General features: G+C 53.3%; 103 protein-coding genes (2 of these 103 running past the window's edge). 39 read left to right on the forward strand and 64 right to left on the reverse strand.

Going from position 1 to position 115,343, the window contains the following annotated elements; translation table 11 throughout:
- The 9 genes from hisI to typA all read right to left on the reverse strand — a co-directional run.
- Positions 1-230 carry the 5' portion of a phosphoribosyl-AMP cyclohydrolase gene (gene hisI, locus AB8516_RS08040; protein WP_069119956.1) on the reverse strand. It extends 151 nt beyond the left edge of the window, so the window shows 230 of its 381 coding nt (coding positions 1-230); the start codon lies at positions 228-230; its stop codon lies off the left edge, out of view.
- Positions 227-997 (reverse strand): imidazole glycerol phosphate synthase subunit HisF, encoded by a 771-nt coding sequence (hisF, locus tag AB8516_RS08045; protein ID WP_369159673.1) that lies wholly within the window; start codon positions 995-997, stop codon positions 227-229. Before hisF ends, hisI begins: the two co-directional genes overlap by 4 nt.
- Before the next feature lie 27 nt (positions 998-1,024).
- Complete coding sequence (gene hisA / locus AB8516_RS08050) at positions 1,025-1,759, reverse strand: 1-(5-phosphoribosyl)-5-[(5-phosphoribosylamino)methylideneamino]imidazole-4-carboxamide isomerase (RefSeq protein ID WP_369159675.1); 735 nt, start codon at positions 1,757-1,759, stop codon at positions 1,025-1,027.
- A 126-nt stretch (positions 1,760-1,885) separates the two neighbouring features.
- Positions 1,886-2,530, reverse strand: a complete 645-nt coding sequence (hisH, locus tag AB8516_RS08055) for an imidazole glycerol phosphate synthase subunit HisH (protein ID WP_369159677.1) — start codon at positions 2,528-2,530, stop codon at positions 1,886-1,888.
- Positions 2,531-2,548: 18 nt separating this feature from the next.
- Positions 2,549-3,142 carry an imidazoleglycerol-phosphate dehydratase HisB gene (gene hisB, locus AB8516_RS08060; RefSeq protein WP_369163245.1) on the reverse strand — a complete coding sequence of 198 codons (594 nt, stop codon included), beginning with the start codon at positions 3,140-3,142 and terminating at the stop codon, positions 2,549-2,551.
- 273 nt (positions 3,143-3,415) lie between these two features.
- A complete protein-coding gene (locus AB8516_RS08065) occupies positions 3,416-4,375 on the reverse strand; it encodes an MBL fold metallo-hydrolase (RefSeq protein ID WP_369159679.1) in 960 nt (319 codons plus the stop codon).
- A 53-nt stretch (positions 4,376-4,428) separates the two neighbouring features.
- Complete coding sequence (gene dtd, locus AB8516_RS08070; RefSeq protein WP_369159681.1) at positions 4,429-4,866, reverse strand: D-aminoacyl-tRNA deacylase; 438 nt, start codon at positions 4,864-4,866, stop codon at positions 4,429-4,431.
- Positions 4,863-5,813, reverse strand: a complete 951-nt coding sequence (pip, locus tag AB8516_RS08075) for a prolyl aminopeptidase (RefSeq protein WP_369159683.1) — start codon at positions 5,811-5,813, stop codon at positions 4,863-4,865. Before pip ends, dtd begins: the two co-directional genes overlap by 4 nt.
- A 321-nt stretch (positions 5,814-6,134) precedes the next feature.
- The gene (gene typA / locus AB8516_RS08080; protein ID WP_369159685.1) at positions 6,135-7,949 is read right to left on the reverse strand and encodes a translational GTPase TypA; all 1,815 of its coding nucleotides are present in this window, start codon (positions 7,947-7,949) and stop codon (positions 6,135-6,137) included.
- A 768-nt stretch (positions 7,950-8,717) separates the two neighbouring features.
- Between typA and AB8516_RS08085 the strand changes: the two genes are divergently transcribed.
- The 7 genes from AB8516_RS08085 to AB8516_RS08115 are packed head-to-tail and all read left to right on the forward strand — an operon-like array spanning position 8,718 to position 16,208.
- Positions 8,718-9,674, forward strand: coding sequence for a MoxR family ATPase (locus tag AB8516_RS08085; RefSeq protein ID WP_108292702.1), 957 nt, complete (start codon positions 8,718-8,720; stop codon positions 9,672-9,674).
- A 21-nt stretch (positions 9,675-9,695) separates the two neighbouring features.
- A complete protein-coding gene (locus AB8516_RS08090) occupies positions 9,696-10,607 on the forward strand; it encodes a DUF58 domain-containing protein (protein ID WP_108292704.1) in 912 nt (303 codons plus the stop codon).
- Entirely contained in the window at positions 10,608-11,087 is a 480-nt protein-coding gene (locus tag AB8516_RS08095) for a DUF4381 domain-containing protein (protein ID WP_369159688.1), read from the forward strand.
- Positions 11,080-12,120, forward strand: coding sequence for a VWA domain-containing protein (locus AB8516_RS08100; RefSeq protein WP_369159690.1), 1,041 nt, complete (start codon positions 11,080-11,082; stop codon positions 12,118-12,120). The genes AB8516_RS08095 and AB8516_RS08100 overlap by 8 nt, the downstream gene beginning before the upstream one ends.
- Entirely contained in the window at positions 12,113-13,141 is a 1,029-nt protein-coding gene (locus tag AB8516_RS08105) for a VWA domain-containing protein (RefSeq protein ID WP_369159692.1), read from the forward strand. Before AB8516_RS08100 ends, AB8516_RS08105 begins: the two co-directional genes overlap by 8 nt.
- Positions 13,138-14,478, forward strand: a complete 1,341-nt coding sequence (locus AB8516_RS08110; protein ID WP_369159694.1) for a tetratricopeptide repeat protein — start codon at positions 13,138-13,140, stop codon at positions 14,476-14,478. Before AB8516_RS08105 ends, AB8516_RS08110 begins: the two co-directional genes overlap by 4 nt.
- Positions 14,475-16,208, forward strand: a complete 1,734-nt coding sequence (locus AB8516_RS08115) for a hypothetical protein (RefSeq protein WP_369159696.1) — start codon at positions 14,475-14,477, stop codon at positions 16,206-16,208. Before AB8516_RS08110 ends, AB8516_RS08115 begins: the two co-directional genes overlap by 4 nt.
- A gap of 21 nt (positions 16,209-16,229) precedes the next feature.
- Here AB8516_RS08115 and AB8516_RS08120 read toward each other — a convergent pair whose 3' ends face one another.
- Together AB8516_RS08120 and AB8516_RS08125 are read right to left on the reverse strand one after the other, a co-directional pair.
- Positions 16,230-18,500, reverse strand: a complete 2,271-nt coding sequence (locus tag AB8516_RS08120) for an ankyrin repeat domain-containing protein (RefSeq protein WP_369159698.1) — start codon at positions 18,498-18,500, stop codon at positions 16,230-16,232.
- A gap of 68 nt (positions 18,501-18,568) precedes the next feature.
- Entirely contained in the window at positions 18,569-18,988 is a 420-nt protein-coding gene (locus AB8516_RS08125; RefSeq protein ID WP_369159700.1) for an OmpA family protein, read from the reverse strand.
- Positions 18,989-19,628: 640 nt separating this feature from the next.
- Here AB8516_RS08125 and AB8516_RS08130 point away from each other — a divergent pair.
- Positions 19,629-21,752 carry a YgiQ family radical SAM protein gene (locus AB8516_RS08130; RefSeq protein WP_369159702.1) on the forward strand — a complete coding sequence of 708 codons (2,124 nt, stop codon included), beginning with the start codon at positions 19,629-19,631 and terminating at the stop codon, positions 21,750-21,752.
- A gap of 242 nt (positions 21,753-21,994) precedes the next feature.
- On the forward strand, positions 21,995-22,438 hold the full coding sequence (locus AB8516_RS08135) for an Hsp20/alpha crystallin family protein (RefSeq protein ID WP_108292722.1): 444 nt from the start codon (positions 21,995-21,997) through the stop codon (positions 22,436-22,438).
- A gap of 421 nt (positions 22,439-22,859) precedes the next feature.
- On the opposite strand, the gene AB8516_RS08140 is transcribed toward AB8516_RS08135, so the two are convergent.
- Both AB8516_RS08140 and rsmI read right to left on the reverse strand, forming a co-directional pair.
- Entirely contained in the window at positions 22,860-23,480 is a 621-nt protein-coding gene (locus tag AB8516_RS08140; protein WP_108292724.1) for an outer membrane beta-barrel protein, read from the reverse strand.
- An 81-nt stretch (positions 23,481-23,561) separates the two neighbouring features.
- Positions 23,562-24,404 (reverse strand): 16S rRNA (cytidine(1402)-2'-O)-methyltransferase, encoded by an 843-nt coding sequence (gene rsmI, locus AB8516_RS08145; RefSeq protein ID WP_369159705.1) that lies wholly within the window; start codon positions 24,402-24,404, stop codon positions 23,562-23,564.
- Between the two features lie 51 nt (positions 24,405-24,455).
- On the opposite strand from rsmI, the gene AB8516_RS08150 reads away from it, so the two are divergent.
- From AB8516_RS08150 to AB8516_RS08170, 5 genes are read left to right on the forward strand one after another with little or no spacing between them, the layout of a single operon-like run.
- Complete coding sequence (locus tag AB8516_RS08150) at positions 24,456-26,435, forward strand: penicillin-binding protein activator (protein WP_369159707.1); 1,980 nt, start codon at positions 24,456-24,458, stop codon at positions 26,433-26,435.
- On the forward strand, positions 26,432-26,794 hold the full coding sequence (locus AB8516_RS08155; RefSeq protein WP_369159709.1) for a YraN family protein: 363 nt from the start codon (positions 26,432-26,434) through the stop codon (positions 26,792-26,794). Before AB8516_RS08150 ends, AB8516_RS08155 begins: the two co-directional genes overlap by 4 nt.
- Positions 26,795-26,817: 23 nt before the next feature.
- Entirely contained in the window at positions 26,818-27,405 is a 588-nt protein-coding gene (locus AB8516_RS08160) for a phosphoheptose isomerase (protein ID WP_369159711.1), read from the forward strand.
- Between the two features lie 46 nt (positions 27,406-27,451).
- On the forward strand, positions 27,452-28,033 hold the full coding sequence (locus AB8516_RS08165) for a BON domain-containing protein (RefSeq protein WP_108292734.1): 582 nt from the start codon (positions 27,452-27,454) through the stop codon (positions 28,031-28,033).
- Positions 28,034-28,036: 3 nt separating this feature from the next.
- Complete coding sequence (locus AB8516_RS08170; protein ID WP_369159714.1) at positions 28,037-29,434, forward strand: FAD-binding oxidoreductase; 1,398 nt, start codon at positions 28,037-28,039, stop codon at positions 29,432-29,434.
- Positions 29,435-30,003: 569 nt separating this feature from the next.
- Here the strand turns inward: AB8516_RS08170 and AB8516_RS08175 are convergent.
- Positions 30,004-32,133: a C25 family cysteine peptidase gene (locus AB8516_RS08175; RefSeq protein WP_369159716.1), complete on the reverse strand. Its 2,130-nt coding sequence runs from the start codon at positions 32,131-32,133 to the stop codon at positions 30,004-30,006.
- Between the two features lie 177 nt (positions 32,134-32,310).
- Positions 32,311-32,955 carry a Crp/Fnr family transcriptional regulator gene (locus AB8516_RS08180; RefSeq protein ID WP_108292738.1) on the reverse strand — a complete coding sequence of 215 codons (645 nt, stop codon included), beginning with the start codon at positions 32,953-32,955 and terminating at the stop codon, positions 32,311-32,313.
- A gap of 231 nt (positions 32,956-33,186) precedes the next feature.
- Between AB8516_RS08180 and AB8516_RS08185 the strand changes: the two genes are divergently transcribed.
- Positions 33,187-35,340 carry a CHASE2 domain-containing protein gene (locus AB8516_RS08185; protein WP_369159718.1) on the forward strand — a complete coding sequence of 718 codons (2,154 nt, stop codon included), beginning with the start codon at positions 33,187-33,189 and terminating at the stop codon, positions 35,338-35,340.
- Positions 35,341-35,389: 49 nt separating this feature from the next.
- On the opposite strand, the gene AB8516_RS08190 is transcribed toward AB8516_RS08185, so the two are convergent.
- The 3 genes from AB8516_RS08190 to AB8516_RS08200 all read right to left on the reverse strand — a co-directional run bounded on the left by AB8516_RS08190 (position 35,390) and on the right by AB8516_RS08200 (position 37,599).
- Positions 35,390-35,833, reverse strand: a complete 444-nt coding sequence (locus AB8516_RS08190) for a hypothetical protein (protein ID WP_369159720.1) — start codon at positions 35,831-35,833, stop codon at positions 35,390-35,392.
- Positions 35,834-35,935: 102 nt separating this feature from the next.
- Entirely contained in the window at positions 35,936-36,682 is a 747-nt protein-coding gene (locus tag AB8516_RS08195; RefSeq protein WP_108292744.1) for an exopolysaccharide biosynthesis polyprenyl glycosylphosphotransferase, read from the reverse strand.
- A gap of 254 nt (positions 36,683-36,936) precedes the next feature.
- Complete coding sequence (locus tag AB8516_RS08200; RefSeq protein WP_369159722.1) at positions 36,937-37,599, reverse strand: hypothetical protein; 663 nt, start codon at positions 37,597-37,599, stop codon at positions 36,937-36,939.
- Between the two features lie 302 nt (positions 37,600-37,901).
- On the opposite strand from AB8516_RS08200, the gene nhaD (AB8516_RS08205) reads away from it, so the two are divergent.
- The 3 genes from nhaD (AB8516_RS08205) to AB8516_RS08215 all read left to right on the forward strand — a co-directional run bounded on the left by nhaD (AB8516_RS08205) (position 37,902) and on the right by AB8516_RS08215 (position 42,246).
- Positions 37,902-39,377 (forward strand): sodium:proton antiporter NhaD, encoded by a 1,476-nt coding sequence (gene nhaD, locus AB8516_RS08205; RefSeq protein WP_369159724.1) that lies wholly within the window; start codon positions 37,902-37,904, stop codon positions 39,375-39,377.
- A gap of 110 nt (positions 39,378-39,487) precedes the next feature.
- A complete protein-coding gene (gene nhaD / locus AB8516_RS08210) occupies positions 39,488-40,927 on the forward strand; it encodes a sodium:proton antiporter NhaD (protein ID WP_369159726.1) in 1,440 nt (479 codons plus the stop codon).
- Positions 40,928-41,373: 446 nt separating this feature from the next.
- Positions 41,374-42,246, forward strand: coding sequence for a phosphoribulokinase (locus AB8516_RS08215; RefSeq protein WP_369159728.1), 873 nt, complete (start codon positions 41,374-41,376; stop codon positions 42,244-42,246).
- 91 nt (positions 42,247-42,337) lie between these two features.
- Here the strand turns inward: AB8516_RS08215 and gloB are convergent, their stop codons facing one another.
- From gloB to AB8516_RS08230, 3 genes are all read right to left on the reverse strand, one after another.
- A complete protein-coding gene (gene gloB, locus AB8516_RS08220) occupies positions 42,338-43,117 on the reverse strand; it encodes a hydroxyacylglutathione hydrolase (RefSeq protein WP_369159730.1) in 780 nt (259 codons plus the stop codon).
- Between the two features lie 42 nt (positions 43,118-43,159).
- Entirely contained in the window at positions 43,160-45,088 is a 1,929-nt protein-coding gene (gene dxs / locus AB8516_RS08225; protein ID WP_369159732.1) for a 1-deoxy-D-xylulose-5-phosphate synthase, read from the reverse strand.
- A gap of 214 nt (positions 45,089-45,302) precedes the next feature.
- Complete coding sequence (locus AB8516_RS08230; RefSeq protein WP_108292758.1) at positions 45,303-46,211, reverse strand: LysR family transcriptional regulator; 909 nt, start codon at positions 46,209-46,211, stop codon at positions 45,303-45,305.
- A gap of 304 nt (positions 46,212-46,515) precedes the next feature.
- Between AB8516_RS08230 and AB8516_RS08235 the strand changes: the two genes are divergently transcribed.
- The 4 genes from AB8516_RS08235 (at position 46,516) to AB8516_RS08250 (ending at position 51,980) form a co-directional block, all read left to right on the forward strand.
- Entirely contained in the window at positions 46,516-47,934 is a 1,419-nt protein-coding gene (locus AB8516_RS08235) for a form I ribulose bisphosphate carboxylase large subunit (protein WP_369159734.1), read from the forward strand.
- Between the two features lie 79 nt (positions 47,935-48,013).
- Positions 48,014-48,370 carry a ribulose bisphosphate carboxylase small subunit gene (locus AB8516_RS08240; protein WP_108292762.1) on the forward strand — a complete coding sequence of 119 codons (357 nt, stop codon included), beginning with the start codon at positions 48,014-48,016 and terminating at the stop codon, positions 48,368-48,370.
- Positions 48,371-48,571: 201 nt separating this feature from the next.
- Entirely contained in the window at positions 48,572-49,378 is an 807-nt protein-coding gene (locus tag AB8516_RS08245; RefSeq protein WP_369159737.1) for a CbbQ/NirQ/NorQ/GpvN family protein, read from the forward strand.
- Between the two features lie 220 nt (positions 49,379-49,598).
- Positions 49,599-51,980 carry a nitric oxide reductase activation protein NorD gene (locus AB8516_RS08250; protein ID WP_108292766.1) on the forward strand — a complete coding sequence of 794 codons (2,382 nt, stop codon included), beginning with the start codon at positions 49,599-49,601 and terminating at the stop codon, positions 51,978-51,980.
- A 277-nt stretch (positions 51,981-52,257) separates the two neighbouring features.
- On the opposite strand, the gene AB8516_RS08255 is transcribed toward AB8516_RS08250, so the two are convergent.
- On the reverse strand, positions 52,258-52,707 hold the full coding sequence (locus AB8516_RS08255; RefSeq protein ID WP_369159739.1) for a hypothetical protein: 450 nt from the start codon (positions 52,705-52,707) through the stop codon (positions 52,258-52,260).
- Positions 52,708-52,715: 8 nt separating this feature from the next.
- Positions 52,716-53,018: a hypothetical protein gene (locus AB8516_RS08260; protein ID WP_108292770.1), complete on the reverse strand. Its 303-nt coding sequence runs from the start codon at positions 53,016-53,018 to the stop codon at positions 52,716-52,718.
- A 395-nt stretch (positions 53,019-53,413) separates the two neighbouring features.
- Between AB8516_RS08260 and AB8516_RS08265 the strand changes: the two genes are divergently transcribed.
- The 5 genes from AB8516_RS08265 (at position 53,414) to AB8516_RS08285 (ending at position 61,612) form a co-directional block, all read left to right on the forward strand.
- The gene (locus AB8516_RS08265; protein WP_108292772.1) at positions 53,414-54,799 is read left to right on the forward strand and encodes a ribulose-bisphosphate carboxylase; all 1,386 of its coding nucleotides are present in this window, start codon (positions 53,414-53,416) and stop codon (positions 54,797-54,799) included.
- A 203-nt stretch (positions 54,800-55,002) separates the two neighbouring features.
- Positions 55,003-55,809: a CbbQ/NirQ/NorQ/GpvN family protein gene (locus AB8516_RS08270; RefSeq protein WP_369159742.1), complete on the forward strand. Its 807-nt coding sequence runs from the start codon at positions 55,003-55,005 to the stop codon at positions 55,807-55,809.
- Between the two features lie 210 nt (positions 55,810-56,019).
- Positions 56,020-58,254: a nitric oxide reductase activation protein NorD gene (locus AB8516_RS08275; RefSeq protein WP_369159744.1), complete on the forward strand. Its 2,235-nt coding sequence runs from the start codon at positions 56,020-56,022 to the stop codon at positions 58,252-58,254.
- 173 nt (positions 58,255-58,427) lie between these two features.
- Positions 58,428-59,492, forward strand: a complete 1,065-nt coding sequence (aroG, locus tag AB8516_RS08280; protein ID WP_369159746.1) for a 3-deoxy-7-phosphoheptulonate synthase AroG — start codon at positions 58,428-58,430, stop codon at positions 59,490-59,492.
- Positions 59,493-59,524: 32 nt separating this feature from the next.
- Positions 59,525-61,612, forward strand: coding sequence for an EAL domain-containing protein (locus AB8516_RS08285; protein WP_369159748.1), 2,088 nt, complete (start codon positions 59,525-59,527; stop codon positions 61,610-61,612).
- 132 nt (positions 61,613-61,744) lie between these two features.
- Here AB8516_RS08285 and AB8516_RS08290 read toward each other — a convergent pair whose 3' ends face one another.
- The 8 genes from AB8516_RS08290 to AB8516_RS08325 form a co-directional block, all read right to left on the reverse strand.
- Entirely contained in the window at positions 61,745-62,179 is a 435-nt protein-coding gene (locus AB8516_RS08290) for a hypothetical protein (RefSeq protein ID WP_154723171.1), read from the reverse strand.
- Between the two features lie 290 nt (positions 62,180-62,469).
- On the reverse strand, positions 62,470-63,048 hold the full coding sequence (locus AB8516_RS08295) for a DUF302 domain-containing protein (protein WP_369159750.1): 579 nt from the start codon (positions 63,046-63,048) through the stop codon (positions 62,470-62,472).
- Between the two features lie 68 nt (positions 63,049-63,116).
- A complete protein-coding gene (locus AB8516_RS08300) occupies positions 63,117-63,752 on the reverse strand; it encodes an AAA family ATPase (protein WP_108292788.1) in 636 nt (211 codons plus the stop codon).
- A gap of 95 nt (positions 63,753-63,847) precedes the next feature.
- Positions 63,848-65,059 carry a hypothetical protein gene (locus tag AB8516_RS08305; RefSeq protein ID WP_369159752.1) on the reverse strand — a complete coding sequence of 404 codons (1,212 nt, stop codon included), beginning with the start codon at positions 65,057-65,059 and terminating at the stop codon, positions 63,848-63,850.
- 258 nt (positions 65,060-65,317) lie between these two features.
- Complete coding sequence (locus AB8516_RS08310) at positions 65,318-65,938, reverse strand: hypothetical protein (protein WP_369159754.1); 621 nt, start codon at positions 65,936-65,938, stop codon at positions 65,318-65,320.
- Between the two features lie 173 nt (positions 65,939-66,111).
- Entirely contained in the window at positions 66,112-70,245 is a 4,134-nt protein-coding gene (locus tag AB8516_RS08315) for an efflux RND transporter permease subunit (protein ID WP_369159756.1), read from the reverse strand.
- A gap of 124 nt (positions 70,246-70,369) precedes the next feature.
- Complete coding sequence (locus tag AB8516_RS08320) at positions 70,370-71,443, reverse strand: efflux RND transporter periplasmic adaptor subunit (RefSeq protein ID WP_369163247.1); 1,074 nt, start codon at positions 71,441-71,443, stop codon at positions 70,370-70,372.
- 145 nt (positions 71,444-71,588) lie between these two features.
- Positions 71,589-71,984 carry an SCP-2 sterol transfer family protein gene (locus AB8516_RS08325; protein WP_369159758.1) on the reverse strand — a complete coding sequence of 132 codons (396 nt, stop codon included), beginning with the start codon at positions 71,982-71,984 and terminating at the stop codon, positions 71,589-71,591.
- Positions 71,985-72,410: 426 nt separating this feature from the next.
- Here AB8516_RS08325 and AB8516_RS08330 point away from each other — a divergent pair, with 426 nt between their 5' ends.
- Positions 72,411-73,913, forward strand: a complete 1,503-nt coding sequence (locus tag AB8516_RS08330) for a dynamin family protein (RefSeq protein WP_369159760.1) — start codon at positions 72,411-72,413, stop codon at positions 73,911-73,913.
- 37 nt (positions 73,914-73,950) lie between these two features.
- On the opposite strand, the gene AB8516_RS08335 is transcribed toward AB8516_RS08330, so the two are convergent.
- A complete protein-coding gene (locus AB8516_RS08335; protein WP_369159762.1) occupies positions 73,951-75,129 on the reverse strand; it encodes a diguanylate cyclase in 1,179 nt (392 codons plus the stop codon).
- Between the two features lie 12 nt (positions 75,130-75,141).
- Positions 75,142-76,008: an HDOD domain-containing protein gene (locus tag AB8516_RS08340; protein WP_369159764.1), complete on the reverse strand. Its 867-nt coding sequence runs from the start codon at positions 76,006-76,008 to the stop codon at positions 75,142-75,144.
- 297 nt (positions 76,009-76,305) lie between these two features.
- On the opposite strand from AB8516_RS08340, the gene AB8516_RS08345 reads away from it, so the two are divergent.
- Both AB8516_RS08345 and nadA read left to right on the forward strand, forming a co-directional pair.
- A complete protein-coding gene (locus AB8516_RS08345) occupies positions 76,306-76,986 on the forward strand; it encodes an NrtR DNA-binding winged helix domain-containing protein (RefSeq protein ID WP_369159766.1) in 681 nt (226 codons plus the stop codon).
- A gap of 15 nt (positions 76,987-77,001) precedes the next feature.
- A complete protein-coding gene (nadA, locus tag AB8516_RS08350) occupies positions 77,002-78,066 on the forward strand; it encodes a quinolinate synthase NadA (protein ID WP_369159768.1) in 1,065 nt (354 codons plus the stop codon).
- A gap of 79 nt (positions 78,067-78,145) precedes the next feature.
- Here nadA and AB8516_RS08355 read toward each other — a convergent pair whose 3' ends face one another.
- Positions 78,146-78,712 (reverse strand): hypothetical protein, encoded by a 567-nt coding sequence (locus AB8516_RS08355; protein WP_369159770.1) that lies wholly within the window; start codon positions 78,710-78,712, stop codon positions 78,146-78,148.
- Between the two features lie 230 nt (positions 78,713-78,942).
- Here AB8516_RS08355 and AB8516_RS08360 point away from each other — a divergent pair, with 230 nt between their 5' ends.
- Together AB8516_RS08360 and AB8516_RS08365 are read left to right on the forward strand one after the other, a co-directional pair.
- Positions 78,943-79,815: a sterol desaturase family protein gene (locus AB8516_RS08360; RefSeq protein WP_369159772.1), complete on the forward strand. Its 873-nt coding sequence runs from the start codon at positions 78,943-78,945 to the stop codon at positions 79,813-79,815.
- Positions 79,812-80,600 (forward strand): hypothetical protein, encoded by a 789-nt coding sequence (locus AB8516_RS08365; RefSeq protein WP_369159774.1) that lies wholly within the window; start codon positions 79,812-79,814, stop codon positions 80,598-80,600. Before AB8516_RS08360 ends, AB8516_RS08365 begins: the two co-directional genes overlap by 4 nt.
- Positions 80,601-80,651: 51 nt before the next feature.
- On the opposite strand, the gene AB8516_RS08370 is transcribed toward AB8516_RS08365, so the two are convergent.
- Positions 80,652-81,566 carry a DUF3108 domain-containing protein gene (locus AB8516_RS08370; RefSeq protein WP_369159776.1) on the reverse strand — a complete coding sequence of 305 codons (915 nt, stop codon included), beginning with the start codon at positions 81,564-81,566 and terminating at the stop codon, positions 80,652-80,654.
- A gap of 134 nt (positions 81,567-81,700) precedes the next feature.
- Here AB8516_RS08370 and AB8516_RS08375 point away from each other — a divergent pair, with 134 nt between their 5' ends.
- Positions 81,701-82,057: a hypothetical protein gene (locus AB8516_RS08375; protein WP_369159778.1), complete on the forward strand. Its 357-nt coding sequence runs from the start codon at positions 81,701-81,703 to the stop codon at positions 82,055-82,057.
- Between the two features lie 40 nt (positions 82,058-82,097).
- Here AB8516_RS08375 and AB8516_RS08380 read toward each other — a convergent pair whose 3' ends face one another.
- The 3 genes from AB8516_RS08380 to AB8516_RS08390 all read right to left on the reverse strand — a co-directional run bounded on the left by AB8516_RS08380 (position 82,098) and on the right by AB8516_RS08390 (position 84,956).
- On the reverse strand, positions 82,098-82,826 hold the full coding sequence (locus AB8516_RS08380) for a TrkA family potassium uptake protein (protein ID WP_369159780.1): 729 nt from the start codon (positions 82,824-82,826) through the stop codon (positions 82,098-82,100).
- Complete coding sequence (locus tag AB8516_RS08385; protein WP_369159782.1) at positions 82,826-84,418, reverse strand: ion transporter; 1,593 nt, start codon at positions 84,416-84,418, stop codon at positions 82,826-82,828. The genes AB8516_RS08380 and AB8516_RS08385 overlap by 1 nt, the downstream gene beginning before the upstream one ends.
- Positions 84,419-84,563: 145 nt before the next feature.
- Positions 84,564-84,956: a hypothetical protein gene (locus tag AB8516_RS08390; RefSeq protein WP_069126943.1), complete on the reverse strand. Its 393-nt coding sequence runs from the start codon at positions 84,954-84,956 to the stop codon at positions 84,564-84,566.
- 93 nt (positions 84,957-85,049) lie between these two features.
- Between AB8516_RS08390 and AB8516_RS08395 the strand changes: the two genes are divergently transcribed.
- Positions 85,050-85,697, forward strand: coding sequence for an ankyrin repeat domain-containing protein (locus AB8516_RS08395; protein ID WP_369159785.1), 648 nt, complete (start codon positions 85,050-85,052; stop codon positions 85,695-85,697).
- 41 nt (positions 85,698-85,738) lie between these two features.
- A complete protein-coding gene (locus AB8516_RS08400; protein ID WP_369159787.1) occupies positions 85,739-86,023 on the forward strand; it encodes a hypothetical protein in 285 nt (94 codons plus the stop codon).
- Positions 86,024-86,026: 3 nt separating this feature from the next.
- Here the strand turns inward: AB8516_RS08400 and sbcB are convergent, their stop codons facing one another.
- The 3 genes from sbcB to AB8516_RS08415 form a co-directional block, all read right to left on the reverse strand.
- Positions 86,027-87,466: an exodeoxyribonuclease I gene (gene sbcB, locus AB8516_RS08405; RefSeq protein ID WP_369159789.1), complete on the reverse strand. Its 1,440-nt coding sequence runs from the start codon at positions 87,464-87,466 to the stop codon at positions 86,027-86,029.
- A gap of 92 nt (positions 87,467-87,558) precedes the next feature.
- A complete protein-coding gene (locus AB8516_RS08410; RefSeq protein ID WP_369159460.1) occupies positions 87,559-88,545 on the reverse strand; it encodes an IS110 family transposase in 987 nt (328 codons plus the stop codon).
- Between the two features lie 548 nt (positions 88,546-89,093).
- Positions 89,094-90,068 (reverse strand): histone deacetylase family protein, encoded by a 975-nt coding sequence (locus AB8516_RS08415; protein ID WP_369159791.1) that lies wholly within the window; start codon positions 90,066-90,068, stop codon positions 89,094-89,096.
- Positions 90,069-90,272: 204 nt separating this feature from the next.
- On the opposite strand from AB8516_RS08415, the gene AB8516_RS08420 reads away from it, so the two are divergent.
- A complete protein-coding gene (locus AB8516_RS08420) occupies positions 90,273-92,954 on the forward strand; it encodes a GNAT family N-acetyltransferase (RefSeq protein WP_369159793.1) in 2,682 nt (893 codons plus the stop codon).
- Between the two features lie 333 nt (positions 92,955-93,287).
- Here the strand turns inward: AB8516_RS08420 and rplS are convergent, their stop codons facing one another.
- From rplS to ffh, 5 genes are all read right to left on the reverse strand, one after another.
- Positions 93,288-93,632, reverse strand: a complete 345-nt coding sequence (rplS, locus tag AB8516_RS08425) for a 50S ribosomal protein L19 (RefSeq protein WP_069126948.1) — start codon at positions 93,630-93,632, stop codon at positions 93,288-93,290.
- 3 nt (positions 93,633-93,635) lie between these two features.
- Positions 93,636-94,397, reverse strand: a complete 762-nt coding sequence (gene trmD, locus AB8516_RS08430) for a tRNA (guanosine(37)-N1)-methyltransferase TrmD (protein ID WP_108292055.1) — start codon at positions 94,395-94,397, stop codon at positions 93,636-93,638.
- A complete protein-coding gene (gene rimM, locus AB8516_RS08435; protein ID WP_108292057.1) occupies positions 94,397-94,903 on the reverse strand; it encodes a ribosome maturation factor RimM in 507 nt (168 codons plus the stop codon). The genes trmD and rimM overlap by 1 nt, the downstream gene beginning before the upstream one ends.
- A gap of 48 nt (positions 94,904-94,951) precedes the next feature.
- Positions 94,952-95,203, reverse strand: a complete 252-nt coding sequence (gene rpsP, locus AB8516_RS08440) for a 30S ribosomal protein S16 (RefSeq protein ID WP_069126951.1) — start codon at positions 95,201-95,203, stop codon at positions 94,952-94,954.
- A gap of 232 nt (positions 95,204-95,435) precedes the next feature.
- Positions 95,436-96,818 (reverse strand): signal recognition particle protein, encoded by a 1,383-nt coding sequence (ffh, locus tag AB8516_RS08445; protein ID WP_369159797.1) that lies wholly within the window; start codon positions 96,816-96,818, stop codon positions 95,436-95,438.
- A gap of 167 nt (positions 96,819-96,985) precedes the next feature.
- On the opposite strand from ffh, the gene AB8516_RS08450 reads away from it, so the two are divergent.
- Positions 96,986-97,780, forward strand: coding sequence for an inner membrane protein YpjD (locus tag AB8516_RS08450; RefSeq protein WP_369159799.1), 795 nt, complete (start codon positions 96,986-96,988; stop codon positions 97,778-97,780).
- A 22-nt stretch (positions 97,781-97,802) separates the two neighbouring features.
- Here the strand turns inward: AB8516_RS08450 and AB8516_RS08455 are convergent, their stop codons facing one another.
- The 18 genes from AB8516_RS08455 to AB8516_RS08540 form a co-directional block, all read right to left on the reverse strand.
- Positions 97,803-98,120, reverse strand: coding sequence for a hypothetical protein (locus tag AB8516_RS08455; RefSeq protein ID WP_369159801.1), 318 nt, complete (start codon positions 98,118-98,120; stop codon positions 97,803-97,805).
- 38 nt (positions 98,121-98,158) lie between these two features.
- Positions 98,159-98,581 carry a flagellar export chaperone FliS gene (fliS, locus tag AB8516_RS08460; protein WP_108292061.1) on the reverse strand — a complete coding sequence of 141 codons (423 nt, stop codon included), beginning with the start codon at positions 98,579-98,581 and terminating at the stop codon, positions 98,159-98,161.
- Positions 98,582-98,626: 45 nt separating this feature from the next.
- A complete protein-coding gene (gene fliD, locus AB8516_RS08465; protein ID WP_369159804.1) occupies positions 98,627-99,982 on the reverse strand; it encodes a flagellar filament capping protein FliD in 1,356 nt (451 codons plus the stop codon).
- Between the two features lie 37 nt (positions 99,983-100,019).
- The gene (locus AB8516_RS08470; protein ID WP_108292065.1) at positions 100,020-100,400 is read right to left on the reverse strand and encodes a flagellar protein FlaG; all 381 of its coding nucleotides are present in this window, start codon (positions 100,398-100,400) and stop codon (positions 100,020-100,022) included.
- 70 nt (positions 100,401-100,470) lie between these two features.
- Entirely contained in the window at positions 100,471-101,241 is a 771-nt protein-coding gene (locus AB8516_RS08475; RefSeq protein WP_369159807.1) for a flagellin, read from the reverse strand.
- Positions 101,242-101,648: 407 nt separating this feature from the next.
- Entirely contained in the window at positions 101,649-102,554 is a 906-nt protein-coding gene (gene flgL, locus AB8516_RS08480; protein WP_369159809.1) for a flagellar hook-associated protein FlgL, read from the reverse strand.
- A gap of 4 nt (positions 102,555-102,558) precedes the next feature.
- Positions 102,559-104,520 (reverse strand): flagellar hook-associated protein FlgK, encoded by a 1,962-nt coding sequence (gene flgK / locus AB8516_RS08485; RefSeq protein WP_369159811.1) that lies wholly within the window; start codon positions 104,518-104,520, stop codon positions 102,559-102,561.
- Positions 104,521-105,471, reverse strand: coding sequence for a flagellar assembly peptidoglycan hydrolase FlgJ (flgJ, locus tag AB8516_RS08490; protein WP_369159813.1), 951 nt, complete (start codon positions 105,469-105,471; stop codon positions 104,521-104,523). It lies immediately after the preceding gene.
- Positions 105,471-106,589 (reverse strand): flagellar basal body P-ring protein FlgI, encoded by a 1,119-nt coding sequence (locus tag AB8516_RS08495; protein ID WP_108292073.1) that lies wholly within the window; start codon positions 106,587-106,589, stop codon positions 105,471-105,473. The genes flgJ and AB8516_RS08495 overlap by 1 nt, the downstream gene beginning before the upstream one ends.
- An 11-nt stretch (positions 106,590-106,600) precedes the next feature.
- Positions 106,601-107,314, reverse strand: coding sequence for a flagellar basal body L-ring protein FlgH (gene flgH / locus AB8516_RS08500; protein WP_108292075.1), 714 nt, complete (start codon positions 107,312-107,314; stop codon positions 106,601-106,603).
- Positions 107,315-107,328: 14 nt separating this feature from the next.
- Complete coding sequence (gene flgG / locus AB8516_RS08505) at positions 107,329-108,114, reverse strand: flagellar basal-body rod protein FlgG (RefSeq protein ID WP_108292077.1); 786 nt, start codon at positions 108,112-108,114, stop codon at positions 107,329-107,331.
- A 99-nt stretch (positions 108,115-108,213) separates the two neighbouring features.
- Positions 108,214-108,954, reverse strand: a complete 741-nt coding sequence (gene flgF / locus AB8516_RS08510; RefSeq protein WP_369159816.1) for a flagellar basal-body rod protein FlgF — start codon at positions 108,952-108,954, stop codon at positions 108,214-108,216.
- 221 nt (positions 108,955-109,175) lie between these two features.
- Positions 109,176-110,450, reverse strand: coding sequence for a flagellar hook protein FlgE (gene flgE, locus AB8516_RS08515; RefSeq protein WP_369159818.1), 1,275 nt, complete (start codon positions 110,448-110,450; stop codon positions 109,176-109,178).
- 60 nt (positions 110,451-110,510) lie between these two features.
- A complete protein-coding gene (locus AB8516_RS08520; RefSeq protein WP_108292083.1) occupies positions 110,511-111,188 on the reverse strand; it encodes a flagellar hook assembly protein FlgD in 678 nt (225 codons plus the stop codon).
- Between the two features lie 10 nt (positions 111,189-111,198).
- Positions 111,199-111,612: a flagellar basal body rod protein FlgC gene (gene flgC / locus AB8516_RS08525; RefSeq protein WP_369159820.1), complete on the reverse strand. Its 414-nt coding sequence runs from the start codon at positions 111,610-111,612 to the stop codon at positions 111,199-111,201.
- Between the two features lie 2 nt (positions 111,613-111,614).
- Entirely contained in the window at positions 111,615-112,004 is a 390-nt protein-coding gene (flgB, locus tag AB8516_RS08530) for a flagellar basal body rod protein FlgB (protein WP_369159822.1), read from the reverse strand.
- Between the two features lie 339 nt (positions 112,005-112,343).
- Positions 112,344-113,177: a protein-glutamate O-methyltransferase CheR gene (locus AB8516_RS08535; protein ID WP_369159824.1), complete on the reverse strand. Its 834-nt coding sequence runs from the start codon at positions 113,175-113,177 to the stop codon at positions 112,344-112,346.
- Between the two features lie 38 nt (positions 113,178-113,215).
- Positions 113,216-114,133, reverse strand: a complete 918-nt coding sequence (locus tag AB8516_RS08540) for a chemotaxis protein CheV (RefSeq protein WP_369159826.1) — start codon at positions 114,131-114,133, stop codon at positions 113,216-113,218.
- A 299-nt stretch (positions 114,134-114,432) separates the two neighbouring features.
- Here AB8516_RS08540 and flgA point away from each other — a divergent pair, with 299 nt between their 5' ends.
- On the forward strand, positions 114,433-115,146 hold the full coding sequence (gene flgA / locus AB8516_RS08545) for a flagellar basal body P-ring formation chaperone FlgA (protein WP_369159828.1): 714 nt from the start codon (positions 114,433-114,435) through the stop codon (positions 115,144-115,146).
- 136 nt (positions 115,147-115,282) lie between these two features.
- Positions 115,283-115,343, forward strand: the 5' end (the start) of a protein-coding gene (gene flgM, locus AB8516_RS08550) for a flagellar biosynthesis anti-sigma factor FlgM (protein ID WP_369159830.1). The gene runs 251 nt beyond the window's last position; 61 of the gene's 312 nt are visible here — the first part of the coding sequence; its start codon is at positions 115,283-115,285; its stop codon lies off the right edge, out of view.

A 115,343-nucleotide genomic window follows, 5' to 3' on the forward strand; every position in this document is an offset into this window, starting at 1 on the left:
CAATCGATCCGGATCGCCTGCACTCTCTGTTGATGCCCGGACTCTTCGCCCTTGTGCCAAAGCTTCTTCCGGGAGCGGGACCAATAGACAGCATGTCCGCTCTCCTTGGTGAGTCGCAATGCCTCGGCGTTCATCCAGGCCATCATCAGCAGCTTGCCGCTACCGACTTCCTGCGCGATTGCCGGCACCAGACCGTCACGATCCCATTTCACCGCGTCCAGCCAACTCATAACCTCACCTCAATGGCTTGATCCCGCATATACCGTTTGGCCTCGCCGACCGAGTATTCGGCAAAGTGAAAGATGCTGGCCGCCAATACGGCATCCGCCCCTCCCTGTTTTACGCCATCCACCAGATGCTGCAGATTGCCGACACCGCCTGACGCGATCACCGGAATCGGCACGCTATCGACAATCGCCCTCGTCAGTGCATTGTCAAAACCGATCTTGGTGCCATCCCGATCCATACTGGTCAATAGAATTTCTCCGGCACCATAGTCACTCATGCGTTGCGCCCATTCAATGGCATCGAGCCCGGTCGGTTTGCGCCCGCCATGGGTGAAGATCTCCCATTTCAGGGGTTCACCCTCGCCACTCACCTGCTTGGCGTCGATCGCCACCACGATACATTGCGATCCGAACCGCTCGGTGGCCTCTTTGACGAACTCTGGATTGAAGACCGCTGCGGTATTGATGGCCACCTTATCGGCACCCGCATTGAGCATGCGTCGGATATCGTCCGCACAGCGAATCCCACCACCGACGGTCAAAGGAATGAAGACTTCGCTGGCCACCTGTTCGACAACGTGCACAATGGTCTCGCGATCGTCTGAGCTGGCGGTAATGTCGAGAAAGGTGATCTCGTCGGCACCCTCCTCGTTATAACGTCGCGCCACCTCGACCGGATCACCGGCATCGCGGATATCGACAAACTTCACGCCCTTGACCACACGGCCGGCATCCACGTCGAGGCAGGGGATGATACGTTTGGCTAACATGATGTCTCTAATTTTGAATAGTGAATTTTACGATAGTTCATCCGCCAGCTTTTGGCCGGTCACCAGATCGAGTGTGCCCTCGTAGATTGCCCGACCGGTGATTGCCCCCATTATATTTGTCGTATCTGCCTTGCAAAGCGCCTCGATATCACCAATATGAGTGATTCCACCTGAAGCAATCACCGGTATGGTAATCGCATTCGCCAGCGCAGCTGTTGCTTCGATATTGGGCCCTGACAGCATACCGTCGCGGCCGATATCGGTGTAAACAATGGCGGAGACACCGGCATCCTGAAAACGCCGGGCAAGTTCAGTCACTTCCTGGTCGGTGACTTCGGCCCATCCGTTGATGGCGACCATGCCGGAAATGGCATCGAGTCCGACGATCACGTGCCCTGGGAAGGCCTTACAGGCGCGGGCCACAAATTCCGGCTCCTTCACGGCCTGGGTGCCGATAATACAATAGCTGACACCGGCACCCAGATAGGCCTCGATCGTGGCTTCGTCGCGAATCCCGCCACCCACCTGAATCGGCAGGTCAGGGTAGGCGTTGGCGATGGAACGGATCGCACTCCCGTTTACCGGTTCACCGGCAAAGGCACCGTTGAGATCGACCAGATGCAGACGGCGAGCGCCCTCTTCAACCCAGCGCGTCGCCATCTCCAGGGGGTTGTCCGAAAACACGGTATCATCTTCCATGCGACCCTGGCGCAGCCTGACACATTGGCCATCCTTCAGATCAATAGCGGGTATTAACAGCACGATTTCATTCCCATGTCTTTTGGATGCGGCAAACCGCACCCTACATATAATTTATTAGGTCGGGTGCGGCTTGCCGCACTATGAATCCCTGGTTAGCATGAGATTCAGGTACAACCCCCAAACCCATCATGTCGGATTCCATCCGATGAAGTTGCGCAGCAGTTGCAATCCTGCATCCGCACTCTTTTCCGGATGAAACTGTACCGCGAAAAGATTTCTGTCAGCGATGGCGCTGGCGAAGCGGACACCGTAATCCGTGGTCGCGGCCACCAGCGCCTGTTGTTCAGGATCGACATAGTAACTGTGTACGAAATAGAAGCGGCTATCCTGCCCGATACCGGTCCAAAGGGGATGATCATAGCCCTGATGCACCTGATTCCATCCCATATGCGGTATCTTCAATGCCTCGCCGTCAGGCGCTGTGCCCCCGGGGAATCGCCGCACCCGTCCCTCTATCAGACCCATCAGCTCGGTGCCGTTATTCTCTTCACTGAATTCCAGCAGCACCTGCTGACCCATACAGATTCCAAGGAAGGGTTTGCTCTGGGCGGCATCCAGTACGGCCCGGTTGAGGTGATGATCGGAGATTGCCGCCATACAATCTCTGGCCGCGCCCTGTCCCGGAAATACTACCCGGTCGGATGCGAGGATCAGTTCCGGATCGTCAGTGACCAAAACCTCGTCATTGCCTGCCGCTACATGTTCAACCGCCTTGGCGACAGAACGCAGATTGCCCATACCGTAGTCGATCACGGTGATACGTTGTGTCATCGTTACACCTGTGAACCGCTATAGACTACCCTTTGTAGAGGGTATTCGTTGCGCCATCCGGCGATCTGTCTCCAACGCCATGCGCAGGGCCCGGCCGAACGCCTTGAACACAGTTTCAGCCTGATGGTGGGCATTGCTGCCACGCAGGTTGTCGATGTGCAGGGTCACACCGGCATGATTCACCAGTCCCTGAAAAAACTCCTGAAACAGATCGACGTCGAACTCACCGATGCGTGCCCTTGCGAACGCGAGATTGTAGACCAGGCCAGGTCTCCCGGAAAAATCGATCACCACCCGAGACAGTGCCTCGTCCAAAGGCACATAGGCGTGACCGTAACGATAGATACCCTTTTTGTCGCCAACCGCTTTGGCCAGGGCCTGTCCCAGGGAGATACCCACATCCTCCACCGTGTGATGGGCGTCGATGTGCAGATCACCTTTCGCTGTAATGCTGAGATCGATCAGTCCGTGACGGGCAACCTGATCCAGCATGTGATCGAGAAAAGGGACGCCAGTATCAAAAGAGGCTTCACCTGTTCCATCCAGATTGAGTGAAACAGTAATCTGGGTTTCCAAGGTATTGCGCTCAATCTGCGCGGTACGCTGCATTATAATGACTCCGGTATTGTCCGATCAGAAATATTAACAAAACTGTGGCTGTCACTTGTATCCACCCGACACAGCCTTACGACAGATCAGAGGCCAACGATACACAGTCGAGAGCCTCGCACACATGAGCCCACACTCATAAGAAACCGCTTATTTTAGTGGAAAACTTCTGAAAAGACAGCGCCGGTTTATCGGCTTCCACACAAATGCCGGTGAATGGGTCTGTCTGAGGCAGCCAAACGGCACTAGGGCCTGTCAACACTAACCCGATCGGTCCTAGAAGAGCTCAGCCTCGACTTCCAGGTAAGCAAGACTGATATGCCGTCCGACGTTTCGCTGAAAATCGACCCAGTCGTGAAAGTCATGCAACGATTCAATAATCAGAGGATTCATCTCAAAATCACTAAGACCCTCTTCATAGTGCTTTGCGACCTCACTTTTCAGGGTGTCTAAATAGCTGAGATAGGTCTCCGGTACCTCACGGCCACCTGTCTTGCCGTGACCGGGAACAAAGACCTCGGCCCGGGTCCCCAAAGCACGTTCGATAGCGGCGATATTACCTGTGAAGGTGGCGTGATCCATTCGACCCATACGTTTGCTCAGGACATTGTCACCGAGAAAAAGCACCTTGTGTCGCGGTAATTCAATCATGATATCCGAGTGGCTGTGTGCCTTTGCTTCATAATGGATGCGCAAGGTCACACCGCCAAGGGCCATCTCATCACCGTGTGCCGTGGAACGGTCGGGCGGCACCTCGACCGTGCCTGCAACCGCACCTTCCGTCATACGCATCAGGGTGGCGAGAAAAGCCTTGCCATCGCCCTTTTCCACCAATCGGCGCATCTCTTCATGACCATAGATCGCCACATCGGGAAATGCCTCGCGTATTGCCTGATTGGCAAACCAATGATCGCCGTGGATATGGGTATTGAATACTGCAACCACAGGAAGATCGCTCAATTTACTGATCTGTCGCAGTACCATCTCCCCCGTCTGGACGCTCGATCCCGGATCGATGACGACCACCCCTTTGTCACCTATCACAAAACCCGGGTTATTCATGAAACCCTGATTCTCCACCGATGGCACACCCAGCGGGCCATGTATGACATAAACTCCGTCCGCTATCCTGTCCGCGGGGTAATCAGGGACTGCGGGACCGCGCTCATCGGCGATGGCGTATGAAGAGAACAGGATTGAGATAAACAACAATTGGGGGAGGTACCTGATCAGCATAATTTTGAGTTCACCTGTTTGCCACTGTTAAAGACACTATAGAAATCAACAACTCAACATTCCAGCCAAAACGTCACCGGACCATTATTGATGAGGGCCACCTGCATATCAGCGCCAAAAATACCACAGGCCACCGGTTGGTGCAGTGCTTGCGCGCTCTCAGTCAAATAGGAAAACAGATGTTTTCCCACTTCCGGATCGGCGGCGCTGGAAAACCCCGGTCGCATACCCTTTTTTGTATCGGCCGCCAGGGTAAACTGAGGAATCAGCAGCAAACCACCCTGAATATCCCTCAGGCTCAAGTTCATACGGCCGGTCTCATCGTTGAAGACACGGTACCCCAGCAATCGTTCAAGCAGGCGATCGGCTTTGCCGCTATCATCGTTTTTCTGAATCCCTACCAGCACGGCCAGTCCCCGGTCGATCTCAGCAACCGGTTCACCGTCGATATGCACGCTTGCCTCATTCACCCGCTGCAGCAGCCCGATCACGGCAACTCCTTTGCAAATCTGTCCGTTGCCTCGATCAAGGCACTGCGGATACCGGGTTCCGCCGCGGAGTGGCCGGCATCCCCGATTACTTTCAGTTCACTGCCCGGCCAGGCGTGATGGAGTTCCCAAGCGGAGGTCATGGGGCAGATAAGATCATAGCGCCCTTGCACAATGACACCTGGTATATCCGCCAGCCTATCGCTCTCCAGCAACAATTGATTGGGGCGCAGGAAGGCATGATTGACAAAATAGTGGCACTCGATGCGGGCCAGACTCAAGGCTGTGTGAGGATCTGAAAAAAAACTGACCACCGCAGGGTTTGGATGGAGGCTGGCAGTGCGGCCTTCCCATACCGACCACGCCTTGGCAGCCGCCATTCGATCAATATCGTTCTCGCCGCTAAGGCGGCGTTGATAGGCGTGTAACAGGTCGTCCCGTTCCTGTTGTGGGATCGGGGCGATGAAATCCTCCCAATAATCCGGAAAGACACGGCTTGCCCCATGCTGATAGAACCAACGGATCTCCTCATCACGGCAGAGAAAGATGCCCCTGAGGACCATCCCTGTGACCCGATCCGGGTTGGATTGAGCATAGGCAAGTGCGAGTGTCGATCCCCAGGAACCGCCGAACAATAACCATTGCTCGATGTTCAGCTGCTGGCGAATTCTTTCGATATCACCCACCAGGTCCCAGGTGGTGTTGGCTTCCAACGAGGCATGCGGTGTGGAGTGGCCACAGCCACGTTGATCGAAGAGCACGACCCGATAGTGATCGGGATTGAAAAAACGGCGGTGATAGGGTTCACAGCCGGCCCCCGGGCCACCATGGAGAAACAGCACCGGAATCCCATCCGGCTTGCCAACCTGCTCAACGTAGAGTCGATGGCCGTTATCCACAGGCAGCATTTGCGATGTGAACGGTTCAATGGCTGGATACAGGTCTTTCATCAATATTCATGTCGCCATGTAGGAAAAATCCTACATCGATTAGAGAAAAATCTCACAAACAATATGTGCGGAATCCCACAGTAAAAGTTACATTTTGTGTCATTATTAAGTTGTCGTCATCAGGGATGTACACCAAGGACATAGAGCTCAGGAGAGCACAGGGACGATTAGCTTAGCCAACCAAGCCGACGACTATAAGCCCAACTGCAAGGAATGCGGTTGGGCTTCTTCTTTTATACATGACTGACATTACCTCAGACCCGCCATTCTGCCAAACCCGAAATTAATAAACGTATCCGATCCAGGATCTGTTGCCTTGCCCTACAACTCCCGTGATGCACGTTTGCGCTCATGCTCCCTGAGGTGCTTTTTGCGCAACCTGATGGCACCCGGAGTGACTTCCACCAGTTCGTCATCCTCAATGAACTCCAACGCCTGCTCGAGGCTATATTGCAGCGGGGGCGTCAGAATGATTGAGTCGTCCTTTCCGGCGGCCCGAATGTTGGTTAATTGCTTGCCTTTCAGAGGATTAACCACCAGATCGTTTTCCCGGGAGTTGATACCCACTATCTGCCCCTCATAGACATCATCACCCGGCGAGGCGAAAAGCCTGCCTCGCTCCTGGAGGTTAAATAGGGCATATCCAAGCACCTTACCCTGGCCATTGGCGATTAAAACGCCGTTTTTCCTCGCGGCTATCCCCCCTTGTTGGGTGGGACCATAGTGATCGAAAACATGGTAGATCAACCCGGTGCCTGAAGTGGTGGTCATAAATTCGGTCTGAAAACCGATCAATCCCCGGGAGGGTATGATGTAGTCGAGTCGGACTCTTCCTTTGCCATCCGGCACAATATCCTTGAGTTCACCCTTGCGCGCGCCCAGTGCCTCCATGATGCTGCCCTGATCCTTCTCCTCCACATCCACGGTCAACTGCTCGTAAGGCTCGCAAACCTCTCCCTCGACTTCGCGAAAGATGACCTCCGGCCGGGATACGGCCAGTTCATAACCCTCACGGCGCATGTTCTCGATCAAGACCGAAAGATGCAGTTCACCCCGCCCGGAAACCTTGAACTTCTCCGGGTCTGTCCCTTCCTCGACCCGCAGTGCCACATTGTGAATCAGCTCTCGCTCGAGGCGCTCTTTAAGTTGTCTGGAGGTGAGATATTTACCTTCCAGTCCGGCAAAGGGCGAGGTATTGACCTGAAAGGTCATTGAGACGGTGGGCTCATCCACGGACAGTGGAGGCATCGCTTCTACATGCTCCGGATCGCAGAGGGTGTCGGAGACATTGGGCGCCTCCAGTCCGCTGATGGCAATGATGTCTCCGGCGCTGGCTTGGTCGACCTCGAAGCGCTCCAGACCGAGGTAACCGTAGACTATCCCTATCTTGCCGCGGTGCTGTTCTCCATCATATTTCACCACGGTGACCTGTTGATTGGGTTTCACCGTACCGCAGGTCACTCTCCCCACCGCGATCGCCCCGACATAGCTGTTGTAGTCCAGATTGGAGATCTGCATCTGGAAGGGACCGTCCGGATCGACTTCAGGCGCCGGGCAGTGATTGACAATCGTTTCGAACAGCGGCCGCATGTCGCCCTGATTCACCTGACTCTCCAGACCTGCGTAACCATTGACCGCCGAGGCGTAGATGATGGGGAAATCGAGCTGCTCGTCAGTCGCACCGAGACGGTCGAACAACTCAAATACCTGATCGATAACCCAGTCGGGTCTCGCCCCCGGTTTATCGATCTTGTTCACCACCACAATGGGTCGCAGGCCGTGCTTGAACGCCTTCTGGGTGACGAACCGGGTCTGTGGCATGGGGCCTTCCTGGGCATCCACCAGCAATAGTACGGAATCGACCATTGACAGCACACGCTCCACCTCACCACCAAAATCGGCATGTCCAGGTGTATCGACGATATTGATACGATATTCCTTCCAGCGGATGGCCGTGTTCTTAGACAGGATAGTGATACCCCGTTCCCTCTCCTGATCGTTGGAGTCCATGACGCGCTCGACATTGCCAAAACGCTCACCCAGGGTTCCAGACTGTTTCAACAGTTCATCCACAAGTGTGGTTTTGCCATGATCGACATGCGCGATAATGGCGATATTTCTTAGATTCTCGATCACTGAAACAGCCCGTCCGGAGTAAAAAAAGATGGCGGATTATACCCTTATCACGAAAATTATCTTTTTATTTTTTATAATATATTTTAATTCAATGAGTTACAGAGCATTCTGAAGAGTAATAGTTATCATCTATCGACAACCCCTTTTCATTTCATAACTTTCAGAATTACCCACAAGTTCTGTGGATAACATTGTTGATAAATCCTGAAAACCACCCTCAAAGGCAGATAAAACGGGGGAATTCATTAAATCGTAAAAAAAATGAACAATTTGTTGTTAGCCTTTAAAAACATAGAGTTAGATTGATATATAAGGCCCGTGCCCAACCTTGGTTCAGGTAAATGTCTGAGTCAATCCCTCAACCTTTCCCTATGTGCACAGTTTATTATTATGATCTCGGCAAAAGCCTGTCTGTGGGTAATGAGGAAGCTCCTCTAGCAAAATGCGATCACAACTCCAGCTACCTCCGTGTAGATATAACCTGCAATGCGATTATCCAGGTCATACTGCTTATTCCTCGTTACTCCGCGATTGGCTCTTTTTCAGACACGACGGTAAGAAACACAAGAAAAATAACAGGTGCTAGTTAAACAGTTACTAATAATCAAATAGATTGGACTTCTTCTAAAGCTTGCACTCTGGGAAGAATATGGACAGGATAGAGCGAGACGCAACCTGAGCAAAAAATAAAGCCGGGGTTGGAATTTCAACACCAATACCTACGAGTTGCGCGACTTAAAACAAGCAGAAAATGAAGTAGAACCATCCATGAACTCATCCGACCTTGCTCCGCTCCGTGAACATTTGGCTTCGCGTGTCATCGGCCAGACCAGTTTTATCGAAAGTATGTTGATCTGTCTTCTCAGTGACGGCCATCTACTCATCGAGGGTTTGCCCGGCCTTGCTAAAACCACTGCCGTAAAGGCCCTGGCGGAGGCCATTGAAGGCGATTTTCACCGTGTCCAGTTTACACCTGATCTTCTGCCGTCCGACCTCATCGGTACCGATATCTATCGCCATGAAAAGGGTGAGTTCGAATTCCGTCAGGGGCCGCTGTTCCACAATATCCTGCTTGCGGACGAGGTCAACCGGGCACCGGCCAAGGTACAGTCGGCGTTACTGGAGGCGATGGGAGAACAACAGATCACGGTAGGTCAGACAACCTACCCGCTGCCCTCGTTTTTTATGGTACTGGCAACCCAGAACCCGGTTGAGCAGGAAGGCACCTATCACCTGCCGGAGGCCCAACTCGACCGTTTTCTGATGCAGGCCAATGTGGATTACCCGAATCGGGCAGAGGAGCTTGAGATTCTGGACTTGGACAGTGCCCAGCAAAAACAGAAACCGACACCACCAGACAAACCATTGACGCAAAAGAAGCTGACATCAATTCGCCAACAGGTGGCCGAACTCTACCTCGATCCGAAGCTCAACAGCTATATCGTCGACCTGGTCCAGGCAAGCCGGGATCCCAAGGCCTATGATAAGGACCTGGCCCGCTGGTGTCGCTTCGGCGCTTCGCCTCGCGCCAGTATCGCATTGGCAAGATGCGCACGCGCCAAGGCCTGGCTGGACGACGAAGAATTCGTCGCTCCCCACCACATTCAAGCCGTTGCCCCGGCCATTCTTCGACACCGCATCCTGCTGACCTTCGAAGCGGAGGCCGAAGGCATCACTACTGACGATTTTCTCTCCCGCCTGTTGGATATGGTTGCCATTCCCTAACCTGCAGGGCGCCGTATCGCTATGAGCCTCTATCCCCATATCGATGATCTGCTGGAACTACGCCATCAGGCCCATACCCTGGGACTTGCCTCGCACCATCTGGTGAATACCAGCTTCAGCGGTCTCTATGCTTCCGTGTTCCGTGGCACCGGTCTCGATTTCGAAGAGGTGAGGGAGTACCGCGAAGGCGATGATATACGCAACATGGAATGGAATGTCACCGCACGCACCAACGTACCCCATTTAAAGATCTTTCGCGAAGAGCGGGAGCGTAGCGTTGTTCTCTGTATCGACAGAGGCCCGCATATGAGCTTCGGCACGCGGGGTACTTTTAAATCGATACAGGCCGCCAAAGCGGCCGCCCTGCTCGGCTGGGCCGCATCCAAGCTGCATGACAGGGTTGGGGGCATGCTGTTTGGCGATAATCGCCTGGGGATGCAGTACTTCCGTCCCACCAAGGACCGCCGGGCACTATGGCGCCTGCTGCACGCCCTCACAAAAGAGGGCACCACGCAGCAACCGCATATCGATTGCCTCTCTGAAGCCTTGCAACGGGCCGACCGGGGTACGGCAACCGGATCTCTGATCTTTGTGATAGCCGACATGAACCGTGAGATCCAGGACCTGAAGCAGACCCTGGGTCGACTTTGCCAACACCATACCCTGGTGCTGGTACCGGTTGATGATCCAGCGGACAGGGAGCTACCCGATATGGGACAGGTCACCTTTGTCGGTCCTGACGGTAACGCGCTGGAGATCGATACCCGCGACCACCAGGCCAGAGAGCGTTATACGCAAACCTGGCATATGCGCCGGCACACACTGATCCAGTTGACCAACGTCCTGGGCATACCTTTGATGCCGATTGCCACCAATGAAGAGATCCACCTGGCCTTGTCTCATGGCTTGGCGAAGCATTTTGGCAGGCGCTGAATGGACCCGTTGCGCGATATTCGAGGTATTGACCCAGCCCCCTGGTGGCCACCCGCCCCCGGATGGTGGTTGCTGCTGGCACTGCTCCTACTGTTGGCGCTGTTGATCTGGCTATTCATCAGGTGGCGCCGGCTCTATCCGTTAGGACGATGGCAACAGGACGCGCGGCGCCACCTGCTCGCCTTACGGCGGCGCATGAAACGCGAGCCGGCGAAACAGGTGGCAAGTGAGCTCTCCGAACTGCTGAGGCGTATCGCCATAGCCCGTTGCGGCCGGGAGGTGACCGCCGCCCTTACCGACGAGACCTGGCTCGACTGGTTGCAGAGCAACGACTCAAGCGGTTTTCTATGGCGTGAAAAAGGCCGGATACTGCTGGTACTCCCCTATGCCCCGCCTGATCGCGATGCCGACAAGAGTGATCTGGCGCAACTGATCGATGCCGCCATCCACTGGGTCAGCGAGGAAGCCTGTCATGTTTGAGTTTCATTGGCCCTGGATGGCGCTCTTACTGCTGCTCCCGCTATTGATCCGACTCTTTTGGTCGCGCCCGCCGAATAGACAGCATGAATCGGTGGAGGGGATGCAAACCACCCTGCTGCATCCAAGCCTGACCCACCTGCAGGACGCCTTTCACACACGTCAACCGCGCCAGCCCCTGAGTGCCCGCCTGTATAGCTGGCTGCTCCATCTCTTATGGCTGGCGCTGGTGTTGGCATTGATGCGCCCCCAATGGCTTGAACCCTATACCGAAAATCGCACCGCGGGATATGACCTGATGCTGGCTGTGGATGCCTCCCATTCCATGAATGCCCTCGATTTCACCCTGAATGATGAACAGGTCAGTCGAATGCAGGTGGTGAAGGGGGTGGTCGCCAAGTTCATCGAGGGGCGACAGGGAGACCGCATCGGTCTGGTGGTGTTTGGCAGCAAAGCCTACGTACTCTCCCCCCTCACCTATGATCGCAAGGCAGTCAACAGCCTTCTGAGTGAAGTGATCCCCCGTATCGCCGGTGACGGGACCGCCATAGGTGATGCCTTGGGCCTGGGCGTAAAGAAACTCAGAGAGCGACCGCAGGGATCCAGGGTCTTGTTGCTGATTGCAGACGGCGAGAATACAGCGGGTACCATACCGCCCCTGAAGGCCGCCCAACTGGCTGCAGAGGAAGGTATTCGAATCTACAGCATAGGCGTTGGCAGCGATAAGAAGCGTGTACCGATCATGGAGAATGGCCGAATCATTACCCGCACCGACCTGGGATTCAATGAAGCGGTCATGCGTGAGATAGCGGAGACCGCAGACGGCGCCTATTTTCGCGCCACCGACACCGCGGCACTGGAAAAGATCTATCTGCACATCGATGAGCTGGAAAAGACCGAGGCCGAATCCCGCACCGTATTCATCCCCCAACCTCTCTACTATTGGCCACTCAGCGCTGCACTGCTGCTGTTGTTGCTTCTGGGGATCTATCCAGAAGGCAGGCAAAGGCGGCTGAGAGGGGGCGGTTATGCCTGAATCGCTGTTTCACTTTGCCCGTCCGGAATGGCTGTTCGCCCTGCTCGGCCTGATTCCGGTCCTTGGGTGGCTGATCTACAGTGTAGTACGTCCCGCTAAAGGTCCTCTTCACCGCTATGCCGACGAACACCTGCTGCCACACCTGACGGGGGTGAGGGAACTGAGTGTGGATGAGCGCTGGAGTCGATTCACACGCTGGGGTCTGTTATGGATTCTGCTGGTATTGGCATTGGCTGGTCCACGCTGGGACTACACCGATATCGAGGCCTTCTCGCCAGCCAGTGATCTGGTCATTTTGATGGACATCTCCCGTTCTATGAACGTAGCTGATGTACCGCCATCCCGCCTGGCTCGGGCGCGCCAGGAGGTGCAGGATCTGGTTGCGCTGAACAGGGAAGTGCGTATCGGCATGATCGCCTTTGCAACCGTGCCCCATGTGGTGGCTCCGATTACCGAAGACACTCAAAGCATCCTCAACGCATTGCCGGCAGTCTCTTCCGACCTGGCCAATCTCCAGGGCAGCCGCCTGATCGCCGCATTGGAACGTACTCAGCAACTGCTCGGTAGTGAAGGCACAAAGAGTTCAAGCAGTATCCTGCTGATCAGTGATGGAGATTTTGACGAGCCAGGACTCTTGGAGCGAATCGAGGATCTCGCGGAACAGGGCATCGTTTTGCACACCATGGGTATAGGCACAACGGGGGGTGGTCCCGTGCCTGCCCGCGTTGGCCAGAGTGAGTTGATGAGAGAGCGGAGCGGCAAGATCATTGAATCCCGACTCAACGAACCCCTGTTACAACAACTCGCGCAGGCAGGGGGCGGTTACTATCAGCGTGCGGACTTTCGAGACCAGGACAGCCGCAATATTCTGAAACTTGCCATCGGCGATGTCGGCAGACCGGCCCCCACAGAGGAGAAGACCCGGGTTTGGAATGAGCGCTTCTACTGGTTGATTTTCCCCTTACTGCTATTCCTGCTATCCCGTTTCAGGGTGAGACGACCGGGAGAGACCCAGGCATGAAGATCCTCTATCTCTCCGCAACACTCCTCCTGTCTGCCTCACTGGCAGAAGCCAACTGGTTTCTGAATCAGGAGCAACAGGCAGCAGAGAACTACAACCAAGGTCACTATGAGGAGGCGGCGAAGGAATTCGAGGACCCCTATCGCCGAGGGGTCGCCCACTACCGCACCGGCGACTACCAGGCTGCCAGCGAGGATTTCAGCCAGGTAGAGCGGGAGGAGGTCAAACTGGATGCCCGTTACAACCAGGGTAACAGCCGCTACAAACTGGAGGACTACCAGGGCGCCATCGAAGCCTATGAACAGGTACTGGAAAGCGATCCGGACCATACCGATGCACGCCACAATCTGGCCCTGGCGAGAGAAAAACTGGCACAGCAACCCAAAGACGAGGAAGAGGAAAAAGAGGAGGAACAGGAATCTGAGACGGAGGAAAAAGAGTCTGAGTCGAGTGAGGAGCAACAGGAGCAGGAGGAGCAGCAGTCCGGCGAAGAGCAACAAGAGCAACAGCAGTCCGGCGAACAACAACAGGAGCAGCAGCAGTCCGGCGAAGAGCAACAGGAGCAGCAGCAATCCGGCGAAGAGCAACAGGAGCAGCAGCAATCTGGCGAACAACAACAGGAGCAGCAGCAGTCCGGCGAACAACAACAGGAGCAGCAGCAGTCCGGCGAGCAACAACAGGAGCAGCAACAATCCGGCGAGCAGCAAGGAGAAGCGCAACAAACCGGCCAACGACAACAGGAAAAACCCTCGGAGGATGGCAAAAAACAGCAGGATGAGGAGCAGGAATCCGGCGATCGGAAGGAGAGCGAAGAGCAGCAGGATGGCAGTGAGACATCGGCAGAGCAGCAAGAGATGAGTGGGGAGCAGGAACGGCAGCAGGATAAGAGTGACGGTGAGGCATTCAGGGAAGAGCAACAGACCGAATCAGGCGAGGAAGAGCCGCAGGATCAACCACGCGAGGGCGAACAAGCTGATGAAAAGTCTGCTAATCTCGATGCAAAGGGAGATGAGGAGGAGAAACAGGCACCTGGATCACAACGGCGCGACGAACTGGGTCGGGATACCGGTGAACGCCATGTCCGCCCGGAAGATGAGGCCCGTTCCGAGGCAGTGGATCAGGTGGATCAAAGCGATCAGCCCCAGGAAAGTGAGCAACAAGCTGATGGGGAGGGTATTAAAAAGACCCGTTTAAGCGGTGCAAACGCATTGATGGAACAATGGCTGGATCAAGTTGAGGGAGACCCGGCCCAACTTATGCAACAGCAGTTCAGATTGGAAGAGTATAAATACCTTCGTAGCCGAGGCGGCCGCGATACGGAGACAAGACCCTGGTGACATATCTAGCTTCCAGACGATGGGAAAGCATGGGTTCGACAGGACTTGTGTTGATCACGCTGATCCTGTTGTCCGTTCATTGCCCTGCCACGGCCAATCCGTTTCCGGGCAACTCTCCTTGGCAAGGGATGCCGCCAGGGCAGTGGAACTTCGCCCCACCCGATCGACGCCAATCCAACACGCCTACAAAAAGTCAGCCGACCGCTACGGCCCAATCACCCTATGCGGGTTGGCCTGGCCGCCAATACCCCGGATATTCACCACAGAACTACTATTCAACACCGACCCAGGCACCTCAGATTGAAACCAAGCTTTCGATACAGAGCCCCTATGTGCAACAGAACGTAATTCTCAAAATCAGTGTCATCAGCCAAAACAACCTGCGTACTGCAACGCCGCACATTCCATCGAGTGACCACTTCATCCTGCAGCAGCTTGAGGATCCTGTTACCTACTCCCGCACCCGTAATGGTAAAAGGCAGATCGTAAACGATTTCTATTTCACCCTGACCCCGCTTAAGGCGGGCCTGTATCAGCTACCCAAACTGAGCATCACGGGAGAGGAGGAGCAACTAACCACATATAGCCGGGGCAACAGGCCATTCGATGTATCGATGAACAGCCCGCCACAGCTTGAAATTAGAGAGACCGACCCAGACAGTACGCCCTGGCTGCCCGTGGAACAGCTCGATCTGAAAATCAAATTGCCTGGCAAGCTCAAAGCTGCCGCCGGCAAGCCCTTCACCCTGGTAACCGAAATCAATGCCGTGGGCATTGCTGGTGAACAACTCCCCAGCCTTGAACAACAGCTCAAATCCGATGCATTCCGTATCTACCGGGAACAGAGTCGGGTGGAGACCAACCTGACCAAGAGTACCGATAAGCTCGTCAGCCGTCGCCTGGAGACTTTTACCCTGGTACCTCAATATGGTGGTGATCTGAAACTACCCCAGTTGAGCGTTAGCTGGTGGAATACACGAATACACGTTCCACAACGGGCCTCTATCCCCCTGCAGCCGATCGCTGTCAGCGGTACCCGTAAAGCAAACGGTTTTTTCAACGTCGACGAAGAGAGTACCCTGTTTCCTGCAGGCACCTCCTCCGCATTCTGGATTCCTCTCTCTGTGGTGTTCGGTGTTATTTTCGGGTACTGGATGGCAATCTGGATCTCCCACCGCAGAAAGGGAGACACACAACATTCCCCATTGGCGCCATTGGTCGCATTTCTACAACGCCCGATGCAACAGATGGCACCGGCCTTTTCACCACTCAAGGCGAAGCTCCGCACCACTACCGCCGTCCTCAATCCCGCCGCCCATTGGCAACGCTGGCGTCGCAATTTGGTAGGCATGTTACCTCTGTCAGTGCGTTTCTATTTTTGTGTCCGCTTCGTGGATGAAGAGACGGATCCGGAGGTGTGGGGCTACACCCTGAGGTTTCTCGCCAACAAACATCTCAGTCTACCGCCTAATGTACCCTTCAGTGTCATTGGCAAGCATATCATCGACTTCCACCCCAAGGCACAGGAAGAGAAGATCCATACCCTCATACACGAGCTGGAACAGGCGATCTACGGTCACAGCAACCTTGATTTCGATCGCTGGAAAGAGGCCTTCAAACATGAAATTCGGCCCAGCATAAGATTATGGCCCCGCCGATCCAGAGTAAAAAGCACACCCTCCGGATCCCTATTACCAAACCTCAATCCGGACAAGGCCACCAGTGGCTGATTCTTGACAGCGCTGTGACTTTTATTCACGGGCCAACAGGGATACCAATTGGGTATGCCCCTGCTGTGCAGCCAGATCAGTGCTTGTTTCTCCATCGTGGCTGATCAGCGAAATATCAGCTCCGTGGCGGATCAGAAGTCGTGCTATATCGATGTGGCCCTCGAGGGCGGCAAACATGAGAGGTGACCAGCCGTCATGGTTATTCCAATTAGGATCCACACCTTGATTCAGTAACAATTCTGCAACTTGTGTGTGTCCATTCCAGGCAGCCGCCATTAAGGGAGTATTTCCATCCAGATCGGCCAAATTCACTTTCGCCCCGTTTTTCAGCAGGGAGCTGACAATTTGATGATGACCTCTCACAGCAGCATAAAACAGGGCTGTCCACCCCTCCTGGCTCTGCTGGTTGATTTGTGGCGCCTTGCTGATTAACAGATCAACGAGATCCAGGCGCCCCACCCAGGCTGCCTTCATGAGGGCGGTTTCGCCACTACTGCTGACACTATCGACAGGGGCGCCTGCAAGCAGAAGCTGCAGGACTTCCTGTCGATCACCATTGTTAATTGCAGTTATCAAATCATCGCTTGTGGGCCGGTTGACAGCCTGTGATCCGATTCCGTGTATTGGTTTAGTTTCTGACATCTTTGTGGTTATTTCTTCAAACGCTGCGATTGTTGACGTCTTTTCGATCGCTGTAACCGGCTTCTGAATCTGGGGAGCGGCAAGGTATACTTTGTCTTTCAATCGACTATTCGAGGCCGTTTCCGCCAGCGTCTCGTTAACCTGGAGGTCGATTATCGAGGATTCGGCTTCGGTCTGCTCTGACTGAACCGGTTTCAGATGTGCCTGATCTGTGTGCGATCGTTCGTCTTCCGGGAGAGACACAGGGGTCGGCGTTGATGACAATTGTCTTTCAATCCTGCTGTCAGTTTCACTCATTACCGGCTTTTCCAATGCCAGATCGAGTTGTGACACGGTGACGACCTTCTCGGCCCTTCTCTGTCGTACCGTTTCACCCTGGTTCGTCAAAGTGTGCTGATCCGCTTTGTCCAGACTCGTTTTTTCGCTTACCCCTGATTGCTTATCACTGTCGGACAGCATTGGGCCGGGACGATCGGCAGCAAGGGTCTGTTTATCAATCTGCTCGATGATTGATTCAGTCTCTTCTGGGGATTCGGCTTGAACAATATCGGTTAAGCCTGCCCCCTGTGTCGATTCGGAAGACAGAGATGTCATATCATCTTCTCCATCGACAGCCTGTGATCCAGATAGTGCAACCTGAGACGGTAGCCTGTTGGATTCCACCGGACTCTCTTGCAGCCAAAACATCCATACACAGACTAAAATAATAACTGCCAGCAGACCATCCCTCAGCCATTCAATAACGGGATGGCGTTTCATCGAATGCCGAGGTATTACCGGCATGTCGGAATCCGTTGACTGAGGTAACGGCTCAGTCTCGGTACCGAACTGGATACTCGTATCTTCATCCAGCAATATGAACCTGGAAACCTCTTCGACGACTTCCCTGGTTACCTGCCGCTTGCTCAGATTTGCGGCGCAAAACAGGCATAGATCGCAAATATGATTAATGACCCGTGGAACACCTTCGGATAGCGCGAAGATTGATTTCAACGCCTGACTGTCGAATAGGCCTGGGGCTTCGTGTCCGGCGATTTTCAGACAATGGGCAATCACGGCGCACATATCCTGATGATCGAATGGCTCCAGGGTAATGTGTTCACCCCAAGGAGGAGTAAAAAGCACGTGCTCCATATCACCGATCTTTTGCACCAGTTGTGGAAGTCCTGCCAAAATCAAGGTGCAGGAGACGCCCTGAATTCGGTTTGAGGCATGCCAATCAAGTAGTTCCTCCAGGGTATCGTCAGCGAGATGATCGGCCTCATCGAGAATTATGACAGGATGTACACCCTGACCTTCAAGTGCTGTCATTCGGTTCCTGATTTGCACGTTATATTCATCGCAGAGAGTACTCTTTAGCGGGACGCCAAATGCATCTCCAATCAACATCAGCAAATCGTCTGCGCGCAATTGTGGCTTATCGATGAACACCCATTGAATGTTACCCTCATCATGAACCAACAGGTGCTTCAGGAACGCCGTCTTACCCGTACCTGGCGCACCGCTAAGCAATATCACAGGTGCCTGTTGCAGAATCGCAGCGTAAATACGGTCACGGGATTGTCGTACCGGCAATGTCAGGTAATAAAATGCCGGATCGGGCGTAATATTGAACGGCCGCCGCCTCAATTTGAAGTATTCCTGGTACATTTGAAGCAGATCTACGACCTAGGAAATTGCCGAGTGAGAATTCATGTCCATGACACTCCGTATACGCTCTAGTTTTCGATAATGACTTCCACTCGCCTGTTTCGCTTGCGTCCTTGAGGGTTATCGGAACCGTCTGGATTGGTATTGGGGACAATGGGTCTGCTTTTGCCAAACCAGGCAATCACAATTCGTTCTTTGAGTACACCGCTGAACACCAGCGCACGGGCCACACTTTGCGCACGGCGCTTTGAAAGCGCAAGATTGAAATCCTCTCCACCGATGGCGTCGGCATGGCCTTCTACAGCAATATTTCTCGGAGCATATTGGGCATGGTTTATCACCTCTGCAATCTTATGCAACTTTGTCTTGGCTTCCGGTTTCAATCGATCACTGTTGTACTCGAAAAGCAATACTTCAGGGAAGATGATCTCCACACCCCGGTCGATTTGCTTAACCTCTACTTCGAATTCCTCAATTTCCTTTACCAAGATTTGGTTTTCCAGATTGGCACAACCAGACAGCAGAAATAGGCCGCAGAACAGAAAAACTGTTTTATTGCTCTTATTCATAGATAACCCTCTGGGGTTCACAGACACGGCAGTAGCATAAACTGGCGACCGGACGACTCACTCCATGCCTCAATAATAGACTGAATAAAACTACATTATTAGCCGTTCCTCCTTACTTGGCCACAGAAGTCATCGCACAACAATTGAATCTTGAATTTTTGTAAATTAATCAGCTCGGGCACTTGTCGTTCAGGCAAATATTTGTTGATGCCTAACTCGTGACATCTGATAGAAACACACATAAAACGGGGTTTAAGTCTGAGTTCCATTGCAATATATGCCTTCCTCATACCCAGATACTCACAAACTCTCCATTCACCGAAAGCAACATAATAAGGTTTATGGTAAGTCCCCTTGATATTGGCGGTGGATCAATGGATCTTTAAAAATGTAATTTTTCGTAAACACTGACAGTCAATAATACCCACAAGACAAAAGACAATTGGCACTTCGAAACAATTACAGAGTTGGGTACCGCTCAGTACAGTAGCCACAATCTGCTGGCGACATAACACCGATAGACACTAAATCACTCCAAGGGCTGTATAATCAACCTGCTATGCCGCAGCCAAAAAACATCTTCTCTTATCGCCCCTACTGGGCCGCCCGTTTCGGCATCTCTCCGGTGCTGCCCATGAGCAGGGCGGAAATGGATGATCTCGGCTGGGACAGCTGCGACATCATCATCGTCACCGGCGACGCCTATGTGGATCATCCCAGCTTCGGTATGGCCCTGGTGGGGCGCCTGCTGGAGGCGCAGGGCTTTCGCGTCGGCATCATTGCCCAGCCCGATTGGCAGAATGGCGAGGCCTTCCGCAGACTAGGAAAGCCAAACCTCTTTTTCGGTATCACCGCCGGCAATATGGACTCCATGGTCAATCGCTACACTGCCGATCGCCGTATCCGTAGCGATGATGCCTATACACCCAATGGGGAAGCGGGCAAACGACCGGATCGTTCGGTAATCGTCTATGCGCAACGCGCCCGGGAGGCATACAAAGGCGTACCTGTCGTTATCGGCGGTATCGAGGCCAGTCTGCGCCGGATAGCCCACTACGATTACTGGTCAGACAAGGTACGACGATCGATTCTGCCCGACTCAAAGGCCGATCTGCTGCTGTACGGCAATGCCGAGCGGGCTCTGGTCGAACTCGCACACCGTCTGGCGGCTGGTGAGGGGATCGATCAGATTCGGGATATTCGGGGCACTGCCTTCATGCACCGGGGTGCGGTGGATGGATGGATCGAGGTCGACTCCACTCAGCTTGATGAACCCGGCATGAAAGCCGATCATCCCGACCCTTATCTGGCAGAACCCGAATGCGGCAAGACTGTCAGGATCACACCCCATACCAGACCACGGCGACACCCGCGTGAGCGTACCGTGATACGTCTCCCTTCTTACGATCAGGTTGCGCGGGATGAGGTCATCTACGCCCATGCCTCGCGGGTTTTCCATCTGGAGACCAATCCGGGCAATGCACGCGCCCTGACCCAACAGCATGGAAAGCGGGATGTCTGGCTCAATCCGCCGCCGATCCCGCTCACCACAGAGGAGCTGGACAGGATTTATGAACTCCCCTATACCCGCAAGCCCCATCCCAGCTACGGAGAAGCACGCAACCCGGCCTGGGAGATGATCCGGCATTCCGTCAACATCATGCGTGGCTGTTTCGGGGGCTGTACCTTTTGCTCCATCACCGAACATGAGGGCCGGATTATTCAGAGCCGTTCAGAGGATTCGGTGGTGCGTGAAGTGGAGACCATCCGCGACCAAGTCCCCGGATTCACCGGCAACATCTCGGACCTCGGCGGACCGACCGCCAATATGTACCGTTTGGCCTGTCAGGACAAATCCATCGAGTCTGCCTGTCGGCGCCTGTCCTGTGTCTATCCCGATATCTGTGGCAATCTCGATACCAACCATCAACCACTGATCGATCTCTACCGGCGAACCCGCAAACTCCCGGGGATCAAGCGTATCTTCATCGCCTCAGGACTCCGCTACGACCTGGCGATACGCTCTCCCGAATATATCCGCGAGCTGGTCACCCATCATGTGGGGGGATATTTGAAAATCGCCCCGGAACATACCGAATCCTCTCCCTTGAGCATGATGATGAAACCGGGGATCGGAAGCTATGAGCGCTTCAAAAAACTGTTTGATAAATACTCAGCCCAGGCCGGCAAGGAGCAATACCTGATCCCCTACTTTATCGCTGCCCACCCCGGCAGCAGTGATCTAGACATGCTGAATCTTGCCCTATGGTTGAAAGCCAATAACTTCAGACCGGATCAGGTTCAAGCCTTTCTGCCCACACCACTGGCAATCGCCTCAGCCATGTACCACACCGGTAAGAATCCACTGCGGAAGCTCTCGCGACGCAGCGCAAACGTGAATGTGGTAAGGGGACTGAAACAGCGCCGGCTGCACAAGGCGTTTCTGCGTTATCACGACCCAAAAAACTGGCCTTTGATACGTGATGCCCTGACCCGCATGGGACGCAATGACCTGGTCGGCAATGGTAAGCGGCATCTCGTCCCCAAATGGCAGCCAAATCCGGAACATGGCGCATCGGAACCTAAGCGACAAAACCGGCCGGGGCACGCCAACCGGTCAAAAGGCATGAAGGGCAAAATCAGAATTATCGGCCAAAGAAAGGCCCGACAAAGACGCAATTGAAAACACTATAGCGTCAGGCCCATGTAGAGATGTGCGGTAACAAGCAAGTAGTGTTCAGCAGCTGCCTCATCGCCATGACCCAGCTCCGCTACAGCGGGTTTCGATGTCATTTTTTTATATATTTTACAATATGTTAAATACATACTAACAGAGTAACAATTTACTCCATAACCGGCTTGAAAAAAGCGGCTGACAGGACCATATTCATAGTAGGGACGGGTAGTTTTTTAAGGAGGTAAATCATGAACATCACACGTTATGACCCATGGCGCACAATGGAAGATTGGCGTCAGGAATTAGACCGTGCGTTCCACCCGCTCCTGCAACGAGATGACGATACCTCTCGCGTAGTAGGAGGCGATTGGGCACCTGCGGTTGATATCAAGGAAGAGGATAACAGGTATGTCATTCGAGCCGATATTCCGGGCGTTAAACCGGAGGATATCGAGGTCACCATGGAGAATGGTGTATTGACGATCCGCGGCGAGCGTAAGTTTGAAGAGACCGAAGAGCGAGAGAACTTCAGACGTATCGAACGCTCCCATGGTATCTTCTATCGTCGTTTCTCACTGCCGGATAACACCGACGCAGAGGCTGTTGAGGCAAGCGGCAAGGATGGTGTGATCGAGGTCATCATCCCGAAAACCCAGGAAAAACAGCCAAAACGTATCGAGGTGACCCATTAAGGCATTGAGTCTTTGTAAACGGCGCAGTTAATCTAATACCCTCTCTCAACAGAGAGGGTTTTTTATAGTCTGTAAAAAGTGCTATCCACGGATACGGTGGTTACTAGGGCCTGTTAACACTAATCCAATGCACCCTGTTGTGCCTGAAAAAGCGCCAATCAAGGCGCACCCCAAGGGCACTTCCTTCGGGGCGCGAGGAGAGAAGTTTGGTTATTCCAAATGAATGACGAGCAACGCCGAGTGGCGCTTTTTCAGGCACAACTCGAAGGGCTGGGGCTGTTTTCGCCCCCAGCGGCGTTATCATTCGCTCATGTAGAATAACTACACCACGCTCATTCTGCCTTGCTGGGCACGAAAACAGCCCCAGCAGGGCGTATTGGATTAGTGTTAACAGGCCCTAGGATGGTCAGGACGGCAAAGGTCAGAAGCTGAAGATCAAACCCAGATTGGTTTCGAACTGCGGAAAGGCATCACCCTCGATCTGCAGATTACAGCCGGGATCGCAGAACAGGCTCTCGTTGGAGTCGATCAGGGTACTGTAGCCGCGCATCTCGAAACGGATGCCAAGCCGCTCAGTGGGATACCATTTCAGGCCGCCGCCAACACTGAGAGAGAAACGGGTTTCGTCATCATACCCCCTGTGAGAGGGATTCATGAAGGTCATCCCGAGGCCACCGGTGATATAGGGGGTGATCTTCTCCTCGTAATAGTCGAGGGAATAGACATCCACCGTACCTCCCAGGTGTACATAATGGATATCCAGACCGAAGGCGTTATCCGGGTCGGTGGTGTCGGCCAGCGACGAATCCTGGTGGCTGTAGAGAAATTCGTAACGGGTTGAATCGGAGGCAGCCCGACTGATGGTAAAACCCCAATCTGTGGTGTTATCGATATCCAGCCGGTTGTTGTGATTGTCGAGTTCAAAGGATCCGCCAAAGCGGTGTCCGGTGAAGGGTGTGAACTCAAGACCACTGGCGGCCAGCAGACTCGAAGGACTGGCGACCAACAGCAACCAAACTGTTAAAAATGAGACTCTGTACATGGTGACAAGATTAAGGTTAGACGTTTCACACAGGTAATTATTGTTAAGAAACGTGAAAATTACCTGGTATCACATCACAAGTTAGCCGCCTGAAATCTTAAGTGCTTGTTTATACAGAATATTTTTTTTGATGCCTGATACCCTGGATGCTAATGAGACGGCCTGTTTGAGAGGTAGTTCCGCCATCAGTGTGATCAGCATTTGCTCAATATCAACCTCAATACGCTCCCCGGCCCCGCCTGTGGCGCCCCTGATCAGGATGACAAATTCCCCTTTTTGCTGATCCCTATCCTGCTGCAGCTGCTCTAAAAGACTCTCCAGACTGCCCCTGAGAATGGTTTCATGCAGTTTGGTCAATTCCCGGGCAATGACCCCTTCCCTGACGGTTCCGAACACCTCGCACATAGCGGTGACTGAATCGACCACACGGTGACTCGATTCGTAAAACACCAGGGTGGAAACCTCGTCCGCAAAGGTTTGCAGCCAAGCGAGCCTTTGGCGGGTCTGCCGTGGTGGAAAACCGAGAAACATAAACCGGTCGGTGGGAAGACCGGAGGCCGAGAGTGCACAGATCAGCGCACTTGCGCCCGGCACTGGAACAACACGACCACCTCGCTGTATCAGTTCCCTGACCAATGGGAAGCCGGGATCACTGATCAACGGTGTACCCGCATCGGAGACCAGTGCAATCGACTGACCGGCATCGAGAATCTGTAACATCATCTCCAGCTTGGCGTGTTCATTGTATTGATGAAAGGCGCGTAGCGGCGTATTGATGCCGTAGTGCTTCAGCAACGGCAGCGTATGTCGTGTATCCTCTGCGGCAATGAAGTCGACTTGCTTGAGCGTTTCCAGCGCACGCTGTGAAATATCCTCAATATTGCCGATTGGTGTGGCAACAACGTAAAGTACGCCCTTTGACACAACTGTTCCTGATGTAGAATGGACACACCATCCTGCCACAGATATCAAACCATGCAAATTGACCGACTCATTCAACTGCTGCCTGTCGTATTGCTCCTCGTGCTTCAGGGGTGCACCACCGCACCCAAGATCACACCCTCCGAGCCCCTGGAGCTACCGGCACATGTCAGGCTTCAGATCGACCTGATGCTGGAGAGCGGTGATTTTGCCGGTGCCGCGCAACAACTGGAATCCTTGGCTGATGAAAACGTCTCACCCCAGCGTGAATGGCTGTTGCTGGAAGCGGCTGACTACTGGCTCAAGGCTGACGACAAGGCCAGGAGCCATATATTGGTTGAGCAGCTTGAATCCTTTGATGGGGACCCGGACTTTGTCCTCAAATGGCGCATGCTGCGCACCGAAATCGCCGTATCCGAGGGGGATATCGAAACCGCACTCGACCTGATGGAGCCGGCGCCGGAGGAGGATGCGCCCCTTATTCTGCGTCAGCACTATCATAAAAATATGGCCGAGATTTTCCGTCTGTCGGGAAATCTGCTTGAAAGCGCGAGCGAACTCGATGTGCTCGACCTGCTGTTGGAGCAGGACGAAGAGGCCCGCCTGGCATCTCAGCAGCTGTTGGTGCAAACCCTGTCGAGCATGACCGATACTGCGCTCAGCATGCTGCAGCCTCAGCCTCCTGCCACGTTGATCGGGTGGATGGAACTGGCCAAAATCATCAAACTGCAGACAACCGATCCAACAGAACTGAGCGCTCATTTGGCGGCATGGCGTGATCGCTTTCCCCAACATCCAGCATTGCAGTCCCTGCTCGCCGGATACCTGGAGCAACAGGGTTTGAGCAGTGAAGACCATATAGCCATTCTGCTGCCCCGCAACGGACCCTATGCCAAGGTGGCGGCGGCCGTTCGAGATGGTTTTATGGCGGCCTGGTATCAGCAGCCAGCACTGCAAAGACCCAGTTTGCAGTTCTATGACAGCAGTGAGTTGAAAGATACCCTTCACATCTATCAGCAGGCCATTTTGCAAGGTGCGAAAATGATCGTCGGCCCCCTCAACAAGGATGCTGTCAAGATGTTACTGAGTCTGGAGTATCTGGATTACCCCGTATTGGCGCTTAATCAAGTCGATGATCCGGAACTCAGCCACACCAACCTGTTTCAGTTCGGTCTTGCGCCCGAAGATGAGGCCCGACAGGCTGCTGAGCGTGCCTGGCTGGAAGGTCACAGGACAGCCCTTGTACTGACACCGGGCGGACAATGGGGTGATCGCATCGCCAGGAGTTTCCGTGAGCGCTGGTCAGCCCTGGGCGGACAGGTGATGGAACAACAACAATACAATGCTAAAGAGAACGACTTTTCCGTTCCTATTCGAATGCTACTCAATATCAATGAGAGTGAAGCTCGAACCCATGCCCTGAAAAAGCTGCTGGGGCGTCAACTGGAATCCGAATCCCGCGCACGAAAGGACGCTGACTTTATCTTTCTCGCCGCTCGCCCGCAGAAAGCCAGACAGATACGCCCTCAACTCAGATTCTTTCATGCCGGCAACCTGCCGATCCTATCCACATCCCATATCTACACCGGTGTGACTCAGACGGAACTCGATATGGATCTGGGTAAAATCAGTTTTGTCGATACGCCATGGTTATTTGATGAGGACCAGGGTGGGCCGCTATCCCGAAACAATCTGGAAAAACTCATGCCTGGTGTCAAGGGACGCTATGCCAGACTTTTTGCGATGGGCATAGACAGCTACAACCTATTGACTCAACTACAACATCTACAGACTCAACCGGGGCGGATGTTCAGCGGTAAAAGTGGGACACTCTATCTGGATCAGGGAAACCGGCTTCACAGACTTCTCGCATGGGCGGACATGGAAGGGGGCTTGGCGAAAATCAGCGGCTACGCCCCTCGCATGGACCGATACAACAGCGGCAGCCAAGCCACGCTTGATTCTCCACCAACTGATAATACACTGCCGCCGGTCACCGATTACAGCCTGTCCCCGCCAGGCAGTCAGCAATGATTGCCAAACATTTGGAATATGGACAGCAGGCGGAACAGCAGGCGCTTGATTTCCTGCAAAGTCGGGGACTTAGACTTCAGGAGCGTAACTTTCGCTGTAAAACAGGCGAGATCGACCTGGTAATGCGTGATGCCGGGACATTGGTCTTCGTGGAAGTCCGCTTTCGCCAATCTAACGATTTTGGTCGTGCATTGGAGACAGTGACAGCCAACAAACAGCGTAAATTACTCGCCACTGCGAACCGTTATCTTCAGATGAAACGCATAGACAGCGCCTGCCGCTTTGACATTGTCGCGCTCAACGGTTCGGGATCCACACCTATGGAATGGATCAAAAATGCGATTCAGATAGCCTGGTAGCCATATAAGGTGCAGCCAAATAGATGACCAACACCAAGCGAATACAAATACTCTTTAATCAGAGCATTCAAACCAAGATCGATGCACTGCCGATGCTGACACAACCCATTGCCGATGCTGCGGAACTGATCTTCAACCGCCTGATTGAAGGTAACAAGGTGCTCAGTTGCGGCAATGGTGGATCGGCCGGCGACGCCCAGCACTTCTCTTCAGAGATGCTCAACCGCTATGAACGGGATCGTCCCGGCCTGCCAGCTATTGCACTCACCACTGACAGTTCGACAGTGACCTCGATCGCCAATGACTCCGATTTCTCCAATGTCTTCTCACGCCAGATAGAGGCCCTCGGTCAGCCGAACGATCTTCTGTTGGCGATTTCCACCAGTGGAAATTCCACTAATGTCAATCGTGCAATAGCGTCGGCTCACGAACGGGATATGAACATTGTCGCCCTGACCGGACGTGATGGGGGCGGACTTGTGAAACTCCTGGCCCCGGCGGATGTCGAAATTCGCGTTCCATCGGATGTCACAGCACGAATTCAGGAGACCCACCTTTTGATTATTCACTGCCTCTGCGACCTCGTGGACCATCAGTTACTTGGCAGCTAATGTACAACAAACCACATGTTCAGCTTTTCACACACAGAGGAAGGTCATGTATAAAAATTTCGTTTCACTGCTCACTATCTGCATCACCGTACTGATTCTGCAGGGCTGTGCCGCAGCCGTTGTGGGAGGGGCCGCCGCCACTGCAGCGGTCGCCCATGACAGACGCACCACGGGGACCATTGTCGAGGACCAAAGTATCGAGCTTAAGATCTACGACCTGATGTCCAAGGATTCGAGATTCAAACAGCAGAGCAGCATCCATGTCACCAGCTATAACCTGGTTGTACTCCTGACAGGCCAGGCAGCAGATCAAGCGCTTCGAAGCAAAGCCGAACAGATGGCATCGAGTGTCGACCGGGTTCGCCGGGTAGTAAACGAAATAGAGATCGGCAGCACATCGACCCTGGTCGAGAACAGCCGAGACGCCGCCCTGACCACTGAGGTTAAAGTCAGGCTTGCAAAGGTCCAGATTCCAGGTTTCGATCCACTCAGAGTCAAAGTGGTCACGGAACGGGGAGCGGTGTTTCTGCTGGGTCTGATCACCAAAAAAGAGGCGGATGCGGTCACGGACGTGGTTCGTCATATCAGCGGCGTTCGTCGCGTGGTGCGTGTTTTCGAGTATATCTGACCCTTGAAACCCCATCTCGACAACAGCCTGATAAGGCAATTAAAGGCGATCGTCGGTGATAACGGGATTTTCACCGACCCCGGCGACTGCCTGCCTTATGGCTATGACAACAGCCGTCTTCAGGCGACTCCGGAAGCGGTGCTGTTTGCCGTGGAACATGATCAGGTTGCCGCCATCACAAAGCTATGCCATCAACAGCGGATTCCGCTGATCCCAAGGGGTAAGGGAACCGGTACAACCGGAGCCACTGTGCCCCAGCAGGGTGGCGTTGTCCTCTCTCTTGAGCGCATGAACCGCATCCTTGAGTTGGACGTGGACAACAGGCTGGTAAGGGTTGAGCCCGGCGTAACCAACAGGCAGTTACAGGAGCACGTCGGTGCAGAGGGCTTTTTCTGGCCACCGGATCCGACCAGTGCGGCCGTCTGTACCGTCGGCGGCAATCTGGCGTATAACTCTGCCGGGCCTCGGGCAGTAAAGTACGGCACGCCGAGGGAAAATACCCTTGGCCTGAAGGCTGTGACCGGCAGTGGAGATACAATCACTACCGGAGTCAGAACCACCAAAGGGGTGGTCGGCTATGACCTTACCCGCCTGTTGATCGGTTCGGAAGGCACACTGGCAATCATTACCGAGGCGATTCTCAAACTGACACCAAAACCACAGACCAAATCCACCCTGCAGGCCAGCTACAGGGATATTTACAGTGCAGCGAATGCAGTCTCTTCAATCATGCGTCAACCGGTGACGCCCTGCGCATTGGAATTTATGGATGGGGCCGCACTGGCGATGGTCAGGGAGTTCTCGGATCTGCATCTCGACAGCCGGGTCGGCGCACTATTGATGATTGAGGTCGACGGCGCGGAACACAATATCAAACAGGAAGCCGCCAAACTGGCCAAAGCGGCAAGTGTGGAGGGCCTGCTTGAAATTCATACCGCAGAAACCCAACAGGAGATAGCGCGTCTATGGAAGACCCGCAAGGCCCTATCACCCGCACTGCGTAATATCGCCCCCAAAAAGATCAATGAAGATGTGGTTGTACCTGTCTCTCGTATTCCGGAGCTTATCGAGTCGCTGCAGAATCTCTCAGAAGAGAGTGGAATCACCATTGTCAACTTCGGTCATGCCGGGAACGGGAATATCCACGTCAATCTGCTGTTGGATCCGGATGATCCGCAACAACTCACGGCGGGCGAACACTGCCTCAAATCCCTCTTCGATCTGGTCCTGAACTTGGGCGGAACGCTGTCCGGTGAGCATGGCATCGGGATTGTGAAACGGCAGTTTGTGGATCGGGAGATCGACTCCGCCTCGCTATATCTGATGCGTGCCATCAAACGTCAATTCGATCCACATCAGATACTCAGCCCCGGTGTAGGTTTCCCTGTTTCTGAAGCATAGCGGGTTTACCAAAACCAACTAAATTCGCCCAATCCCCTGTAGGGTGCGGCAAGGTAGCGCCCTCCTCTAAAAGGCTTTCTGATTACCCACAATACTCAGCCACCGATCGGGTGATTGTGAATTTTAGAAGCAAACCGCAAATAAACGCTTATTGTGAATAGACCGCAAGTGGACGCGAATAAGTGCCATTTCAGCGGTTTAAACCAAAAGTTACTGTGAGACAGTCCACACTAGTGTCGTATTGCACAAGCTGTAGGATAGGGTCCATCCAATCTACCCTAGTTGTGAGCCAGTAAATAGATTTGCGTTTATTCGCGTTCATTTGCGGATTTATAACTATTTGCGAGCATTTGCGGCTTACATTCATAACGCCTTCAGTGAGGGCGAAGCAGGCAAAACAAGACGACTGAAAATGGCGGGTAATCAGGGAAGGTTTTACGGATAGCGTTAGATGCTTCGGCATTACATCCGGATTCTAACCACGCATTATCGTTAAAAAGTAAAAAAAAACACTCTCCGCTTGTCACGGAGAGTGCTACCCAAAGTGGAGGCCGAGTTATTTTTTTGGTCTATTTAACAACCTGTACTCTATCGAAAACAGCGTTGCCATATTCATCTTCGACCGAGTAGAAGAGCTCTCCCTCAGTCAACGCGCTGTAAGGAAGCGACACATATCCGTTGTGGTCGGTATAGCCGTTTACCCATGTCTCACCCGGCTGGTTCGGCCGATCTTTTGATCCGGGTTTCCATAGTCCGACCAAGGCGTTACTGACCGGATTGCCCTTTATGTCGAAGACTTGTATCGGCAGTTCGCAGAACTTGCAAATCTCGATCAATTCAGGAATCTTCAATTCAAACCGATAGGGGTTCTTGGTACGAATCTTCATGTCGGGATCACCCAGCAGAAGATACATCCAAGCGTTATCCGATCCACTTAAAGCCGCCATTTGCGCCTCTCCCCGTTCGATGGCATGGGATTGGGTCAATAATCCCTCATCATAGACGGCCTTGAACATCCACTCATCCAGAACATGGTTTTGAGAAGTGTACGAGGTTCGAGTGGCGCCGTAATAGGAGGAGGCACCGGCATTGGCCAATTCCATCCACTCCTCAGCGACGGCATCACTGGTATCCAGCTTGGAATTGGTACAGGCGAATGACCACACCACAGGTGAGCGAGACAAGGGATTCGACAAAGTGTTGACATCACCGCCATTAAAATACTGACTGGTCTGATTCCAGCTGGTAGCGGTGGCATCTTTACTGCCATGGCCACGATAAGCCATCAGACCCACTCCATTGTCGACACGGTTCGCCACATCCGAATCGGTCACACCCGCCTGGGAACCGTAGAATGTTTCAAAGATGGGTGCATCTGAATAGGCGAATGTCCTTACCGCTTCATGGGCACCCTCGTATTTTCCGGGTGCATTCTCTTTGTGCGCCCACAGGCCGACACGGTCATAACAACAGAACAGACTGGGAGAGTCTTCATAGGTGAGGATTTTATTCACCTGATTGGCCAGATCCGTTTCGCTGTCTATCGACAACCTGCCCAAATAGATCTCTTCATTCAGATCATCGCCATCAGTGGAGGCATACAGATCATCGGTCTGATCGCCCCCGGGCGATGTGCAGTGGGGTATCGTATCGGTATCGCCCACCAGCAATGTATAGGCATCACGCCAACCCGGTATGGCCGCCTCCCAGGAATTGATGGCGTTGCGGATATCATTGCAGGTTGAGGCACCGATATCATCCGCGACATTCATTTCCGTCACTTTAAAACCTCGGGCCTTTTTCTGATCCACCAGCGGCTTCAACTCGTCGGCATAGGAACTGTCCGGATAAATGAAGAGAAAATCAGCGGTATAAAACCGGAAATTCGGAACGAATATTTCTTCAAGGTATTGCCAATTGAGAAAGGTTTTCGATGCCATCAGGTCCCTCTCCTGGGTGATGGGTTCGAACTCTTCCACGCGGCCATCATGTTCCACTCTATAAGTGATACGACTTGCCACCTGCAACTCCCGGGTGGCGGGGTTCCACTGTACCGGCCAGGCCTCACCCTGAATAGCGGGTATGCCTCTCAATGCTCTGCCGATCCGATAGCTTTCCTGGGCAAAACCCGCAGGCCATGCGTTGTTGAGTGCATAGACCTTTTCATCCATGATGAACTGTTCAGGAGTTCCTGTCTCCTTTTCCCCATCAAGTTCAGGAACCGGTTGTGGCCATACCAGGATATCATCAAATCGATGTACATCCCGTGGTTTGCCAACCATTCGAACCTCCCCTTCGCGATAGGGTACAGCCAGACTGAAACGGTAGGAAGGCAGATCAGGGGAACCCAACTGATTATGGCTGCCAATACCCGGAATCTCGATCTTCTGATACGCCTTGCCATCAGGCCCCTGTTTGGTGATCATCCAGAATCCGGGAATGGTGAGATCAAAAACCGTTTGCCCGGTATTCGACTCTCGTTCATCGGTACGTATCTGTGCTGACGTGCCAGGCTTCTGACTCTCATCCAAAGCGATCCAGCGGCGTTCCTCCGTTTGACGTTTCGGTTCAACCGATGCCAATTGTGCAATCGGTTTAATCAGTGAAACATCCGCCACCCTTGTAAGCTCGGCAGAAACCTGATTGGAAAAAAGGCCTACCGCTAATCCTATAGCGATATTCAAACTCATCTGTTGCATCTCCTTACTCCTTATCATTTATTGTTGAGAATAAGCACTCAACACCGATAGGTTAAGGATCGCTCATCACATTAGCTGTGAAATATTCACAACCATGCTGTGACCTATTTATCCAAACAGGGAAGACCGTTATTAGCGCCAGTGATTGGAGTCAAAGAGTAAAGACAGGAGTACGCCTCAGTAGCGTGCGGGCAGCTGCTTATTGATGGTGAACTGATTGGAACCGGTAGTGATATATCCACCTTTTACCAGATCCTTGAAGATGCGGCAGACCATTTCCCGTGAAGCGCCAATCCGGTTTGCCAGTTCCTGTTGGGTGACATGGCCTTCGATAACCAATATACCATCCCGTTCTGTTGCCAGGCTCAAAAGGGTTTTGCTAAGCCGTCCATAGACATCCGATAACGCCAGGCTCTTGACCTCATTGGTCAATGTCCTCACCCTGTGCACCATATCCTTCAACAGATGAATGGCGATATCCGGATTGCTCTTCATGACTTGGTGGAATGCTTGTTTGGACATAATCGCCATGGTTGACTTGACCATGGTCATGATTGAAGCTGATCGTTTGTAATCATCTATCAGGGAGAGTTCCCCGAAATACTCGCCGGCTTCCTGATAGTTGATGATCGCCTCTTTGCCATTTTCGTCATTGAGATAAACTTTCACTCTACCACTCAGAATGACGTAGAGTGAATCACTATTATCCCCTTCAGAAAGAATAATGGTATTTCTTGGGTAGGTCCGGCGAACCATGCGCTGTTCTATCAATGCCAGATCGCTTGGAGCCATACCTTCAAAAATGGAGACGTTCTCAATCATAATCGTATTATATACTCTCTATTCTGAAACAGTTGCAGGGCACAAACGCTCAATAAACACCCTACTACAATATATTGTGCAATCGCTCTTTATCCTTACATGACAATCGCAAAGCACATCGAGAAACACCTTATAAGACTTTAACAGAAAAAATGCCACATACCAGTTCGAAATCGACGCGAAGCTCCTCCAAACTGGTGATGACGGTCTCATCAAACCAGGAAAAACCAAATGCATAGGGAAGTGCTCCTACGCTCAACTGCCTTCGGCATGATCATCGGCATGCTTGGCATTGCCATCAATTTTTTACCGGGCAGTGCCACTTGGGAGGAGAATTTTGGCTTAAGCCTGTTATTTGAGATGCGTGGACAACGCCCAGCCCCGGAGCAGGTCGTGATTATCTCGATCAATGGCCAGACCGCAGAACAGCTCGGATTGGGTGAGGAGATTCCGGACTGGCCCCGCTCTCTGCATGCCCAGTTGATCGAACGGCTGACGGAAGCCGGTGTCGCGGTGATCGCTTACGACATCTTCTTTAAGAAATCACGTGATACAGGTCACGATGAGGTGATGGTCAAGGCTATAAAACGTGCCGGAAATGTCCTATTGGTGGCCTACCTGGAGCAGCAGCGAGTCTTAGACGAGCAATTGAATGTGCATATTGAAAGGCTGATACCGCCAACCGAAAGATTTGCCGAGTCTGCTGTCGGTATCGCCCCTTTTGTCCTGCCTAAAATACCGGTCAGAGTCAGTCGGTTTTGGACATTCACCGGAGAAAACAGACTGATTTCACTGCCAGCTGCGGCACTGCAGCTGTTCGTTGACCCGGATGGCAGCCAGTTGAATAAATTACTGCAGTCCATAGGTGAAGCATCAGATCCGCCAGACAGCTGGCTGTCGCACACTTACCTTGTTAGCCGGATTCGCGACGATACCACCCTACAAGCCAACCTGCTTGATGCCTTCTCATACGGGCGGCAGTCGCAGTTGTCAAACCTTCAGCGACAGCGACTCGAGGCGTTACTGAATCTCTATACAGGCGATGCTCATCCCTATCTCAATTTCTACGGTCCTCCGGGGAGTATTCAAACCATTCCGATTCACGATGCGCTTTCCGCCACACAGAAGGAACTTGCAAAACTCCGGGATAAGGTTGTTTTCATCGGCTATGCGGGCACCTATCAGCCAAGACAAAAGGATGGTTTCTATACCGTCTTCTCGCAACCGAACGGCCTCGACCTGAGTGGCGTGGAGATTGCCGCCACTGCCTACGCCAACCTGCTTTCATCCGAGACACTCGCACCATTGAACAATGGTGGCCTGGTGCTGTTGTTACTCGGCTATGGATTGGGTATTACACTGTTATTCCGCTGGTTGCCAGGGATACGCGGCATTCTCGCAGGCATATTCATCTCCATTCTCTATCTCACCCTGGTCTACAATCTCTTCAGCCAACAACATATCTGGCTTCCCTGGTTTGTTCCGCTAGTCATTCAAACCCCAGTATCGCTCATCCTGAGCCAGACATGGCACTATCGCCAGATGAGAAGCAGTCGGGAGCGCTTGCGCGAGCTGTTTGGATACTATCTGCCCGGGGATGTCATTGATCACCTTGCACAGCAAAAAAAGGAACCGATGACAGCAGCCAGTTCTGCATTTGGCGTCTGCCTGGCAACCGATGCGCGGAACTACACTCAGTTTGCGGAAAAAATGGAACCCGTTGATCTGCAGACTTATCTCAATCGCTATTACAAAATCCTGTTCAAGCCGGTGAGAGCCAGAAATGGCGTTGTTTCAGATGTGGTGGGTGATGCGATGCTGGCGATCTGGCCCTCGACCGAACCTGATCCGTCACAGCATCAAATGGCTTGCGAAGCAGCATTGGAGATCAATCGCTCCCTGCAACAGTCAGACCTGGAACCAAAGCTCTTCACCCGCATAGGTCTGCACGCCGGTGAACTGGTCATGAGTCATGTAGGCGCCATCGACCATTTCGAATACAGGGCTGTAGGCGATATGGTGAACACGACATCACGTATCGAAAATCTCAACAAGCTGTTGGGTACGGCAATCCTCGCTTCAAGCGAGGTAGTGAATGGCCTCAAGGGTATTGAAACCCGTGAAGTGGGGCAATTCTCGGTCGCCGGCAAACAGCATTCCATCACTATCCATGAGGTTTCCACGATGAGTGCGGAAGCCACACCCAGGTTACGTCAATTGCATGGAGATTTCGCTGAAGCATTGGCTGAATGGATGCATGGTAAACGGGGTACGGCTTATGAAAAATTCAAGCTGATCCTGAACGACCACCCCGATGACGGGCCAACTATGTACTACGTACAGCAGTACCGGGAACGCAGGAAATCACGAAAAAACCTTGTTTAGCTACACGCCAGGCAGCTTAACAGAATAAAATGTGCGGGGGCGGATACCGTTAATGCACCCAGCCACCTACCTGCCTGTTCATGGAGTTGGTCCATTCATATCGGGCATGATACCCATCATTGGAATCCTGTTTTTTCCCATTTGCAGCGGAACAGATTGCGGAATGGTTTTTCCTGCCAACTTCGACCACTACATTCTCATACCCGGCAACCGACAGCACATTAGCAGCCATGATTCCCTGGTGATACGATGAGGCCATGAGACTGACAATGGTGCTCCTGTTCAATCCACGCTCTATCACCAGTTCATCGACACGCAGCAGAAATGCGCTGTTTGACTGGCTTCTGTAGGACTTCATGAATTCACTCCACTCATCCACATCTATAGCTATGTAGGGGATATGTGCGTCTACCGTCTCCAGGGAGCCCAATAATAGAACCTCTACACTCCTGCGTACATCGATACACAATGACCTGTTACTCGATTTCCACATCACTAATGACCTCTATTTAGTCATCAAAGCCCATCAATCCGGGATTGTCGGGAAAACTGCGAATACATCAGAGCTTTCTCAGCAGTCAGTTACCGTCAGCCACTAGCGTGCTCCATGCCCGGTCAATACCACAGGAATGGTTTGAAAAAGAATCAGGATATCCATCCACAGACTGTTACGACGAATGTAACTGAGGTCGTAATAGAGCTTGTTCGCGGCGTCATCGACTGTCTCACCATAGGGATATCGTACTTGGGCCCAGCCGGTGATACCCGGTTTTACCTGATGCCTGAGTGCATAACCGTTGATCTGTTTTTGAAAACGCGAAACAAACTCGGGTCTCTCCGGCCGAGGTCCAACCAGACTCATCTCGCCTTTCAACACATTCAACAGTTGCGGCAGCTCATCAATGCGCGTGCTGCGCAATACCCGACCGATACGTGTTACGCGCACATCGTTAACGCTCGCCATCTGTGGTCCTGACTTCTCCGCATCGACCCGCATGCTCCTGAATTTCAGAATATAGAATTCGCGTCCCCTGTAACCGACACGAAGCTGACGATAGAAGACAGGTTCACGCCCTAATGTGCTCAGCCAAATCAGCGTCATGGTAGTAAGCATGACCGGACTCATGAGCACAAGCATCAGTACACTCATGACGATATCGAACTGTCTTTTTCCGGGTATCTCGTGCGTCGCAGCCCTGGAAACGACCAATTGATTGAAAACCAGATAATCCCTGATCGAAGCCAGTGGGTTGATAACACCCAGCGAATCGGTAGTACTGATATGATCCAGTTGATAGTCGTTGTTGAAGTCACTGGAAACAGAGTCATATTCTCCGCTCATAGTCGTTCTCCTCACTCCTAGTTATTCTGTTATTGATCTTCTTCGCAGCCCGGCCACTATCTCCATTACTCAGTAATTTGAAGGCCTATCGATAACGGGCGGCACGAAGATCTTGTATGGGAATATGATTTCAGATACTGACTGCTTGTAAGTATCGAAAGGAGCACGTGGAATATGTGACTTTTTTACTTGTCACATCGATGCATTCTTTGTATTAGTCTGGAGATATCATGGAATTGGGCAGGGATTTACGCTCACTGGGCACCCGCTGCTTGAGCGTACGGTTGCCTGGATCCTAAGTGCAACATGGCTTTTTCCGACAGATCCTCGGCAATGCTGAACAGCGAGGTCAACTCTTGATCGGAGTCGATGCTGATATGTGAATCGACCTGGTTACCGAATACAGGTATAAATTCAGCATCCAGGTCTGGTACTTGGTTCCATGACAGCACAGCCCTCACTCTAGGCTGAGCACCATGTCTGATGGCACGGTTGTAGCGAGCGGTCTCGAATCCACAGGAGACAAGATGATAGACCGGAAGTTGCCGCTTGATCCCCTCATCAATCGCGTCGCACACTTTGAAGTGGCTCAGCCCAGCCACCTGCAGCCCATCTCCATCGCCCCAATCGATAAAAAACCTGACATATTCGATTGAGCCGTGACGCCGCAGTATCCCGCTGTAGCCATCCGACTGACGAATACTGACCACTGCCATCAGCCGTGAATCACTCGGGTTGAACGCTACACACAGCAACTCCTCCCAGTGGGTGACGGTTGAATATCTCCTAGCAACCCGCAATACCTCTCTGGGTGCCAGTTTGCCGGCAAAAAGGTTTGCCAAAAGGACATTTCTTGTCAATATCAGCTCATTTAAGCTGTTTTCTCCGCAGGCATCTTTCGGCTCCATGTGATCCATCAGCAGGTCCTCAATCCGACACTTCACCCTCTGCGGAACACTATTTCACTTCTTAAACGGCTTCTCATATGACATGACACCACCGCAGGGTGTGACTTATTCACTTGACAATCGTCCGGTCCATTTCAGCTCCTACCTGGAAAAACACGACGGAGCCAATCAAAGCAGGCAAATATATATTGGATTTGGCATATTTATGCCCATCTGCAAGGGAAACAGTTGACCCGCCAGCGGCCATCACAGAGAATTCGAGGTTTGTGACAAATAGCGGCCGACAATAATCAAATTTTTGGGGTGCATCAGTGAGACTTATCGCAACCGTACTTATCTCCCTTCTCCTGCCATCCGCTGCATTCGCTGCGGCATCATCCGGAGGGGACCGTTTCGACCTGACCAACCACTGGGTCGGTTTCACCGCTATCGGTATTTTTACAGTTGCTTACCTGCTGGTGATGGCTGAGGAGTTCACTCATCTAAGGAAATCCAAACCGGTAATCCTGGCCGCCGGCTTGATCTGGGGATTGATTGCCTGGTACTACAACACACACGGCCTTCCCCACACGGCGGAAGAGATGGTACGCCATAATCTTCTTGAATATGCAGAATTGATGCTTTTCCTATTGGTGGCAATGACCTACATAAACGCCATGGACGAGCGGAACGTATTCGAAAAACTACGTTCCTGGCTGGTCAGCAAAGGCTTCGGTTTCCGTAAACTCTTTTGGATAACCGGTGTGCTCGCCTTTTTTATATCCCCTGTTGCCGACAACCTCACCACCGCACTGCTGATGTGCGCGGTAGTTCTTGCGGTGGGCGGTAGCAACACGAAATTCGTGCTCCTGGCCTGCATCAACATCGTGGTCGCGGCGAATGCCGGTGGCGCCTTCAGCCCATTTGGCGACATCACCACTCTGATGGTATGGCAGAAATCGGTCACCACCCCCCAGGGTCCCGTCGATTTCTGGGCATTCTTCGCCCTGTTTGTCCCGTCACTGGTAAACTGGCTGATACCGGCCGCAATCATGCATTTTGCGGTACCTGATGAGAAACCCCAAGGCGGTGGTGAAGATGTCGAGTTGAAACGTGGCGCCAAGCGTATCATGGTCTTTTTCCTGGCAACCATCGTTACCGCGGTCAGCTTTCACAACTTCCTCGGCATGCCGCCCGTGATCGGTATGTTGACCGGCTTGGCCTACCTCCAGTTCTTCGGCTTCTACCTGAAAAAGACCTTTCACCTGGATCATCCGCAATTGAGCAATGAGGACCGGATCGAGATGGAGCATGACGGACAGATGGGCGACATGGTCTCGTTCGATGTCTTCAATAAGGTGGCCCGCGCCGAATGGGATACCCTGCTCTTTTTCTATGGCGTGGTACTTTGTGTGGGCGGTCTTGGCTTTATCGGCTATCTCGCGGTGGTTTCCGAAATGATGTACACCCAGTGGGGTGCGGCAATGGAGCTGACCCCGGCGATGAATGCAACACCTGCAAACATTATGGTTGGCATACTCTCAGCAATTGTCGACAATATCCCGGTAATGTTCGCGGTTCTGACCATGATGCCCGATATGTCCATGGGTCAGTGGCTGCTGGTTACGCTCACCGCGGGCGTAGGCGGCTCGATGCTCTCGATCGGCTCTGCTGCCGGTGTCGCCCTGATGGGGCAGGCACGTGGAAAGTACACCTTTTTCGGCCATCTTAAATGGGCACCGGTAATTGCGCTCGGATATGCCGCCAGCATTGTGGTCCATCTGTGGATCAACTCGGGTAGCTTCTGAATCAGACACGACGGCTGTCAGTCCCAACATAACAATCAGCTTGGATAACGTAAAAACGGCTAGAAACAGGTAGTACCGCTTAATCAATAGATCGTAGTCCAAAAGCATACATGAAGAGACTGACAGTTTCGCTAGCCCTTTTCTGCGCTCTCCCCAGTCTGGCTCTGGCGGATCCCATGTCGGCCAGTGGCGACAGTATGAGCACCCACTGGGTGGGCTATCTCAGTCTGACGGTCTTTGTACTTGCCCTGATAGCGGTCACCCTTGAAGAGTTCATAGAGCTGCGCAAGTCTAAACCCATGCTGTTTGCAGCAGGGATTATCTGGGGCATGATCGGCTGGCATTCCCATCAATATACCGGCGGGCATGAAGCCGAACATGCGCTCAGGCATAGTCTTCTGCAGTATTTCGAGTTAATGCTGTTCATTCTGGTGGTGATGACCTATATCAACGCCCTGGCTGAACGACGCGTATTTCTGTCACTGCGCACCTGGGTCGCCAACCGCAAATACAGCTATAAACATCTCTTCTGGACGATCGGTATCACAACCTTTTTCCTGTCCCCCTTTCTCGACAACCTGTCAACTGCATTGCTGATGGGCGCTGTGGTTCTGAATTTGGAGCGGGACAACCAACGATTTGTGACACTCTCCTGCGTCAATGTCGTGATCGCCTCCAATTCGGGTGGCGCCTTCAGCCCATTTGGCGACATCACCACCCTGATGGTATGGCAGCAGGATATTATCAGCACTAGCGGACGGGTGGACTTTTTTTCATTCTTCTCGCTGTTTTTACCCTCCCTGGTCAGCTACCTCGTACCTGCGGCGATCATGCATTTCGCACTCCCCGAAGGTCACCTCTCAAGCAGGCAGGAACAGATACCCATGCGACGTGGTGCAAAACGCATCATGGGGTTATTCCTGTTGACGATCGCAACCGCAGTCTTTTTCCAGGGCCAACTGTTGCTTCCCGCCACTATCGGTGTGATGACCGGGCTCTCCTATCTGCAGTTTTTCGGCTACTTTCTCAAAAAAACCCATCAACCCAGTGAAGAGAGGATCACAACCACTGAATCACCCGATTTCTCCATAGTCGTCGAGAGCAGACAGCCCTTCGATGTATTTTTGCGCGTCGCCAGATCAGAATGGGACACACTGCTTTTTCTATATGGCGTCATTCTCTGTGTCAGCGGCCTGGGTTATCTCGGCTATCTGACGCTGGTCTCCGAATTGCTCTACATTCAGTGGGGCGCAACGATGGCCAACATCTCCATTGGTATCGCCTCCTCCGTGCTCGAAAACATCCCCACCATGTCAATAGTACTCAACATGCGACCGGAAATGTCGCTCGGTCAATGGCTACTGGTCACACTCACCGCCGGTATCGGTGGCAGTCTGCTGTCGATTGGATCAGCGGCCGGGGTAGCCTTAATGGGTCAGGCAAAGGGAAAGTACACATTTTTCACCCACCTGCGCTGGACTCCGGCAATCGCACTGGGTTTTTTCGCCGGTATCCTCGTTCACCTCTGGCTCAATGCCAATTTGTTCTGAAAGGTAATGGTATTCCGACCCCATTGCGCCGCTGAGGAAGCCGTTTCAGGCTGCGAAAAAAGAGACTACTAAAGGGGCATCAACGAAAACCAACCGATCCAAAATACTTTAATATTTATTTGATTTTAAGAGTTATTTTACATCTGTCCCAGCGACCGCCCGAGATCACCAACCATCCCTGACCAGGTACCTGTTCGTGCCATACCCGCATCTGTGTAATTGCGCAATGCAGCATTCTGTGTGGGTAAAACAGAATCCGGCCAGCCGGCCCTCCCTGTTGTGCCGATGATTCGAAATACGGGATCCATTGTCACTGGAAATCGGACATCTCCGTGTTATAGTTGGCACCAATTTTTTACCCATAACCTAGTCCGATGAGAACAATACAGCCTCTATAGAGGCCTACCGGACAGCACAATATAATGAATTAGATAAGGGAGAAGCTTATGTCTAAAAAGCATCCTGTGGTTGCAGTAACCGGCTCATCCGGCGCCGGTACAACCACTGTCAAACGCGCCTTCGAGCATATCTTCTATCGCGACGGCTTCAAGTCTGCGGTGGTAGAGGGCGACAGTTTCCACCGGTACACGCGTGTGGAAATGCGAGAAAAAATGGCACAAGGTTTGAGCCATTTTGGTCCCGAAGCTAACCATTTCGACAAGATTGCCGAACTGTTTAAAACCTACGGGGAGACCGGGGGCGGACAAAAACGCTACTATCTGCATAGCCCGGAAGAGGCCGCCGAACACAATGCCCGACTCGGTTGTGATCAGCAGCCTGGTGAGTTCACCCCTTGGGAAACCCTCGATGAGGGTACTGACCTGCTATTTTATGAAGGCCTTCACGGCATGGTCGTGGATGGTAATGTGGATGTTGCCAAGTATGTGGACTTGGGGGTCGGCGTGGTTCCGATCGTCAACCTGGAATGGATCCAGAAGATTTTTCGCGATAATGCCGAGCGCGGTTACAGCGAAGAGGCAATCGTCGACACAATCATGCGTCGCATGCCTGACTATATCAACCACATTACACCGCAGTTCTCCCGCACCGACATCAACTTCCAACGGGTGCCGACGGTCGATACCTCAAACCCTTTCATCGCCCGCGACATTCCGACGCCGGATGAGAGCTTCGTCGTCATCCGTTTCAGCGATCCCAAGAAGTTCGATATCGACTTCCCCTATCTCCTGTCGATGATCGACGGCTCATTCATGTCTCGTCGCAACAGTATCGTCGTACCCGGCGGCAAGATGGGTTTTTCCATGGAGATTGTCCTGCAACCCATCATCGAACGCATGATGGATGCCCGAAACGTTTAACTTGTCCAGTGAGCGGCCGCATAGCCATTAGGTTATGCGGCCCCCTTTATCCTTCAATCCCTGAAACCAGATAATTCCTTGCGAACCGCGGCTAGTCGTACTCAGTATCCTTCCACCTGCGCAATGCGGTAAACACCTCGCGGCGCGAGGAGAGGGTAAGGCCTGAAGCCTGTTCCGCAGCCTTTACCACCGATTGCACCGAGGTACGCATGAAGGGATTCGTCATTAACTCCTCAGCAAGATCTGAAGGCACAGTTGGAATGCCCGCCTGCCGTTTTTCCCGCGCTCGCTTGATTCGAATAGCCAGTTCCGGATTCTCCGGCTCCACCCACGCTGCAAAACCCAAATTGGCAAGGGTATATTCATGGGCACAATAGATGCTGGTATCTCCCGGCAGTGCTGCGATACGTTGCAGCGAATCCGATAACTGCTCAAAAGTGCCGCTGAAAACCCGGCCGCAGCCAGCCGTGAACAGGGTATCGCCGCAAAACAGTGCCCCTTCACCAAAATAGGCGATATGTCCCTGGGTATGGCCCGGTACCTCCAACACCTGGAGGTTTGCATTCAGACCGGCGATACGGGGCCTGTCTCCCTCCTCGAGGGGATGGGTCACACCCCGAATGGACTCATTGGCCGGACCATAGACTTCGATGTCAGGATAGGCCTCCCGCAGTTCAGCGATGCCGCCAACATGATCATAATGGTGATGTGTGATAAGGATTGCGCTGAGATTGCAATCCTGCTGCTCCAACCAGGACAGTACCGGAGTCTCGTCTCCGGGATCCACTGCGACGACTTGGGATGATGCGGGATTTTTTACCATCCATATATAATTGTCTTCGAAGGCAGTAACGCCAGTGATCTCAATCATTGGATTCCCATCAACCATAAGATTTGGTTAGGCCTGTAAACACTAATCCAATCGGCCCTGGACAACCTGCAGTATCGTCTCCCTGTTGACTCGTTCGATGGCACTGAGGATAGCCTCGAAATCGAGACCGGCCTCGATCAACTGCTCCTGATGACTGGCATGATCCAGGTAGTGGTCGGGCAAACCTAGGTTGAGAACCCTTACAGGGCTTCCACAGGATGCCAGATACTCATTCACTGCAGACCCGGCACCACCCATTACAACGTTCTCTTCAAGGGTAACCAGGATCTGATGTGTGCTGGCCAGTCGATCGATCAACTTCTCGTCCAGCGGCTTGATGAACCGCATGTTGGCCAGGGTTGCGTCGATACGTTCAGCAACCTGTTGTGCTGTTGAAAGCAGGCTACCGAACGCCAGGATTGCCACATGACTGCCGTTGCGCCGGATTTCACCCTCGCCTATCGGTAACCGGATTGGTAGAGATGTCTCCACTTCGACACCCGGACCACTCCCCCGTGGATAACGCACCAGGGCAGGTCCAGGGTAGTCATAGGCCGTCTGTAACAATCGACTGCACTCCTGTTCATCTCCCGGAGCCATGATCACCATATTCGGAATTGATCGCGCATAGCTCAAATCAAAGCTGCCCGCATGGGTTGCTCCGTCTGCGCCAACCTGGCCTGCACGATCCACCGCCAGTGTCACATCGAGATTCTGTAACGCCACATCGTGGATCAGTTGATCGTAGGCACGCTGAAGAAAAGTCGAGTAGATTGCCACCACCGGCTTCAATCCTTCACAGGCTAAACCGGCAGCAAAAGTCAGGGCATGCTGTTCTGCGATCCCCACATCGAAATAGCGTTTAGGGTACTGGTTGGCATATTGCATCATCCCCGATCCCTCACACATAGCCGGTGTGATTGCCACCAGTCGATCATCCTGCTTCGCGGTGGCGCACAGCCAGTCGCCAAATACCTGGGTGTAGGTCTTGCTTTTGCTGTGCTTCTCCATCTTGCCCGTATCGGGATCGAATGGTGTGACGCCATGGTAGACACAGGGGTCATTCTCCGCGTGCACATAACCCCGTCCTTTCTGGGTCACCACATGCAGCAGCCTGGGCCCGGACATGTTGCGCATATTTCGCAGTGTCGCCACCAGGGTTTCGAAATCGTGGCCGTCAATCGGTCCGATGTAATTGAATCCCATCTCCTCGAACAGTGTGCCCGGCATCACCATCCCTTTCATATGCTCTTCCCAGCGGCCGACAAGGTCACTCACCTGATGAGGTAGGTGGCTCAACGCCGATTTACCGCCTTCGCGCATGCTGGTGTAAACCTTGCCGGAGAGCAGGCGTGCAAGATGGTTGCTGAAACCGCCAACCGGCTTTGAAATCGACATGTCGTTGTCATTCAGGATTACCAGCAGGTCCTGATCCAGGGCACCTGCCTGGTTGAGGGCCTCGAAAGCCATCCCCGCGCCCATGGCGCCATCCCCGATAATTGCAACGACATTACGCTTTTCACCCTTCTGTTTTGCTGCCACGGCCATCCCAAGCGCCGCACCGATAGAGGTACTGGAGTGGCCGGTGCCGAAGCTGTCATATTCGCTTTCACTGCGTTTAGGAAACCCCGAAACACCCCCTTTTTGCCGCAGACTCCACATCTGCCGCCCTCTTCCGGTAAGTATCTTGTGAGGATAGGCCTGATGTCCCACATCCCACACCAGGCGGTCGTAGGGTGTGTTGAAGACGTAGTGTAATGCGATCGTCAATTCCACTACGCCAAGTCCGGCTGCCAAATGGCCGCCTGTCTGTGAGACGGAGTCGATGAGAAAGCGCCGCATCTCGCTCGCCAGCGGTCTGAGCTTTTGCTGATCCAACTGGCGTAAATCCCTCGGCAGCTTGACCTTGCCGAGAAGCGGGTAAGCTTCCAGTCTGTTCGGGCGCTGTTCAGGATTGCCCTTATCTGCCATTGTTTGCAGGCCTCACAAGCGTGATTAGTTGATGCTGAATGGTTAGCTATGACAACAGTTGAGCTGAATAGTTAATTCTAACTCAACCAGCAACCCCGTGCATGTTGGGCGAGAAGCTTTCTCGCCATCCGTACTACCTATCCCAGACAGTAAAAACACGCAGCCCTAGAGCCAATCGGTTTCCACAGGCCTGGAATCGAGTAGCTCGGGTGATTTACACAGGATCCTCTTTGATTTGCAGGGCCTCCTTCAGCACAAAGTCATGAAAGGCCTTTGCCGGCGGCGAGAGCCTTTTACCCTTGCGATAGACCATGTACCAGTGGCGCTGCAGGGGGAAACCCACCACATCGAGTACGACCAGACGACCGGTCTCCACCTCCAGCTCAATGGTATGGCTGGAGACCACGCCCAGCCCCATGCCGGCGCGTACCGCCTGCTTTATGGCCTCGTTTCGGGTCATCTGCATGCCGGTACTGAGGGGTATCGACTGTTCGGTAAAAAACCGCTCCATGGCGAGCCGGGTACCCGAACCCTCCTCGCGCATGATAAAGACCTCCTCAGCCAGGCGCTCAGCCGGGATTTTCTTCTTTTGCTGCAACGGATGTCCCGGTGGTGCGATCACCACCAACGGATTCTCCATGAAGGGTTCGTACACGAGCTCGATATCCTCCGGAGGAAGCCCCATGAGGACGATATCGATCTCGTTATCCTTGAGCAAGCCCATCAGCCGTTCGCGGTTGGTGACATCGAGGCTCAGATCGATACCCGGATATTGACGGCTGAACGCCGCAAGCAATCGGGGAGCAAAATAGTTGACCGTACTCGCCACGGCGATATTGATATGCCCGGTATCCAGCCCCTTCATGGCATCCAGGACCTCCTCCATCTCCTCAAACGTCTGGAAGATGGTCCGCACATACTGGTACATCTCTCTGCCGGCCTCGGTGAGCTGGATCTTTTTACCGGTATGTTCAAACAGCGGCAGACCCACCGACTCCTCGAGTTGTTTGACCTGCATCGATACCGCCGGTTGGCTGAGATGGAGCTCCTGAGCCGCCCGAGTGTAGTTCAGGCGCCTGGCCACGGTGGTGAAGACTCGCATCTGTCGCAGTGTTGTATGCATGGATACACTCCCGCATTTCTCAATCGGTCAAAAACCGGCTCCCACACAGAGATCTCTCTCGATATCGATTTTTCACAAGAAGCCAAATATCAGTAAATATACCACAAATCTCATATGGTATAAGTATTATATTATGATTTTAATTAAAAGATCTGACTTCACTTAATCGCCTGCCTTCCTATACTAGCTCCACCTTACACGAGGTAATTACTGAACGATTTTTTACACTGACAGCACGGAAATATTTATTTCCAGAGGCTGCATTTCAAGGCAACGCAATCCTAAATCAGGAGGAATCGCTAAAATGGCCAAGAAATATGATGCGGGCGTAAAAGAGTACCGCGAAACATACTGGATGCCCGATTACACACCAAAGGAGACTGACATCCTGGCGTGCTTCAAAGTCACCCCTCAGCCGGGTGTACCGCGCGAAGAGGTTGCAGCCGCTGTTGCCGCTGAGTCCTCCACCGGTACCTGGACCACCGTGTGGACCGACCTGCTGACCGACCTGGATTACTACAAGGGCCGCGCCTACGCCATCGAAGACGTACCTGGCGACGACTCCTGCTTCTATGCCTTCGTTGCCTACCCGATCGACCTGTTCGAGGAAGGTTCCGTGGTCAACGTGATGACCTCCCTGGTTGGTAACGTTTTCGGCTTCAAGGCCCTGCGTGCACTGCGCCTGGAAGACATCCGCTTCCCGCTGGCCTATGTCATGACCTGTAATGGTCCGCCCCAGGGCATCCAGGTAGAGCGCGACATGCTGAACAAGTACGGTCGTCCGCTGCTGGGCTGCACCATCAAACCCAAGCTGGGTCTGTCCGCCAAGAACTACGGCCGTGCCTGCTACGAAGGTCTGCGTGGCGGTCTGGACTTCACTAAGGACGACGAGAACGTCAACTCCCAGCCGTTCATGCGCTGGAAGCATCGTTTCGATTTCGTCATGGAAGCTATCCTGAAGGCCGAAGCCGAAACCGGTGAGCGTAAAGGTCACTACCTGAACGTAACTGCGCCTACCGCTGATGAGATGATGAAACGAGCCGAGTATGCCAAAGAGATCGGCGCTCCCATCATCATGCACGACTACCTGACCGGCGGTTGGTCAGCCAACACCCAGCTGGCGCAATGGTGTCAGGACAACGGCATGCTGCTGCACATCCACCGCGCCATGCACGCCGTACTCGACCGTAACCCTCACCACGGAATCCACTTCCGCGTACTGACCAAGATCCTGCGTCTGTCCGGTGGCGACCATCTGCACTCCGGTACCGTTGTCGGTAAGCTGGAAGGCGACCGTGACGCGACCCTGGGGTGGATCGACATCATGCGCGACTCCTTCGTCAAGGAAGACCGCTCACGCGGTATCTTCTTCGATCAGGACTGGGGCGCCATGCCCGGCGTACTGCCTGTTGCTTCCGGTGGTATCCATGTATGGCACATGCCTGCACTGGTTAGCATCTTTGGTGATGACTCTGTACTCCAGTTCGGTGGCGGTACGCTGGGTCACCCGTGGGGCAACGCCGCTGGCGCAGCTGCAAACCGTGTTGCAGTTGAGGCCTGTGTTGAAGCTCGTAACCAGGGCCGTGAGCTGGAGAAGGAAGGTAAGGACATCCTCACCAACGCTGCCGCTTCCAGCCCCGAGCTGAAGGCCGCCATGGAGACCTGGAAAGAGATCAAGTTCGAATTCGACACCGTCGACAAACTGGACGTTTCTCACAAGTAATGACCAGTTCACTGGTGGTCGGTACCCGACCACCGGATGAACGACTCAATCAAATTCGAACATTTAGAGGTATATACCAATGAGTGAAATGCAAGACTACAAGTCAAGCCTTGGCAACGCAGAGAGCCGCAAGTTCGAGACTTTCTCCTACCTGCCTTCTATGAATGCAGACCAGATCCGCACCCAGATCGAGTTCATCGTATCCAAGGGCTGGAATCCATCTATCGAGCACACCGAGCCAGAGAACGCCAGCGGCAGCTACTGGTACATGTGGAAACTGCCCATGTTCGGCGAAACCGACGTCGACGCTATCCTGGCTGAGTGTGAAGCTTGCCACAAGGCTCACCCGAAGAACCACGTACGCCTACTGGGCCTGGACAACTATGCCCAGTGCGCAGGTGCATCAATGGTTATCTACCGTGGTGAAACTGTCTAAGGTCTGATTTCAGGACCATGGACGAAGGGCCCCGCCCCCCAAACCTGGGCGGCGGGGCTTTTTCTTTAAACAACTGATCAAAGTCAGCTGGTTTTCCAAAACCCCACGTTAGGTTTTCGGAAAACCTGCTTTCAACTATTACCCCGCGGTGCCTTCGGCATCCTGGTGGTTATCAACCTGATTACAAAAAGGTAGGAAATCATGAGCGATATCAACGCAGACCAGTATCTGATCCAGGAAGAGCCTTACTACCGCTCCGTAGGTAATGAGGTCGAAATGTACCAAGCAGCCTACGATGCGCGCATGCCGGTGATGCTCAAGGGCCCTACCGGTTGTGGTAAATCGCGGTTCGTTGAATATATGGCGTACAAGCTAAACAAGCCGTTGATCACCGTTGCCTGTAACGAAGATATGACTGCCTCCGATCTGGTTGGACGTTTCCTGCTCGACATCAACGGCACCAGGTGGCAGGACGGCCCGCTGACCGTCGCTGCGCGAATCGGCGCCATCTGCTACCTTGACGAAGTCGTCGAGGCCCGTCAGGACACCACGGTGGTCATTCACCCGCTGACCGACCATCGTCGTGAACTGCCGCTGGAAAAGAAGGGCGAACTGGTCAAGGCACATCCTGATTTCCAGATTGTAATATCCTACAACCCCGGTTATCAATCGTTGATGAAGGACCTTAAACAGTCCACCAAGCAACGTTTCGGAGGCATGGACTTCGATTATCCGGAAACCAATATCGAGACCGAGATCGTACAGCATGAAGGCGGCGTAGACACCGAAACTGCCGACAAGCTTGTACAAATCGCACAACGTTCTCGCAACCTCAAGGGCCATGGCCTGGATGAAGGCATGTCTACACGACTGCTGGTGTACGCGGCACAGCTGGTTTCCAAGGGCATCGACCCGATGTCGGCGTGCCAGATGGCCCTGGTCACCCCGCTAACCGATGATCCGGATATGCGCGACACCCTGAGTGCAGCGGTCAATACCTACTTCTGATGCGCGTGGGACGCAGAGAGCGTAACGGAGCACAGACAACGCAGAGGGTTCAATCAATGGCTCGTGTCGCATACCGAATTGTAAGAGCGCCTTTCCAGTGCATAGGCGCATGGGCAGAAAGCCCCTTGCAATCAGCACGCACTGATCGACGCCCATCTGCAGCATCTGCTTGTTCAACGACCTCTGCGCTCCTCCGCGGACTCTGCGTCCGGAGAGAACCATGAGCGTCGATTTTTCCGAATATATCACCTGCCTCGATGAGGGCGACCACGAGCACCTCGAAGCACTTGAGTCGTCCTACCATGAGGCACAACGGGTCATGTCTCCGCGTGGCCTGCAAAACTACCTGGAAGGTATGCGTGCCTTCTGTACTCTGGGTCGCGGCCAGGACTTGGTGCTGACCTACGTACAGGAAATGCCCGGTGTCGCCAAAGAAGTGGGTGAGGACATCGTCCCAGATATCGTCGAGGCGATGATGAAATTGGCTTCACACACCTCCGGCAGCGTTATCACACTCATTGTGGCCAACCTGCCGCTTGCAGCCTCCCGCCTCGGCGACGCTGAGGTCATGCGCGGATTCCTCAAGCTGTTGCACCAGATGACCGGCAAGGCCCCGCGTGGCCTGCGCCCGATGATGGAGAACCTGGACGAGCTCCTCTCCAAACTGACCCTGGGCGGACTTCGCCGTTGGGTCATGTGGGGCGCACAGGCGCACCAACGAGACCTTGACGGTCAGCTGGCCTACTTTGGCCTACAGACTGAGTCGGCCCGCTCCATCCTCCAGTCCGAGAGACGCGGCACCCTGTTCATCGACAATCAACGCAAGCTCAACTTCTACTTGCGCGCACTCTGGGCACGAGCCTTTTTCATGCGCCCCACTGCAGGCGACTTCGAGTCCCGCCAGGGTATCCGTCCCTTTATCGAAAACTTTCAGATCCACGTGCCGGATGCCTTCGATCCATTCCGCGGTATCGATGGCATGGAGGTCTACCGGGCAGCCGCAGCCCATGCCGCCGCGCACATGGTCTATACCCGCGAACCGATCTCCGCTGAGCAACTCTCACAGGCACAGATGCGTATGATCGAGCTGTTCGAGGATGCCCGTGTCGAGTACCTTGCCTACAGCACATTTCCCGGTCTGCGCAAACTCTGGCTGCAGTTCTTAACATCCGAGCCGGGTGAGAACGACGATTTCGGCAAGCCGCACGAGACCATGGACCTGATGATGCGAACCACCCGTGCCATCATGGATCGCGATTATCGTGATGAGATTGATGTCATCAATCAGGTGGCCGATGATTTCGTGACCAAATTGGAAGAGGACCCTTACAATCCACACTTGTCCTGGATGGCCGGTGTCGACTTCTACAACAAAATCGTTGAAATCGCCAAGATCCCCAGTGTGCGCATCCTCTCCGAGTGGCCGATCCCATATCGCGACGACAACCGCTATTTCTGGGATTTCTCAGAGAACATGTTCGAATCCCAGGGTATCGACTACCTGCCGACTTCGCAGAAGACGGTTCGCCGCTATGTCAGTCTGATGGAATTCGTCAACGACCTCGACTCGGAGATGACCCACGACAACCCGGACGAAATCCTGGTGCTATCCACTGAGCTGTTCCCCTACGAAGACATGGGAGTCAGTTACAACGAGATGGAGGGCGTGGAGCCGGTCTCCGACCCCTACCACTACAATGAATGGGATTACCATGTACAGCTTGCTCGTCCCGATTGGGCCACTGTCATCGAGCGCAAGCAGGGCGTCGGTGATCCCGAGATGATGGATGAGATCCTGACCAAGCACAAACCAATCGCCTCGCGTATCCGCCATCTGATTGACGCACTGCAACCTCAGGGTATCGTGCGTCGCCGGGGCTACGAAGAAGGTGAGGAGCTGGATCTTAATGCGGCAGTACGGGCGATGATCGATATCCGTCGAGGTGTCATGCCGGATCCGCGGATCAACATCCGCATCACCCGCCATATCCGCGACCTTTCGATCGTGCTGCTGCTCGACCTCTCCGAATCGACCAACGAGAAGATCGGTGATATCGCAGAGGGTGAAGAGGGTTACGAGGACCAGGACAGCATCCTGGACCTGACCCGCGAATCGGCCGGCCTGCTCTCCTGGGCTATCGACTCCATCGGCGATAACTTCGCCGTACACGGCTTTGCCTCCGACGGCCGTCACGATGTGCAGTACTACCGCTTCAAGGATTTCGAACAGTCCTATGACGACGAAGCAAAATCCCGGATGGCCGGCATGAAGGGCGGCCTCTCCACCCGTATGGGTGCGGCCCTGCGTCATGCCGGCTGGCACCTGACCCAGCAGAACGCACAGAAACGTCTTGTGTTACTGGTCACCGACGGCGAACCGGCCGATATCGATGAACGGGATCCCCAGTATCTGCGCCACGACGCAAAGAAAGCGGTGGAAGACCTGGCCATGCAGGGTGTCTATACCTATTGCCTGACCCTGGATCCCAATGCGGATCGTTATGTTGCCAGAATATTTGGCGAGAACGGCTACTCAATCGTGGACAATGTGGAGCGGCTACCGGAGAGATTGCCGAGTGTCTTTGCTGCGCTGACCGGATAGTCATCCACAAGGCTTTTCAGATTATTGTCCGCAAATGAACGCCAATAAACGCAAAATTGCTTTTTTTGTGTTTAAACTCACACCCGACAAGGAAGGTCGGGTAGAACGTTTCACTGGGTACCCCAGAACGTAAGATTCCGCTATTTATCTGTACATTCCTTCTCTTTCGAGACTGTAGATACATAGGGTGCTTGCCGTACCCAGTGCAATTGAGATATTGACTGGAATTAATTCAAGAAAAACCATTTACGCTTATTAGCGTTCATTTGTGGACTTTTTACTGTTTGGGATGTGGTTTTGGAAACGGCAGTACACGTTTCACCCGCGCTTCACAGCCACTCTCTTTGAAGCGTGCCTCCATGATATCGAGAGCCTTTTTGAAGTCGCCGATCAACCGTGTGTGCAGCTCGCGTGCCCGATCGTCATAATAGATCAAATCGATGGGGGCCGGCTCGGTAAGGCTGTCCCTACTCCGGTCACGGCGGAATTTCCAGGCCAGGCGGATCAGTTTGCCCCCTTCGCCATCGCGAACGGCGTAGGCCTGATTGTCGACGAAGATCACCTCATCCTCATCGATCACCGCTTGGATCTGCATCGTCCGCACCGGGATGAAGACATGTTCGTACTGACAACGCGACAGCATCAGCCGACACTGATTATAGATCGGTGACGGAATGGTCAGGCGTTCACAGGCAAGCTCCTCAGGACGAAAGAAGATTTCACTCATGCCACGACTCAGTCATTTTCTCCCAGTTCCGGGTCCCACCCTTTAGCCTTGGCTTCCATAACCGCCTGCTGATAGATGCGACTGTGTCTCTCCGCCAGCTCCGGCGGGAGATTCGATACCAGATGTCCATATTTATCCCACTCTTTGGTGACTTTGTCATAGAGGGCGTCTATCCCCTGTACTGCCCACCCTTCGCAGGTCTCTGTCTCGGGAATCAAGCCGAACACCCAGGCATCGCGAATGACATTGCCGGTTGGATTCATGGCGCCGGTGGGATCCTTATCTATACCCTGGTATCGCTTTTCTGCCATTTTTTATAACGTGCTCTTGTTGCTAGTTGCTGAGAATTATCGCCTATTTCAGGCTGAATTTGTTCTATTAAATATTATTATACCGGTTCTGTTTCAACGCTATAAACACACGTTGACACAAGAAAGGAACCTTACAACCTGGCTTACGATCCGATTGGATTTAGCTGTTTTTCGCGTCTATGGTCATATCCACGACTGATCGTCGATGCAACAGATTCACAAGCCTATCGCTCAAACCTCAAATCATAAGCATTTTATTATTGTTTACATAAGAATATTTTAGGTTTACTTATAAACCCAATAATTGTAAGGTTTGCTTACAATTCCACATATGACTTGTGGTTTAAAGAGGTAAATCCTCTCAAACTGACAGATTCTAAAATTGGAGTAGACCAATGGCTTTAGACCAATCATCCCGTTACTCGGACCTCAGCCTGAAAGAAGAGGATCTCATTGCCGGCGGACAGCACATTCTGTGCGCCTATAAAATGAAGCCCGCCTCCGGCTATGGCTTCCTCGAGGTGGCCTCCCACTTCGCCGCCGAGTCCTCCACCGGCACCAACGTCGAGGTCTGCACTACCGACGACTTCACCAAGGGTGTGGACGCGCTGGTCTACCACATCGACGAAGCCACCGAGGAGATGCGCATCGCCTACCCGATCGATCTGTTCGACCGTAACATGATCGACGGCCGTATGATGCTGGTCTCCTTCCTGACCCTGACCATCGGCAACAACCAGGGCATGGGCGACTGCGAGTACGCCAAGATGTACGACTTCTTCATGCCGCCCCGCGCCATCCAGTTGTTCGACGGTCCGGCCAAGGATATCTCCGACCTGTGGCGCATGCTGGGTCGCCCGGTGGTCGATGGCGGTTACATCGCCGGTACCATCATCAAGCCCAAGCTGGGCCTGCGCCCCGAACCTTTCGCAGAAGCGGCCTACCAGTTCTGGCTGGGCGGCGACTTCATCAAGAACGACGAGCCCCAGGGCAACCAGGTCTTCTGTCCCTCGAAAAAGGTCTACCCCCTGGTCTACGACGCCATGAAGCGCGCCATGGACGAAACCGGCGAGGCCAAGCTCTTCTCCGCCAACATCACCGCCGACGACCACGCCGAGATGATCGCCCGCGGCGAATTCATCCTCGATGCCTTCGGCCCAGACGCCGACAAGGTCGCTTTCCTGGTCGACGGCTACGTGGGCGGCCCGGGCATGGTCACCACCGCCCGCCGCTACTTCCCCGGTCAGTACCTGCACTACCACCGTGCCGGTCACGGCGCAGTCACCTCCCCCAGCTCCAAACGCGGCTACACCGCCTACGTGCTGGCCAAGATGTCCCGTCTGCAGGGTGCCTCCGGTATCCACGTCGGCACCATGGGTTACGGCAAGATGGAGGGGTCCAAAGACGACCGCAACATTGCCTACATCATCGAGCGTGACGAGTACCAGGGTCCCGCCTACAACCAGAAATGGTACGGCATGAAACCCACCACCCCGATCATCTCCGGCGGTATGAACGCCCTGCGCCTGCCAGGCTTTTTCGAGAACCTGGGCCACGGCAACGTGATCAACACCGCCGGCGGCGGCTCCTATGGCCACATCGACAGTCCGGCTGCCGGTGCCACCTCCCTGCGTCAGGCCTATGAGTGCTGGAAGGCCGGCGCAGATCCCATCGAGTGGGCCAAGGAGCACAAAGAGTTCGCACGCGCTTTCGAATCCTTCCCGCACGACGCGGATGCGATCTTCCCAGGTTGGCGCGAAAAGCTGGGTGTGCACAAATAAGCACTGCCCGGTGAGTCAACTGGTATTTCTAAGCCCCCGCAAGGGGGCTTTTTTTCGCCAGCGGTTTGATTAAACAAAATAAGCACAAAGTAGAATAGGTGGGGTTGAACCGCACCATTTGATCTAGTACAGGAATAACCCTAATTTATTAAGTAGAATATCGCGGAGATCATCTGCCTTACTTCTTTGAATCTGGAGTCACCATGAGTGCCGACACCGAGCAATACCTGGTCAAACAGGAACCCTACTACCAACCTCAGGAAGATGAGATCGAGCTCTATGAGGCTGCCTACGCCGAAAGACTCCCGGTGATGATAAAGGGACCGACCGGTTGCGGAAAGTCACGCTTCGTAGAACACATGGCCTGGCGGCTTGGCAAACCCCTTATCACGGTGGCCTGTAACGAGGACATGACCGCATCGGACCTTGTCGGTCGCTACCTGTTGGACTCCGAAGGCACACGCTGGCTGGATGGGCCACTGACTGTAGCCGCACGCATCGGCGCCATCTGCTATCTCGATGAGGTGGTGGAGGCCAGACAGGACACCACCGTTGTGATCCACCCCCTGACAGATCATCGGCGCACCCTGCCTCTCGACAAAAAGGGCGAGGTGTTGGACGCCCATGAGAATTTCCAACTGGTGATCTCCTATAACCCGGGCTATCAGAGTTTGATGAAGGATCTCAAACAGTCAACCAAACAGCGCTTCTCTGCACTCGATTTCGATTATGCACCATCAGCCCTGGAGGCCTCGATTATCGCCAAGGAGACCGGTATCGACGAAGACACAGCCGCAAAGCTGGTGAAGATCGGTGAGACAGCACGCAACCTGAAGGGACACGGTCTGGACGAAGGCATCTCGACCCGGTTGCTGGTCTATGCCGCGAGACTGGTAAAGCGTGGCATCAAACCCCGGGCTGCCTGCCGCATGGCCCTGGTCAGACCGATCACTGACGACAAGGACATTGTCGCAACCCTCGATCATGCGATTGAGGCTGTTTTTGGATAGGGCTTATTACAAGCCGCAAATGAACGCGAATCACCGTAAATTGACGCGAATGGGTATATGGTGCGGCAAGCCACATCACACCCATGATCGAAGCGAAGGGCACGGCTTGCTGCATCGAGGCCGTCTTTCCCAAGTAGCCAAAATGATATGTACATTTGCAACCATTCGCGTTCATTTGCGGCCATCTTATAAACGGTATATTCAAGCCCAATGACACAAGAGCGAGAGCAACTCAACTGCGGCTTCCGGGAGATCGACCCGGTCTTCGACGATTGCCTGGCCAACGCCCGTCGCCACATGAGCGACGCGGGGGTTGACGCCTATCTGGAAGGGGCCTCCCTGACCTGCAAAATCGGCCGTGGCGTGGAACCGGTCATCGTGTTCCTCGAAGAGATGCCGGAGATCGCAGCCAGGGTGGGTGAGGCGGTTATTTCCAAGATCTCGCAAACCGTATGGAAGATCTCACGCAGTCCCAACGGCAAGGCGATACTCCCTTTTCTGCAGATGCTGCCCGAGGCGAGCCGCAGGCTGGGCAGCGCGGAACTGATGGAGCGCTTTATCAATCTGTTGCTGGAAATGATGGAGCAGACATCCGGTTCCATTCACGGTTTTCATACCACCATACCCAGTCCTTCCCTGCCGGATCTGTTGAAAAAAACCCCCTATCTGCTGAGCCAGCTATCCTGCGAGGGATTGCGTAACTGGGTCGACTACGGGATCCGCAACTACCGTACCCACCCACAGCGCCAGATCGACTACTTCAGCCTGCAGTCCGCCGACAGCCGGGCTATCCTGCAGCGTGAGCGGCACGGGACCCTGTTCGCCGACCACGAACGCAAACTCGATCTCTACCTGAAATCCCTGTGGCGCACCAAGGACCACTTCGTCCCCTACTCGGAAGGCTTCGACGAACTGCGCAAACCCATGCCCTACTACGACTCACTGGGGGTACGCATACCCGATGTGTATGACGATTTTCACGGTGTCACCGGTATCGACCGCTACCGTGCGCTGTTGGCACATGTCGCCGGCCACAAACGCTGGACCGGTCATGTGGTCGCGGACAATTACAGCCCCTTTCAGCGTGTCGCCATCGAGACCTTCGAGGATGCCAGGGTCGATCTGCTCGTCACCCGGGAGTATCCCGGTTTGCGCAATACCCTCCTGAAACTGCATCCCGCACCCGGCGAGGAAGACTGTGATCCGGAAAAAGAGTCCTGCATCCGCCACCGGTTGGCGATGTTCTCCTACGCTGCCCTGAATCCGGATCACGGCTACACCAATCCCGACCTGCTGGAGTTTCTGGACCGCTTCAGTTCAGCGCTGACCGGCAGTGTATCGAGCACTCAGGAGATGGCCGGGCTTGCCATCTCCTATATCGCCCGCACCCGCCGTCAGGCGGATCTCTCCGCCAATGTCTATTTCACGGACACCGAAGTGAGCTACCGTGACGACAACCGCCACATGTGGATCTTCATTGAAGAGGGTGATGAGGAAGAGATGTTCGATGCGGAGCAAAAGCGCAAAACATCGGACGAGGAGGTTGAGGGCCTGCCACCCCGCCACTACCCGGAGTGGGACTACAAGAGCAAGACCTACAACCCGGACTGGGTAAGTCTGTATGAGAGCCTCCATCCCCAGGGAGATGCCGGTTTTATCGATGCCCTGCTGCAAAAGCACCAGACCATGGCGAAACAGCTGAAACGCCTGCTGGATCTGCTCAAACCGCAACAGTACGTGCGTATACGCTACCAGGAGGAGGGTAGCGAACTCGATCTCGACGTGGCGATCCGGTCGTTAATCGAATACAAGAGCGGCCACAATCCCGATCCGCGGATCAATATGAGTCATCGCAACGATGGGCGGGATATTGCGGTAATGCTGCTGATCGACCTCTCCGAGTCTGTGGATCAGATCCCCGAGGGCTGCCAGCAATCGATACTGCAGCTCAGCCAGGAGGCGGTCTCCCTGTTGGGCTGGGCTATCGAACAGCTGGGTGACAGCTTCGCAATCGCCGGTTTCTCATCCAACACCCGGCATGAGGTACGATACCAGCACATCAAAGGATATGCCGAACACTGGAACGACGCGGTCAAAGGGCGCCTGGCCGCCATGCAGGCAGGCTGGTCAACCCGCATGGGGGCCGCCATCCGCCATGCCTCACACTATCTGGGCGCCAGGCAGGCAGACAAGAAGCTGATGCTGATACTAACCGATGGGGAACCCGCCGATATCGATGTCCACGATGACCGCCTGCTTATCGAGGACAGCCGCAAGGCCGTATTGGAAGCGGAACAGGAGGGCATCTATACCTACTGCATCAACCTTGATCCCCATGCCGATGACTACGTGAGAGATATTTTTGGTCACCAATTCACGATCATCGACCGGATCGAGCGGTTACCGGAGCAGTTACCAAGATTGTTCATGGCCTTGACAAAATAGCTTAAATGCAGATCACTCCCCGCATCGGATATCCCTTGCCAAAAACCATGCATTAACTACACCTTTTATGCTGTCTTTCGCAGATTATCAAAATGCGACAGATCATTTATCGCCGATTCATCCTATGCATGTATAATTACTTGTTTATTTGATCTGCATTTAAGCATCAACGCATGAAACAGACAGACGATCTCCGCATCAAGGCAATCAAAGAACTGAGCCCCCCCGCTCAGATTCATCAAGAACTTCCCATCACGGAAAAGGCGGCCGATACTGTGTATTCGACACGGCAGCGGATACATCACATTTTGCATGACGAAGATGACCGACTACTGGTTATTATCGGGCCCTGTTCGGTACATGACCCCGAAGCCGCCATGGAGTATGCCCAGCGTTTACAGCCGGTGCGTGAACGGCTGAAGGATGATCTTGAAGTGGTGATGCGCGTTTATTTTGAAAAACCCAGGACTACCGTCGGCTGGAAGGGATTGATCAACGATCCGACCCTTGATGACAGATTCGAGATCAATTCGGGTTTGCGCCTGGCCAGAAAACTCCTTCTGGATATCAATAATCTGGGGATTCCAGCCGGTACGGAATACCTGGACCTGATCAGTCCGCAATATATCGCCGACCTGATCAGCTGGGGTGCAATTGGCGCCCGCACAACCGAAAGCCAGGCCCACCGTGAACTCGCATCAGGCCTCTCATGTCCGGTGGGATTCAAGAACGCAACCAATGGCAGTATGCGGGTCGCTCTCGATGCAATTCGTTCATCCTCCCGCCCGCACCATTTCCTGTCTGTCACCAAGGAGGGCAGGTCCGCTATCTTCTCAACACATGGTAACCAGGATTGCCACGTTATTCTTAGAGGCGGCAGCCGTCCCAACTATGACTCAGAGAGTATCAACATTGCAGCGGAGGAGATGGAAAGCAATGGTCTGAAACCCAGGGTGATGATCGATTTCAGCCATGCCAACAGCCGCAAGCAACATCCCCGACAACTCCTCGTCGGACGCGATGTGGCCAGCCAGATTGCACGGGGAGACCAACGTATCATGGGAGCCATGATCGAAAGTTTCCTGATCGAGGGTAGACAGGACAGAATAGAGGGTGAGACCCTGGCCTATGGCCAGAGTATTACGGACGCCTGTATCAGTTGGGAAAACAGTGAGCCACTATTGGAAACCTTGGCCGATGCCGTCAGACAACGGCGTGAATTCGTTGCAGCGGCTTGATGCCATAAAGAAGAGAAATCGGATGATTCCAGATGCCTGAAGAAGCAATTGAGTTATTGGTATTAGGTAACACCACACCTGAAGTTGAGGCCTATCTAGATGCCTTGCGTAACAATGGCAACCCGGCACACGCCACGCGCATCGAACATGATGCCGATCAGCTGGGCTCAGCACTGAAAGAGAAAAGATCACTGGATCTGTTGATCTACACAATAGAAAACGAAGCGCTGGACACAACACAGCTATTTGCCATCATTGGCGCTATCAATCCTATCATTCCCGTTGTCGCCGTATGTGACACGCCCGATGAAGAGCTGCAGCTGGATCTGATGCGGCTGGGCGTCACAGACCTGGTGCAACGAAAAAATCATCCGCATCTTGTGCAGGTAATTCTTCGCGAACACAAGCATCTCGGTGGCATGCGCCGCTTGCAGCGGCTGGAGCGCCAGCTTGAAGAAGCCGAGGAGCGCTGTGATGCGCTTACGGAAAGCTCTAGAGATGCCATCGCTTATGTACATGAAGGCATGCATGTCACTGCAAACCGCGCCTATTTAGAACTATTTGGGCTCGCCGGGGAGGATGAAATCGAGGGGCTCCCCATACTGGATATGATTGCATCCGCCGAACATCAGACGTTTAAAAAACTGCTACGCAAACTGAGTGCCGATAGCGACTATTCAAGTGAGGTGAAAACCACGTGCGTTCGCGACAACGGCACCGAATTCAGCGCAGAGCTCCATTTCACGCCCGCCAGTATAGATGGTGAAGCATGTACACAGGTCATCATCCGCGATCAATCGATCTCCAGGGAAGTCGAGGAAAAGCTGCGCCTGCTCAGTACCCAAGATGTACAGACGGGTCTCTACAACCGCCAATATTTCATTGGCCAACTGGACGAAGAAGCCAAACATCACTTTGATCGCGGTCAAAACCCACAGACGCTGCTTTACATCACTCTGGACAATTTCACCGAAATCCGCAGTAAAACCGGTATCAAAAAGAGCGATGCGCTGCTGCTGGAGATTGCGGGAGAGATTCGTAAAATTGTCTCTAAAAACGATCTTCTTGCGCGTTTTGGCGATCATACCTTCACCATTCTCACTGCCAAGCAGGAGTTGGCGGCTACTGAAGAGAAAGCCCGTAAAATCTGTGACACCGTAGCCTCTCATACCTTTCAGGAAAGCGACAGCGACATCAATCCAAGCTGCAGCATTGGTGTGGTTTTCTCATCCGATGATGTACTCAGCGGCCACGATTTTATTACCCAAGCCTACCATGCCTGTGAGCACGCCCGTTCCAATGGCGGTAACGATTTCTATATCACCGACAGCCAAATTCCGGAAGACGCGCAAACTACAGCCAGTGAGGCCAATCTCAGCAATCTGATTCGCTATGCCTTCGAAAACAATCAGTTTCAATTGGCGTATCAACCCATTGTCAGCCTACATGGCGATACCAGGGAGAACTATGCGATCACAGTCCGCCTGATTGATGAAAGCAAGGAGGAGATCCAACCCGAGCATTTTCTCAACCAGGTCAAATCACTGAACAGAATGCCGGAATTGGATCGTTGGGTCATTCGCCATGCCATCGATGAACTCGCGACACAGCGTAAACAAGGTAAAAAAATCAATTTCCTGATCAGTGTTTCCGGCGCAACGCTGGAAGATGACACCTTGTTGCTGTTCATTTGCGATTGCCTGCGGGATTACGAAGCCAAAGGCTCCTGGGTCACCTTTCAGTTCGATGACGATGAGGCCCGATCACACCTGCATCAACTGCAGAAACTGGCTGAAGGATTGAAAAAGATTAAATGTAAAACCTGCTTGGGTCATTTCGGCTTAGCGAAAAAGCCCGAAGCCATTCTCAATAGTTTCCCCCTGGATTTCATTCAATTTCACAGCTATTTCCTCTCCGATCTGTTCGAAAATCAAGACAAGCAGGATGCCTTGAATCATCTCAATGAAGTGATACAGGCACAAAATATCAAGACCATTGCATCAGGTGTGGAGGATGCCAGCAGTCTGGCCATTCTTTGGTCAATCGGCGTCAACTATATTCGCGGTTATTTTATCCAAGAGCCTTCAGCATCCATCGATTACGATTTCCATACTGATTGAGGTTGACCCTTGCGGAATGGGGCAAAAAATTGAGATGCCACTGTGCCCCCCTAGACATTACCCGCTCGCCCGCCAATATTGCGTATCATGACTAAAGAAGCCGGCCAGAAACGGAACCGACCAAGATAGCAGTTACCAAGGCATAAATGAGTTCCAGAATGTCATCGGCCGGGATGCATCATGAATATTGTAGTTCATCGAATGCATGTCCCGTTGAATGTTATAGGTTGCGTGGGTCATCGTCTTAATGGACTCTTCCATGGAATCCATACTTGTGAGCATGGGCTCCAGGGTTCTGACATCCTGGGCCATCGATTCCACACTGACCGCCATGGTACGCACATTGGCTGAGAGTTGGCCGACACTGTCGGTCATGGTCATGAGATTGCTCGACATGATATTCATATTGGAGTCTACGCTCAGGGCCAGGAAATGGATATCCTTGGCGAGACTGAAGATCAAATAGAATCCATATGCCGCCAGCAATATAAATGCAAAAAGAGAAGGATAGACGATCAGTTCCCAGCGGCGTGCGCTGGTTTCGAACGCCATTGACAGGCGATCCATCGAGTCCTGAGTGTCCCTGCTGTCTGCCTCAGCACCCCTATCCTCTACCTGATCATTCAGGGGTTTGTTGTCGTCTTTTTCAAACATACTATCTCGACCTAATACTAATTCTATGATTCTGGTCATAACGAATAGTAGCATAGCAATCGTTTATCACAATCAAAGTGTGTTGATACGCTAATAGAAATGAAACCATATCAGCTCATAACAGGCATAAAAAAACCGGGCACTGGCCCGGTTTTTAATTTTCATTACAATTAGTTAGCCTATTACCATAGTTTTATTATGGTTTAGAACTCTCCTGTCGCACCCCGATTCATGATGTCCAGGATATAATCCTTGACCTGTAAGGCCTCCTCCTTGAGTTCAGGTGGCAGGGGCTTCCCACCATAGATCATCATGTCCATGTTCAGTGCAGTCAGCCAGAGCTTTCCCTGTTGATCCTCGATCAAGGTGATTCTGCATGGCAGATAAGCCGAATAGGCGTCAGAATAATCGAGCATATTAGCCGCAATCAATGAATTACAGAACAGATAGATCTTCACGAAGCGATATTTCTCACCACTCTTTGCCTCAATATCCTTATATAGTGGAAGCTCACCTACATTCGACATATTGTGCTCATTGGCGACAAATTTCATGGTCTCTTCCACATCCTCCCAGGTGAGATCTTCCGCCACCGGAATCTTCCAGATGCTCGCTTCAGCCACATTCTTGGTAGACATGGTAGCCTGTGCAAATTCCATGAACATATTACCCGCTTCAGGATCGAATTCTTGAAACTCCTCGTTATACTTCACATAGATGGCAGCCGCGCCCATGACCACCAAAAGCCCAATCAAGGCGAACAGATTTTTTATCATCCCCATCTCTCTCTCCAACGAACAACCAATAATATAGTTTTGAGAATCCCAAACGACACAGCGCTAATGCACACTTATTGGCTGATGTACTTGGGATACAACGCTGCTGTCAGTGCATAGAACTCTTTACTGCCTTTTCCTCTCGGGTCCAGTTCATATACAGCCAGACCCTCACTGAAAGATCTGCGAAAAACCGTTCTTTGACAGAGGCGGTATTTTATATAATCCACATCCGACAGAGATACCAGAGCTGCAGCAGCTTCATCGGATTCCCTGATCGCATGGTGGGTATCGGCCCGGTTGATGAATGCCAACAAATCAGGACGATCACCATCCACAGCCTCATCGAGAAAATTGATAAACCGCTGAGTCGACCAGATATCGGCCTGGGAAGGGGGTACTGGAATCACTACCCGATCAGCCAGCGCCAATGCCAATTTCATCGAATCGATATCGGAAGTACCGACATCTATCAGTACTTCATCATAACCCGCGAGTTTCTTTCTGGACAATGCTGATGCATTCTTAATATTCAGATAGGGTTCATATCCCTCCTCTGTCCGAACCTCGGATACATCACTCAAGGTCGCCTGCGGATCGGCGTCTATGACCAGTACTTCAGCCTCTGCCATTTCCAACCAGACAGCCAGATTGAAGGTCACCGTGCTTTTGCCGGATCCCCCTTTCAGACTACCGATTACTGTTATCATACACTCCCCTTTATTATATTTTCGGTCAAGTTTGTGCGCTTTATGCGGGAATATACAGAGTGCTTTTATTATCTATCGTCAGCCTCTCTATAACCTCAGTCCACCGGCAAATATTGCGAAACCCTCGGCCACTCCCGCTGCCCGGCCAACTTATACCACGCCCCTTCGCCGTCGCCCCGTCCATCATACCAGTTGACACCGTATCGGTTCGGCACATCGGGCCGCCGCATCGGATGCGGCATTCCAGGATAGGACATTGCTATTTGAGGTTGCCATTCCCGCCTCATAGTATCGTAATTGGCCCAACCGGGCCGCCTCCATTGATAGTTTGCTACAGGATATGATCCGGCGGCATACCTATCCGGCATACCACGATAGCGATACCTATCCCATCCCGATCGTTTTAGTGGACGGAAACGATGTCCTGTGAAGGGACTGTGCCCTGTATATCGAGGGGCGGTATAGCCACGGGGAATCGGATATCCGACACGATCTCCCCGCCAACGGTATCTGTCGTTCGATTGAGCCACCGAATACTGATTGTACCTGTCAAGGTACCGATAAGGATCATAGGGTGATGATGCCAAACCTGGCATAGGCATCCAGGAACGATCATAACCGTAGTGCATCGGATCCCGGGGATTGTAACCATAATCCTGCATACCCGGTACTGCGGACCTTCGCTGTCTCTGTTGGTCGGTGTGGTTTCTGCGTTGCTGAACTTTGAGCGGGCGATAGACATAATGGTTGGGTATTTCAAGCTGTGCTGGCCGATAGGTCCACCTCGGCGGAGCCTCTCTCTGCCGCTCCTGTTCCATGGGTCTGAATCTATACTGACTGTTGGGTCCATACTTCAGCTGCCCTGCACGGGCAGATTGAGCCGCGGGTCGCCAATAGAATTGCCTGGGCACAACCGCTCCCTGTGCTCCCTGGTAGCCAGGATTGTGTATATTCGTCGGCATTGCATATGCCCCGTTATCGGGCCTGATATAAGGTGCAGTACTTGTATTTGGCATCGTGGAAACGTGGCTCTTGTGACGACCGGCGTGACCCTTCCAGGGCCTGATGCTATAGGATTGCGGACTATGCAGAGAGTAATCGTTACCAGGTGCCCAAGCGCCAGGCCATACGTTTTGTCCCGGCTGAGGGGAGAAGTCGTTCCAGTTTACATTCAGTCGGTTCTGACTCTGGATTGGCCGCCATTTACCGGCACCAGGATAGGAGGCACTCTCCACTGCAGAGGTCGACGGCATCAGCATCACGGAGAATATCCCTGTAATCAGTAGTGCATACGTCTTATTTCTCATCTTGAATACCTGTTAATTTGATCCATCATCTGTTAGTTGTACAGGGATGCAGCCCATACTCGCCCAAACCTGACTCGTCACTTTCATACGGCCCAGGGTGGGACTGGACAACAATGTGAAGACAAGCTCCATGACCTGTTTCAATTTACAACACAGTTTAGCGGTAAACAGGTCTGTACAAAACCACCACTGCGCTGTTTTTGCATGAAGTCGATTGGAATCAATAGATGCAGTGCAACGATAGTCACCGGTAACCCCCTATTCAGGACGGAACATCGGCGTTTGATAGGCTTCGGTAAATGCAGGATTGTAGGGAAATGATTGTGAACGCCCCCAATTCCCACCGCGCTTTTTATCCAGCCTTTTATCAGGACGAAACTTATAGGTCCCCTGTCGCTGAATTTCCGGTTGGCCTTGACTATAACCACCGGATGACAGAATTGACCGGTTTTCACTTCGATCCGGCTGCCAGGCTTGATTGTAGATTTCATTCCTGCGCTTAATGCGGAGTTGCTCGTCTGGGGTCAGTTCACGGAATCTAAATCCATCCATGTGAGGGGTGATGGTATGCCTCTCTTCTACCGGTCTATAGACGCCACGGGGAAGACCTGGCGGTGCCTCGGCATAGTCGATAACCGATGACGGATAGAGAGTCGACTGGTTTGGGCGCCGGGCACTATCGGGTTCGGCAGATGATTCAATGAGCTTCTCTTCTTCTTCATTCAAGGGACGCCAGCGATAGCGATCTTGCTGCAAGCCGGATCTGTTTTGAGTCTGGCCACGGAACTGATAATCGGCATAGGGCTCCCTTGCCAGGACATCACCAAGACCAACCAGACACAAGAGAGAGACTAACCAGAGCAATGCATCAATACGCAAACTACCACTCCATTTTGCCAAAACGAGTATAGACCATACCGATAAAGGCAGGACCTGGTAGAATGGTAATCGACCGCCTAACACCCGGGTTTGGCCCCACCAATCCGGCACCATAACAAGTAGTGTGCAGCTGCTGTGGGCCTGTCTGTAGCAATGGATTAACGAGCCAAATACTACTTCAGCCTTATCCCTCTTCTCGCGGCCCTTTTGCGTATCGGAAATTCCGTCACATTTGAAGCCGGCTTGGGAGTCGTCTTTGTTTGCGGGGTGACAGATCCCGGTGACCCATTACCCTTGGTCTTGGCCGATGCCGCTTTCTTTTTTGGCGCCTGTTTTTTCAGGGTCGAAGGGCGCTTTTTCTGCTTGGGATTGCTGGTTGCCGACTTCTTGGAATCGGCTTTCGTCCTGCTCTTCCTTTTCTCAGCAAGCTTGACCTGCTTTTTCTTGACACTCTTTTTCTGTTTCGCAACGGCATCAGCTTTAGTGGCCTGTTCTCCTGGTTTGAAGCCTTCTGCTGACTGATCCTCAGGTGTATCCACCGAAACCTTTGATGAGGCTGGTGATGAGGCCGCCACTTTTTCGTTCGGGCGCTGATTGGCTTTGTCAGAAGTCGTCGCAGGTGCGGCGGCAACCGGCACATCTTCACTGCCAGATGATGGAGATCCTGTCTGGGGTGTCGTTGTACCACCACTGCTTGAGCCGCCAGCCGTACCGCCTCCCTTTTTTACATCCGGTTGGGCATCCGGCAGCTGAGGAGCCTTGCCTTTCCGAAACAATCCTTTGAACATTTGCCCGATCACCAGGAATATCGCCCTGATCAGATAGAACAGCATACTGACGACAGCGATGACTTTTTGCCAAATCCTGATAGGCAGGGAGTCTCTTTTCACAGTCTCGGATTTGGCCTCGGGAGAGGCCTGTGTATGGGCAACCGCAGGTATTGCCTCTGTTGGTTTCTTTTCACTATCCTCATCAATAGCGCTTCCAGCCGGTGCGGTAGTGGCGGCCACTTCCATAATATCTTTGCTGGCGGCGATACATCCCAAAGGTATCACAATCAATGTCAACACGGTGGAGACCAGTACACCGGATGCCAATGATATGGCCATGCCCTGGAAAATCGGATCGAAAAAAATCACCGATGAACCACACACCAGAGCGAATGCTGTAATCATGATCGGACGGGTCCGTGTCTTACAGGCCATGATCACGGAGTCGACCACGGAGGTGCCCTGCTGAACCTGATGGATGGAGAAATCGACCAGCAGAATCGAATTACGCACGATGATACCCGCCAGGGCGATCCAGCCGATCATCGAAGTGGCGGTAAATTCCCCCCCCCAGCCGAACTGGAAAAAGATGAAGTGGGCAGGAATGATCCCCAACAACGTCAAAGGAATAGGGGCCATGATCAGTGCCGGTATACGGAAGTTGCCGAACTCCCATACGACCAGGATATAGATCAAAACCAGAGCGACCGCAAACGCCGCGCCCATATCGCGGAAGGTTTCAAAGGTCACCGTCCATTCACCGGCCCATTCAATACCGGTCTGGGAGTCGTTATCGGGCGGACCGAGCCAGTCAGGCTTGATGGCAACGCCGTCAGGCGCCTTGTACTCATTTTCAGCAAGTAGATCCTGTACCTGCAGCATGCCGTATACGGGAGCCGCCAGCTTACCGCCCACTTCCGCCACGACATACTCCACATCCCGCAGATCCTTGTGGTAGATGATCGGATCCTCGAGCACCTGCTCGAAACGACCCAGTTCACGTAAGGGTACGGTGATACCGCTGCTGGAATGAATGGGCAGATCGCCCAGACGGGTGATTTCCGATCGCTCGGCCAGGGGCACCTGCATCATGATATTGATCGGTTCATGACCGGCGCGTTGCTTGACATCGCCCAAGGGTGAGCCGCCAAGGGCCATCCCCAGATTGCGGTTAATGGTATCGACAGAGATACCCCGCCGCACTGACTTTTCGGTGTCAACGGTAAAACGCCAGTACTGATAGGGATCACGCATGTAGTTGTCCACATCACGCAGGCTCTCTGTCTGCTCGAACATATCGGTCAGATCACTTGTCACCTGACGCCTGACTTCCGGGCTCGGCCCATGCACTTCAGCAACGACAGACTGCAGCACCGGAGGACCCGGGGGCATCTCCACCACTGCAATCTTGGCACCCGTACCCTCGATGAGCTTGCCCAGCATCTCCCGGGTTTGGACCGCGATTTCGTGGCTGGTGCGGTCACGATCGGTCTTGTCCAGCAACTGCACCTGCACTTCCGCCTGCCAGGGATCCGAGCGCAGATAGTAGTGGCGGACCATGCCATTGAAATCGAAGGGGCGGGCCGTACCCGCGTAGACCTGAACCGCCGTAACCTCCGGCAGTACACGGATCTTCTCCGCCATACGATGGGCCAGGTTGGCTGTCACCGGCAGGGCGGTCCCCTCCGGCATATCAACCACCACGGAATACTCCGGCTTGTTGTCCAGCGGCAACATCTTCACCGCCACCCACTTGAAATAGAAGAATGAACAGGTGACGAGGAAGGTGCCCCACATGATCAGCTTGAACAACCGTGCCTTGCGAGGCGACTCGATCAACGGCATCAGGATGCGTTTAAATAATCGCTCCAGCCACTCCGATTCCTTGTGTTCCCGCGCACCGGCCACTTCCAGGTAACGCATACTGGGCCTCAACCAGTGGGAGACGGTCAGATAGGGGGTGAATACGAATGCGGCAAACAGGGAGATCAGCATTGCCACCGAGCCAAGGGCCGGGATCGGTTCCATGTAGGGCCCCATCATGCCACTGACAAACCCCATGGGAAGCAGCGCCGCGATGACGGTGAAGGTAGCCAGTATCGTAGGATTACCCACCTCCCTGACAGCATCCACGGCAGTAACCACGTCGGTGGATTTCTCTTCCAGCCAGCGCCGATAGATATTTTCCACCACCACGATGGCATCATCCACCAGGATACCGATGGAGAAGATCAATGCGAACAGGCTGACACGATCAATGGTGTATCCCATCACCCAGGCGCTGAATATGGTCATCAGCAATACCACCGGAATAACCAGCACCACTACAATGGCCGGCCTGAATGCGCGGAAGGCGCCCAGCACCAGCAGGAACACAAAACCGGTAGCCATAAACAGCTTAAAGATCAATTCAGTGACTTTGTCGTCGGCTGTCTTACCGTAGTTGCGGGTGACGCTGACCTCCACATTGTCCGGTATCAACGACCCCTTGATATGCTCGACCCGCTCCTTGATGGCATTAGCCACGGTAACGCCGTTAGAGCCCTCTTTTTTGGCGATCGCCAGCGTGACCGCAGGTACGCCATCGGCCTTGATCTCCAGGTCGCTGGCCGTACCGGTGTAGTAGCCCACCAACTGCTTGGCATCCTCCGGCCCCTGTTTGACCCGGGCGATATCGTGTACATAGACCGGAACATCGTTGTGGGTACCGACCACCAGCCGGTTGATGTCTTCGACATTTTCCAAAAACGATCCGGTTACCACATTGAAATGGGTGCTACCGCTCTCAACACCACCAGCCATTTGCTCCGCATTGGCGGTGCGAATTGTGTTGGCAACCTGGTCCAGGCTGATGCCGTAGCCGGCCAATCTTTCCGGAAAAACCTCGATGGTGACCTGTTCCCGCCGACCGCCAACGACAAATCCGTTTCCTGTGTCGGGCAGTTCCTTCAGGGCCTGCAGCACATCGTGTCCCAACATCCGCAGTTGCCCGTCGTCAACATCGGGCGCCCCATCCCGGTCCAGGTCTTTGGACCATAAGGTCAGTGTCACGACCGGCACATCATCGATACCCTTGGCCTTCACCAATGGCGGCATAACGCCCGGTGGGATCAAATCCATGTTGGAATCGATCTTATCGTTCACCTTCACCAGAGAGGGGCCCATCTCTTCGCCCACCTCGAATTCGATGGTGACGGCGCCACCACCCCGCTGAGAGGCTGAATAGACATGTTTCACATCGGGAATCTCCGACATGATCCGTTCCAGCGGCTCAATGGCCAGCGCGGCAACCTGATCCGCCGCCGCGCCCGGATATTGCACGAAGATATCCACCATCGGCACAGAGATCTGAGGATCCTCCTGACGCGGCGTGATGATAAGACCCAATAGTCCCATCAGCATCATGGCCAGGAAAAAGAGCGGCGAGAGAGGAGATTGGATAAAAAAACGGGCGGTTCTGCCAGCGATACCCAGATGCGCCTCGTAGTTAGGATCGGTTGAGTGGAGCTGATCGAGTTTCTCGTCGTTCTGGCTCATAGTTAATCTCGAAGCATTGATATCAAGCAGGCCCCGTCAAAGACCCTGACCCATCGTAATTGTAAGTGTTGAGAGTGCTTTTCTTCCGTGAAAAATCCTGGGAATCCCCTCATGACCTCCGCGTCTACTGACCCTGCGAAGAGGTCCAACCCGCACTGATTCCCATATGTGGATTACGCAATACCCGCTCGCCCGCCTGCAGTCCCGACAATACAGTACTGTATTCTCCACCCGGAAGCTTTTCACCGACGCGAATCAGCCTCAGCATCGGCTTGCCATCCTCTCCCACCACATAGACGCCGGGAAGGCTCCCGTTGTAGCGTATTGCGCTGTTCGGTATGACCGGATTGGAACGGGCCGGCGCGTTGAAGTCGGGCACCAGAACCTTCGCATACATGCCCGGAGCAGAGACTCCCTGGGGCAGATCGAATTTGATGGTTACGGTGTGTCTTTGAGCATCGGCCATGGGGAAAATCTGTGCAACTCGAACAGGAACATCGCGATCACCCACATCGAGCTCCGCACGCAGCATCATGCCTTCGTTCAGACCGGGTCGGAGACGGCCGGGCACATCCACCACTATTTGTAGATACTCCACATCGGCATATTTCAATAGCGGTTGGCCAGGTTGCACCGTGTCGCCGACTTCGACGAATTTCTTCATTATCACACCATCGAAGGGGGCGAGACTCTTGGCGTCGCGCAGCTTGGCGTCGATGGCCCGAATCTCAGCCTGAACCCGGTAGATGGTATTTCTCGCCTGTTGAATATTGGTTTGCGAGGAGAAGATATCCGCCCTGCGTTCGGCGCCTTGATCACGCTCCCCGAAGGCATCTTCCATCGGACGTGTAAACATCTGATCAAAGAGGTTCGGCATACCCATGCCGCCCATGGCTGATCTCGACTTAGGCGACCACAACTCGCGACTGTACTGCACGCCGGCATTGCGCAATTGGGCGTCGGCATTTGCCAGTTGCGCCAGCGCCGCTTCCCGTTTGGCCATCAACTCGCTGTCATCCAACTCCACCAGACGATCGCCTTCCTTGAATGTATCGCCCTCGATACCGGCAAGATAGTTGACCCTGCCAGGGAGTTGCGCAGACAGGGTAACCTCTTTGTAGGGAACCACTGTACCGCCAAGAGAGACATTGGGTACACCCTGTGTCTGCTGAACCACGAAGTGGTCACCACCGCTCATATTGGGCTGTGCCAGCAATCCTGTCGCAACAAGGGAAAATGCACAACTGGCAACTAGAATCCACGCCTTCGATCTAAAACCCATATTTCACACTACCTGGTGTTGATTCACTTTAGATACGGGATATCCCGTTACCACACATCTGTCAGACACGCCCCATGACGGAAAAGCTCTTGATAAATGGCCCCGCCATACGTGGATCCTTGATCATGGATGAATAGTCGCCGACCATGAATTTCATCTTGCGTGATGTAAAAGCCATGCCGAGACCCATCATGCCGGGTGGCTTTGCAATCCACTTGTTCCATTGATCCTCAGTGGCGCGAATATCCCAGTTCATCGTCTGGCCGTTGTAAGTCTCACCACTCACTGCCTTTCCATTTTCCACGATGAGCACACCTTTTGGGGTATCGTCACCATCGAAGCCGTAACCGATTACGCTATTGAAGCCTATTTGAGACAGGGCATCCGCCAATTCAGGTTCTGCGTTCCAGTGAGTTGCAAAATCTTTCATCCATGCCTCGGAAAACAGTTCTGCCATCTCGATCTCCTCTACAGATTATTCGACATTTTTATTCAGTTGCAGGCGAATTCCCAACCTGCTTAAGAATCTGCCAGTATCTACGAAGGTGGATACCATTGCAACCGACTAAATTCATCAGAAACCATTATAAATCATTTATTTAAGAATATCAGCAAATTATAATATTATTTTTACTTTCAGTAACATAAGGCACTTCAAAACGTTACATTCCGCATTAATACACATATAAAAATCAAGGTTGAAATTTTACCTTTTTAAAACACTTCGCAAACGGCGGTAATCTCACGTCAATTTAAAAAAAATTATGCATGCCGCCGGGGCAGGCATTAAGATAGCCCTAAGTATCTGATTTCGATCCACAGCCTATAATCAAATAGAAAAAATGATACCTGCGAGACAGCGTAATCGAGGAGTGTGATAAACATGCATCCAGCCGGAAAGGTCATTGAGGCACGCCTGCAACACCTAGAAACCCACCTGGAACAGGAAAACCCAATCCTCCTCAGTACGGTACAGAGTTTTCGACAACTCGACGCAGTCGCCTTCCGGCTTGGGCTGCTGGAAGGCGACAACTCATTTGCCACGCAGATACCCTGGTGGCCCCTGATTTCGATCCTCGGCACCTTCTCTGCCGGTAAATCGACATTCATCAATCACTACATCGGCACATCCCTACAGCGTTCGGGCAATCAGGCTGTGGACGACAAGTTTACCGTCATCTGCTACAGCAAAGAGGCTACCGCCCATGCCCTGCCCGGCGTGGCCCTCGATTCCGATCCCCGTTTTCCCTTCTACCAGATGTCTGACGAGATCGAAAAGGTGGCGAAAGGCGAAGGGGAACGTATTGATGCCTATCTCCAGCTCAAGACCTGTCCCAGTGAAAAGCTGCGGGGAAAGATCGTCATCGATTCTCCGGGATTCGATGCCGATGCCCAACGAACCTCGACACTGCGCATCACCGATCACATAATCGACCTCTCCGATCTGGTACTGGTCTTTTTCGATGCCCGCCATCCAGAACCCGGCGCCATGCAGGATACCCTGAGCCATCTCATCGAGCGCACCATCCATCGCAATGACACCGGCAAATTCCTCTATATCCTGAACCAGATCGATACCACTGCCAGAGAGAACAACCCTGAAGATGTCATCGCAGCCTGGCAGCGTGCATTGGGAGAACGCGGGCTTACAGCCGGTCGCTTCTATGCGATCTACAACCCTGATGCAGCGGTTCCTATTGAGGATGAGGCCCTGCGACAACGCTATGAGACAAAGCGTGATATCGATCTGAAAGAGATCCACAGCCGTATGGAAGAAGTTGAAATAGAGCGGGCCTACCGAATCGTCGGCGCACTTGAAAAAACAGCACGGGATATCGAAGAGCGCAGCATACCCCTGATCAGTTCGGCTCTTGGGCGCTGGAAGAAACGGGTATTGTTGGGGGATGCCGTGTTGATGGGCGGCTTGCTTCTGGCACTGCTGATATTCTCGGTCAATGCGGGCTATTGGCAGGGTTTCAAGTTTGCCCCACCCTGGCTTGAAAGCGGGGTAAACACGCCTTTGCCATGGGTGTTAACGGCCCTGCTGGTCATTGTTCTCGTAGTCATCCATTTTGCGGTCAGGCTGGCCGCTGCCCGAAGCCTGCTGAAAGGGCTGCGCAAACAAGTGTCCAGCGCGGGGATAAAGGGTAATCCGGCTGGCGCTTTTCTACGCAGCACCAAGCCTTGGCGCTCAATCTTCCGCAAAAATCCCGCCGGGTGGGGACGCAAATCCAAAAGACAGTTACGGGAAGTCCTGCAGGCAACAGACACCTATATCCAGACACTCAATGACCGGTTCACCAATCCTTCCGGCAGTGAAACCCTGCTCGCAGCCGAACCCAGTTCGCCGGTCGAGACGCCACAGGTTGCCGAGGAGAGTGTTTGACGCTTTGCGGAGGATAGACGAACCCTGTCGAGCGGGGTCACAGGAAACATTTGCGACTGTTATGACCTTCGCATTTACAATCGTACATGGCACGGTCTGCTTTGGAATAGAGTTGATCAAGCAATTCACTGATTGATAAAGCTCGGTCGTAATCGGGAGACAGCGAGGTTATCCCGATGCAGGCGGTTAGACTCAATCCCACCAGGTCGCGCCCTGTGTCGAGTTGCGCCAGCCTCTCCTGTATGCGCTGTGCCATCAATTCTGCGCCACCGATACCGGTTTCCGCAAGCATCACCACAAACTCCTCACCACCCACCCTGGCGAGAATATCGCCACCGCGGGCTTCCTCCTTCAGGGCCTTAGCAATGGCAATCAGTACATCATCACCGACCTGATGGCCCCATTGATCATTGATGCGTTTGAAATAATCCATATCGATCAACAGTAAGCTGCAGCTCTGTTCATGCCGGACGGCCCTGGATAGCAGAGCCTCAGCTTCCGTAAAGAAGTAGCGTCGGTTATGTAATCCGGTGAGTTCATCGATAGTCAGCAATTGTTCATAGCGCTTGCGATGTGCATCTGCCTCATTTAAGGCATCCTGTAACTCCCGGGTGCGCTGTTCAACCTCGTTCTCCAGATCATTCAGCAACCTGTGGTTGTACATGATCTGCCCTAGGCAACTACAGAACAGACTCAAGGTGTGCTGTTGCCAGGGTTCGAAGTACTCCGGCAAGGGGTGGGATGCGTTCAATACACCCAATACCTGTTTCCCCATCATGATAGGGGCACTGATAAGAGATCCGGGTATCTCACCGCCGGACAGTGTATTGATTAGAAAGTCATCGCTCAGGGAGCAGTCGCGGCAATATTGTAATTGGCCAGTGCTAAAGGCGGTACCCGCGATACCTTCCCCGGGTCTGAACTGCATCGTCTCCCTGGATTGCCTTACACGCTCAGATCCGCTGATCTGAGTATGGGTTTCATCCAGGTTGGTACCCACTGCGCAGCGAAGCAGATCCCCCTCCATGCGAAAAACCGAACAGTTTTCAACATTCTGATAGCGTACCAGTTCATCCAAGGCCTTGGTGATCAGTTCATCTTCAGTAATACCATCAAGGCTGATTTGGGATAGCGCGCGCAATGCAGAGAGCGAATCGAGCAGGCTAAAAAAACGCTCTCGCAAGTCCATGGATGTCTGATTAAAAGAGAGATCCATTCAATGCTCCGGTTATTTGGCCAACATATTGGCAATCATATGAATCTCCTCTTCCTTGCCGAGAAAATCCTTCATGATGGTATCCAACTGTTGTCTCGACATCCTGCATTTCACTTCCAATCCAGGCAGTGGCTGTGTCAGCTTCGATTCAGTGGATTGCGGATTCTTAATCCACTCCGCCACATTGCCCACAAGCACGGCATCGCAGTGAGTGTCCGAATCAATCCCTTCTCGCGCTCCCTGGGCGATGATATGGACCACCATTTCGGGCAGATGCCAGCGATGGCCCAGCCAGATACCCGCCTGACGATGGTCGATCCCGATGATCTCTGTTTCAAGTTCCAGCCGATCCTTATCTGGCTGCTGTTTCGACACCCGCAGTACCCTGGCATACTCCTCCGGAAACTCATGCACCAAGACCAGCACACCAATCTCGAATAGAAGCCCCGCCAAATAGATCCCGTCAGCATCCGGCTGTATTTCGTTGTTGACAGCCAGGCTGATCTGCCGGGAGAGCATGGCAATAGATAGCGAATGGCCCCAATATTCCTGTAAATCGAAGCCACTACAACCATCGGATTCGAACACACCGCTGACAGCGACACTGAATGCAAGGCTTTTCACCATATTCAAACCGAGGACGCGAATAATCGCGTCTTCCAGGGTGAGAATCGGTTTTGTTTGGCCGAAATAGGCTGAATTGGCGAGCCCTAGAATCCTCGCACTGAGCCCTGGATCCTGATTGATGACACCCGCCAGCTCATGCAAGGTAAAACTGTCATCACCCAACATCCCAAGTAGACGGGTAGCCGTCGCCGACAGTGGCGGTAGGTACTGCAGCTTCTGTACCCTGTACTTTGCCTGATTGGGTTGTTTCATATTATCTTGTTCTAAGAAATCCACCTTTCTACTCAAGTTTAATAACGGCATACCCATACCGACCTTTAACCCCTCCAGCGCGCTCTGAGAGAGAATTCACTCTACTGCTTAATAACATGTGGGATTTCCAGTAGCTTGTCCGAGTCGAGACATGAGGATTAGTCACCCCCGCCATAACCACACCATCCCACCGGTTTTCTGTCTGGAGAAGAACTGGTGCAATAAATGTGTATTTGGTACACTAAGCTGTAATAAACCAGTTACGAAGCGATCCAGGCATCCACGTCAGACAGAGTAATGCCTTCAACCCACCGACACTGCTATGACTACCCCCACCCGGCGGTGACCACTGATGTTGTGTTGTTCACCATTCGCCAGGACGCCCTATCTGTACTGCTGATCCAGCGTGGCAATCCTCCGTGCCAGGGGATGTGGGCCCTTCCAGGGGGATTTCTGAATATCGACGAAGACCTTGAGGCATGCGCCAAACGTGAATTGCTGGAAGAGACGGGGGTCGAGGGTGTCTATCTGGAACAGCTGTATACCTTCGGTGATCCAAAACGTGATCCACGGGAAAGGGTAATCAGTGTCACGTTTTACGCATTGAGCCAATCCGACCATCTGACACCCAAGGCATCCAGCGATGCGGCGCTCACAGCATGGTTCGCCATCAACCAGCTGCCGGAACTGGCATTCGATCATGCCGATATTATTCGATTGGCACGCAAACGCTTAGTGGCCAAGTTAGGCTACACCACCATCGCCTTTCAAATGCTGCCGAAATTCTTCACGCTCAGTCAACTGCAGTCGGTCTATGAGATATTGCTGAATGAAAACCTGGACAAGCGCAATTTTCGCAAGGGGATACTTGCCCGTAACATCATCAAGGAAACCGGTGAATACTCCCGTATTGGAAATCACCGTCCCGCTAAAACCTACCGGGTAATCAATCCATCCCAGGTCGAAATTATAAAATAGAGAAATGAGAACTCCATGAATTCCCAACCACTCAATCTTCCCAAGATCGTAGTCCCCGAGCACCCTCAATGGCCCCCTCTCAGCGACCAGGAGAAGCAGGCCATCAAGGCCAGAATCAGCCGTAAGCTGGAACAACAAAATGCGGTATTGGTGGCTCACTACTACACCGACGCCGAACTGCAGGCCCTTGCCGAAGAAACCGGTGGCTGCGTTGCCGACTCCCTTGAGATGGCACGTTTCGGCACAGTTCAGTCAGCAGATACACTGGTTGTCTGCGGCGTCAGATTCATGGGCGAAACATCGAAGATCCTGAACCCGGAAAAACGGGTCATCATGCCGGATCTCGGCGCCACCTGTTCCCTTGATGAGGGCTGCCCTGCCGATCAGTTCACCGCTTTCTGCGATGCCCATCCAGACCATACCGTGGTCGTCTATGCTAACACCAGCGCCGAAGTGAAGGCCCGTTCGGACTGGGTGGTCACCTCGGGCATTGCACTACCGATCGTCAGGCACCTGGCCGAACAGGGCAAGAAAATTCTGTGGGGGCCGGATCGACACCTGGGCAGCTATGTACAGCGGGTCACGGGAGTCGAGATGTTGATGTGGCCCGGCTCATGTGTTGTTCATGAAGAATTCAAGGCGGTGGCACTGGAACGCATTCGACGCCTGCACCCGGATGCAGCGGTATTGGTTCATCCTGAATCCCCTGAAAACGTAATTCAACAGGCTGACGTCATCGGCTCCACCACCGCCTTGATCAATGCCGTATCGGAGATGGAGAACAAGGAGTTCATCGTTGCCACCGACGGTGGCATCTTCTATAAGATGCAGCAGATGGCGCCCGATAAGGTACTCATCGAGGCACCTACCGCTGGCGAGGGAGCGACCTGTGTCAGCTGTGCCCACTGTCCCTGGATGGGTATGAACTCACTGCAGAACCTGGAACAGGTTCTCGATTCCGGTGGGAATGAAATTCACATCGATGAAGCGATCGGGGCACGCGCGGTAATCCCGATTAAGCGAATGCTCGACTTTGCCGCTCAACAGGGCATTGGGATGCAGGACAAAGGAAACGCTTGAGACTGTGAATCACCAGCACAACTCTTTGATATTGGCGTCATTGGCCAGATATTCAATTATGCCGCGATCAGCTGCTGTTTCACCATGGGGTAAATGAGTTCATAAAGTCCATCGGACGCCCCATTTGATTGATGTCGCGGCTCATGAAACCGGTGTTTACCGTCATCGTGCGCATGGCCTGATTCATATCTGCGATATTCACCGTCATCAGCCCCACGTTCTGTTTCATGTTACCCACGTCAACCGCGAGCGCACCGATATTGCCGTCCATTGTGGCGATATGCTGCTCCATACTGTCCACCCGCTCCACCAAAATAGTGATCTGTTGCGTCATGATCTGGATATTCTGCGTCAACTGCCCCATGTGTTTAGACATCGATTGCAGGTTGTCTTCCATGCGCGGGTCCACCTGTTCCGTAAGTGTGTGCATATCGGTTGTGACGTTGTAGATGAGGTAGAAACCGGATAGTCCAAGCACACCGACAACCACCAGCATGGGATAGATCATACGCTCCCAACGGGACATGCTCTTATCGAAGTTCTTGAAGAAGTTGGTGAGGGTTATCTCAAGCTTGACCATCGCCTTCTGCTCCGGCGACAGATTCTTGTATTCGGGAGAGAAGGTGCGTGGATCTTTCTCAAACATAGACTGAATACTGCCTCAATTTATGAGCAAGCCTCTGATTTTTCTCAGAGAGGGATTCTGTGGTCTGCGATATCTATTTTCCATGATATATCTACAATTATAGACACCGCCATACCCCATTAGGGAAGAATCTGCGATTATAGCTGTCGAATCTTAAAGTCAAGTTTGCCGACTTAGTCGGTTAAACTTGAGATTAATCAATTATTACCCGGGCCTCAAGCAAACTTTACATGTCTGACTTTATTCTCGATCACGAACTGTCTATCCGGTTAACGGCCTTTTTCTCAGTGTTCGCCATAATGGCGTTGTGGGAGGTCGCCTCACCCTGCCGCAAACTGCGTGTTCCCCGCTCCCGGCGCTGGTTGGCGAATATCGGTATCGTGATACTGAACACCCTGTTGTTGCGTCTGTTGTTTCCGGCAGCGGCGGTAGGAATGGCGCTTTTCACCACACAGGCCCAATGGGGGGCGTTGAATGTCATCGCACTGCCCCCCTGGCTAACTATCATCATCGCCATTCTGATCCTGGATATGGTGATCTACCTGCAACATGTGATGGTTCACGCCGTCCCGATGCTCTGGCGCCTGCACCGGGTGCACCATGCGGATCCCGATTATGACCTCACTACCGGGGCGCGTTTTCATCCCATTGAGATCATTCTATCGATGCTGATCAAGATTGCGACCATCGCCGCACTGGGCCCACCGGTAGTGGCGGTTGTGATATTCGAGGTATTGCTCAACGGTATGGCGATGTTCAATCACGCCAACATCAGACTTCCTACCCGTATCGACAGAGTGTTACGCTGGCTCGTCGTGACCCCTGACATGCATCGAGTACACCACTCCGTGGAGCCCGATGAGACAAACAGTAATTTTGGATTCAATCTCTCACTCTGGGACCGTCTGATGGGTACCTATCGCCAGCAACCCAGACTAGGACAGCAAGCAATGGATATCGGCATCGTATCCCTCAGAGACCCCCGAATAACGACCCGGCTTACGGGTATGCTGATGATCCCTTTTCTTCAGGACAAAGATGTCTACAGTATCAATAAACGGTCCTGGAAGATTGACCGTGAACCTGGAGATGCACAACCATGACTGGCGAAATGTATGACGTCTATTTCTCCGGAGCCATTATCAAGGATAATGACCCGGTTGAGGTGAAACGTAAAATCGGTGCTATTTTCAAGCTGCAAGGCGACAAACTTGATCGGCTCTTCAGTGGCAAACCGATCCCGATAAAGAAGAGCGTGGATATGGATCGGGCAATTAAGTTTCGCGTCACTTTTCGCGATGCGGGCGGTTTGGTGGATATCGTACCTGCCGGCGACCCACCACCCACTGCAAAACCGACTCAACAACGCCGCCCGGCAGAGCAGGCAAAGGTTGTCACCACCGATTCCCATCAGGCAAGCAGCGAATTGACTTTTGCGGATGGACCCATGGAACCACCGGCTGATAGCCATTCGGATACCCCGCCCATCGCCGTTCCGGAATATGAACTCTCATCGGCACAAGGTTTCGACCTGAGCGACTGCGCACCGACAGTGGAGGCTGTGGAGATTCCCGATATCAGCTCGCTGGACATGGACAAACCCGGTATCACTCTGGATGAATCCCCGGAACCAGAGCCGCTGGAAATCGATACATCCTCATTGGAATTGGATAAACCGGGAGCGACCTTGATTGAAGAATCGCCCCCTGAACCAGCCAGGATTGACACAGCAGCTTTAAGTATGGCACCAGCCAACCAGGGCAGCCTGGAAGATTGCCAGACACCCGTTGAACCCGCACCCATCCCAAACATCGATCACTTGAATGTGGAACAGCCCGAACAGGCTCCATCCGAAGGCAAGGCAAAATTTGATATCTCTGAAGATTAATCGAAGGGGCGGGGAATAACCTAGGGCCTGTTAACACTAATCCAATCGGCCCTAGAAGCCGAGATAGCTCTCGAGGGAGGTGCGGGTCGCTTCGGAAAATCCAGCATCTTCACCATCAAGGGGACGGCCTGTATCAAGAATCCCCTCCATGGCGCCAAAGGCACGCTCCGCATAGAAACGCAGTAACAGGCGCTCTTCATCATCACTCAACCAGAGATCCACCTTGTTAGCCCTTTTGCCATTCTCTGGGTCAATCTCCCACAACCTGACCTTGAAGGCAGGCCGGTTCCAACCAGCTCTCACCAACCGCTCCTGACCCACCTTGATATGATATGCATTGAGTTTCTCTCCATTGAAGGTGGAGAAATCGAGCTGGGTGCCCGATTTCAGCGGCATACCGCGAAGACGGTGCAGAAAGCTGATGTAATCCAATGCCTCGCTGCCATCAAAGGCAACGCGATGGGTCTGCAATAATTTTTCCCATTGCTCATCAGGTAGCTCTGTAATCTGTTTTAAGCTTACCGGAGGTTTGCCCGCCTCATCGCTATCCAATTTGCCGGATTGGTAGTTATAGGCCTCGCCCTGGGTATGATCGAACCACATCAGCGCCTCTTTATGCTCCCTTGTTTTCAGGGATTTAACTGCCACAAGAGGGTAGAGTTTGTGAGCATCCAGCCAGCTGCGATAGGTCAATCTCACAGGATAGAGCATCTCGGCCTTACGGTAGGGCTCCGTGGTGAGCTGCAGGTTGGTGACATAGGCTGGATTGTCATCCACATGTCCCATCTTCCGCTCCACCGCCATGGTCATTTTCGCGATGTCCAGTTCCACGAAACCTGTCACCACGCCGCGAAATTTCAGCGTATATTCAAGATACTCCCCAAGCACCGGCGCCTTCGCCGCTACTGATGATCCAGCGAGTATCAGCCCCAAGAAGAGGATTAGGGCTTCAATTCGCACGATCATCTTTCAATCCCCTGAGCATTATTCACTTGGCTATACTCTGCAATAGTCTGTTGGCACGTTTCTGGCATCATCCCTTATAAATGCTGAATCGCAGCTGAATGCGTCAAATTTTTGTCTCTAGAGGAGTCGGTATCATGATCAGCCCCGTCAACAGCGACAGACCCATCAACACATCAACGGATCAGTCGGGTAGATCACACACCAGCCAGAAACCAGTGGAGGCATCGGTACAATCAACGACTCAGCAATCACAGGCGACGCAAGCAGACAGCGCCGCAGTTGAAGTCGATCAGGCACGTAGACTCTTCGATATCGAGAATAACCGCGCTCAGGCCTCTGAGAACGCCTTAAACACGCCTGAACAGGCCCGCTCAATACTCGAAAGCATAGTGCAACAAATATCGACCACGCCAGCAACGGCCGCCGAGGCGCAGGCCGGCAAGGCATCTGCAGATCCCATTTCGAGCGTTCTGCAAAGTGCCCCTGCATAGGTTCTGCATTACCCTGACGAGATTGAAACTGACGCTGCCCCTATAGATCCTGTGAACCTGGCGGGGGTTCCAACAAATTGTCATCTACGGCCTGCTTGAGACGGGAAATTTCCTGATTCGGCCCAATAACCACCAAAATATCCCCAGCATGCAAGCGGTGCGATACACCGCTGTTTGCAAAGATCAGTTGATTTCCCAACTCCAGGTCGACTACCCCGGTGATAATCAGATTGAACTGTTTTTCCAGCTGCAGATCGTTCAATGCCACCCCCGACAACCTGGAATCTTCGGGCATTTCAATCTCGGCTATGTCGATGTGCTTGCCGAATAGTGAGCTTTCGAGCATTTCTACCAGATAGGGCCTGGCGATGCGTTCATGCACACGGTGGCCACTGATTTCGTATGGATCGATCACTTTTGTCGCGCCCGCCGCTTTTAAACGCTCCCCGGACGCAGCTGACTCACAAACACAGACGATCTTGAGATCGGGATCGATGGATCTGGCGGACAGCGTCAGAAAAAGATTGTTCGGTTCTTGGGAGAAAAGACAGAATATCGTCTTAACCCATCTGCCTATGCCGATTTCACGCAGCTTGTCATCATTCTTGAAATCGACCACTGCGGCCTGCATTCCCTTTGCCAGCAGCGCCCCGACTTCATTCAGATCGTTGCTGTAGAGGTATGCCTCGACACCACGTTCCGCCAGTTGCATGGCAACCTCATGGCCCAGTGCACCGCAACCGAATATCAGGGTGTCGAGCCGGCTCATCAGAGCGTCCCCCTTTCGAGACAATCACGAAAGTGAACCACACTGTATTCGTGTCCCATCAATACAAGCAGATCATCCTTTTTGAGCGTGAAGTTTTCTTTGGGATTAAAGAAGAAACAACTTCCTTGCAGATCATAGTAGGCATGCTCTTCAGCCGTGCCGCATCCCGCTTCGCGTATCACACCAAAGGGTGTCAGTTTGCGGTGCCTGAAATCGATACTATCAATGCGTCGCCCGACCAATACACTCTCCTGCTTGACACGCACTGCCTCAATTCCTTCCGGAGATTGGCCGGTCAGCAATCCATAAATGGCCTCGAAAGCGACCGGTTGCCCGGCGTACTCGGCTGCGATCAAACCGAACACCTGATTGGGTGCGACACAATAGTCGGCACCGGCACGGTAGAGTTTGGATAGATTTTCCCGATGGTTGGCGCGGGAGATGATTTCGATGTTTGGATTCAACTGCTTTGCGGAAAGGGTGATATAAACATTGACCACATCATCCCCGGTAAGACATAGCAATCGCTTAATACGCTTTTCGATTCCCAGACTCGATAACAACTCGGTATCTTCTCCATCTCCGACCACCGCCAGGTGGCCGCGCTGTTTGGCGATGAGCGCATTCTCATCCAGCGGATCAATCACGATAAAGCCACGTTTGTCCCCTGCCATGCGTTCCGCAACCACCTGCCCTACCCGCCCAAAACCGCAGATCAGGGTGTCGATACGTTTACGTTCAACCTCGGAATAGATCCGATGGGCGCGAATTTCATCGATCTTCTCGCCAAAGGCAGAGACGATGATGGAGGTGAAAAACGAGATCACGCCCAATCCGGCGATGATCAGCACCAGGGTGACAACCCGTCCTTCGGTGGTGTGCGGTGTTATGTCACCATACCCAACCGTTGACATGGTCACCAGAGCCCAATAGACACTGTCGAAAAAGCCGGTTATCTGGGCGTCCTGCTGATCGGCCTCAAAGAAGAATATTGCGGTGGCGGCAGTGAAGGTGATGAAGGCCATAAAGATAAACAGCGTCACCAGCTCGATCCGTTTCTCGGAAAGGACCTTGACGAACTCACTGATACTGCGGGTATAGCGGAACAGCTTGAAAAGGCGAAACAGTAGGAAGATGCGCAGAAACCGCAATGGCCGGTAGCTGGGAATGATCGCCAGCAGATCGATTATTGCCAGTGGTTGAACGACATATCTGATTTTTTCCAGAAAAGCCCGCCAAAGTGCGGGCCAGACCTGGAAGGGCTGATTAATGAACTCGGCACGCTCGTAGCGCTCAAGTATCACTTTGTGGCTGTCATTGAAAATCCAGAAACGCAACAGATATTCGATAATGAATATCCCGACCGCAATCATCTCGAACAGATCACCAAACATACCCAGGTCATGCTTGACCTCATAGATCAGCATCCATACCGTGGTCAAAACGAGCAGGATCATGAAGATATCGAAATAGGGACGAATCGGCGCGCGGGGATTCTCCAACAGATTGTACACTGTTTGTTTCAACCCGGTGTAACGGGCGGAACCCTGCATGGCATAACACTGTTTTATGACGCGATGGGAGAATGACATGTGATGGAGCTACTCACCGATTACCAATTTTCGTTAACTGCCCGAATCCACCAGGACCCTGGCGGATTGCCGGCCAGTGTTAACAAGCCCTAAGCTTCTGGCTCTTTATCGGCAGATCTGAAAAAACCTGGAGCGAGCGTATATCTCACGGGCGTTGCCGGGAAGCCGACTCCAGTTCGATGCGTTCATTGTTGGCCACACTGACCTCCCTGCCGTCCAGGGTGACAAAATAGCGCTCTTCGATATCGCCGCGCCGCGCCTGGTAACTGACACTTCTCCCCGTCTGGGTGTCGACCACGACGACAGTGACGACGCGGGTGGAATCCTGCCACTGCACGAAGAGATAGGCCCCACTACCCGCCAACAGCATAGCCAGCAGTGCATAAGCCCCCCATTTGAGCAGGGGATTCGTAGCGCGTCTTGCCGCAACATCAGGCTGGCTATCATGGGTGATGGCCTGTACGCGTTGCTGTCTGTTTTTAACCACCAACCAGGCAATGGCTATAACCGTAAGGGTGAGAATCAGTTTTGTTATCATGGCGGCTAAACCCTATCACGTGCCCGCCGTCAGGCCAATCATCGACAGTCTTTGCTTGCAGCTTTGGTAGAGAACGATTTACTATCTTCCACTATGTTCAACAGATTCAGCCTCATCAGTATCATCTGCCTATCCACGCTTATCGGCTGCAGCCAGCCCAGCGAACCCACTATCACCCTCGCGCGCGCTGTCCAGATCGGTGATATCGATCAACTGGAACGCAATATCCATTGGAACGCCGACATCAACAAACCGGGACCTGAGGGAATGACGCCACTGCATGTTGCGGCGACAAAGGGGAGCCTGGTGATGACCAAAATCCTGGTCAAAAACGGCGCTGATCTTGAGGTTAGCGACCCTCAAGGCCACACACCCCTGCTTAAAGCACTGATTGCACGCAACACCATTGTTGCGGAATATCTATTCAAAAGCGGCGCAAAACTCGATCCGAATGCCGCATTGCACGAAACCGCAAAACTGGGCAGCGCTGATCGTGACGTGATTGGATTCCTGTTACGCAGGGGCGCAACACTTGATAATACGGATGCCGACGGCAATACTCCCCTCCATTCGGCGGTTCTCAATGATCAGCGGGTGGTGGCAAAATACCTCATCAACCGTGGAGCCAGCCTGGATATACGCAATCGTGCGGGAATGAGCCCGCTGGCGCTTGCCATTGAACGGAAAAATCGGGATATCGAAAGAATTTTAAGGCAATTCGGTGCGAGTGAAACGCGCTGAACACAAGTCATCCATCGTCACATTTAGGAACAGTATTTCAAATGGCATCAACACCCGAAGAACTCAGTGTCACCTACTCGGAGGACGGCATCGATGTCGTCAAGGAACTGGACAAAGTCGTACTCTCCAAGGGAGCATGGACAACCATCATATTTCGCTATCAGGACTGGGACAGAGCCAAGCAGCAGTACGGCGCAGACAAATATACCATCCGCCGCTACCAGAAACGTAGCGGGGAATATATGCAAAAGAGTAAATTCAATATTTCCAGCAAGGATCAAGCGAAAGGAATAATCGAAGCCTTGCGGAATTGGATCGATGAATAAGCACTAGATCTCCGGCGCGATCCGCTCAGCCCAGCTCAGTAACTGTGAGATCAGGTCCCGTTCTTCAGGCATCAGCGTCGGATCCGCTTCAAGATCATCCAGACGTGCCAGATATTCACTCAGGGTGATACTGCCGCCGCCATCGGGATCCTGCAACCTGGCTTCGCGATATTCCTGCCACCGCTGGTTCTCCTCCACAGAGAGCAGTTCAGGCCAGTTTCTCGCCCGATACCTGAACAACATTTCAGGCAGACGTGCATCGTCGAAAACCAGGGGGAATTGAGCCAGGGAAGCCGGTTCTGTCGCTAAAATCGCATCCATGCGCTGTCGGTCATCACGGGAAAAGAATCCGCCACTATAGAGCGCCTGATCGGGATCGCTGATCGGCTCGAAACCGCTTCTTTTGTGAATATTCGCTATTTTACCGATGAAAGCCGGTTCAGCCAGCAACCGTTGCCGATAGGCCTCGCCCAGCCTCGGATCGATACGCCACCGCTTTGCCGCATCCTCTGTCAGAGTGGATAGAGGTACTACAACCGGACACTTATTGATGTGTACGGTCTTCAGTGGAATACGTTCGACGCCCTCGGGCAGATCTGCGCCAGGCGTAAACAGTCGCTCATGCAGAACCTCCTCCGACAGCCCGAACAGTGGTTCAGGATCATGGCGAAGATCATATACGATCACACCGTTGGGATTGGCAGGATGCTTCAGCAACGGTACGACCATCGCGATGCAACCCAGTGCGGCCGGATACATTGATGAGACATGCAATACCGTCTGGCGCTTTTGCAGATTCAGGCGCTCCGCTATGACATTTTTCTTGCGGCTCTTGAACAGATAGTCGTAGAGTTTTGGCTGACGCTGTTTAATCAGCCGTGCCAACTCAATCGTTGCATAGACATCAGAGAGTGCATCGTGAGCGGATTCATGGGAGATATTATTGGCGGCACTGAGCACCTCGAGACGAAAACTGGTTACACCCGCTTCATTTTGCGGCCACTCAATACCCTCAGGCCTCAGGGCATGGGTCAGGCGAACCATATCGATGATATCCCAGCGGGATGATCCATGCTGCCACTCTCTCGCGTAGGGATCGTAAAAATTCCTATACAGTGTGTTGCGTGTTACTTCATCATCAAAGCGAATCGTGTTGTAACCGACACTGCATGTTTCCGCTGCGGAAAGTTGTTGATGGATACGCTTGATGAATTCGGCTTCAACCAATCCCTCTCGGAGCGCCTTTTGCGGTGTGATACCGGTAACAAGACAGGCTTCCGGCTGGGGCAGCATATCGTCACTCGGCTTGCAGTAGATGACCAGCGGGTCACCGACCGGATTCAGATCCGCGTCGGTACGCACGCCCGCAAATTGAGACGCCCTGTCCCGGCGCGGATCGGCGCCCCAGGTTTCGTAGTCATGCCAATAGAAACTGAATGTCATTGTATTGATATGTCCGCAAATGAACGCAAATAACAGCTTAAAAAAACCCGATCAATACGTAGATACCATCTCTCCTTTACTCCCACAAGTAGCTATAAAGCGGCTTGTGGGGAGTAATCTTGCTGGTGCTTGAGTACCCCAAAGCACAGATGTACTAATTTGCGCATAACGGCTCCTAATGCGGACATTTTGCATTTTCCTCTCGCGAGCAACCGCTCGTATAAGGCCTTGGCCGTTGGGTTGTGTAGACTGGCCACGATAGCAGGCATGTAGAGTTTGGCCCTGATCCTCGCGCTGCCTGCTTTCGACAGTCGTGGTCGCTTGTTGATGCTGGATCCGGATTGATGCTCGATGGGCACCACTCCCAGATAGGCGGCCATTTGACTAGCATGCTCAAAATCCCGGGCACGGTAGACACTCATCATGATTCGACTGAGGGTCCGGCCAATGCCTGGGATACTTTCTAGCAGCTGCTGGTCGTTTTTCAGCTGGGGGTGGGTGTCGATATGCTCATCGATCATCGCTTCCAGACGCTTTTGTTCTTGCTCCAGGCCTTTGAGCACGGTCGAGATGGAGTGCCCAACCTCTGGATGACTGATCCCTGACAAGGCCTTCTCCAGGCGGTTGCGTTCACGCTGGATATCGCCTTGCAATGCCTCCAGCCGTGACAGTAACTCTTTGAGTTTACGTATCTCTGCCGGTTCCGGTCTCCACAGATGCAGGGGTTCTTTGGCGCCATACAAGGCTAACACCAGCGAGTCCTTTCTGTCGGTCTTGGTGTGCACCGCGATACCCTTGGCGTAATCTCTCACCTGGGCCGGGTTAAGCACCGCGACTTCACCACCTTGCTCATGCAGACCGTAGGCTAGACGCTCGTGGTAGATGCCAGTCGCCTCCATGACAAAGCGTAACCCACTCAGTGGCTGACCAGTCTGTTTTTGTGACCAATCGAGTAGGTGGTCATGGCCGGCTGGTGTATTAGGAAAGACCTTCGACTTGACCTTGCGTGGTTCGATACTGCGTAACCACAGACAATCCAGCTTATTTTTACTCACATCAATGCCAATTATCGCTTTCATTCTCTTCACTCACCTTGTTCATGCAGCCTCTCTCCGTAATGCCGGAGGGACTCCGATACCATTCAGTTTATAGAGAATCGGTGATAGCCTGTATCTACAAAACAGACTCGTGGTCTCAGGGTGCGGTGCAGGTCTTATCACCGTGTGATGAATTGCTAGCTAAACAATTCATCAGAAGAGATACAAGGGTGCGGCTCGCCGCACCAATACACAAGCATCATTATGGTACCAATATGTCTAGAGGATTTAACGGTGCGGCAAGCCGCACCCTACACGATAGAAGCGCCGAGCGGAATCAATAAAATCCATTTGCGTTCATTTGCGGACTCATTCCTCAAATCAAATCCATCAATACCCGGATATGATCCTCGACGCTACGCGCCAGGGCGTGGGATTCGCTCTGGTTTCCACGCTCCTGCGTGGGAATTCATACCTCACCCTAATACTCTACCTACCTTATGCATTTCCACGCTGGTGCGTGGGAACGATATGAAATCAATATTGAATGATTATTTGCGTATATTCGCGTTCATTTGCGGACTCATTCCTCAACTCAAATCCATCAATACCCGGATATGCGCCTCGACGCTGCGTGCCAGGGCGTGGGGTTCATAGCCACCCTCCAGGACTGAAACAATCCTCCCGTCGCCATACTGCTCCGCCAAGCCCTTGATCTGCTGTGTTACCCAGCGGTAGTCCGCTTCCGTCAAGCTGACACCCGACATGTCATCCTCGATATGGGCATCGAATCCGGCAGAGACAAAGAACATCTGCGGCTTGAAATGATTCAGTGCAGGCAGCCAGTGCCGGGTAACGGCATCCCTGAATTCAGCGCTCTTTGCGGTCGCCTCCAGGGGCGCACAAATTATATGATCGGGACTCTCTTCAATATCCGTATAAGGATAGAAAGGGTGCTGAAAGGTTGAACAGACGATCACCCTTCGATCGTCGCGAAAAATATCTTCACTTCCATTGCCATGATGCACGTCGAAATCAAGTATGGCGACTCGTTCCAGGCCATACACTTCCATTGCATGAGCGGCACCGATTGAGGCATTGCCATAAATGCAAAATCCCATGGTGCGCATTTTTTCTGCGTGATGCCCTGGAGGCCTGACATTGCAAAAGGCATTCGACAAACCCTCATTCATAATCAGATCCACCGCCTGTATGACGGCACCTGCCGCCCGTTTTGCGGCTTGCATGCTCTCAGGGCTGACCACCGTGTCCGGATCAAGATGAGCATAACCGTTTTGCGGCATCAATTTGTCAACCTGATTGAGATAGGCCACATCGTGACAACGTAACAGTTGCTCTTTTGTTACCTCGGGTGCATCGTAGTGACGCAAAAAATCATACAGTTGTGCCGCCATCAATCGGTCATCGATCGCCTGCAGACGACCTGCGTTTTCGGGGTGTCCCTCACCGGTATCATGCAACAGGCAATCCGGGTGTGTTATGTATGCGGTCTTCAATCTCCAAACCTCACTTCCAATGCCTCTATTTGAGCGGGCAATACTCATTATAAATCATTAAAAAATCACAACTTAGTTAAAGAAATTGTCATCATATACCGGTAAACTTCAAGCCCATCATGCCGCTATCCATAGTGATCGATACTGATACTTATCTTTAGCGGTGTTGTCTGAGTTTCACACTGTGCCTTAATGAGTAATCAAGGACATCATACTCTATATCATCTTACGAAGTTCAACAGGCAGTAGACTATGCAATCACACTATTTGACGTCTCTCTTCTCTCCAAAAAGCATCGCCATGTTTGGTGCCAGCGATAGGAAGAATTCAGTCGGTGAGGTGGTATTTAAAAATCTCATATCATCCGGATTCAAGGGGGATATATACCCGATCAATCTCAAACACGACAAAGTACAGGGTATTAAGGCTTATAAAAGTATCGAGGCAATCAACAAACCTGTTGAGCTCGCTGTCGTCGCCACACCGGCCAAAACGATACCCGCAATCGTACAGGCCTGCGGCGAACACGGCGTTAAGAGCATGATCATTCTGTCTGCCGGTTTCCGCGAATCCGGAACCGCCGGCCGGCGTCTTGAAGACAAGATTGTTGAACTGGCAAAGGACTATGGGATGCGCTTCATCGGTCCCAACTGTCTTGGCCTGATTCGACCGGATCAAGGCATCAATATTACCTTCGGCAACAACAATGCAGCCCCCGGCAATCTGGCGCTCGTTTCTCAGTCAGGCGCAATCTGCACTGCCATCCTCGATTGGGCGGAGGTCAACGATATCGGTTTCTCAACCGTAATTTCCACCGGTATCGGGGCGGATCTGGATTTTGGCGACTACCTTGATTTCCTGGTATCGGATCCCATGACAGACAGTATTCTGCTGTATGTGGAGGGTATAAAGGACGCACGTCGCTTTATGAGTGGCCTGAGGGCAGCGGCGCGCATCAAACCCGTCATTGTACTCAAGGTGGGACGGCATGCGGCCGGGGCGGAAGCCTCGATGTCACACACCGGCGCCCTGGTAGGCAGCGATGAAACCTTTTCCGCCGCGCTCTCCCGCTCCGGTGTATTACGGGTGGAGACCATTTCACAACTCTTCTCCGCCGCCAAGGCGCTCTCTTCACGCTATCGGGTGTATGGCGACAGGCTGGCTATTATTACCAATGGCGGTGGTCCCGGCGTCATGGCCGCCGACAGGGCTTCGGACCTGAATATCGAACTGGCGGAATTCAATGATCAAACAATCGATGCATTGAACAAAGTTCTGCCGGATGTATGGTCCCATGGAAATCCCGTGGACATCATTGGTGACGCCCCCCCCGAGCGCTACCGTGCTGCAGTCGACATCTGTCTCAACGATCCCGCTGTGGACGGCACCATCGTCATACTGACCCCTCAGGCGATGACCGAACCGGAAGAGGTTGCCAGGGCCCTGATCGATTTGGCGGATTCCCATAAGAAACCGATCCTGACCAGCTGGATGGGGGGTAAACAGATCGAAAGCGCGCGCAAGCTGTTCAAAGACGCCAGGTTACCCAGTTTTCGGACCCTGGAAAACGCAGTCGATGCCTTCTCCTACCTCTCTTCCTACCAGAAGAATCAGCGCCTGTTGCTACAGACACCCGCCAAGAGTTCACGCCGACACATCCAGCCCGATACCGAAGGGGCGCGCCTCATTATAGAAAGCGCTCTGTCGGAACAACGTAAAATCCTCACCGAGCCTGAATCATTTGCATTGCTCGGCGCCTTCCGCATCAATGCGGTACGAAACGGTATTGCACGTTCCGCCAATGAGGCATTGATCCTGGCTGAATCGATCGGTTTCCCCGTTGCCATGAAGATCTACTCACCCGACATCTCCCACAAATCAGACGCCGGCGGCATTCGACTCAATATCAGCAATGCCCAGGTTGTACGGAGTACCTATCGGGATCTGATCGAACAGGTCAAGGAGACCCGTCCCGAAGCGAATGTGGAAGGCGTGACTGTCGAGCAGATGTATCAGAGTCCGAATGGAAGGGAACTCCTCATCGGTATCGTGCGTGATCCGGTATTCGGGCCGGTTATCAGTTTCGGCAGCGGCGGCACCGCGGTGGAAGTGATGGGCGACTCGGCGATTGCCCTGCCACCCCTCAACCGCAGCCTCGCCAGCGATCTGATCGACCGCACCAAGGCGGCAAAACTGCTGAGTCAGTTCCGGCATATGCCGCCCGCCAATCGCGAGGCACTCATTGATGTATTGTTGCGGGTATCGACCATGGCTTGTGAACTGCCTTGGATTCATGAGATGGACATCAATCCATTGATTGTCGATGATCAAGGGGCGGTCGCCGTGGATGCACGCATACGGGTCGATTTCCCACGCCCATCCACCGATCCCTATCACCATCTGGCAATCCATCCCTACCCGGTCAATTTGGTCAACTCCACCCAATTGCCCAACGGCACCAATATCGTGATCAGGCCCATCCGCCCGGAAGACGCCGACCTGGAACAGACCTTCACCCGCCAGCTCTCCGATGAAGCGAAATATTTCCGCTTCATGAGCTCGATACAGGAACTGACCCCGGAAATGCTGACGCGATTCACGCAGATCGACTATCACAATGAGATGGCCCTGATCGCAGTCACCGAGGATGGCAACCATGAAATTGAATTGGGTGTCGCCCGCTATGTGACCAACCCCGATAAAAAGAGTTGTGAATTCGCCCTGGTGGTATCCGATCAGTGGCAACGCCAGGGCATCGGGCACAAGCTGATGCACCAGCTGATGGAGGTTGCCCGCGATCGCGGTCTGGAAAAAATGGAGGGCGAGGTATTGAGCAACAATTTCAAGATGCTTGACCTGATGAAATCACTCTACTTCCATATCTCCACATCGCCTGACGACAACAGCATCAAGCAGGTAGTGATCAATCTGTAGGGCGCGGCTTGCCGCACCATTCAATCTGTCAGTAATTATAAAGTGAGTTTTTAGTTTTGAGATATGAGTTTTTAGTTGTATGTGTTCGCTTCGCTCACGCATATTTCTCTGCAGTCTGGCTGACCCAAGAGGAAGAGAGAATCAAATACAAATTGCGCGGTTTACCGCACTCATCCAACTAAAAACTAAAAACTAAAAACTAAAAACTAAAAACTAAAAACTAAAAACTAAAAACTAAAAACTAAAAACTAAAAACTAAAAACTAAAAACTAAAAAGCCGCTCTGTCCAACAACAGAGCGGCTCTCTCAACAACCGTGTACAGGTTGAAGTTTCTAGATTTTCTCTTTAATACGCGCAGCCTTACCGGTCCGTCCACGCAGATAGTAGAGTTTAGCGCGACGCACATCGCCACGACGCGTCACCTTGACAGAGGCTACGGTCGGGCTGTAGGTCTGAAACACACGTTCGACACCCTCGCCATGCGAGATCTTACGAACGGTGAATGCCGAGTTGAGACCGCGGTTGCGCTTGGCGATCACGATACCCTCGAAGGCCTGCAGGCGCTCACGCTGCCCCTCCTTAACCCGTACTTGAACCACAACGGTATCACCGGGGCCAAAATCCGGAATCTCACGACCCATCTGCTCGGCTTCGAGTTCTGCGATGATATTACTCATGGTCTATTGCTCCTGTGTCTGCTCCGCGTCTCCCGACGCAGCAATGATTTCTGCTAATAACTTCTCTTCTTCCACCGTCATCTGACGGTCCTGCAGCAGATCGGGGCGTCTCTCCCGAGTGCGCTTCAGTGCCTGCTGCAGGCGCCAACGCCGTATGGCGTCATGATTACCGCCTTGCAGCACTAACGGCACAGACATGCCGTCGATCTGCTCAGGACGGGTATAGTGCGGACAATCCAGCAACCCGTCCATGAATGAATCCTGTTGAGCGGAATCGGCATCGCCCAGAGCGCCGGGGATCAGCCTTATCACCGCATCAAGAACCACCATCGCGGCCAGTTCACCGCCACTTAAAACATAGTCGCCTATGGACCATTCTTCATCCACATAGCGTTCTATAATACGCTCATCGACGCCTTCATAGCGGCCCGCTATCAGCAACAGCGGCTGTCGATTTTCAACAACCGTTTGTGCCCGCTGCTGATCAAACCTGACCCCTTGCGGGCTCATATAGATCACCTTCGCCTGCGGAGATGCACTCAACGCCGACTCGATCGCCTGTTGCAGCGGCTGGTACTTCATCACCATGCCAGGGCCACCGCCGTAGGGCCGATCATCCACCGTGCGATGCACATCCCTGGTATAGTCGCGGGGATTCCAAAGCTCGATCTGCGCCAGTTGGCGGCCTATCGCTCTGGCTATGACGCCCTCCTTAGTCAAGGCATCGAACATAGCCGGCATCAGCGTCACCAGGTCGAAGCGCATCAGAAGTCAGGATCCCAGTCCACGATAATCCGACCGTGCTCCAGATCCACCTCCCGTATGGCCTCACCCTTGGTGTAGGGTATCAACCTTTCGCGCTCACCGCGGACCACCAATACATCGTTGGCCCCGGTCTCGAAGAGGTGTGAGACGACACCCAATTCAATCCCTTGGAGATTTAACACCCGCAATCCCTGCAGGTCGTTCCAGTAATACTCGCCGGATTCCAGTGGCGGCAACTGCTCACGCCGGACAGCGATATCACAGTTCACCAATGGGGCTGCAAGATCCCGGTCATCGATACCCTGCAGTTGGGCAACCACGCCCTTACCCTGACTACGACCGGCAACCAGCCTATGGCGCTTCCAATCATCCCCTCGCTTGAGGTACCAATCCCGGTAGCGGACGATTCCCTCTCTCGGCGAGGTGTGGGAGTAGATCTTGAGCCACCCCCTGACACCAAACAGGCCAGAAACCCGGCCCATTATTATAAACTCATCTTGTGACATCTTCTCCGTCCCCCTGCGCGGCTTTCACCCGGGACGGGAGGCTGACTGTCAGGCTGCCTGCTTAGCCGCCTGCTTCAGTAGAGCCGTCACCCGATCGCTCGGCTGCGCACCCTTGGAAATCCAGTGCTGCACACGCTCCTGATCAATTCGCAGTCCCTCTTCGCCACCCACTGCTACGGGATTGAAGAAACCGAGACGTTCGATATAGCGACCGTCACGCGCATTGCGGCTGTCGGTCACCACAATGTGGTAAAAGGGCCGCTTTTTCGCGCCCGTTCTTGAAAGGCGTATGGTTACCATGATGTATCCTTAGAAATTCGCTAACACACCGGAACCTGCCGGCGGGAAACGGCGTATTATAACCAACTTTGGGCCGATGTGAAGCGGGAATCTGATTTTGAATGTTGAATTGTGATTTTCAAATTGACGCGTTCGCTACGCTCACACCTTTATCAAACCAGTCGTGCGCGAAGCACAATCCACCAATTCAAAATTCACAATTCAAAATTCATAATTAATTCAATGCCCTAACTCAAAACGGAAAGCCGCCACCCCCCGGTGGCATGCCCCCACCCGGAAAGCGCCCTGCCATCCCCCGCATCATCTTCTTCATACCCCCGCCCTTCATCTTTTTCATCATTTTCTGCATCTGCATGAATTGCTTGAGTAATTTGTTCACATCCTGCACCTGGGTACCGGAACCGGCAGCGATGCGGCGTTTACGGGATCCTTTGATAACCGCCGGGAAGGCCCGTTCATGGGGCGTCATGGAGTTGATGATTGCAATCAGCCGCCCGATCTCTTTGTCGTTCACCTGATTTTTCACATGATCGGGTATCTCTCCCATGCCCGGCAGTTTATCCAGCAGTCCGCTCATGCCCCCCATATTGGCCATCTGCAGCATCTGCTCCTTGAAATCCTCCAGATCAAATCCCTTGCCCTTTTGGAGTTTTTTCGCCAGTTTTGTTGCCTTCTCCTGATCGACCTTGCGGCCCACCTCTTCCACCAGGCTGAGGACATCGCCCATGCCCAAAATACGGGAGGCGATGCGATCGGGATGAAAGGCCTCAAGGGCATCGGTCTTTTCACCGACGCCGATGAATTTAATCGGTTTCCCCGTGATCTGACGTATCGACAGGGCAGCGCCGCCACGGGCATCACCGTCGGCCTTGGTCAGAATCACGCCTGTCAGCGGCAGTGCGTCATTGAATGCCTTGGCGGTATTCGCGGCATCCTGTCCGGTCATGCTATCCACCACGAACAGGGTCTCCACCGGATCGAGGACCTGATGGAGCTGCTTAATTTCCCCCATCATCTCCTCATCGACATGCAGTCTGCCGGCGGTATCGACAATCAGCACCTCGGCAAACCCCTTTGCTGTCTCCTTCAGCGCCCTTTTGGCGATGTCCAATGGCTTTTCGTCACCTGAACTGGGTCTAAAGTCGAGCCCCACATCCTGAGCCAGGGTCTCCAACTGATCGATCGCAGCGGGGCGGTAGACGTCGCAACTGACAACGCTGATCTTCTTTTTTCCCTGCTGCAGCAACCAGCGGCCTAGTTTGGCGACACTGGTGGTCTTACCCGAGCCTTGCAAACCCGCCATCAGTATCACCGCCGGTGGTTGCGCCGCCAGATCAAGGGCTTCGTTGGCCTCACCCATCAGGTGAATCAATTCATCATTGACGATCTTGATCAGGGTCTGGCCGGGAGTGAGGCTCTTCATGACCTCCTCACCCATCGCTTTCTGCTTCACCTGATCGATGAATTCACGCACCACCGGCAGGGCCACATCGGCCTCCAGCAGCGCCATCCGCACTTCGCGCATGGTCTCCTTGATATTGTCATCCGTGAGACGGCCCTGGCCGCGCAGATTAGTGAGCACCTTGCCCAGTCGTTGAGTCAGATTGTCAAACATGATGTTCCTGGTGGGTAACGCCCGGAATGAGCATCAACAATGAGTCATAAAAATATAAAAATCAGTATACCAGTCCGTGGGAAATCCTTGCCATCTCTTTCACTGCAACAGGAAAATATGCGAACATCGCGGCTGATTCCCATCTGTTGATAAGGATTTACAGGACATTGATCGCCACACTCGCCATTATCGCCTATCTGGCCGCCGGTTCGATCCTGGCATTGCGACTGTTCCGCACCCATGAAAGTTCAGTGCGTTCCCGCGTTCTGGCACTGGGTTTGGGGTTTCTCGGTGTGGCGCTGCACGCCATTCCCCACTATCAGAATCTGATCTCATCCTCGAGCATCAATTTAGGCATCTTCAATGCCATGTCACTGATCACCTGGACCATCACCCTGTTGTTGCTGGTCTCAAGCATCAGCAAGCCGGTAGAGAACCTGGGTATCGTTATCATGCCCCTCGCAGCAATCGCCCTCTACCTGGAGAGCCGATATCAGACAGTCCACTTCATTACCGACCAGCTGTCCAGCGGCCTGACCATCCACATCCTGGTCTCCATGCTGGCCTATAGCCTATTCACCCTGGCCAGTGTGCAGGCTGTTTTACTCGCCATTCAGGATCATCATCTGCGACAACGCCATCCGGGTGGCTTCATACGCGCCCTCCCCCCGCTGCAGACCATGGAGAGTCTGCTGTTCGAGATGATCGCGGTGGGTTTTGTGTTATTGAGCCTGGCCCTGCTCTCAGGATTCGCATTTTTGGAAAATATGTTTGAGCAACGTCTTGCCCACAAGACCGTGCTGTCGATCATCGCCTGGGTGGTCTTCGGCACCCTGTTATGGGGACGTTATCGCTTTGGATGGCGCGGGCAGATGGCCCTGACATGGACCCTCAGCGGATTTGTGGTATTGATGCTGGCCTATTTCGGCAGCAAGGTGGTCATTGAGTTGATTCTCAGCTGACCGATACGTCTACAGGACCGAATCAATCGTATGATTGTTTCAGATAGGCATTAACGGCCTCCTTGCCCAGTTTCAACCTTTTGCCATCCTGTATCACCCCCTCTCTCGCCTCGGTACAAATCGCCATTGCCTGGTTGTTCAATGCCACGATCTGCTCCAGCTGATCTTCGAAATCCCCATGTCCGGTCCGCATTTCGGGATCGGCAAAGATCGATTCCAGGATCTGCATCCGCTGTCGATCGAGTTCATCCATATCAGACCAGCGTTTCTCGCCGGCGAGACGTACGATCTCCTGACTCAACTCCAAGGCAAGATTGAGGTTCTGCACGAGCTGAGTCACAGGCTACTCCTGTCAGAGGTGGGGTGTTGAGCCGGTTATCAGGTGGTTTTTACCACGTCTTTGATATTTTTGGCGTTCTGAATGGCTTCAGGCATGGCATCCCAGGCGGTTTTGATCTCTTTCAGAAGTGATGCCACTTCATCGAGCGCCTCAGTATCCTGGTGTATGTTTGCCTCAAACAGACGGCGGATCATGTAGTCGTAGAGCATATCGAGATTATTGGCTATCTCACCGCCCGTCTCAAAATCAAGGGCGCCACGCAGGGCATCGATCACGGAGATGATCCAGTTGATCTCGTTATGCCTCGCTTCATGCTCCTTTCTCTGAATCGAGCCTTTTGCATTGGAGATGCCGTCCAGGGCTCCGTTCATCAGCATCTGCACCAGGCGGAAGGGGGTGGCATACATGGCTTCAGATGAAGCTGCTTGACGATAACTGTTTATTGCTGAGTTACTTACCATTATTAGACCTTCAAGCTATCCGGGTTAAGCCAATTTTGCATATGCTCAGCTGTTCTGGATGGAAGCCAGCTGACTGGTGAGAAAGCTGCTGGTACTTTGCAGTATAGCAACCGTTTGATCCAAAGCTGTAAATTGAGCGATCAGTTTTTTCTCATAATCATCCAGGCGCAGTTCCGCCCGCTCGATCTGAGTCTGCACATTGTCCTTCTGATTGTTCAGACTTTCATCTTTGGCTTCGATAACCCCACCGACATCCAGCAACAGATCGGCGTAGTTATAGAAACGGTTTGCAAATCCTGTGGTTTCATCGGTCAGGATCTGCGACACACGATCAAAATCGTTGACCAATGCATCCGCTAAATCGCTGCTATCGAGGGAGAGAACACCCTCTCTGTCCCGAGTGATACCGATCTCAAACAGGTAGGCATTGGCAGCATCCACTGTTGCGACCTGATTGAGGACATCGACAAAACCCTGTCTCATCCTGCGCAGGCTGCTGTCGCCACCCAATGAGCTCGCTTCCATTGCTTCGAACTCTTCCATCACCGTATTGTAGGCATCGACCAGCCCTTGGATCTTCTCCTCGATCCTGGTGTTGTCCCGGGTGATTCCGATTGAAGCACTGCCGGCAGCCACCAGTTCAAAGGTAACGCCCGATACGGCCCCGGTCACTGAATTCGATGCACTATTGACGGTGAAACCATCTATGTAGAGCAGCGCATCCTGGGCTGTCTCCACCTGCTCGGCAAGGCCATCGCCGCCGGCACCGATATGGAATAGTCTGGAGAGGCCGTTGGCGTCGGTGTTGTTGCCGTCATCGCCATCCACGAAGCTGACTGAAATGGCGTTCGCCGCACCGGTCTCCTGACTGGTGAGGATCAAGCGGCTGCCACCACTCTCATTCAGGATGGTGGCCGCAACACCGGGATTGTCGGCGGCACTGTTGATGGCATCACGCAGATCCGCCAGCGTGTTGTTGCTGCCATCCACGGTCAGATTCATGGTCGAGCCATCGACAGTGATCGACAAGGTGCCCGTACCGACTGCGGTGTTGCTGTCGGCATAGGCGGAGGAAGCCAGCTTATCCCCGCTCGCCAAGTGGTCTACAACGATATCGTAACTCGACACCGCCGCGTTTTCATCGGCGCTGACGGTCACCACGGATTCGTCACTGGAGCTGGTGGAAAAAACCGCCAGACCTGTCGTGGTGGTCAAATCTTCCACAGTGCTCTTGAAGGTGTCGATAGCACTCTTGATCAGTCCATAGTCGCTGATCTGCTGATCGATCTCCTTCTCACGTGTGCGCAGCTGATCGAGCGGGCGCGACTCAATCTGCAACAGCTGATTGATAATACTGTTCCAGTCGCTCCCGGCACCAATACCTGAAAAGCCGATTGCCATGATTAGCTAAGCCTCACCAATTGTATGAGTACTACGTTTAAACCCTGTCATCCAACAAGACGCCCGGTAACAGCTCGTCCTGCATCTCCTCTATATGGGAAATAACATGCAAGATCTGATCCGGGGGTATTTGCCTGACCAACTCACCGGTATCGGAATCAATTACCCGGATTACCTGCGTTCCGGTTTCCTGATCGATACTGAACTCGAGATTCCGGTTGACAATCTGCGTCAGGTTTTCGACGTTGAGCGCCAGCTCTTTGCTGTCGATAACCAACGGTTGTTCAACATCCGCCGCCTGTTTCCTTTCCCCCTCTTCAGAAGAGGTCAGATTCTGTGTAACTGGACTCTGAGCAGTCTTGGAGACATCACGCTTATAGGCATACTCATTGGCCAAATTGTTGATTACGTTTGGCATGATCACACCCTAACCTATTTGTTCCGCTAAATCATGGGGGCGGCTGAAACCGCCACCCCCACGGTTGTCCTTAACTGAGCAGACCCAAGGCCAGCTGTGGCAGTGAGTTGGCCTGTGCCAAGGCGGCCACACCAGCCTGCTGCACGACTTGAGCACTGGTCATTCTTGCGGTTTCACGGGCGAAGTCCGCATCCATGACGCGTCCGGCTGCCGCATATTGTGCCTCTTCGATGGAAGCGGCTACGCGAGAGGCCGATGACAGACGGCTCTGCAGACTACCGACGTTAGCCAGTTCGGCTGCCACTGCATTGAGGTCTGTGTCCACCGACGCGATACTGCTGATGGTAGCGGTATGGGCAGGTGCGGCTGATGAGACAGCGATTGTCTGTCCGGCGTTGGCACCGACCTGAATGGTACCACCACCTCCGAACACTGCTGTGCCGTTGAAGGTTGCACGAGCCAAGGCGTCCGTGATCTCGGTTGTCAGGGCATCAAATTCGGTCGACATATAACCCTGCTGGGCTGCGGTGTAGAGACCGCTGGCATGTTGCACTGCGAGTTCACGCTGACGTTGCATCATGTCGCTGACAGTCTGCAGGGTAGCGTCTGCCACGCTCAGATAGGAGATGCCGTCCGCGATATTGCGCTGGGCGACTGTCATGCCCCGTGCCTGACCGGTTTGCAGCTGTGCGATAGCGAGGCCGGCGGCATCGTCTTTCGCCATATTGATGCGCAAACCTGAGGAGAGGCGCTGTACTGCGGTTTCAAGGTTGGATTGGGTGCGACCTAAGTTTTTCTGTGCCGCAAGGGAGAATACATTAGTGTTGACTGTGATTGCCATGATCTAATTCCTCTATCGAACCGGCGACGGCATCTATGCTAAGCGCTCTATCACCGGTGATTTGCATTTAGCGGATATACCAACAATTTTGGTATTTACCGCCTCCGATATTTGTAGCGGCCCCCAGCCATGGAACTTTAACCCGTATCACACTTTAAATAGCTGCGCCCCACCTCCCGTCATTCAGCGTTACTCATTGATTATACTTAAGTTTATGGGAATCACCGATCCACTTCCGTAAGGAAGCAATATCCTATGCCTTAGCTTCCCTAATTTTTCCGGAAAAGAGCTGTACGCGCATCGAATCCCCGAAGATTGGTTTCGACTGCCTGGTACGGGACGTTGGAATGTCTGCTGGAAGACAGGCAGGATCTGCAGCTCGACCGGAGTCCGCAGCGCCCTGCTGCTTAGAGATAATTGAAAAGTGAAAGACCTTGCACCATGTTGAAGGTCTGCTGTGCCGCCTGCAACGCCACCAGATCCTGTTCGAAGCGACTGATCGCCTCTGCGATATCCAGATCTTCGGTCTTGGAAAGCGCACTTTGCATGGTGAAGATGAAGTCTTCATTGATAAGGCGCTGTTGATCGATGGTATTCAGGCGCGCGCCGCCCCGCGCCCTGACCGAAACCATGTGTTCCTGAGCCAGTTGCAGATCGTCCATGAATGCGCTGTTCGGCGCATCTGCCTCCATGCCCGCGATAATGCCATGTACGGTTTCGAAGATGTTTCGTCTTCCGCCCGCTGCAGTCTCTATATTCATGAACACATCGAAGCCGTTTTCCCGGTCCTGAACCTGTCGGGTTGCCGAGATCTGCAGGGTTCTGATGCCCATGTCACCGCCATAGGCGAACACACCGTCGGCGGGATTGCCGAATGGAATGGTGTCGGCATCATAACCGGCAAAGATAAACTCACCGTCACTGTCCCGGGTATTGGCCAATGCCATCAACTCATCATTAAGCTGGCGCAGTTCTTCGGCGATGGCCTGGCGCGCGGCCGCAGAGTAGGTATCACTCTGCCCCTGTATGGCCAACTCCATGATGCGCGGCAACAGATCATCCACCCCCCTCAACGTGGCTTCCTGCAGTTCGAGTCGGGATTGAGCCCTGTCGGCATTGTTCTGATACTGTTCAACCTGGGTAATGGAGGTACGCAGATCGAGTACATAGGCAGCGCCTGGGGGATCATCCTTGGGTGTCAGGATGCGTTTACCGGTGGAGATCTGCATCTGCGCCCTGCTGACTGCAGACTGGCGTTCGAGCATGCTATTGATGCCCCGGTCGAACAGCATGGATGTGGAAATCCTACTCATACCTCTACCTCCTGACCGCGCCTATTAGAGTATCGAAGAGGGTGCCGGCAACCGATATCACCTGTGCCGATGCCTGATAGGCCTGCTGAAACTGAATCAGCTTGGCCGCCTCTTCATCGAGGTTGACACCCGAGATCTCCGCCATCGCCTCTTGCGAGCGTATCAACAGACTCTCCTGGGCTCCCAGATTCAGTTCCGCGTGACGCGTCTTCGAACCCACATCCGAGACCATCTGGATATAGGTCGCATCAAAGGTGGCCGTTCCGCCCAGTAACAGATTCTGGTTTTGCAGGTTCTGCAGAGAGAGGGCATTGCGATTATCGCTACTGCCGTTGGTGTTATTGCTGATGGTGAAACTATCACCATCCGCGGGCACGCCGGAAATAGCGAAACTGATGCCGCCGTAGGCGGTGAACTGGGCACTTGGGACCTGGGTACCGGCTATCGTCGCAGTGTTGAGATTGTCGTAGACGATGAAATCATCGAAGGGATCAACACCAGGTACCGAACCCGGATAGTAGACCTCGAAGCCGCTGGTCGGCCCACCCTGATCGTCATAGACCAGTTGTATATCGCCACCGGCCAGTGGCAGTCCGGCCATGGAGCTGTTCGCCGGCTGTGTGACGCGGGCATCACCACCATTCAGCGGGTTGCCGTTGCCATCAACGGCAGGCCGCACCTGCACGGGACCGCCAGCCGCCAGCCTTCTCACATCGTTGATCAGAAGATCGATATCCAGGGAGGCCGATCGGGTGGGCTGAATCAGGAAGGTATCCCCGGTTAACGCACCGGCGGCATTGATATTGATATCGAGGCCGTCAACGATATTGGATCCCGCCGCCAGCGTCTGGGTTGTTCCGGCGACCAGGTCTTGCAAGATAAAGTCGGCCCCATCATACGTCAGCTCGTAGCTGTTACCAGTCAGATTACTCACATTATCGTAGTCGACAGTGATGGAACTGCCGTTTCCCGGCTGGGGCAGAACCTGTACCGAGCTGGTACTGAAGAGCGCACCGCCGACCAAACCATCCAGATCGAGGCCCAGCTGGTGCTGGGTATTGAGCTGGTCTGCAATACCGAGTGCAACCAGCCCGACCCTGTCCTGGGTTGGATCGAGGATCTCATTACGAAACCTGAGTAAGCCGCCGATGGTACCGCCGCTGATCTGGTCGGTAATGATCTGGGTACCGAATGAGTAGTTGAACGTAATCTCCAGGTGGCTTGGATCGAGAGTGGAGGGCTGGGTGCCGAGCGTGGCGGCAGTGGTGTCCATCACCAGAGGCTGGCCCCTGCCGATGAATACGTTATATGCCCCATCGGTCTGTTGCAGGATCTGGATATCGACCTGTTCCGACAGTTCGTTGACCAACTGGTCCCGCTTATCCAACAGATCATTCGGGGTACTGCCGTAGGCGAGTTTGATGTCTGCATTGATATCGGCGATGTTCTGCGCAAGACGGTTGATTTCACCGACATTGTACCCGATCTGACCATTCATCCTGGTGCGGGTGTCATCGAACTGCTGATTGAAATAGTGGAATCGGTCTGCCATTGATTCCGCCTCGGTCAGTACCAGCTGACGGGCTGGAATCGAGGTGGGATCATCGGCCAGTCCCTGCAGGGCATCGAAGAAGTTCTGGATGGTCGGCTGGATCCCGGCATCCGGATCCGCCACCAGGTCATCGAGTCGCTGAGCCCCCTCATAATAGGCCCTCAACTCGGAAGAGACCGTCAGACTGGTGCGCATCTGCCCGGCAACAAAGGTGTCATACTGGCGCTGGATTTCCGAGCTCTCGACACCGGTCCCCAGATACCCGGCCGGACTCAGGAAGGGTTCTCTGGTATTAAAGTCGATCCGCTGACGGCTGTAACCCTCAGTGTTGACGTTCGAGATATTGTGCCCTGTCGTGTCCAAGGCATGCCGATTGGCAATCAACCCTGAGACACCGATGGATAGTATGCTCACTTAAATCGCCTCTGTTTCACTCTTTATCGACTGTCGGAGCGATCCCTTAAGCCGGTTGAGGGCGGTCTGCATCTCCGGCCCCTGCATCACCCGTACTATTTTTTCCGCATAGTCGGGATCGGTGGCGTACCCCGCATCCTGCAGTGCCCTGAAATATTCCGTGGCATCCTGAGTATTCTGCAGGGCATTTGTATAACGGGGATTCTGTCTGAGAAAAGTCACATAGTCCGTGAAACTCTCATCGTATGAGCCATAAGTGCGGAAATACTCTCGCCGGCGAACCGCCACATCCTGTTCAAACTCCAATGTCTCCTGTCTGACCCGGTCACCGCTCCAGCGCTGATCGGCTTTGATGCCGAACAGATTATGGCTGCTTCCGCCATCCGCGGACCGCATCACATGTCCCCCCCAGCCGGTCTCCAGGGCTGCCTGGGCGAGCAATGCCTCGGTGGGCAGTCCCAACGCTTGTGCAGCGCTGTCGGCAGCCGGCCAAAGCGCCTCCACAAAGGATTCTGGTGAGTCGATGTTGACTGACGGCCGATCTTCTGCAGCCGTTTTATCGGATTTCACGGCAGCCGTGACACGGCCTCTTGCCAGTACGGACGGGTGCTGCCAGTATGCCTCAAGTGAGGTATTCGGTTGCGTCTTCACGGCCTCCTCCACACCAAGCTGATTGCGCAGCAGCTTCACCATGCCGAGGCCACGTTGCTCTGAAAGGTGTAGGGAGAGCTGCTGATCGTACATATCGCGCACGAATTCGCTCTGTTTGCTCTCGAACAAACCATTGCCGAAACTGGCCTGACGCATCTGTTTGACCATCATCTGCACAAACAGGGATTCAAACTGACGTGCAACCTGATCGGCCGTTCCCGCCTGATCCTCACGCGCCTGGTGCTTCAGGGACGTAAGTCCCGAAAAATCATGATACAGGGCGGGAGTCGCAGTGTTCATCAGATCACCAACAGTTCGGCACGCAGGGCACCGGCCTCCTTCAAGGCCTCAAGGATGGCTACCAGGTCGCTGGGAGCAGCGCCCACCTGGTTGACGGCACGCACCACGTCATCCAGGGACGCCCCCGGATTGAACAGAAACATATGATCCTTGCCCTCTTCGGTAACCGTAACCTGACTCTGCGGCACCACGGCCGTCTGCCCTGCCCTGGCAAAGGGACCAGGCTGCGAGACCGCGGTCTCTTCACTGATACTGACTACCAGGTTGCCGTGGGAGACCGCTGCCGGATAGACCCGGACCTGACTGTTGATGACCACCGTGCCGGTACGCGAGTTGATAATGACTTTGGCAGAAGTCTTGCCGGGATTGACCTCCAGCTCCTCCAGCATGGAGATGAAAGTGACCTTCTGGCCGGGATCGATAGGCGCGTTGACCCGTATCGAAGTGGCATCGACGGCCTTGGCCGTTCCGGGACCGATAGTGAGATTGATCGACTCTGCCACACGCATGGCGGTGGTAAAATCCCCATCGTTGAGATTGAGGGTCAATAACGGCGCCTGATTGAAGTTGTTCGGCACTTCGCGTTCCACGGTCGCCCCGTTGGGGATGCGCCCCGCGCTGGGGATGTTAACGGTCAGCTTGGAGCCGTCGGAACCCTCCGCGCTCAACCCGCCCACCACCAGGTTGCCCTGGGCCAAGGCGTAATTCTTGCCGTCGGCGCCTTTGAGAGGCGTCATCAACAGGGTGCCGCCTCGCAGACTTTTGGCATTGCCAAGCGATGAGACAGTGACATCGATCTTCTGACCTACCTTACTGAAGGGAGGAAGGTCGCCATGCACGATAACCGCAGCAACGTTCTTCGGTTTCATATTGGTGCCGCTGGGTATCTGCACACCCAGCTGGGAAAGCATATTCTTGAGACTGTTTATGGTGTAGGGCGAATCGGTATCCTTGTCACCTGTTCCATCCAGACCCACCACCAGGCCATAGCCGATCAACTGATTGGTGCGCACCCCCTGGATAGAGGCCAGGTCTTTGATCCGTTCCGCCCATGCGGCCTGGCTGGCCAACAGAATGATTGAAAACGCGAAAATAACTTTGTGTACGAAAATGTTCATTGCATGACACCTCAGAAGGGCGAGAGCACACTGTTGAAGAACCGGGCCAGCCAACCCATGGAGTTGGCATCCGCCAAGGCCCCTTCACCGACGTAGGTGATGGTCGGATCGGCAATCCGAGTGGAGTCCACGTTGTTATCGGGTGAGATATCCCTTGGCCTTACGATGCCGGAGAGACGGACATACTCGGTGCCCTGATTGATGCCGATCCGCTTTTCGCCCCTGACATAGAGATTGTTGTTCGGCAGCACCTCGATCACAGAGACGGTGATTTTGCCGTTCAGGGCGTTACTCTGGGTGGCACTGCCATCGCCGCTGAAATCGTGACTCGAATCGAGACTGAAACCGAGCCCCACGTCTTTGTTGTTGGGAACCGGTACGAAGCCGGGTACGTTGAATTGCATCGACTGACCGAACAGAGTGGGATTGGTGACACTGTTGCTGGTGGTTTTCGCGGTGGTGGTGGTAGCCGATTTGTTTGCCTGGGTACTCTCAACCAGATTCACCGTCAGCAGATCGCCAACGCGCCGGGCCCGGATATCCTCGAACCAGGCCTGCTCATAGCCGGCCTGGTAAATAGCGCCATTACCCCTTGGGGCCGGTGGCGGCATCACGGGTCGAATCGGGGCGTAGGCGGCATCACGCGTCGGAGTGGTGTTATAGCATCCCGCCAACAGCGGCATCATCATAATCGTGATCAGTGTGATTGTGCGCAATCTATCCATCAGCCCCGCTCCTGTCACATTTGCTGATTAACATAGGAGAGCATCTCATCCGTGGTGGAGATGGCCTTGGAATTCATCTCGTAGGCACGCTGGGTCTCGATCATATTGACCAGCTCCTCGACAACATTCACATTCGAGCTCTCCAGTGCGGCCTGGATCAGGGTGCCGGTACTGTCGGTACCGGGTATCGTGGTATTAACACCACCACTGGCATTGGTCTCGCGATAGAGATTGTCACCGATCGGCTCCAAACCTTGTGGGTTGACGAAATAGGCCAGTTCGATCTGACCGATCTGGGTCGGGGTGTTGTTACCTGATACCAACGTCGAGACCACGCCGTCCGAACCAATGGTCAGACTGACGGCGTTGCTTGGCACGGTCATCGCCGGCTGCAGCTCATAACCGTTGGGTGTGACGATGTTGCCGTCGGCGGTCAGGCTGAAGGTGCCGTCACGGGTGTAGACGATGTTGCCGTCGGGATGGAGTACCTGAAAATAGCCCTTTCCCTGGATGGCCACGTCCAATGAGTTACCGGTCTGCACGATATTGCCCTGGCTGTGCTCCTTCTGGGTCGCCACCACACGCACACCGGTGCCGACCATCAGACCTGACGGCAGCTCGGTATTCTCGGAGGATTGGGCTCCTACCTGTCGCAGATTCTGGTAGATCAGGTCGTTGAACACGGCCCGGTCCCGTTTGTAACCGGTGGTATTGACATTGGAGAGATTGTTGGAGATCACAGCCATGTTGGTCTGTTGTGCATCCAATCCGGTTTTTGCGATCCAGAGTGCCGGGTACATAGTCTCTTCCTCGTACTTGATTAATCTGGTGAGTCATCCGTTGCCGTGCAACGTCTCAATAAAGTCTCTATCTGAATAAGAGCAATTTACTTGCCAACATCAGCTCATGCTCATGAGCCGGACCGAGGCGTTGTCCAGATCCTCGGCGGTCTTCATCATCTTGACCTGCATTTCAAACTTGCGCGCCAGCTCGATCATGGTGACCAGGGTGTCCGCCACATTGACGTTACTGCTCTCGATAGCTCCGGATACCAGCTCGGTTGCGGCATCCGCATCCGCCTCTTCGCCCTCCATCAGACGCAGCAGGCCATCTTCTCCCTTGAGCAACTGCTCCGTGTCGGGATTGACCATCTTGATGCGATCGACAATCGCCAGCGCCTCGGGTGTTGAACCTTCCGGCAAAATAGTGATAGTGCCGTCAGGCGCGATCTCCAGGCGTTCATAGGGCGGCAAGGCGATCGGCCCGCTATTGCCGATCAGCGGCAAACCCTCGCCGTTCGTCACCAGGCCGTTGGCGTCGACCTTCAGGTCGCCACGACGGGTGTAGGTCTCCGAACCGTCAGCCGCCTGAACCGCAAAGTAACCTTTGCCTTTAATTGCCAGATCGAGGGGATTACCGGTGGACTGGATACTGCCTTTGTCAAAGTTGATGTTGGGGCGTTCATCCAGCGCATAGACACGGGTCGGGTAACCCTGGCCGAATACGGGCATACTGCGGAATTGATTGAGATCCTCCATGAAGCCCGGTGTATTCACATTCGCCAGGTTGTTGGAGTTGCTGGCCTGTGCTATCAGGGTCTCTTTTGCCCCGCTCATGGCGATGTAAAGCATGCGATCCATGGGTTGCTCCTGTTCTTTAATTCAACTGGCGCTATCGCTTTAACTGGAACACTGCAAAAAACAAACCAAAAAATAATTTTGAATTGATGAGTTCGCTTCGCTCATATTCTTTTCTTAAAAAAACCCACGCGAAACGCGTACAAACCAATTCAAATTCCATAAAAAATCGCCACTCCCGCCCCCCGTACACTGAGGACAAAAGTGGCGACTACCCAGCCTACTTAACGGATATTGATAACTGTCTGGGTAACGGCATCCGCAGTGGTGATGACCTGCGCATTGGCCTGGAAATTACGTTGAGCGGTAATCAGATTGACCAACTGCTTGGCCAGATCGACATTTGAATTCTCCAACGCACCGGACTGTATCAGCCCGAAACTGCTGGTGCCGGCCTCGCCCAACTGCACATCGCCGGAGGCGAACGACTCTGCCCAACTGGTATCGCCAATCTGGCGCAGCCCTTGATTGTTGCTGAAACGGGCCATGGCGATCTTACCTAAAGGCTCTGACTGGCCGTTGGTAAAGCGAGCGAATACGACCCCCGTGCCATCCACATCCACACCACTCAAACGGCCCGATGTAAAGCCGTCCTGACTCAATTCATTTACGGAAAAGCCTGAACCGAACTGGGTTGATGCGCTGTAGTCAAAGGTCAGGTTGGTGATATCCGCGGCACCGCCGCCCGGACTGAAGGTATCGATGGCCACGTTACCCAGGGCATCCACATCCCCCACACCGGCATCCAGGGCGCCAGCCGTAGTGAATTGGACATCCGCAAAGGCGTTGCCACCCACGGTGACATTGACCCCATCCACGAAGGTAAAGGCATTCCACTGATTGTCCGCTACCTTGCTGTAGAACATGGTCGCGGTGTGCGCCGTTCCCAGAGAATCATAAATTGTGGTCGCAGTGGAATGATTGTAGCTCTGTGGATCCGGCGGGAAGGTAAAGGTGGGCGCTGTCGGATCGAGAGTAACCACCGGCGGCAGTTCCGCCGCGCTTAGATTGAGGGTTGCCTCGATATTGCTGGTGGGCTGGGGTGTACCCGAGACCACAGGTAGATTCAGATCAGAGGTATCGCCGGTATTGAACAGAGTTCCGGTAGTACCGATACGGGGAAAGATCTGCACCCTTGAACCGGTATGATCCACCACGTTTCCATCCCGATCCACACTGAAGGCGCCGGCGCGGGTATAGGTTACGTCACCCGCTGTATCTTCCATCACGAAGAAACCCTCTCCGTTGATCGCCAGGTCCAGGTTGTTGGATGTGAATTCTGTGCTGCCCTGGGAAAACTGCTGCGCAACACGGGTCACGCGAACACCCCTACCCGGTACAGAACTGCTGACATCACTGATGGAATTGGCATAGATATCAGCAAACTCGGCACGCGACTCTTTGAAGCCGACCGTGCTCGCATTGGCGATATTGTGACCGGTTACATCAAGATCGGTGGATGCCGCATCCAATCCACTCAGAGCAATACGAAATGCCATCTCTATTCTCCTGTCTCTTCTCTATATGCAATCAACGCTCGTTGCATTGATGCTGATGTTCTATTGAATTTGCGCCACGTCATTCATGGAGATCTGACCAAGTCCGCCCAGATTGAGCTGAACACCACCGGGCCCACCCAGGTTGACACTCTCGACCTCTGCGGATACCAGCGTGCTGGGAGCCATCTCCGCATCATCCACGTTGGCAATCGCGCTTATCTGATAGAGTCCGTCGCCTACATAGTCGCCGGCATCGTCATAGCCATCCCAACTGAAGGCAACCTGCCCGGCCTCATGGGTGCCAAGCTGCAGTTCACGGACCAGGGCGCCGGACTGATCGGAAATCAGCACCCGGACATTGCCCGCCGAGGAGGGAAGCACGACGCTGCCCTGCAGCGGCTCGCCATTCGCCAACGCTCCGACACTGCTCTCAACCAGCACATCACGACCAACGAGATTGGCCGCTTGCAGGGCCTGATCGGAAGTCAGCGCGCTTCGCAGTTCATTGAATGAGTTATTCAGATCATCGATTCCCGACACTGTGGCGAACTGGGATACCTGAGTCGCCATTTCGGAGTTTTCCATCGGTTTGAAGGGATCCTGGTGTGTCAGCTCGGTCACCAGAAGCTGCATAAAATCCTCCAATCCCAGCTGACCCTGCTCCTTTTCCTGTTTGATGCTGTTGTTGGTCAGACCGATATCTTCATACAGATCGTATCGATTCGTGATGGCTGTCATGGCTATCTCCTTACTGGCCCATACGCAGGGTGGCGAGCAGTAGTTGTTTGGCTGAGTTGGCCACTTCCACGTTGCCCTGATAAGAGCGTGAAGCGGAAAGCATGTTTGCCATCTCTTCCACCATATTCACATTCGGGCGAAAGATATAACCCTCCTCGTTGGCGAGGGGATGTTGCGGCGAGTATTCCTGGACCAGCGGCGCCTGGCTTTCGACCACACCCACCATACGCACGCCACTCGCTGCCGCGTCGGGGTTGGACTGATCCAACAGGGTCTGGAATACCGGCTGCCTGGCCCGATAGGTCTGGTCGATACTGCTACTTACCGCATCGGCATTGGCCATGTTGCTGGAGACCAGATTGAGACGCAGACTCTGTGCGCTCATACCCGATGCAGCTGTATCAAAGATCTTGAATAGAGACATGCTCATTCACCCTTTATCGCTTTACGTATGCCACTGATCTTACTGTTGATGAAACTGAGACTTGCCTGGTACTCGATCGCATTGCCGCTGTACGCCACATGCTCACTTTCGGTATCCACCGTATTGCCATCCAGAGATGGTTGCATGGGGGTGCGATAGAGTAGTTGCGAAGGAGGCACGGGGCCTGTTTCAGGTTGAATATGACGACTGTCAGTGGTTCTCAATCGAGTGGAACTGTTCATTTCACTGTTCAGAAGCGCCTTGAAATCGAAATCCCGGGCCTTGTAGCCCGGCGTGTCGGCATTGGCCAGATTCGCGGCAAGGACCTCGGCCCGCTGTGAACGCAGCACCAGTGCCCTCTCATGTATTCCAAACAGGTCGTCAAAGTTCATGGATAGCTCCACAGCTCTCTTTGCCACTGAAGATGCAGGGAGTGTGCCAAACTTGCAAACCGCTGTTAATTTATAGCGAATGTCCGCTTTACAGGCTTGGCCCATCGACGCCACATAGTGTGCGGCATCCAATCGGAGTAGCAGGATAGAGGCCGCCAGGGCCAGCTCCACAGAGGGTGGGCTATTTCAGTGCCGGGAAAGCGAGGCCAACCCATAGCGAAAAAGCCGGTTAGCCGATAGCCGTGAGTAGCGCCTACCGACCAAGCCACGCAGGCGAAAACCGGTTAATCAAAACAGGAATGCGGCAAGCGGGTGCCGCAATACGGCAAGCATTGCCGTTTAGGATTTCAAGCGATATGAGATACCGCCATGTCCCACCTTCATCTCAAAACGAGTCGTCAGCTGGTTGATCGACTCAGTGGACCCCAGAAACAGGTAACCCCCTGGATTCAGCGTGTTAGCCATCCTATCGACGATATCCCGCTTTAGTTCATTGGAGAAGTAGATGAGTACGTTGCGGCAAAAAATCACATCGAATTTCCCAAGACCGTGATAACTGCCCGCCAGGTTAAGCGAGCTGAAGCTGACACGGCGTTTGATCTCAGGCTTTACTTCAAGGCAACGCTCCTTTGCCAGGAAGAATCTCTTTTTCTGCTCCGGAGTAAGGCCTCTTTCAACAGCCAGACCGCAATAGAGGCCTGAACGCGCCTCATCCAACATCTTGCTCGAGATATCCGTAGCGGTAATCTGCACCGGCTTGGCCGAGGGTTTAAGGCCTTGATACTCTTCTGCGATCATACTGATGTTGTAAGGCTCCTGACCGCTCGAACAGGCGGCCGACCATATACGAATCGAGCCCCCTCGTTTCAGGTTCAGGTCGGGCAGGATGGTCTCTTTCAAGAGGATATAGTGGCCGATATCCCTAAACCAGAAGGTTTCATTGGTGGTCATGGCATCGATCACCTTCACCTTCAGGCGTGAATGGGCAGGTGACCGAATCAAATCAAGCAAGGCGCCCAGGGAATCGACCTGCGCCTCCTTTATAATATTATTCAGTCGGCTGGCGACCAGATACTCCTTCCCACTACCCAGCAATATTCCACATGCCTGCTGCAGAAATGACTTGAACGCCTCATAATCCGCCGGCGATATCGTGGCTGACCGATGGTACATTTTTATTAAATGTTCTTATTAAATTATCAGATATAGTGTTAAACCAAGCTTTTGAGACGCTCGGTCACCCGGCCGACCAGTTCATCCGGCATGAATTTAGCGAGAAAATGGTCGGCACCCACTTTTCGCACCATGGTTTCATTGAATACCCCGCTCAAAGAAGAGTGCAGAATGACATACAGATCAGACAGTTTAGGATTTTCCCGTATCGCCGTCACAAGAGAGTAGCCATCCATTTTCGGCATTTCAATATCGGAGATCACCATTGCCAACCAGTCATTCAGGTCTCCCACTTCAGACCACTCCAGCAACAAATTCAGCGCCTCGCTGCCATCTTTCGCCTGCACGACCTCTATGCCCATTTCATTCAAAACTTTTTTGATCTGATTGCGCGCCACCATCGAATCATCAACAACCAGTATCTTTAACTTACTCAAGTCGGCCCCTGTCTCCTCCACTGGTTGCTTCAATTCCTCATCGATACCCAAAACTTCACTGAGAATTTTCTCCACATCAATGATCTCAACCAACTGATCATCGATATTCGTTACCGCGGTCATGTAGCTGCTGCGTCCCAGGCCCTTCGGAGGCGGTAGGATATCCTCCCAGTGAGTATTGACGATGCGCTCGACGCTAGCCACGAGAAAGGCGAGTTGTCGACGGTTATATTCGGTGATGATGATGAAATAGTCCGTCACATTGTCCATCCTGGGACCGCCTATGGCATTACTCAGATCCATCACAGGTATATTATTGCCCCTGAGTGAGGCCACACCGCGAATGACCGGATTAGAACCGGGCAGTTCCGTCAGCTTCGGGCACTGCACGACTTCTTTCACCTTGAACACATTGATGCCAAAGATCTGACGCCCCTGCAGGTGAAAGAGCAGCAATTCCAGTCGGTTCTGTCCGGCTAGTTTGGTTCGTTGATCGACACTGTCCAAGACGCCAGCCATGGTATAAAACCCCACACATTGAGAAACCCATCATAATGAGTATGGCGGCTTGAACAGAGCGACCTTTAGTATTGTCCAGTCAACCTAAGTCTTTATGTGGCTGGAGAAATTAAATCCCATCCACAGCAAATCGCAGACACCTCCCGGGCCATAATCCGCAGTGAAAAAGCCAACTAACCACCTGATTTAATTTGCTTGGCGTCATCCAGGCGATATTCGACCAAGGCACATCCCCCACCTGTTAAATTCACGGCATGGCGATTGCATGTATTTAAACAGTCAATCGAGAGACTATTATCATGATGCATGGAAATGTGACATTTAAGGCGGTTTTGGGGCTTCTCCTGTGTTCGGCAGCTGCGATCAGTCATGGGGAGAGTGGGCGCCATCAATCCCATCACTCAATCGTTGCCGCGGTCAAGGACTATCTGCTGCAGACAGTCGCAAATCAGAACAAAGATGCAAAAATAGTCATCACACCGCTGGACCATCGCCTTAAATTGCGGCAGTGCGATACCCCATTGAAGACATTCAGTCCGCCCGGTGGCAGCAAAATGGGGCGTACCTCGGTAGGTGTACGGTGTGAAAGCCCGGCGCCCTGGTCACTCTACGTCTCCGCCAAGGTCGGTCTTGAACTGCCGGTGGTAATCGCGAAACGGGACCTTGCAAGGGGCCAGGCCATCACAACAGCCGACGTGAAACTGGAAATCTCGGATACTACACATTTATTGAGGGGTTATTATGAGTCGGTCGACCAGGTTTTGGGCCGAACATTGAAGCGCGCACTCCGCAGGGACAAGGTCGTTACACCTACCTCACTGGTAGTCCAAAAGACCGTAAGCAGAGGCGAGCAGGTCACCATTCTGGCAGCCGCAGGCGGCATCGAAGTGCGCATGCAGGGTAAGGCAATGAAAAACGGCAATCCGGGCGACCTGATACCCGTAGTCAACGTAAAATCAAAGAAAAAGCTGCAGGCAAGAGTGATTTCGGAAGGATTGGTGAAGGTAAACTGACTGCTGATCAGGGTTGCATATCAGGGAACCTAAATCGTCAGACAGGGGCTTAGCAACTCGGGCCTGTCAACACTAAAGTAACAGTGCCGGATGTCGATATTCTAAAGTAGGTAACAAAGGTAACAGAGGATGAGTCATGGCCGTTGAAATCAATAGTCTCTCTAGCAGTAATCTGAAGGGTACGGGAGACAGCGGTC

It is taken from the genome of Candidatus Thiodiazotropha sp. LNASS1, assembly GCF_964212655.1.
In the GTDB taxonomy this organism is placed as follows: domain Bacteria; phylum Pseudomonadota; class Gammaproteobacteria; order Chromatiales; family Chromatiaceae; genus Thiodiazotropha.

Coding starts and splice junctions, on each gene's coding strand:
- pip (WP_369159683.1), bottom strand. CDS start 5,813: ATGAAAGACCTGTATCCAGCCATTGAACCGTTCACATCGCAAATGCTG.
- AB8516_RS08120 (WP_369159698.1), bottom strand. CDS start 18,500: ATGTACCAGGAATACTTCAAATTGAGGCGGCGGCCGTTCAATATTACG.
- AB8516_RS08420 (WP_369159793.1), top strand. CDS start 90,273: ATGCAATCACACTATTTGACGTCTCTCTTCTCTCCAAAAAGCATCGCC.
- AB8516_RS08230 (WP_108292758.1), bottom strand. CDS start 46,211: ATGCATACAACACTGCGACAGATGCGAGTCTTCACCACCGTGGCCAGG.
- AB8516_RS08175 (WP_369159716.1), bottom strand. CDS start 32,133: ATGCAACAGATGAGTTTGAATATCGCTATAGGATTAGCGGTAGGCCTT.
- AB8516_RS08165 (WP_108292734.1), top strand. CDS start 27,452: ATGTATAAAAATTTCGTTTCACTGCTCACTATCTGCATCACCGTACTG.
- AB8516_RS08135 (WP_108292722.1), top strand. CDS start 21,995: ATGAACATCACACGTTATGACCCATGGCGCACAATGGAAGATTGGCGT.
- AB8516_RS08235 (WP_369159734.1), top strand. CDS start 46,516: ATGGCCAAGAAATATGATGCGGGCGTAAAAGAGTACCGCGAAACATAC.
- AB8516_RS08160 (WP_369159711.1), top strand. CDS start 26,818: ATGACCAACACCAAGCGAATACAAATACTCTTTAATCAGAGCATTCAA.
- flgC (WP_369159820.1), bottom strand. CDS start 111,612: ATGTCTCTATTCAAGATCTTTGATACAGCTGCATCGGGTATGAGCGCA.
- dxs (WP_369159732.1), bottom strand. CDS start 45,088: ATGGCAGATAAGGGCAATCCTGAACAGCGCCCGAACAGACTGGAAGCT.
- AB8516_RS08520 (WP_108292083.1), bottom strand. CDS start 111,188: ATGACAGCCATCACGAATCGATACGATCTGTATGAAGATATCGGTCTG.
- AB8516_RS08270 (WP_369159742.1), top strand. CDS start 55,003: ATGAGTGCCGACACCGAGCAATACCTGGTCAAACAGGAACCCTACTAC.
- AB8516_RS08085 (WP_108292702.1), top strand. CDS start 8,718: ATGAACTCATCCGACCTTGCTCCGCTCCGTGAACATTTGGCTTCGCGT.
- AB8516_RS08130 (WP_369159702.1), top strand. CDS start 19,629: ATGCCGCAGCCAAAAAACATCTTCTCTTATCGCCCCTACTGGGCCGCC.
- AB8516_RS08385 (WP_369159782.1), bottom strand. CDS start 84,418: ATGTCATTCTCCCATCGCGTCATAAAACAGTGTTATGCCATGCAGGGT.
- AB8516_RS08180 (WP_108292738.1), bottom strand. CDS start 32,955: ATGATTGAGAACGTCTCCATTTTTGAAGGTATGGCTCCAAGCGATCTG.
- AB8516_RS08345 (WP_369159766.1), top strand. CDS start 76,306: ATGCCTTCAACCCACCGACACTGCTATGACTACCCCCACCCGGCGGTG.
- AB8516_RS08360 (WP_369159772.1), top strand. CDS start 78,943: ATGTCTGACTTTATTCTCGATCACGAACTGTCTATCCGGTTAACGGCC.
- AB8516_RS08285 (WP_369159748.1), top strand. CDS start 59,525: ATGCCTGAAGAAGCAATTGAGTTATTGGTATTAGGTAACACCACACCT.
- nadA (WP_369159768.1), top strand. CDS start 77,002: ATGAATTCCCAACCACTCAATCTTCCCAAGATCGTAGTCCCCGAGCAC.
- AB8516_RS08330 (WP_369159760.1), top strand. CDS start 72,411: ATGCATCCAGCCGGAAAGGTCATTGAGGCACGCCTGCAACACCTAGAA.
- AB8516_RS08150 (WP_369159707.1), top strand. CDS start 24,456: ATGCAAATTGACCGACTCATTCAACTGCTGCCTGTCGTATTGCTCCTC.
- AB8516_RS08415 (WP_369159791.1), bottom strand. CDS start 90,068: ATGAGTATTGCCCGCTCAAATAGAGGCATTGGAAGTGAGGTTTGGAGA.
- AB8516_RS08355 (WP_369159770.1), bottom strand. CDS start 78,712: ATGTTTGAGAAAGATCCACGCACCTTCTCTCCCGAATACAAGAATCTG.
- AB8516_RS08105 (WP_369159692.1), top strand. CDS start 12,113: ATGCCTGAATCGCTGTTTCACTTTGCCCGTCCGGAATGGCTGTTCGCC.
- rpsP (WP_069126951.1), bottom strand. CDS start 95,203: ATGGTAACCATACGCCTTTCAAGAACGGGCGCGAAAAAGCGGCCCTTT.
- flgA (WP_369159828.1), top strand. CDS start 114,433: ATGATGCATGGAAATGTGACATTTAAGGCGGTTTTGGGGCTTCTCCTG.
- AB8516_RS08315 (WP_369159756.1), bottom strand. CDS start 70,245: ATGAGCCAGAACGACGAGAAACTCGATCAGCTCCACTCAACCGATCCT.
- AB8516_RS08410 (WP_369159460.1), bottom strand. CDS start 88,545: ATGAAAGCGATAATTGGCATTGATGTGAGTAAAAATAAGCTGGATTGT.
- flgB (WP_369159822.1), bottom strand. CDS start 112,004: ATGAACTTTGACGACCTGTTTGGAATACATGAGAGGGCACTGGTGCTG.
- rimM (WP_108292057.1), bottom strand. CDS start 94,903: ATGTCACAAGATGAGTTTATAATAATGGGCCGGGTTTCTGGCCTGTTT.
- gloB (WP_369159730.1), bottom strand. CDS start 43,117: ATGATTGAGATCACTGGCGTTACTGCCTTCGAAGACAATTATATATGG.
- AB8516_RS08380 (WP_369159780.1), bottom strand. CDS start 82,826: ATGAGCCGGCTCGACACCCTGATATTCGGTTGCGGTGCACTGGGCCAT.
- AB8516_RS08495 (WP_108292073.1), bottom strand. CDS start 106,589: ATGAACATTTTCGTACACAAAGTTATTTTCGCGTTTTCAATCATTCTG.
- AB8516_RS08260 (WP_108292770.1), bottom strand. CDS start 53,018: ATGGCAGAAAAGCGATACCAGGGTATAGATAAGGATCCCACCGGCGCC.
- flgE (WP_369159818.1), bottom strand. CDS start 110,450: ATGGCATTTCGTATTGCTCTGAGTGGATTGGATGCGGCATCCACCGAT.
- AB8516_RS08265 (WP_108292772.1), top strand. CDS start 53,414: ATGGCTTTAGACCAATCATCCCGTTACTCGGACCTCAGCCTGAAAGAA.
- AB8516_RS08370 (WP_369159776.1), bottom strand. CDS start 81,566: ATGATCGTGCGAATTGAAGCCCTAATCCTCTTCTTGGGGCTGATACTC.
- fliD (WP_369159804.1), bottom strand. CDS start 99,982: ATGGCAATCGGCTTTTCAGGTATTGGTGCCGGGAGCGACTGGAACAGT.
- AB8516_RS08190 (WP_369159720.1), bottom strand. CDS start 35,833: ATGTGGAAATCGAGTAACAGGTCATTGTGTATCGATGTACGCAGGAGT.
- AB8516_RS08325 (WP_369159758.1), bottom strand. CDS start 71,984: ATGGCAGAACTGTTTTCCGAGGCATGGATGAAAGATTTTGCAACTCAC.
- AB8516_RS08375 (WP_369159778.1), top strand. CDS start 81,701: ATGATCAGCCCCGTCAACAGCGACAGACCCATCAACACATCAACGGAT.
- trmD (WP_108292055.1), bottom strand. CDS start 94,397: ATGCGCTTCGACCTGGTGACGCTGATGCCGGCTATGTTCGATGCCTTG.
- AB8516_RS08340 (WP_369159764.1), bottom strand. CDS start 76,008: ATGAAACAACCCAATCAGGCAAAGTACAGGGTACAGAAGCTGCAGTAC.
- AB8516_RS08185 (WP_369159718.1), top strand. CDS start 33,187: ATGCATAGGGAAGTGCTCCTACGCTCAACTGCCTTCGGCATGATCATC.
- AB8516_RS08155 (WP_369159709.1), top strand. CDS start 26,432: ATGATTGCCAAACATTTGGAATATGGACAGCAGGCGGAACAGCAGGCG.
- ffh (WP_369159797.1), bottom strand. CDS start 96,818: ATGTTTGACAATCTGACTCAACGACTGGGCAAGGTGCTCACTAATCTG.
- AB8516_RS08090 (WP_108292704.1), top strand. CDS start 9,696: ATGAGCCTCTATCCCCATATCGATGATCTGCTGGAACTACGCCATCAG.
- AB8516_RS08320 (WP_369163247.1), bottom strand. CDS start 71,443: ATGAGCGGTGGTGACCACTTCGTGGTTCAGCAGACACAGGGTGTACCC.
- AB8516_RS08095 (WP_369159688.1), top strand. CDS start 10,608: ATGGACCCGTTGCGCGATATTCGAGGTATTGACCCAGCCCCCTGGTGG.
- AB8516_RS08245 (WP_369159737.1), top strand. CDS start 48,572: ATGAGCGATATCAACGCAGACCAGTATCTGATCCAGGAAGAGCCTTAC.
- AB8516_RS08470 (WP_108292065.1), bottom strand. CDS start 100,400: ATGCCAAACGTAATCAACAATTTGGCCAATGAGTATGCCTATAAGCGT.
- AB8516_RS08215 (WP_369159728.1), top strand. CDS start 41,374: ATGTCTAAAAAGCATCCTGTGGTTGCAGTAACCGGCTCATCCGGCGCC.
- aroG (WP_369159746.1), top strand. CDS start 58,428: ATGAAACAGACAGACGATCTCCGCATCAAGGCAATCAAAGAACTGAGC.
- AB8516_RS08200 (WP_369159722.1), bottom strand. CDS start 37,599: ATGGATCACATGGAGCCGAAAGATGCCTGCGGAGAAAACAGCTTAAAT.
- AB8516_RS08475 (WP_369159807.1), bottom strand. CDS start 101,241: ATGGCAATCACAGTCAACACTAATGTATTCTCCCTTGCGGCACAGAAA.
- AB8516_RS08535 (WP_369159824.1), bottom strand. CDS start 113,177: ATGTACCATCGGTCAGCCACGATATCGCCGGCGGATTATGAGGCGTTC.
- flgH (WP_108292075.1), bottom strand. CDS start 107,314: ATGGATAGATTGCGCACAATCACACTGATCACGATTATGATGATGCCG.
- AB8516_RS08255 (WP_369159739.1), bottom strand. CDS start 52,707: ATGAGTGAAATCTTCTTTCGTCCTGAGGAGCTTGCCTGTGAACGCCTG.
- nhaD (WP_369159726.1), top strand. CDS start 39,488: ATGAAGAGACTGACAGTTTCGCTAGCCCTTTTCTGCGCTCTCCCCAGT.
- AB8516_RS08195 (WP_108292744.1), bottom strand. CDS start 36,682: ATGAGCGGAGAATATGACTCTGTTTCCAGTGACTTCAACAACGACTAT.
- rplS (WP_069126948.1), bottom strand. CDS start 93,632: ATGAGTAATATCATCGCAGAACTCGAAGCCGAGCAGATGGGTCGTGAG.
- flgG (WP_108292077.1), bottom strand. CDS start 108,114: ATGTACCCGGCACTCTGGATCGCAAAAACCGGATTGGATGCACAACAG.
- AB8516_RS08275 (WP_369159744.1), top strand. CDS start 56,020: ATGACACAAGAGCGAGAGCAACTCAACTGCGGCTTCCGGGAGATCGAC.
- AB8516_RS08540 (WP_369159826.1), bottom strand. CDS start 114,133: ATGGCTGGCGTCTTGGACAGTGTCGATCAACGAACCAAACTAGCCGGA.
- AB8516_RS08400 (WP_369159787.1), top strand. CDS start 85,739: ATGGCATCAACACCCGAAGAACTCAGTGTCACCTACTCGGAGGACGGC.
- flgF (WP_369159816.1), bottom strand. CDS start 108,954: ATGGATCGCATGCTTTACATCGCCATGAGCGGGGCAAAAGAGACCCTG.
- AB8516_RS08365 (WP_369159774.1), top strand. CDS start 79,812: ATGACTGGCGAAATGTATGACGTCTATTTCTCCGGAGCCATTATCAAG.
- hisH (WP_369159677.1), bottom strand. CDS start 2,530: ATGACACAACGTATCACCGTGATCGACTACGGTATGGGCAATCTGCGT.
- hisF (WP_369159673.1), bottom strand. CDS start 997: ATGTTAGCCAAACGTATCATCCCCTGCCTCGACGTGGATGCCGGCCGT.
- AB8516_RS08290 (WP_154723171.1), bottom strand. CDS start 62,179: ATGGATCGCCTGTCAATGGCGTTCGAAACCAGCGCACGCCGCTGGGAA.
- AB8516_RS08140 (WP_108292724.1), bottom strand. CDS start 23,480: ATGTACAGAGTCTCATTTTTAACAGTTTGGTTGCTGTTGGTCGCCAGT.
- AB8516_RS08300 (WP_108292788.1), bottom strand. CDS start 63,752: ATGATAACAGTAATCGGTAGTCTGAAAGGGGGATCCGGCAAAAGCACG.
- AB8516_RS08100 (WP_369159690.1), top strand. CDS start 11,080: ATGTTTGAGTTTCATTGGCCCTGGATGGCGCTCTTACTGCTGCTCCCG.
- AB8516_RS08390 (WP_069126943.1), bottom strand. CDS start 84,956: ATGATAACAAAACTGATTCTCACCCTTACGGTTATAGCCATTGCCTGG.
- AB8516_RS08295 (WP_369159750.1), bottom strand. CDS start 63,048: ATGGGGATGATAAAAAATCTGTTCGCCTTGATTGGGCTTTTGGTGGTC.
- flgJ (WP_369159813.1), bottom strand. CDS start 105,471: ATGAACACTGCGACTCCCGCCCTGTATCATGATTTTTCGGGACTTACG.
- AB8516_RS08305 (WP_369159752.1), bottom strand. CDS start 65,059: ATGAGAAATAAGACGTATGCACTACTGATTACAGGGATATTCTCCGTG.
- AB8516_RS08065 (WP_369159679.1), bottom strand. CDS start 4,375: ATGCTGATCAGGTACCTCCCCCAATTGTTGTTTATCTCAATCCTGTTC.
- flgL (WP_369159809.1), bottom strand. CDS start 102,554: ATGAGTAGGATTTCCACATCCATGCTGTTCGACCGGGGCATCAATAGC.
- AB8516_RS08110 (WP_369159694.1), top strand. CDS start 13,138: ATGAAGATCCTCTATCTCTCCGCAACACTCCTCCTGTCTGCCTCACTG.
- sbcB (WP_369159789.1), bottom strand. CDS start 87,466: ATGACATTCAGTTTCTATTGGCATGACTACGAAACCTGGGGCGCCGAT.
- fliS (WP_108292061.1), bottom strand. CDS start 98,581: ATGGTAAGTAACTCAGCAATAAACAGTTATCGTCAAGCAGCTTCATCT.
- AB8516_RS08335 (WP_369159762.1), bottom strand. CDS start 75,129: ATGGATCTCTCTTTTAATCAGACATCCATGGACTTGCGAGAGCGTTTT.
- AB8516_RS08395 (WP_369159785.1), top strand. CDS start 85,050: ATGTTCAACAGATTCAGCCTCATCAGTATCATCTGCCTATCCACGCTT.
- AB8516_RS08250 (WP_108292766.1), top strand. CDS start 49,599: ATGAGCGTCGATTTTTCCGAATATATCACCTGCCTCGATGAGGGCGAC.
- AB8516_RS08240 (WP_108292762.1), top strand. CDS start 48,014: ATGAGTGAAATGCAAGACTACAAGTCAAGCCTTGGCAACGCAGAGAGC.